This window comes from Stenotrophomonas sp. yr243 (genome assembly GCF_900184195.1).
GTDB classification, from domain to species: Bacteria; Pseudomonadota; Gammaproteobacteria; order Xanthomonadales; family Xanthomonadaceae; genus Stenotrophomonas; species Stenotrophomonas lactitubi.
Genome location: NZ_FXWT01000002.1, coordinates 1,254,596 through 1,341,483 on the forward strand (window position 1 = coordinate 1,254,596; position 86,888 = coordinate 1,341,483).

Below are 86,888 nucleotides of genomic sequence, written 5' to 3' on the forward strand. Positions count from 1 at the left end.
GGTCAGTACGCCGCCTTCGCCGTAGCCCACGTAGCCAGGCGGCGCCCCTTTCAGCGACGACACCGTGTGCGCTTCCTGGTACTCGCTCATGTTGATGGTGATCAGGTTCTGCTCACCGCCATACAGCGCTTCAGCCAAGGCCAATGCGGTCTCGGTCTTGCCCACCCCGGACGTACCGGCCAGCAGGAACACACCAATCGGCTTGTCCGGGTTGTCCAGGCCCGCACGGCTGGTCTGGATGCGCTTGGCGATCATCTCCATCGCGTGGTCCTGACCGATCACGCGCTGGCCCAGTAGCTCCGGCAGTCGCAATACGGTGTCGATTTCGTTGCGCGCCATGCGCCCGACCGGAATGCCGGTCCAGTCCGCCACCACCGCCGCGACCGCCTGGTGATCGACGGTCGGCAGGATCAGCGGTGATTCGCCCTGCAGCGCGCCCAGCTCGGCCTGCACCAGCTGCAGGCGCGCCAGCAGTGCGTCACGGTCGGTTGTCTGCACTGGCGCCGCAGCTACCAGCGTATCGCCATCGGCCTGCGCCGCAGCTGCCTCCAGTTCACTGCCAGTGCCTTCCACCGGGGCGTGACCGCCCCGCAGGCGCGCACGCAGATCGAGCAGCTCATCCACCAGCGTCTTTTCGGTTTGCCAGCGCTGCTCCAACGCAGCCAGTCGTTGCTGCTCGTCGGCCAGTGCCTGCACGCACGCGGCTGCACGCTCGTCCACCAGAATGCCAATCGCAGCCTCGCGATCGATGATGGCCTGTTCGGTCTGCAGCGATTCGATGCGCCGACGGCTGTCGTCCACTTCAGCCGGTACCGCATGCAGGCTCACTGCCACCCGCGCACAGGCAGTGTCGAGCAGGCTGACCGATTTGTCCGGCAGCTGCCGCGCGGGAATGTAGCGGTGGCTGAGCTTGACCGCCGCCTCCAGCGCTTCGTCGAGAATCTGCACCTTGTGGTGCTTCTCCATCATGCTGGCTACACCGCGCATCATCCGCACCGCGCGCGCTTCGTCGGGCTCCTCCACCTGTACGGACTGGAAGCGCCGGGTCAGCGCCGGATCCTTCTCGATGTATTTCTTGTACTCGGCCCAGGTTGTGGCGCCGACCGTGCGCAGCGTGCCGCGCGCCAACGCCGGTTTCAGCAGGTTGGCCGCATCGCCGGTACCGGCCGCGCCACCGGCGCCTACCAGGGTGTGGGTTTCGTCCACGAACAGGATGATCGGCGCCGGGCTGGCCTGCACTTCGTCGATGACTGCGCGCAGGCGCTGCTCGAACTCGCCCTTCATGCTGGCCCCGGCCTGCAGCAGGCCCACGTCCAGCGCCCGCAGCTGCACGTCCTTCAGTGCTGGCGGCACGTCACCGCGTGCGATGCGCTGGGCCAGGCCTTCGACCACGGCGGTCTTGCCGACACCGGCCTCGCCCACCAGGATCGGGTTGTTCTGCCGGCGCCGCATCAGGATGTCGATCACCTGGCGGATCTCGTCGTCGCGGCCGATGATCGGGTCCAGCGTGCCATCACGCGCCTGCGCGGTCAGGTCGCTGGTGAAGCGGGCGAGCGCTTCCTGCTTGCCCAACGCGGCCGGCGCGATCGCGCCGCTGGCTTCACCCGGCGCTGCGGCATTGCCCAGCGCGAAGCCATCGGTCGGCCGCTGGCCGTCCTCCGGCGAACCCGCGATGATGGTGGCCAGACCGTCACTCAACGCTTCCGGCTTCAGCCGGTCGAACTCGCGCGAGATCGCCGACAGCGCGCTGCGCAGGCTGCGGCTGGAGAGGATGCCCAGCAACAGATACGCGGTTCGCACCTGGGCCTCACCGAAGCCCAGCGACGCCTGCACCCAGGCGCGTTCGACGGTGTCTTCCAGCGTGGCCGACAGATCGGTCACCCCACCGGCCCCGCGCGGCAGCCGCTCCAGTGCCTCGGTCATATCGCGCGCCAGCCGCGCCGGGTCCAGCTGTGCGTGGCGCACGATGCGGTGCAGGTCCGAGTCCTGCAGCTGCAGCAGCTGGTGCAGCCAGTGCACCAGTTCCACGTACGGGTTGCCACGCAGTTTGCAGAACACGGTGGCGCTTTCGATGGCGCGGTAGGCAAGCGGGTTGAGCTTGCCGAACAACGCGCTGCGGCGGATCTCGGTCATGGTCGCGGTCCAGGTCGGTCATTGAAGGCAATCGCGGGGCGCGGATGCACCACCACATCGTCGGCGTCGGCCACGCTCCAGGCACGGCGGCCCAGCCAGGTATCCAGGCCCAGGCGGCCACTGCGGCCCAGCCGCGTCGTCGGCACCTGGTCAGCACGCAGCAGCAGCTGCACATCCCAGGCCTGGGTGTCACCGCTGTGGCTGCGCACCAGCGCAACCAGGCGTGGCAGCATCTGCCCGCCCGGCAACCACTGACGGAAGTGGGACAGATCGAGCGGACCCACTCGTAGGCGGAAGCGATGCTGGCAACCACGCACCTGGCTCCCGAGCACCGCACTGCGGCCCAGCACGTTGCTGCGCCCACGTGTACCCAGCAGCAAGCGAGCGTCGGCAGGCAGGCGCATCCATTCGGCGATGAAGCCGATCACCCGCACCGGCACCTGCAGGGCGGCTTCGATCAGCGCGCGAAGGCCTTCGGCGTTGCGCGCCATCGGCAGCAGACGCCCAGCGTGATGGCGGCGGAAATCGTCGTCCAACGCGTCGCGGCGCTGCAGCGCAGGCTGTGCCAGCCCCACCAGTGCGCCCAGGTACAGGCGGAAACGGTCGTCATCCGGACGATCGGCCTGCACCACCGGCTGTGCATCGGCCCAGGCGCGATAGAACAGGCTCTGCAGACGGTGGTGGAACATATCGGCGAAGGCCACCAGGCTGTCATCGCGCGCACTGCGCTGGCGTTGCAGCGCGTACTCGGTCAGGTGCAGCGGCAGTGGTCCGTTGGGGCCGAACAGACCAAAGCCGAGACTGCGCAGCTGCGGTGGCCGGGTATGAGTGGCCGCCAGCAGCGCATCCACTTCGCGCGGCGCAAAGGCCAGGGTGGGTGCCTGCTGCAGGCGCAGCGGATCCTCGCCGGGGCGGGTCGAATGGCCCCAGCGCGGATGCTGCGGGTGCGTGCGCTCCAGCAGGCGCAGCGCGGCGAACAGCTCGAACGCGTGCGGCGCCGCGGTCAGGTGCCGCATCAGCGCAGCGCGCGCGTCTACAGCGACAGCAGCGCGCCCGGCCTGGCCGTCCATCGGGCTACCTCGTTGCGTTCGACGGTGCGCAGCACGGTTTCGGTGAAGGCATTGATCGAAACGTAGCGTGCGAAGAAGTGGCGCAGTACCGAGGCCAGCAGATAGGCGCCGGTGCCTTCGAAGGCGGAATCCTCACAGGTCAGGGTGATCTCCAGCCCACGGCCGAAGGTGATCGGGCCGGGAACCGGGATGCGCCTCACGATCGAGCGCGCGGCCACCCCGCGCAGACCTTCCAGCTGGCGCTGCGCGCCGGCATCGTGCGGGTCGCAGTACAGCGACAGCATCTCGCGCAGGGCGTCGGTGCCGCGGCCGTCGCCGTCCTCGAACAGTGACAGGTAGTTCAACTGCAGGTGGCTGAGCAGCTTCCACGCGCTTTCGCCACCATCGCCGGCCGGCCGCGGCCGGGTCGGCCCGGCCACGCAGCGGATCGAGGCCACCGGTGCACCGTCATCCAGGCTGAAATCGGTGCGGCCTTTGCCCACCGGCATCTGCAGCGGCAGGTCGCGGTTGCTGCACAGCAGCTGCAGTCCAAGTTGGCGCAGGCGGCTTGGGAACGGGGTGTCGGCGGCATCGACCAGGCTGACGAATACCTCGCTGCCCACGTAGCTGGACCGTGCACCCTGCCGTCGCTGCCGTGCCGACAGCTGCCGCGGCTCGCGACGCAGCGTGTAGTACGCGCCCTGCGGATCGTGCCAGGTGCGTGCCTGGCTGCCATAGAACGGCGCGAAGCGCTGTTCCGGCGCCTGGCCATCGCCAAAGCCCTCCACGGAGCTGACGCTGTGTACTTCCAGGTCCAGTGGGCGCGTGCGATCGGGCAGCACGTGGTACTCATGTCGGCCTGGCAGCAGGTGGATGCGGTCGGCGGCCTGCGGGAACAGGTTGATGGCCGGCGTGCAGTACAGGCGGAAGTTGTCCACCCCCACGGCGTTGTGCAGGCCCGGCTCGCTGCGGTCCAGCAGTACCACGATCTCCAGCTGGTCGCCGCTGGCGCGCTGCACCACCGGACGCAGCCCGCTCAGCTCCACGAACAGGAAGCGTTCCGGGCAGGCGAAGTATTCCTGCAACAGGCGATAGCCACCGAACGAACGACCGTCGTAGGGCAGCAAGGCCTGCGTGTCATCGAAGCCACCGGCACGCAACGCATCGGCGCCCAGCCAGCGCGCAGGTCCATCGCCCGCGCGCAGCCAGCAGCCGCAGGCGTTGCCCAGCAGTTGCTCGTACAGGCGTCGGGGCAGTCCATCGGCGCCGGCCAGGAAGACCGGCAGTACATCCAGCGCCAGCGAATCCAGCGGCACTCCCCCCTGGGTCTGCAACCGCAGGCGCAGGCCGGCACGGGCGACACTGCCGGCGGGAATGGCGACCTCGGCAGCGGCGAGCGCCGCCGGACTGTCGAAGTAGCGGGCCTCCGCCAGTTGCAGCGGCCACAGGGTGACGTCATGCGCGGTACGGTACTCGCACGCGGTGCGCTCGCCGGCTACTGACATTGCCCGCAGGCTGCTGTGGCGCGGCACGCGATGGCCGGCAGCGAGCTTGGCGTCCTTCAGGTCCGGCTGCAGCTGCACCACAGCCATCGACGGCACCGGTGCCAGGAAATGCGGGTAAACCATCTCCAGCAGATGCTGGGTGAACACCGGATACTGCGCATCCAGCTTGACCTGCACCCGCGCGGCAAGAAACGCGAAACCTTCCAGCAGACGCTCTACGTACGGATCGGCACACTCCATGCCATCCATGCCGAGGCGTCCGGCAATCTTCGGAAACTCGCGGGCGAACTCGGCGCCCATGCCGCGCACATGCTGCAGCTCACGGTTGTAGTGGCGGAGCAGGCGCGGGTCCATCAGGCGCTGCCCTCGACCAGATCCATGCGTCCGGTCTCCAGATCGACTTCGGTCTTCAGGTACAGGTTCAGCGGAATCGGTTGTGCCCACATCTCCGAGCGGATATCGAACACCAGCGAGCGCCGGTCCATGCGCTGCGCGTTGGCCTGCACGGTCACCTGCAGCGTGTGCGCGATCAGTCGTGGCTCGAACGCCAGGATCGCCTCGCGCAGGCGCCGTTGCAGGGTGGCCACGTCCAACCCGGCCAGTTCCAACCCGGTCAGGTCGGGAATACCGTAGTTGAGCACCGAGCGGGCCACCTCCGGCATATCGTCCAGGCGCTGGCCTGCGGCCAGGTGCACGCTGTTGAGCAGCCACGACAGATCACGCATCACGCATTCGCGCAGCCGGTTGGCCGAGATCACCCGCTGTTCGCGGCTCTCGTCGCGCTGCAGCGGTGCGTCGTCGGTCAGGCGGTCAAGCAGCGAAGGCTGCAGGCGTTCGGTGGTGGTCAGCTCGGCCATCGCGCGACCTCAGTCGGGATGGTGGAAGTGCAGCTGTCGCAGCTGCAGCAACGGATGGTCGCCGGCATCGCTGGCCAGCATGCGTTGGCCACGGCCTGCACCGTGTTCGTCCCACTGCGTGCGCCGGGCCAGCTGCAGCGCACTGTCGTCATCGTTCTCACTGCCGGGGTAGCGCGCGGGGATGAAGGCGCGCATCGTGGCGCCCTGGCGCAGCACCAGCTCGGCCGGCGCCCACACCAGGTCACGCAGATCCTCGGGTGGGTCCAACCGCAGCTGGTCCAGCCCGCTCATCGGCAACCAGGCGTAACCGCTCGGGGTGATGACCTCCAGACACGGCCCGAAGCGTGGATCTGCATCGGCCAGCCACGCGAAAGCTTCGCCGTCGCAGTCGCCAGCCACCGCCGGCGCCTGTTCGAACGCCTGCCCACGCAGTGCCGCGGCCGCCTCGACGTGGCCCTGCTGCTGCAACTGCAGCGCCTGCAGCAGCGGCGCCAGCCACGCCGCCGGTGCCCCCAGCACCGGTGGCAGGCGGCGGCCGGCAAACACCTCGGCGCGCACCTGTTCGGCCTGCAGCAATGCCTGCCCCGCCGTCCCCAGCAGCGACAGTCCGGCGTCCAGCTGCACCGCCGCCTGCAGCTGTGCCTGCGCCCGCTGCCATTGACCGAGCACGGCCAGCAGCTGGAACAGGAACAACCGTTCAGCGGCAGCCGTCGGCGCAGCACGCACCCGCTCGCGCTGCGCCTGCAGCGCCTGGCTCAGTTGGCCGGCACGCAGCAGGTCCACGGCATGGGCAGCCTCGACGTCCGGCGGAAGGTGCATGGCATCAGCCCTTGGCCACGGCCTGCATGTCGTAGGTGAAGGTCTTGGCCGCGCCATCGGCGGTGCCGTCCGGCTTCTGCGGCTGGAAGCCATACTGGAACTTGCCGAAGTGCAGGGTGATGTTCTCGGTCAGGCGATCCTCGCCACCGGAACCGCCGGTGGATACCGAGGTGATCAGCACACCGTTGGACAGATGCAGGGTCACGTAATCGGTCTGCTCGCCGGTGGCATTGGTCACGTACAGCCAGGCTTCCTCGATGCGAGCGCCGGTGCAGGCGGCCTGCAGCAGCGCGTTGGAGCTCTTGTCCACGTACTTGGTGATTGAGATGTCCTGGATGTGCGCCTTGCCGCCGGAACTGACACCGCCACTGTGCAGGTCGCCGCTGTTGCTGGCACCCCACGACCAGGCCAGCACCGGGATCTCGCCCTTGTGCTTGGCATGGGTGGAACCGCCTTCGATGGTGACCGAGCCACCCTTGAACTTCAGATGCATGTCGAATGCCATGGAACTGCTCCTTTATGGGCTTTCGTATCGAGGTGCCAGCCGCAGTACGGCCGGCACGGAAACCATGAAAATCAGGCCTTGGCCTGTGAAGGCAGGCGCGAAACCAACCGCAGCGAGACCGTCAGTCCTTCCAGCTGGTAATGCGGCTTGAGGAAGAACTTGGAGGTGTAGTAACCAGGCGCGCCCTCCACTTCCTCCACCACCACTTCAGCGGCAGCCAGCGGATGGCTGGCCTTGTACTCCTCGCTGGAGTTGGCCGGATCACCATCGACGTAATTGAGGATCCAGTTGCCCAGCCACTTCTGCATCTGCTCGCGGCTGGAGAACGAACCGATCTTGTCGCGCACGATGCACTTGAGGTAGTGCGCGAAGCGGTTGCAGGCGAACATGTACGGAAGCCGCGCCGCCAGCGCCGCGTTGGCGGTGGCATCGGGGCTGTCGTACTCGGCGGGCTTGTTCAACGACTGCGCGCTGATGAAGGCGGCCATGTCCGAGTTCTTGCGATGCACCAGCGGCATCAGCCCCAGCTTGTCCAGTTCGGCCGAGCGGCGGTCGGTGATCGCCACTTCAGTCGGGCATTTCATGTCCACGCCGCCGTCGTCGGTCGGGAAGGTATGGGTCGGCAGGCCCTCGACGGCGCCGCCGGATTCAATGCCACGGATCCGGGAACACCAACCGTACTGCTTGAACGAGCGGTTGATGTTGACCGCCATCGCATACGCTGCGTTCTGCCAGGTGTAGTGGCTGGAATCGGCGCCGGAGGTGTTCTCCTCGAAATCGAACTCGTCCACCGGATTGGTCGCCGCGCCATACGGCAGGCGCGACAGGGTCCGCGGCATCGCCAGGCCGATGTACTTCGAATCTTCCGAATCACGCAGCGAACGCCATGCGGCGTAGTCAGGCGTAGTGAAAATCTTGGCCAGGTCGCGCGGATTGGCCAGCTCGTCCCAGCCATCCATGCCCAACAGCCGCGGTGCCGCTGCCGACAGGAACGGTGCATGCGCCGCCGAAGCCACCTGGGCCATGCCGGCCAGCAGCTCGACGTCCTGCGGGCTCTGGTCGAAGTAGTAATCACCCAGCAGGCAGCCATACGGCTCACCACCGAGCTGGCCGTATTCCTGCTCGTACACCTTCTTGAAGATCGGACTCTGGTCCCACGCCGTGCCCTTGTAGCGCTTGAGCGTCTTGCCCAGCTCCTTCTTGGACACATTGAACACGCGGATCTTCAGCTGGGTGTCGGTTTCGGTGTTGTTGACCAGGTAATGCAGGCCACGCCAGGCACCTTCCAGTTGCTGGAAGTCGGGGTGGTGCAGGATCTGGTTGAGCTGCGCAGTGAGCGTGCGGTCGATCTCGGCGATGTAGGCCTTGATCGTCTGCGAGACGTCGTCGCTGACGATATCGGCGCGGCTGAGTACCTGCTCGGCCAACGTGCGCACCGCCGACTCCACTTCCTGTTGCGCGCGGTCGCTCTTCGGCCGGAACTGCTTGTTGAGCAGCTCGGCGAAGCCACCGGCTTCGATCACGGTACCGGTTTCGCCACCGGCGTCGAGCAGTTGTTCGGTGGACATGTGCTTACTCCCCGTCCTTGTCGCTGGCGTTCGGCGCGGCCACCAGTGCCTGCAGCAGCGACGGATCGCGGATCGCCTGTGCGATCAGCTCCTCCGCGCCGGCCTTGCCGTCCATGTAGGTATCCAGGTTCGCCAGTTGCGCGCGCGCCTGCAGCAGCTTGGCCAACGGCTCGACCCGGCGGGCGACCGCTGCCGGCGAGAAGTCGTCCATGCTCTCGAAGGTGATGTCCACGCTGAGACTGCCTTCACCGGTAAGGGTATTGGGCACGCTGAAGGCCACCCGCGGCTTCATCGACTGCAACCGGCTGTCGAAGTTGTCGACATCGATCTCCAGCGCCTTGCGCTCTTCCAGAGAGGGCAACTCGCCGGCATTGGCACCGGACAGGTCGGACATCACCCCCATCACGAACGGCAGCTGCACCTTCTTCTGTGCGCCGTACACCTCAACGTCGTACTCGATCTGTACCCGCGGCGCGCGATTGCGGGCAATGAACTTCTGGCTGTTCGCCATGGCCTGGCCTCCGATGGAAACGGGTCGTGCCGGGCGCCCACGGGCGTCGGCCTCGATGCGGGGCAAGTCTGCGAGCGGCTCCTGCGGGCGTCCCGACAATTCGTCTCAGGCTGCTGATCCGTTCGTTGTGCGCGGGGAATGATGGGTTTACGGCGCATTTGCCGGTACTGGATAGGACAGGCCCAGGGGATGGGCCGCGATGACCCTGCCATGACCCTCCTGCACTGCACCTCGCTGGTCGACGCACTCGCCGCCGACCTCGGTAGCCCTGCCTTCGGGCACCCTCCCCGCGCCGATACGCGGGTAGCCAGCCTCGATCCACGCCTGCGCCGGATCCTCGGTTTCATCGATGCCCACCTGGGCGAGTGCGAACTGGACGAGCGCATGATCCGCGACGCATTCGCGCTCTCGCGGCCGACCCTGTACCGCCTGTTCCAGGCGCTGGGCGGGGTGGCGCGTTACATCCGCGAGCGCCGCCTGTGGCTGGCGCACCGGCACCTGGATCGCGATCCAGGCTGCAGCGTCACGTGGCTGCTGTATGAGGTCGGATTTGCCTCTGAGCGGCAGTTCCAGCGTGCGTTCCAGGCCCGCTATGGCATGTCACCCGCCGATTGGCGGCGCGCCTGCCGCAGCCAGCCGCAGCGCTTGTCATAGCGATACTGCTGGAAAAAACAACGCCGGCGCGCATCCTGCGGCCGGCGTCGGGTCCCCTCCCCGGGACGCTCTGCATTTCAGCGGATGACCAGCACCGGCAGCGTGCTGCGCGCCAGCACCTCGGCGGTCTGGCTGCCCAGCAGCACGCGGGTCACGCCGCGGCGGCCGTGCGAGGTCATCACGATCAGGTCGCTGTTGCGCTGGCCCGCCGTCTCGATGATGCCGTCGGCCGCATAGCGGTCCAGCACATGCACCGGATTGGCGGTGATGCCCTGCTCGGCCGCCTTGGCCAGGGCGGGCTGCAGGACTTTCTGCGCGCCTTCCTCGCGGTCGGCCTTGTATTCCGGGCTGTTCATGTAGCCCACGCTCCAGCCCATGGCGTCGTACATGCCGACGGCCCATGGCTCGGAGACGGTGACGATGTCGACCTCGGCGTTGAGGTCCTTGGCCAGCTCCAGGCCCTTGGCCAGACCCTTGTCGGCCAGTTCGGACCCGTCGGTGGCGATCAGGATGCGCTTGTACATGGTGGGGCTCCGCGGTGATCTACCCAGTGGGAACGCCACCATTACATACCCGATGTGGAGATCGTGCCTTGCGCAGGATCAATCCGGCAGCGCGCACGCCTGTCTGCGCGGCGCGGGTTGATCGGCCGATGCGCGGCCGGGCATCGCCCGGCGCAACATGCCCCGGATCGACACGCGGCTGGGATGCTCCGGTAGCGCCGGGCCATGCCCGGCGGGCACTCAGGCCTGCACCGTCACCCGCCAGCCACCCTCGTGCGGTTGCCAGTCGAATTCCACCGGCAGGAACTTCTCGATCAACCGCGCATTGCTGACCAGGTGATCGCTCAGCACATGGGTGGTGAACGTACCGCCGCCCGCCAGCGCCATCGGCAGCAGCAACTGATCGGACAGGTACTCGCCAACGGCACCCGCCCCGTCCAGATACTGCTTCACCCGCCCGGCCAGGCGCGCACCGACCTGCTCGGCCGAGACATTGCGCTCGCCATGCCCGCTGAACACCTCCACGTGGTCACCATGCCGCACGCGCACCAGGGCAACGTTGCCCGGTCCCAGCGCTGGCCGTATCGACTGCACGTGGCGCGGATGCGGGTCCACGCCCAGCGTCTCGGCCAGTACCTGCAGTTCGCGCAGGCCGATGCCACTGGACAGGCCGGACATCAGCACCTGTGCCTCGATCGCCTGCAACGGCGCACGCACCTCCAGCGACGGCGGCTGGAGCACTGCGCATGGCTGCACCTGCACCTGCATCACGCCACCACCCGCCGGATGGAAGCCGTGCTGCAGCAGCTGCATCGATGCCTGCACGCCCATCCGTTGCAGCGCCGGCAGATAGCTTTCGGCGATGAAGTCCGCGCTCGGCGCCAGCGGGTTGTGGGTACCGCCTTCCAGGCGCAGCTGCGACGGCCCCGGCGCGCGCCACAGTGCCGGCAGCACGGTCTGCAGCACCAGCGTTGCCGAGCCGCTGCTGCCGGTCGCGAAATGATAGTCGCCAGCGCTCACCACACCCGGCTCGAAGCGCAGCGAGGTAGCGCCCAGTTCTGCACCATGCACACACGCGTTGCCGACCCGCGCCGCGGCGTTCACCGCGGTCAGGTGCTGGCGCATCAGCCCCGGCTTGCGCCGGATCGCGCGGATGTTGTTCAACGTGAAGCCTGTACCGGTGCACAGGCTCAGGGTCAACGCCGAGCGCAGCAGCTGTCCGCCACCGTGCCCGCCATCCAGTTCAATCATGTCCATCTGTCTTTTCCTCCGTGCCCGTTGTTTCGATGCCGGGCCCTGCTGCCGTGCGCGGCGCAGTGTACGCCGCGCACGAGCTGCCTCATCCCTTCACGCACACCACCTGGCGCAGCGTGTGCACGATCTCGACCAGATCGCGCTGGGCCTCCATTACCGCCTCGATCGGCTTGTAGGCCGCCGGCGATTCATCCACCACCTCCGCATCCTTGCGGCATTCCACGTGCGCGGTGGCCTTGGCGTGGTCATCCACCGTGATCAGCTTGCGCGCCTGGGTACGGCTCATCACGCGGCCGGCACCATGGCTGCAGCTATGGAAGCTGTCCTCGTTGCCGAGGCCACGCACGATGAAGCTCTTGGCCCCCATGCTGCCCGGAATGATGCCCAGCTCGCCCTTGCGCGCACTCACCGCGCCCTTGCGGGTCAGCATCACGTCCTTGCCGAAGTGGGTCTCGCGGTTCACGTAGTTGTGGTGGCAGTTCACCGCCTCGGCCTCGGCCTCGAACGGCTTGCTGATCACCGTGCGCACCGCGGCCACCACGTTGCGCATCATCACCTCGCGGTTCATGCGTGCGAAACGCTGCGCCCAGTCCACCGCGAACACGTAGTCGCCGTAGTGCTGGCTGCCCTCGGGCAGGTAGGCCAGGTCCTGGTCGGGCAGGTTGATCATCCAGCGGCGCATTTCCTGCTTGGCCAGCTCGATGAAGTAGGTGCCGATGGCATTGCCCACGCCACGCGAACCGGAGTGCAGCATGAACCACACGCGCTGCTCCTGGTCCAGGCAAACCTCAACGAAGTGGTTGCCGGTACCCAGCGTTCCCAGGTGCTTGAGGTTGTTGGTGTTCTTCAGGCGCGGGTGACGCTCGCAGATCAATGCGAAGTCATCCACCAGCTGCGCCCAGCCTTCCACCGCCAGCTCGGGCGGCGTGTCCCAGCTGCCCTTGTCACGGCCACCGCGGGTGACGCTGCGGCCATGCGGCACCGCCCGCTCGATCGCGCTGCGCACGGCCGACAGGTTGTCCGGCAGGTCGCTGGCAACCAGCGTGGTGCGCACCGCGATCATGCCGCAGCCGATGTCCACGCCGACTGCCGCTGGAATGATCGCGCCGATGGTCGGCACCACCGAACCCACGGTCGCGCCCTTGCCCAGGTGCACGTCGGGCATCACCGAGATCCACTTGTGGATGAAGGGCAGCCGGGCGATGTTCTGCAGCTGCTCGCGCGCCTGGTCTTCCAGCGGCACGCCGCGGGTCCACAGCTTGATCGGTGCAGCACCCGGCTGCTGGATCACGTCGTAATTGAGGGTGGTCATGCTGATGTTTCCTTTCATCCAAAGCAAAAAACAAAGAAGGTGCGGTGACAAAGGTGGTGGAACATTCCGTCGCCCACGTTGCCGTGGAGGACGGCCGGGACTTGAACCCGACCCCGAAGGGCTTCCGATGTAGTTCCACCTGCATTCCCCGCGCAACGAAAGCGAAGGTGCCGGTACTGGGACAAGAGTGGAGGAACATCCTGCTCTACCACTGAGCTACCGCCGCGTTGCCGCGGCAGGCGGGATTCGAACCCGCGACCTGGAGCTTAAGAGGCTGTAGTTCCTCCGGCATTCGCAGTGCCGGCGGTGAAGCATCGGCGCCGTTGCCGGTGCCGTTTGAAAAGGTGCGGTAACAAGGGAAGTGGAACGTCTGCTTCCTCACGACAGGCAGGAAACGCGGGACTCGAACCCGACCCCGAAGGGACAACCAATGTAGTTCCACCAGCATTCACCGCAAAAACGAATTCCTGGCCCTGCCCGGCTGGCCCCATTGCCAGCCGGGCGGTCCGCGGAGACATCCTTGCCGCCTTACAACGCCATGTCCTGGATGCGCTCGACCCAGCTGCTGCCGTCCTCGGCCGCAGCGGCGTACTGCGCGATCAGGTCGAACACCGCATCGCTGAAGCCTCCGATGTGCAGCACGTCACCGCGCTGCACGGTCTGGCTGCTGGCCACCGGCTGCAGGTCGATGCACACCAGCCGTGCCTGCGGGCAGCGACGCTTCAGTGCATCCCACTGCAGCATCGTGGCCGTCTGCCCACCCTGGCGGGTGTCACGCCAACTCTCGTTGTCCGACACCATCACCACCAGGTCCACCTGCTCGCGCTTCAGGTTGAGGTACTGCAGCGGCGCGCTGACCGACGTACCGCCACCGTTGATCGCCAGCTGGCGGGCCAACGTCATCACACTGTCGCGCGGGTTCAACCGTACGTGGCGCACTTCGGTATCGAACGGCAATACCTTGGCCTGCGGCTGTCCGCGCAGCACGCAGGCTGCAACCAGCGCCGCCACGTCCACACAGCGTGCCGCGGTGTTGGCGCCCTTGCGATAGCCGGTTACCGGCGACTGCATGGAACCGGACACGTCCACCGCCACCACCACCCGCCCCGGCAATGCCGGTGCCGACGCCGTGGCGATCTCCATCGCATCCTGCAGCGCTTCCAGGATCGGCGGCGGCAGGCCAGCACCTGCGTGGAAGGCCATCAGCAGCTGGTAAGGCAACACACGGGCACGACGCACCTGCTGCGGATCACGCAGGCGATCTGCGATCACCTGCACCATCGCCGGATCATCGAACACGCCGTTGCGGGCGAACGTGTTGAGGTTCATCCGCATCGATTGCCACGATGCATTGCGGGCCAGTGCCGACCACTGCGCCGCATCCAGCGGCAGCGTGCTGTAGTACTGGAACGGCAGGTCCGGCGGCAGCCCGCGCGGATCACGCTTGAACGCTTCGTAGGCCTGCACCACCTCCGGCAGCTGCGCCTCGTCGTACGCACGACCGATGATCCAGGCATACAGCGCCTTGCGCTCGGCGTTGGCCGGCCTCGGGTGCACCATGCGGATCACATCGGCCAGCGACGGCTGCTGGCCGATTGCCGCACGCACCAGCGTTTCCGCCGACGCCTGCTGGATCCACTCGCGCACCCTGCGCTTGGGCAGCGAGCCCAGCGAACGACGACCCACCTGGCCACTGCGCATGATCTGCACGAAGGTGCGCAGCTGGCGGCCGTTGTCGATCACCCGCGGGAACACCAGGGCGAACGCCTCCGGGTCACGCAGGCTCAGCACCGCCAGCAGCAGTGCCGGCATGTCCTTCATGTGTGCGACCTGGCGGGCGTACAGGGCAGTGCGGGCGATGAAGCGCGGCTCGACCTGCGCGGTCAGCGCCAGCACCTGCTGCAGCTGCGCCTCGGCGTCGCTGTAGAAAGTGTTGTTCAGGCACCCGGTGGCCGCATACAGCGCCAGCGCTGCACGCGGGTCGCGGCGGTAGGCCAGGCCACCGGCTTCATTGACGGTGTCTGCCTGCGGCGGCTGCGGCGTGCGCATCCAGGAGAAGAGCGAGAGGTTGGCCATGCTGATGTCCTCGGCGGGAACAGCCCGCGTCGTGTCTTGCCGGATATAGAGCAATGGCCGTGCCAACTTTTTCCAGATCTACCCATGCATTTGATTTTTATGGAATTTCCATAAAATCCGACTCTCCTGCCCAGCGAACCCCAGCGAAAAGATATATATTTCTCGCGCATTTTTTATAGGATTTGATATGACGCGTCGGCAGGTAGTCTTCGGCATGCTCGGCACCCAGCTCGACGCGGGCGAGGGCCCGGGGCGCTGGCAGAAGTGGCGCCCGACGGTGTCGCTGGGCATGCATGAGGATTTCCTGCCCGACCGCATCGAGCTGCTGCTGGATGAGCGCCGCTACAGCAAGCTGGCGCGCGTGGTCTGCCAGGATCTGGTGCAGGCTGCGCCGGACATCAGCGTGCAGCGACACGACACCTACCTGGCAGATCCGTGGGAATTCGAAGGGGTCTACGCCACCCTCCACGACTTCCTCGCCAGCTATCCGTTCCAGCCCGAGGAGGAGGACTACTACGTCCACATCACCACCGGTACGCACGTCGCGCAGATCTGCTGGTTCCTGCTGACCGAGAGCCGGCACTTTCCCGGGCGCCTGCTGCAGACATCGCCGCCACGCAAACAGGATGGCGCCGCCGGCACGTACGCGGTCATCGACCTCGATCTATCGCGCTACGACCATATCGCCCAGCGTTTCGCCCAGCAGCAGCTGCAGGACCGCGACCTGCTGAAGGGCGGCATCGCCACCCGCAACGCGGCCTTCAACCGCATGATCGAGCAGATCGAAACGGTGGCTACCCGCTCGCGCGCGCCGATGCTGCTGATGGGGCCGACCGGTGCAGGCAAGAGCCAGCTGGCCAAGCGTGTGTTCGAGCTGAAGAAGCTCAAGCACCAGTTGCCGGGTCGCTTCGTCGAGGTGAACTGCGCGACGCTGCGCGGCGACGGTGCGATGAGCACCTTGTTCGGCCACACCAAGGGCGCCTATACCGGTGCTTCCAGCGACCGCGCCGGCCTGCTGCGCTCAGCCCACCAGGGCCTGCTGTTCCTGGATGAGATCGGCGAACTCGGCCAGGACGAACAGGCGATGCTGCTGCGGGCGCTGGAAGAGAAGCGGTTCCTGCCGGTAGGCAGCGACCGCGAAGTGGAGAGCGACTTCCAGCTGATCGCCGGTACCAACCGCGACCTGCAGCAGTCGGTGCTGGAAGGCCGCTTCCGCGAAGACCTGCTGGCCCGCCTCAACCTGTGGACCTATCGCCTGCCGGGCCTGGCACAGCGCATGGAAGACATCGAACCGAACATCGAGTTCGAGCTGGAACGCTGGTCGCAGGACCAGCACGCGCGGGTCCGCTTCAACGTCGAGGCACGTACGCGCTATCTCGCGTTTGCCACCAGCCCGGAAGCGGCGTGGCGCGGCAACTTCCGCGACCTGGGCGCGTCGATCATGCGCCTGGCCACATTGGCGAGTGCCGGGCGCATCCAGATCGAGGGCGTGGAAGACGAGATCGCGCGCCTGCGGGCACAGTGGCGCGGCGGCGATGCGCCGTCACCGCTGGATGCACTGCTGGGCGATGCCGTGGACACGCTGGACCGTTTCGATCGCGTGCAGCTGGAAGAGGTGGTGCGGGTCTGCGCGCGCTCGAAGTCGCTGTCCGCTGCGGGTCGCGAGCTGTTCGCGGTCTCGCGCACGCAACGTGCCAGCACCAACGACGCCGACCGCCTGCGCAAATACCTGGCGAAGTTCGGGCTGGACTGGGAGCAGGTGCGGGGTCCGGTCACACCGTAGCGCCGGGCTTGCCCGGCTGCCACGCACGGCGCATGCTGGGCGCGCGGCACGCTGCCGCCATCGGGGAGCACGCGCATGCAGGACCGCAAGCCGACATCACGGATCACCCCACGGGCCATTCTTCTGGCCGTGGCCGCCGCGTTCGTGCTGTTCTATGGCGGCTACCAGCTGGGCAAGCACCTGGCCCTGCGCGAGAACGCGCAGCAGGCCGCAAGTCGGTAACGCTCTTCTGTAGAGCCGAGCCATGCTCGGCTGCTCTCCGCGACCGACGACATCGTGCCAACCAAGGTTGGCACCTACCGGTAGAGGCCTACGCTCAGGCGATCTGCACCACGCGTGCGTTCTGGCACAGCGGGTAGCTGCCGACGAATTCAGCGATCGCATCACGCATCGCCTCGAACGACTGGCCGTACATGTACAGCGCGGTCTCGCTCGGGCCCTGCCACCAGCTGCAGATCTCGCCCAGGCCATCGATGCGCTCGGACAGCTGTTCGAATACATGGTTCGAATCGCACTGCTCGTACACCTCGTCCGGCAGGGTCAGGCCGTCGAGGTAGATGCCCAGGCCCTCGGTCACGCCGAAGCTGCGATCGACCTCACCTGCGCCCTGTATCTGCGAACCCTTCGGTGCACCCAGCTGCTCCAGCAGGTCGACCAGCTTCGGCACGCCTGCGGCATCAACCAGCGCCACTTCGATATCGCCGTATTCGACTTCGCCTTCGTCGGACATCGCGGTACCGCCACCGGTGATCCCGCCCAGTTCGGCCGCCTGCAGCAGCGCATCGAGTGGATCCTCGAACAGCTCATGGCGATGCTCGGGCTGCAGCCTGGCGTTCAATTTCACGGTGACATGCAGCGTGGGCTCGGTCATGAGGGCGTTCCTGAGAGATGTGGCCGCTATTGTAGAGCCGCGCCGTGCTCGGCTGCTTTGCGCCTGAGAAGCAGCCGAGCATGGGCTCGGCTCTACAACGAACGCTCAGCGCAGGAACGGTGGCACTTTCCGTTTCAGCAGCTCCACCAGCACCGGGTCCATGTACTCGTAGTCATCCGGAATATCCAGGCAGATCACCCGCTTGCCCTTCAACCACGGTTTGTAACGGCTGGACAGCCGGTTGCGATGCGTCCGCTCCATCACGAACACCAGGTCAGCCCACTGCAGCAGCTCGGGGCTTAGGATCTCCTCGGCGTCGGCGAGCAGCCCGGCCGAGGCGGTCTCGATGCCCGGCCAATCGGCGAACACCTGCTCGGCCGTCGGGCTGCGCAGGCGGTTCTGGCTGCAGAGGAAGAGCACGTTGCGGGTCATGAGCCCTCGCCTTTGTAGAGCCGAGCCCATGCTCGGCTGCTTTCCATCGCGCCGGGGTCAGAGCCCTCCCTCGGGAGGGATCCGACCCCGGCGGTGATCAGATCACCGTCAGGTTGGCATACGCCATCACCAGCCACTTGCTGCCGGCGTCGGCGAACTCGATCTGCACGCGGGCATGGGCGCCGCTGCCTTCGTAGTCGGTCACCATGCCTTCACCGAACTTGGGATGGCTGACCAGCGCGCCCAGCTTGATCGGCGGCGCTTCGATGGCGGCGTGACCCATCACCCGGCTTGCACCCATGGACGCCGGTCGCGAGACCTGCACCTTCGGACGCACTTCATGCAGCAGCTCACGCGGGATCTCGCGCAGGAAGCGCGACGGCAGGCTGTAGTTGTCCTGGCCGTGGATGCGCCGCGATTCGGCGTAGCTCAGCACCAGCTTCTGTCGCGCACGGGTGATGCCGACGTAGGCCAGCCGACGCTCTTCTTCCAGCCGCCCGCTTTCCTCCAGCGATCGTGCGCTGGGGAACAGGCCCTCTTCCACGCCGGCCAGGAACACCAGCGGGAATTCCAGGCCCTTGGCCGAGTGCAGCGTCATCAGCTGCACACCCTCCTCGCCCGCCTGCGCCTGGCCTTCACCGGCTTCCAGCGCGGCATAGGCCAGGAACGCGACCAGTTCGTCCATGTCCTCGCCCACTTCCTCGATGTCGTCGGCACGGCGCACGAAGCGCGAAGCCACCGACACCAGTTCGTCGAGGTTGTCGGTGCGCGATTCCGAATCCAGCGCGTTGCGGCTTTCCTTGCTCCAGTGTTCGCGCAGCTGCGAGCGCACCAGGACATGGTCCACGCGCTCGGCCAAGGTCATCTGCAGGGTCTGCGCCTGCAGTTCATTGACCAGCGCCAGGAAGCCGGCCAGCGCGTTGCGGGCCCGCGCCGCCAGTGCGCTGCCCTGTGTCACCAGCATGGTCGCTTCCCACAGCGAGATGCCCTGGGTGCGTGCTTCGCGGCGCACTTCGTCCAGCGTGCGGTCACCGATGCCACGCGTGGGCGTGTTCACCGCGCGCTCGAATGCAGCGTCGTCGTTGCGGTTGGACAACAGGCGCAGATAGGCCAGCGCATCCTTCACCTCGGCGCGCTCGAAGAAGCGCATGCCTCCGTACACGCGGTACGGCACCTGTTCGCTCAGCAGCGCTTCTTCCAGCGCGCGCGACTGCGCGTTGCTGCGGTAGAGCACGGCCACTTCGGTATAGCTGCCACCGTCGCGCACCCACTGCCGCGCGCGCTCGACGATGTAGCGCGCCTCGTCCATCTCGTTGTACGCCGCATACAGCTCGATCGGATCGCCGTCGCCGCTGTCGGTCCACAGCTGCTTGCCGATGCGGTCCGGGTTGTGCGCGATCACCGCGTTGGCGGCGTTGAGGATGTTGGCGGTGGAGCGGTAGTTCTGTTCGAGGCGGATGGTCTGCGCGCCCGGGAAATCGCGCAGGAAGCCCTGCACGTTCTCGACCTTGGCGCCGCGCCAGCCATAGATGGCCTGGTCATCGTCGCCGACCACGAACACGTGGCCCTCATGCCCGGCCAGCACGCGCACGAAGGCGTACTGGATGGCGTTGGTATCCTGGAATTCGTCCACCAGGATCTCGCGGAACCGCGCGCGGTAGTGCGACAGCAACGGCGGATTGTCGCGCAGCAGTTCGTGCGCGCGCAGCAGCAGCTCGGCGAAATCGACCAGACCGGCGCGGTCACAGCGCGCCTGGTACTCGGCATAGGCCTGGCGCATGGTTTCCAGCCACGCGTCGTTCGGCTCGGGCTGGATGTGCTGCGGGCGGCGGCCCTCATCCTTCTGCGCATTGATCCACCAGGCAATCTGCTTGGGCGGGTACTTGCCGTCATCCAGCTCCAGCGCCTGTACCACGCGCTTGACCAGCCGCAGCTGATCGTCCGAATCCATCACCTGGAAGCTTTCCGGCAGCTTGGCGTCCTGCCAGTGCAGGCGCAGCAGGCGGTTGGCCAGGCCGTGGAAGGTGCCGATCCACATGCCGCGGCTGCCATGCGGCAGCTGTGCGTCGATGCGATGGCGCATCTCGCCAGCGGCCTTGTTGGTGAAGGTCACCGCGAAAATGCCGTGCGTCGGCACGCCTTCGACTTCATGCAGCCAGGCAATGCGGTGGGTGAGTACGCGCGTCTTGCCCGACCCGGCACCGGCCAGCACCAGGTGGTGACCGAGGGGAGCGGAGACGGCTTCGCGCTGGGCCGGGTTCAGGCCATCAAGCAAGTGGGAGACATCCATGCCTCCATTTTACGGCATCGACGTCGCAGCTCCTGCGACCACCTGCACGGCCAGTGCCTGCGCCTGCTGACGCAGTTCAGGCACCGCCAGGCTTTCCCACAGGCTGCCGATGCGCAGGCTGCCGACTACGCCCAGGCGCGCCTGCGGCTGGCCGCCCGCTGCGCACAGCCGGTCGCCCGGCACGCTGCTGTCCAGGCCCAGCCCATGCGGACCGGGACGGGCCAGTCCATCGGCCTGCAGCCGCTGCAGCAAGGGGTTGCGCAGCGCCGAGGCGCGGGTTTCCACGCCCGTGGCATTGACCACCGCGCCGATCGTCCACTGCACATTGCCGCCGCCCGCCTCGCGGCCCGAGAGCTGCAGGGCGTCGCCGTCGCGCCACACGCGTTGCAGGCGGGCGCGGTGAACGCGCAGCTGGCCGCTGGACTGCAGCGCCTGCAATTGCTCGGCCACCGGTTCAGCGATTCGGTGGCGGTGCACATCCCAGTAGCGCACCACGTGGCGCAGGAAGCGGCGCTGGTCGGCGACGTCCAGGCTGCACCAGAGCGCTTGCCCATGCGGGCGGATGCGGTCCATCACGCCCTGCCACGGGATACCATCGACCTGTGCCTGCCGTGCGTGCTGGCGCAGCGCACGCAGACGCTGGCGCAGGGTCATCGGCAGCAGCTCCTGCGGATCGAACGCCGGCAGGCCACCGTGTGCATGCGGCAACGGCAGCAGGCCATGGCGCGAGATCACGTGCAGCGGCCCGCTGTGACCGGCGGCCACGAGCGCCAACACGGTGTCCGCCATGCTCAGCCCGGAGCCGACGATGGCCAGTGCATGGCCACCGGCCAGCGTGCGCACGCCGTCGTAATCCCAGGCTTCGACCACGTCATCGGCGGGCAGCGCATCGGCGCCGTCCACCGGCAGCGGCCGCATGCTGTTGCCGGTGGCGATCACCGCCTGCGCTGCATGCAGCGCTTGGCCATCGCCCAGCTGCAGCTGGTAACCGCGGTCATCCGGCTGCAGCGCCAGCACCGGTTGGGCGAAGACCTGCAACCGCGCCACGCTGGCCGCTTCGGCCTCGCGCAGGCGCTGCTGCAGGTAAGCGGCGAAGTAATGGCGGCACACGTAACGTTCGCCCAGCACCTCGCGCGCCTCGCCCGGGTAGGCGTTGGCGGCCATCAGGTAATCGAGGAAGTCGCCGGGCTGGTCGGGGAAGGCGCTCATCTTCGCCGCCGGTACGTTCAGCAGATGCTCCGGCCACGGCGTGGCATAGGCGATGCCCTGTGCCAGCTGCGAGGCCGGCTCGAAGATGGCCAGCGCCAGCGGCACCCGGGCCTGGCGCAACACCTGGATCGCCACCAGCACCCCGGCCGCACCACCACCGATGATCGCCAGCTCCAGTTCGCCACTACGCGGTGAATCAGTCATGCGCCGATTGTAGGCCATCGACCCTGCCCGGCTGGCGCCGGCCTACATCAGCGCATCGGCCAGACGCGCGATGCCCTCGCGGCTGCGCAGCCACGCTGGGCGCTTGCGCCACTGCTCCAGGTCCAGCAGGCGCGACTGGCGCAGATAGTCGTCCTCGATGGCGATCAGCTGCGTGACCAGTTGACGGTCGTAGCAGATCAGGCCGATTTCGGCATTCAGCGCGAACGAGCGGATATCCATGTTGATCGACCCCAGCACGGCGATATCCTCGTCCACGCTCATGTGCTTGGCATGCAGGAACTGCGGCTCGTACAGCGCGATCTGCACCCCGCAGCGCAGCAGTTCATCGTAGTAGGCCTCCTGCGCCCACGAGGTCAGCCGCTGGTTGTTGCTGGCCGACAGGATCAGCTGCACCTGCACGCCGGACAGTGCGGCGATGCGCAGTGCACTCAGCGTTGCTTCGTCGGGCACGAAGTACGGCGTCACCATCACCAGCCGCCGGCGGGCAAGATGGATCAGCGCGGCCACCGCATCGCGCGCGTTGCTGTAGGGGTACGCCGGGCCGCTGGGCAGCAGCTGGGTGGCGATGTCCTCGCTGCACACCGGCACGTCGGCGATGACGTCCAGGCGCTGCCCGGTTTCGATGTACCAGTCACTGGCGAACACCGCTTCAAGGTGCGCTACCGCCGGTCCGCGTACGCGCGCCACCAGCTCGCGGTTGGGGTGGCCGGCCACGAATTCAGGCCGCGCCAGGTTCTGCGAACCGACATAGCCCACTTCGTTGTCGATCACCGCGATCTTGCGATGATTGCGCAGGTCCATGCGCCCGCTGCGGCGCCAGCGAAGGCCGCCGGGCAGCATCGCTCGCACTTCGACGTCACGTGACCGCAGCCGCTTGCTGTACGCGCGCAGGCCGCGCTTGGCGCCCACCGCATCCAGCAGCACGCGACACTGCACCCCACGCGCTGCGGCACGCTGCAGGGCTTCGACGATGGCCTCACCCACCGTGTCATCGAACATCAGGTAGTACAGCAGGTGCACCCGGTCCTGGGCCTGGTCGATGTCGGCGATCAGGTTGTGCAGTGATTCGTCGTAGTCGGTCAGCAGGTCGACCGCGTTGCCATGCACCGGCATGAAATCGCCCTGGCGCTGCACCAGCGGCACCACTTCGGCACTGGCCGAATCGGGCTGTGGCGTCCAGCGCAGGCGGCGCTGCAGCGCCTGTTCCTCGCGGATCACCTGCGAGGCCTCGGCCTGCCGGCGGATGCGCTCGCGCGACAGCCACGGGTGCCCGAACAGCAGGTACAGCGGCAGGCCCAGCAGCGGCACGAAGCCGACCAGCAGCAGCCAGCTGCGCGCCGCGCCCGGCGTGGTGCGGGTGGGGATCCAGCACAGCGCCACCAGCCGGATCAGCCAGTCGATCAGCAGCAGATACGAACCCAGCAACCACTCGAACAGCATCAGGTGCGCCCGTCGGGAGGGTGATGGGCCATTCTGCCCAGCGGGGTGGGTAGAGTCGAGCCGCGCAAAGCGTGCCGACCAACGGTCGGCACCCACCACGGGAACACCTGCCACAAAAAAACCCGCCACGAGGGCGGGTTTCTTCGGAGGCAACCAGCAATCCTTGCGGATTACTTGATCTTGCCTTCCTTGTACGGGACGTGCTTGCGCACGACCGGATCGTACTTGGAGAATTCCATCTTCCCCGGGGTGTTCTTCTTGTTCTTGTCGGTCGTGTAGAAGTGACCGGTACCAGCGGTCGAAATCATACGGACCTTATCGCGCTTGCCTGCCATGATCGTCTACTCCTCAGACCTTTTCGCCGCGCGCACGCAGCTCAGCCAGAACGGAATCGATACCGTTCTTGTCGATGGTGCGCAGTGCATGCGCGGAAACACGAAGCTTCACCCAGCGGTTCTCGCTGGCAACCCAGAAGCGGCGCTCGTGCAGATTCGGCAGGAAACGACGACGGGTCTTGTTGTTGGCGTGCGAGACGTTGTTACCCGTCTGCACTCGCTTGCCGGAAACCTGGCATACGCGGGACATGGCGCACCTCGATAGTAAGTTGTGTCAGCCCGTAGCCCGGGAGACGGCGGCCTCGATGGTTGCCCACCACACGTCAAGAGAATCAAAGGGTTACGCTGGCGTTGGGCGGCCGGGGACGTGCTCCCGGGGGCGCCGCCCGGCACGAAACCGGACACAGCGAGCCGCGCATTATGCACGGGTTCAAGCACTTGCGCAAGTTACCCACAGCCCATGCCTGAACACGGCGACGGGGGCCCTTGTAGGGCCGAGCCCACGCTCGGCTGGGTGATACGGGGAGAAGCAGCCGAGCGTCGGCTCGGCTCTACAACAGCGACAGGGCCAGCTCAACGCAGGTGCGGCACCACTTGGGCCAGCAGGTGCGCATCCTTCAGTGCGCCATGCAGGCCGCGGGTGCCGGGAATGCGCAGGCGCTGCAGCACATCGTCCAGCTTGTTGGGCATGCCCGGCCACCGGTTGCGGGCCAGCTTCAGGCTGCAGGTCACGCGGCAGTGCTGGGCCAGCCCATCGGCGATGCCGGCCAGGCGCAGCTCGTTGTCGAGGAAGCCGACGTCGAAGGTGGCGTTGTGCGCGACCATCTCGCTGCCACGCAGGAACTCCAGCAGCTCGGCTGCCTTGCTCGCGAACAGCGGCTTGCCCACCAGCATCGCATCGCTGATGCCGTGCACGCGCTGTGCGCCCCAGTCCACTTTGCGCTGCGGCTGCAGATACGTGTGGAACTGGCGGCCGCTGAGTTGTCCATCGATCAGTTCCACCGCCCCGATTTCAATCACCCGGTGGCCCAGACGATGCGAGATGCCGGTGGTTTCGGTATCCAGCGCAACGACGCGGCTCATGCCCCACACCCGAATGCGGCAACGGGCATGCGGGAGACAAGGGACGGTAGTGAGGGCAGTGCGGTCATGCGGTGCTGGATCCTGTTGCGCGCGCCCCGTGCAGCGGGGGCAGATGATGCTGGATTGTCCCATGCCGTACGCCAGCGGGAGCGCAGGGACGCGCGGTGCGATCCCGGCATACTGGCGCCTCACTGCGGAGCTTCCAATGCGACTGCTGGCCCTCACCTACGGCACCGAAGGCGATACGCGCCCGCTGGTCATGCTCTGCCACGGGCTGATCGCGGCCGGCCACGAGGTCATGCTGCTGGCCGACGGCGGCACTCTGGGCAGCGCGAAAACAATGGGCGTCCCGCACGCCGCGCTGGAAGGCGACATCCACGATGAAGTAGTGGCGCTGGTCTCACGCGGCAACGGCGTGGCCGCCGCCAGCACCGGGCTGGCACGGATGGCGCTGCAGCACGTCGCTGGCTGGATGCGCCAGGCCGATGCTGCAGCCGACGGCTGCGATGCGATCCTGACCGGCGGCCTGGCGGCGTTCGTCGGCATGAGCGTCGGCGAACGTCGTGGTCTTCCGGTAATCGCCACCGGCATGATCCCGCTGACGCCGACCCGCGCGTTCCGTTCGCCCTTCCTGCCACCCGGACGCTCGCCAGGATGGTTGAACTGGGCCAGCTACGGACTGGTCAACGGCCTGATCTGGCGGCAGTTCCGCGGCCCGATCAACGCTGCCCGCCAGCACGCCGGGCAGCGGCCACGACGCTCGCTGTGGACCGGCCTGCCGATGCTGTACGGCATCTCGCCGCAGCTGCTGGCACCGCCTTTGGACTGGCCGGCCGACCATGTCGTGTGTGGCCAATGGTCGGCACCTGCTGCGCCGTGGCAACCGTCGGCGGAACTGCAGACTTTCCTCGATGCCGGGCCACCGCCGGTCTATCTGGGCTTCGGCAGCATGACCGGCTTCGACCGCGAACGCGTGCTGCCGGCGCTGTTGTCGGCGCTGGCACCGCGCCGCGTGCTGCTGTTCCCCGGTTGGGTCGGCGTGCCCGACATGGCGTTGCCCGACACGGTATTTGTGATCGGGCCCACCCCGCATGAAGCCTTGCTGCCGCGCTGCGCGCTGGCGATCCATCATGGTGGCAGCGGCACCACGCATTCGGCCTGTCGTGCCGGCATACCGTCGATGGTGATGCCGTTTGCCGCCGACCAGTTCTTCTGGGCCGATCGCCTGCAGCGGCTGGGTGTAGCGCCTGCGCCGCTGTCACCGAAACGGTTGCAGCCGCAGGCGTTGGCCGATGCACTGGCGTTCGCCGAGCAGGCGGATACGCGCGCGCGTGCAGCCGCGCTGGGCGCTGCAATGGCGAACGAGGACGGAGTGGCATGCGGCGTGGCGGCGATCGAGCGGTGGCTCAGCCCAACGTCTCCACCACCCAATCAATGAACACCCGCAGCCGCTGGCTCATGTGCCGGTTCGGCGGGAACATCACGTGCATCGGCATCGGCGGCAATTGCCAATCGTGCAGTACGGGCAGCAGCTCGCCGCGCGCTACATGCGGTTCGGCCATGTAGCTGGGCAGCGCGACCACGCCCAGGCCCGCCAGCGCCGCCGCCAAGTAGGCATTGCCATCATCGAAACCGATTGAATAGCGCCCCTGCACCTCGATGCGCTCGGTGCCGCGCTGCGCGGTGAACACGCGGGCGCGGCCACTGCGCGGGCTGAGGAAACCGACCGTGTGATGTTGGGGCCCTTGCAGCGCGCACGGGTGTTCCGGCGCACCGAACTGCTGCACATAGCCAGGGCTGGCATGGAAGCCGATCGGCAGGCTCGCCAACGGCCGCGCCACCAGCGCCGGGTCGGCCGGGGTACCGCCACGGATCACGCAGTCGACGTTGTCGGCGATGACATCGACCTCGCGGTCGCTGACCCCCACCTCCAGCTGGATCTCCGGGTAGCGCGACTGGAAGCCGGGCAGCGCCGGCACCAGCAGCAGCCGTGCGAACGGGCCGGGCACATCGATGCGCAGGCGCCCACGCGGTTGGGCGGCGGCATCGCCCAGCCCACCCTCCACCTCTTCCAGGTCGGCCAGCAACCGCACGATGCGCGGGTAATACGCCGCGCCATCGGCGGTGACACTGACCCGGCGCGTGGTGCGGTTCAGCAGCCGCAACCGCAGATGCGCTTCCAGCTGCTGCACCAGCTGGGTGACCGTGGTGCGGCTGAGCTGCAGGGTGTGCGCGGCGCGGGTGAAGCTGCCGGTCTCCACCACCCGGGCGAAGGCCCGCATCGCCTCGAAGCGGTCCATGTCAGCGGCCCTGATTGTTTGGAATTACCCATCAATCTAGGCGCACCATCACGGTTTATCCAGACAGCGGCAGCGGGGAGGATGGTCTCCTCCCATCTGGAATCCGTCCTATGTCCCACCGTGATGTGGTCTTTCCCGCCGGCCGGCAGGCGCTGTACGAGCGCAACCGTTACTCACCGGCGATCCGATCCAATGGCTTCCTGTTCGTCTCTGGACAGGTCGGCAGCCGCGAGGACGGCTCGCCCGAGCCGGACTTCGAGACCCAGGTGCGCCGCGCCTTCGACAATCTCAACGCGGTGCTGGCCGCGGCCGGCTGCACGTTCGATGACGTGGTCGACGTGACTGTGTTCCTGGTCGACCCGGAAAGGAATTTCGAGAGGGCCTGGGCGATCGTGCCGGAGTACTGGGGCGAAGCACCGCACCCGACCCTGACCGGTATCGGCGTGACCTGGCTGTATGGCTTCCAGTTCGAGATCAAGGTGATCGCGAAGCTGCCGTGACCGTTCAACTGTTGACGTCTTGGCCTGAACTGCATCAACGATGACCCGATCAAATCTCGTATGCTCGCTCAACCAGCAGCCGGTGGATAAGGAGCAAGGGAGCATGCCTGAGATCCAAGATTTTGTAATACGAAATTTTAAGGGGATCAAGAACGTCAAGATCGACTTGAGAGGACGCTCAACCAGCCCAGTTATAACCCTTATAGGATTAAACGAGAGCGGAAAGACGACGATTCTAGAGGCAATATCCCACTTTGTGACCGGCAATAGAGCAGTTTCGAGTTTGTTTGACGGACCATACTCCAAGGCGTCGGGAATAAGCCTTATTCCGATTCAGCACAAGGCCGCATTCTCTGGAGCCGTTGCTGTAAGAGCAACCATAAAGCTCACGGAAGGGGATATTGATCACCTAGTGAAAGCTGCAAAAAAACACGGGATGAAACTGGACCCGGAGCCTCTCAAAAACCCTGTGTACGCAGAGAAGCGATTCACATTTAAGGATAGCGTCCTTACGGAGACGATGAATTATTGGACCCTAAACCTTTTTATAAAAAGGGGGAAGGCCACGAAATTCACTGCCTATCAGAAACCTACGAAGCCCACAGCATTTGATCTCTGGACGTACGTCGTGAGGCATATTCAGCAAAACTTGGAACAGGTGTCCTACTTCCCCACCTTCCTAGTTGAAATGCCGCCTCGGATCTATCTTGAAGAGCACGCCGATGAGACAGCAATTAATAGACACTATCGTTTCGCTCTTCAAGACATACTTACAAGCATCAACCCCGAACTATCGACCGAGCAACACATTGTTCAGAGGATCAAGGAGTTTAAAGAAAGCCAAGACTCATCATCTTGGCTTTCAAGGTTGCTAAGCAGCCCCCGAAAGACCCCAATTGATTCGGTTTTTCAGAATGTATCGAGTGCAATCACGAAGGAAGTTCTTGGAAGCTGGCATCGAATATTTCAAAAGTCGATCGCTATAAAATCCATCTCAGTCGGGTGGGGGGTAGATGAAGAGCGCGATGACATGCCCTACGCGACATTCCACGTCACGGACGGAGAATCAAATTACGCAATCAATGAAAGGTCCCTTGGATTCAGATGGTTTTTTTCATTCCTGCTCTTTACCGGATTCAATCGAGAAAAGGAGAAAAAGACCGTATTTGTATTTGATGAACCTGCTGCAAATTTGCATGCAAAAGCCCAAGCCGAGCTTTTAACCAGCTTCGCTCGAATCGCATCCAATGGGAACTTCGTAATATACTCAACCCACAGCCACCACATGATTAATCCAAAGTGGCTCGGATCTTCTTACATCGTGGAAAATGCGGCTCTTGATTACGATGGAGAGAATGCATTCGGACTGGATACGAAACCTACAGAGGTGACGGCCACCACGTACAGAAACTTTGTCGCGAAATATCCTTCGAGATCAAGCTACTTCCAACCTATAATAGAAAAGCTTGAGTATGTGACACCAGACCTAATCGGCGCCGGGCCGTATTTAATCGTGGAGGGAATTACCGACTTCTACGCATTGACGATCGCCAACTCTTCAAACAAGAAGAATAGAAGGCTCCATCTGGTACCCGGCTCAGGCTCTGGATCATCGGGCCCTTTGATAAGTCAGCTACTAGGGCAAGCCACTGATTTTTCGATACTTCTAGATGACGACAAAGAGGGCAAGAAAGCTGCCATCAAGTATCGCGAGGAATGGTATCTCCGTGAATCCCAAATTATTACACTAGGAGAAATAAATTCTGATTTCTCCGGAATGGCAATAGAAAAACTGCTTGGCCAAGACACCATTGAATTGATACAAGCCAATATTTCCAGCGGAAAAACACCAACCAAGAAGCAAATTGGATGGCATCTCGCTGAAGCCTGTGCAAACAACAAGCCTGCATTAGAAATAATGTCGCAATCAGCATTGGAGCGACTATCTGAAGTTCTTGATTTTTTTGATAAAAGGTTCAATACAGCCAAATAATCACCCCCTGTCCCGCAGGGAGCAAGAAAATTCGCGCGGGGCAGGGGAGCATCTACGTGCAGGCGCAGAGGAGCCTTAAGAGGCGGCGTCGCGTCGCGTCGCCCAGCACACCCTCAAACTCTTCCAGCTCGGCCAGCAGACGTACGATGCGCGGCCGTATAGATAGCGTCATCAGCCGAGCATCACCGTTTGTCCAGACAGTACAGCCGCGAGGATGGCTCGCCCGAGCCAGACTTCGAGACCCAGGTGCGCCGCGCCTTCGACAATCTCAACGCGGTACTGACCGCGGCCGGCTGCACGTTCGACGACGTGATCGACGTGACCGTGTTCCTGGTCGACCCGGAAACCAACTTCGAAAAGGCCTGGGCGATCGTGCCGGAGTACTGGGGCGAAGCGCCGCACCCGACCCTGACCGGTATCGGCGTGACCTGGCTGTATGGCTTCCAGTTCGAGATCAAGGTGATCGCGAAGCTGCCGTGACACGGGTAGTGCCGGCCGCTGGCCGGCAACGACGGGCGTTGACCTGCGCTCGCCTGTTTCCACGTCGTCGGGCGAGTCAGATCGGCTTGATTCGCGGCCACTCCACATCCGCGGTATCAACAAATTCGACGTCGCTGAGACTATCGCCGACGTAAGCACGAAAGTCCTCCGAGCAGATCAAGGTGTTGCTGGAGCCTTCCATGTTCTTAAGCCGGAACAAGTGTTCTTTGAAGGAGCTTTTCACGCGCAGCTTCTTGATCCTGCGAGACTCTCCATACTTGCTATACGCCATCTGGTTTTCCTCAGAGGCGACGGAGGAGAGGCTGGTCTCATGGAAGATGATGGCACTGTACTCACTCTTTGAAGTCGTCCATCCCTTCTCTGAAACATGAGGAATGCCCCTGAAGTCGATCATCCTGGCATCAAATTTCAGGCAGGCTGCCATGAACTTCTGGCTTGCAATGTAAATGTGCGAGGTAATGCGGACGATGTCGTGGGAATGACTCGCCTCAGGGCCAACCAGCACCATGGTGTCTGTGAAGACCCGTGCCGTGTCAGTTCTGGCCCTGGCGTACCAAGGGAATCGGCCATGGGAAACAGCAGGATGGAAAGGATGAAACCTGTCGTGAAGCTGAGCGTCCAGATAGTACGAGGGGCATCCTGGCGGATTTGCCTGGGATAGCGCGTAGTAGTTCATCGAGTCGATTCTCTGGGCTTCTGCGGCGTGTTGCCGGAATTTTCCCGGCCCCGACCTTTCCCACCAAGAGCCAATTCCGACAAGCAGGCGCTGGTGCGCATGGCTTGGAGCCGGTGCGATCTGCCAGGCAACGTCCGCCTCCCGACCCTAACCGGCATCGGCGTGATCTGGCTGTATGGGTTCCAGTTCGAGATCAAGGTGATCGCGAAGCTGCCCGCCGACCGGTAGTGCCGGCCGCTGGCCGGCAACGTGGTGGGGGTCAAAAAGCGTGTCGACCAAGGTCGACACCTACCGGGGCGGCTGGTCGCGCGACAGCAGCCGAGCATGGGCTCGGCTCTACAGAAGCGCATCCCGGTGTCCCACCCCACGGACCGAAAGGCGTGCCGACCAAGGTCGGCACCTACCAGAGCAGAAGTCCCGTGCGCGGCGCACCTGAACGGGAGGTTCCGACGAATTCCCGAGGTGCCCATTGATATTGTATCCACCGAAAACCGCTTGCTAGCCTCCCCTCCATGCGCCGGATCGCCCGCCACCTTCGTTCGTACCTGCTGATGCTGCTGATGGCGGCGTTCGTGGTCGTGCCGGTGGCCGATGTTCTGGCGTGTGCGGTAGAACCGCACGACAGCACCGTGGTGCATGTGGAGTCGGCTGCCGAAGAGCCCGACGGTGACAATGACAATGACGGCAAGCACACCGCTGCCTGCAGTCATAACCACTGCCACCACTCCAACCTGAGCCTGCCGGCGAGCACCTTCGCTGCCTTTGGCACGCCGCAACCGGCGCGCTGGATGAATGCAGGCGACGCGGCGACCTATGCGGTCGCCCAGGACGAACTGGCACGTCCTCCCCGGGCGTGAGTTGAGCGCGTCCCGCAATCGCGGGCTCCCGTTTCACTCACAACCGGAATCCCCCTATGTCGATCCTGACACGTCGGTCGCCGCGCGCGGCCGGGCTGGTCGTCGCCGTGCTGCTGGGCCTGATCCCCGCCGCACAGGTCGCCGCACAAGCCGCACCTTCGTACGACACCCTGCTTGAACGTCTCGACCAGCTGCCCGGCACCCGCGTAGGCGCGGCACTGGCCGAGGCGGCCGATGCCCGCGCCGACCAGGCCCGGGCGCTGCCCAACCCCTCCCTTTCCTGGTCCGCGGAAAACGCCTGGGGCACCGGCTCCTACGGCGGCATGGGCAGGGCCGACACCGTGCTTACCCTGTCCCAGCCTTTGGAGGTCTGGGGCCAGCGTGGCGCGCGCGTCCGCGCGGCCCGCGCCGAGGCACAGGCCGCTGCCCTGCGCGGTTCGCAGAGCCGCAGCGATGTCGCCAGCCAGCTGGCGGCGATCTACGCACAGGCGGAAAGCGCCCTGCGTCGTTACACCCTGGCCGACGAAGCGCTGACCCTCACCCGCGACGATGCGGCGGCGGTCACCGCCATGGTCAAGCATGGCCGCGAGCCGCAGTTGCGCGCGGTGCAGGCACAAAGCGAAGTGGCCAATGCCAGCGCCGCGCTGGATGAGGCACAGGCCTTCCGCGATGCCGCACTGGCCCGCCTGGCCGGTGCAGCCCTGCTGGATGCACCGGTGCAGACCATCGACAACAGCCTGCTCGACCGCGCACCGCCGGCACCGCGTGGCGCCATCGATGTCGCACTGGCCGTGCGTGTCGCCGAAGCCGAAGTTGATGCGGCCGGTCGCCTGGTCGATGTGGAGCGCAAGCGTGCCCTGCCCGACCTCAGCGTCACGGCCGCGCAGACGCGTTTCCGCGAGGACCGCGAGCAGGCGTACACGCTCGGCGTCAGCCTCTCGATCCCGTTGTTCGACCGCAACCGTGGTGGCATCCGCGCCGCCAGTGCCGAACAGCGTGCGGCCGAAGCGCGGCTGGACCAGCAGCGCCGCGACAGCGAAGCGGAACGGTTGTCGGCGGTGGCGGGCCTGAAGGCCGCCGGCAGCCGCACCCGTGCCGCCGATGAAAGCGTCGTGGCCGCCGAGGAGGCCTATCGCCTGGCCCGCGTCGGCTTCGACGCCGGACGCATCTCGCAGCTGGAACTGCGCAGTACCCGCAGTGCCCTCATCGCCGCCCGCGGCACCGCTGTGGACGCGCGTCTGTCGCGCGTCGGCGCGGAAATCGATCTCGCCCGCCTCGAAGGGCGCGCACCTTTTGTGGAGGCCCGATGAACCTGTCCTGCTCTTTCCCCCTGGTTGGTGGCCTGCTGCTGACCGTATTGCTGGCCGGCTGCTCCGGCAACGCACAGACCCCGGACGCATCGGATACCGCCAGCAAGGCCGCGGCCGACGACGGCCATGGTCATGCCGCTGACAGCACCGAAGCCAAGGCCGAAACACGCAAGGTGCCCGACGCCGATGAAGGCGTGGTGCAACTGACGCCCGAGCAGATCAAGGCCTCCGGCATCGACGTGGTTGCCGTCGGCCGCGGCGGCGGCGGTTCGACGCGGCTGTCCGGCCGGGTGGAGCCATCGATCGGTGCGCGTGCATCGGTCGCCTCCACCGTGACCGGGCGCGTGGAGCGCGTGCTGGTCGCACCGGGCACGGCAGTGAAGCAGAACCAGGCGCTGGCGATCGTGGTCAGCGGCGAGGCGGCGGTGTTCCGCGCCAATGCGGTTGCCGCCGCAGCGGAAGCCGAGGCGGCGCGCCTGGCCCATGGCCGTGACAAGGCGCTGGTCGAACAGGGCGTGGTCGCCCGCCAGGAACTGGAAACCTCACGCGCGCGCTCGCTGGCGGCACAGGCGCAGGCCGCGGCCGCACAGGCACAGGCCGCCGCCAACGGTTCACCCGACAGCAGCGGCCGCGTGCGCATCACCAGCCCGGTGGCCGGCATCGTCGGCAACGTGCAGGTCACGCCCGGTGGCGTGGTGGCGGCCGGCAGCCCGGTGGCCGACGTCGCCGATCCGTCGATGAACGAGCTGGTGTTCACCGCACCGCCAGCGCTGGCCGCGCAGGTCAGCCCGGGCATGACACTGGAGGTGACCGTGCCGGGCGGCAGCTTCAGTGCCACCGTCACCGGTTCTGCCGCCGATGTGCGCCAGCAGGGTGGCGTAGCGGTGATCCGGGCCACGCCGGTCAATGCAGCACTGCCGCCAGCCGGTTCGCCGGTGTCTGCGGTGGTGGTCACCGACGGCAAGGATGGCGCGTTGAGCGTGCCGGCCGATGCCGTGCAGAACGTGGATGGCAGCAGCGCGGTGTTCGTCGCCGTCGAGGGCGGCTTCAAGGTGCAACCGGTGCTGGCCGGCCGACGCGCCGGCGACCGCATCGAGATCCTCGGTGGCCTGAGCGGCAACGAACGCATCGTCGGCGCCAACGCCTTCCTGCTCAAGGCCGAACTGGCCAAGGGCGAAGCCGAGCACGGGCACTGAGGACCTTCCATGTTCAAGCTCATCATTGAAACTGCGGTACGCCACCGCTGGCTGGTCGTGGCCTTGGCTGCACTCGTTGCCGCCGTGGGCCTGTTCCAGCTCGGCAAGCTGCCGATCGATGCGGTACCGGACATCACCAACCGCCAGGTGCAGATCAACACCGTGGCACCGGCACTGACGCCCGAGCAGATCGAACGGCAGGTGACCTATCCGCTGGAAACCGCGCTGGCCGGCATCCCCGGCCTGACCACCACCCGTTCGCTGTCGCGCAATGGCTTCTCGCAGGTCACCGCGATCTTCACCGATGCCACCGACATCTACTTCGCCCGCCAGCAGGTGGCCGAACGCATGCGCGAGGCCGCCGAAGCGCTGCCCGAGGGTGCCTCGCCGATGCTGTCGCCGGTCACCACCGGCCTCGGCGAGGTGTTGATGTGGACGGTGGACTTCACCGCGTTCGACCCTGCGAAGCTGGCCAAGCCGGGCGAAGCAGGCTGGCAGGCCGGTGAGGTCTACCGCACGCCGGAAGGCAACCTGCTGCGTACGCCGGAAGAACGCGCCACCTACCTGCGCACCGTGCAGGACTGGATCATCGCGCCGCAGATGCGCTCCAGCCCCGGACTGGCGGGCGTGGACACCGTCGGTGGCTACGTGAAGGAATACGGCGTGCATCCGGACAGCGCGCGGTTGGCCGCGCATGGCCTGGGCCTGGCCGATCTGGTGACGGCCCTGCAGCGCTCCAACGTGCAGGCCGGTGCCGGCTTCGTGCAGCGTGCCGGCGAAGGCTTGGTGGTGCGTGCCGATGGCTTGGCACTGACCACCGACGATCTGGCACAAGCGCCGGTGGCCACCCGCAACGGCGTGGTGGTACGGGTGTCCGATGTGGCCGAGGTCGAACTGAGCCGCGCACCGCGCTTGGGTGCGGCCAGCCGCAACGGCCATGAAGCCGTGCTCGGTACCGCGCTGATGATCGCCGGCGGCAACAGCCGCACCGTGGCCCAGGCCGCCGCCGCGCGCCTGGAACAGGTGAACAAGTCGCTGCCGGCGGACATCGTGGCAGCGCCGGTGCTGGACCGCAGCGTGCTGGTCAATTCCACCATCAAGACCGTGGCCAAGAACCTCACCGAGGGCGCGCTGCTGGTGGTGGTGGTGCTGTTCCTGCTGCTCGGCAACCTGCGTGCGGCGACGATCACTGCACTGGTGATCCCGCTGTCGTTCCTGTTCGCGGTGATCGGCATGAACCGCTTCGGCATCAGCGGCAACCTGATGAGCCTGGGTGCGCTGGACTTCGGCATCCTGGTGGACGGTGCGGTGATCGTGATCGAGTCGACGCTGCTGATGCTGGGCCAGCGCCGTGCCGAACTGGGCCGTGCATTGACCGCGATGGAACGCCTGCGCGTCGCGGCCTATTCGGCGCGCAAGATGGCGCGACCGGCAGCGTTCGGCCAGCTGATCATCCTCCTGGTGTTCGCGCCGATCCTCACCCTGGAAGGCGTGGAGGGCAAGACGTTCCACCCGATGGCGGCGACCTTCATGCTGGCCCTGGTGGGTGCCTTCATCTTCTCCTTCACCTTCGTGCCGGCGATGGCCGCACTGATGGTGCGCGAGCCGAAGCTGAAGGAAGGCGAGGCGCACAGCGATGGCGAGCACGAAACGAAGCTGATCCGCGTGCTGCGTGGGCGCATCGAGCCGATCATCCGCCAGGCGGTCGCGCGTCCGCGGGCGGTGGTGGCGGGTGCAGGCCTGATGCTGCTGGTGGGTATTGGTTCGTTCGGCCTGCTCGGCCGCGAGTTCATGCCGACACTGGATGAAGGCAACGTGGCGATGCAGGCACTGCGCGTGCCGTCCACTTCACTGGAGCAATCGCTGGCGATGCAGCTGGCGCTGGAAAAGGCGATTGCCAAGCAACCGGAAGTGGAAACGGTGTTCTCGCGTACCGGTACCGCTGAAGCGGCGATCGACCCGATGCCGACCAACATTTCCGACAGCGTGATCGTGCTCAAGCCACGTGCGGACTGGCCCGATCCGAAGCTGGGCAAGGAAGCGCTGGTGGCCCGCTTCGAAAAGCTGGCCGGCCAGCAGCTGGGCAACAGCTTCGAGTTCAGCCAGCCGATCGAACTGCGCTTCAACGAGCTGATTTCCGGCGTGCGGACCGATCTGGCGGTGATGATCTTCGGCGATGACTTCAGCCAGCTGCAGAAGGTGGCCGACCAGGTGGCGCTGAAACTGCGTGCGGTGGAAGGTGCGGCCGATGTGCGCGTGGAGCAGATTTCCGGCCTGCCCACGCTCAACGTCAAGATCGACCATGTGGCAGCGGCGCAGTACGGATTGACCGCCGCGGACGTCAGCGATGCGCTGTCCACCGGCATCGGCGGCACGGCGGCCGGCAAGATCTTCGAGGGCGACCGTCGCTTTGACGTGGTGGTGCGGCTGGACGACAGCGCACGCAACGACCCGGATCAGCTGGCCTCGCTGCCGATCGCAACACCGGCCGGTGTGGTGATTCCGCTGTCCTCGCTCGCGCGCATCAGCGTCAGCGAAGGGCCGAACCAGATCAGCCGCAACAACGGCAGCCGCCGGGTGGTGGTGCAGGCCAACGTGCGTGGCCGCGATCTCGGCGGCTTCGTTGGCGAGGCGCAGACCGCCGTGGCCGAGGTGGCGCTGCCGCCCGGTGCGTACCTGACCTGGGGCGGCCAGTTCGAGAACCTGCAGCGTGCGGAAAAGCGCCTGGCCACGGTGGTGCCGGTGGTGTTCCTGCTGATCGGCAGCCTGCTGTTCATGGCCCTGCGCAGCGGCAAGGAAGCGGTACTGGTGTTCAGCTGCGTACCGCTGGCGCTGGTCGGCGGCATCCTCGCCCTGCTGCTGCGCGGCATGCCGTTCTCGGTGTCGGCAGCGGTGGGCTTCATCGCGGTGTCCGGCGTCGCCACGCTCAACGGCCTGGTGCTGATGCAGGCGATCCGTGAGCGCCTGGACGCCGGTGACGTGCCGATGATGGCCGCGATCAATGGTGCATCCAGCCGTATCCGCGCGGTGCTGACCACCGCACTGGTGGCCATCGTCGGCTTCATTCCGATGGCGATCGCCAGTGGTTCCGGTGCGGAAGTGCAGAAGCCGCTGGCGACGGTGGTGATCGGTGGCTTGATCACCGCCACGGTGCTGACCCTGCTGGTGCTGCCGACCTTCGCCGCGCGCGTGGCGAAGGTGCGGACGGTGGGGTGAGGTGAGAGGGGGTCGGAGCCCTTTCCGCGGGAAAGGGATCCGACCCCGCGCCCGGGTCGGACCCCCGCCACCGGCGGGGCTCTGACCCGATCACACGACGGGTCAGGCCTTCTTGCGCTCGGCGATGTACGCCTGGATCTGCTGCTCCAACACCGGCAGCGGCACCGAGCCCTGCTTCAGCAGTGTGTCGTGGAAGCCCTTGATGTCGAACTTGTCACCCAGTTCCTTCTCCGCCTGCGCGCGCAGGCGCACGATGGCAATCTCGCCGAGCTTGTAGCTCAACGCCTGGCCCGGCCAGGAAATGTAGCGGTCCACTTCGGTGGTCACTTCGTGCTCGCTCAGCGCCGTGTGGTCACGCAGGTAGGCCAGCGCCTGCTCGCGGCTCCAGCCCTTGCTGTGCACGCCGGTGTCGATCACCAGGCGCGTGGCGCGCCACATCTCATAGGTCAGGCGACCGAAATCCTCGTACGGGGTTTCGTAGATGCCCATTTCCACGCCCAGCTTCTCGCAGTACAGCGCCCAGCCTTCGCCATAGGCGGAGATGTAAGCGTTGCGGCGGAACTCCGGCAGGTTCTTCTGCTCGGCGGCGATCGCGCCCTGCAGCGCGTGGCCCGGATCGGATTCATGCAGGGTCAGCGCCGGCAGGTTGTACAGCGGGCGCGACGGCAGGTTGTAGGTGTTGAGCCAGTAGGTGCCCATGCCACCGCGGCCGGCGGTCCAGAACGGCGCGATATCCGGCGGCACCGGCACGATGGTGAAGCGCGCACGCGGCAGCGTCATGTACTTGCCAAGCTGGCCGTCTGCGCGCTTGGAGATCCACGCGGCACGCGACAGCAGCTCTTCCGGCGTCTTGGCATAGAACTGCGGATCGGTACGCAGGAAGGTCAGGAACTCGGCGAAGCTGCCCTTGAACTTCACCTGCTTGATGATGTCGTTCATTTCCTTCTGGATGCGTGCGACTTCATCCAGGCCGATGCGATGGATCTCGTCCGGCGACAGGTCCAGCGTGGTGTATTCGTGGATCTGCTGCTTGTAGTACGCCTTGCCGTCGGGCATCGCTTCGGCGGCCAGGGTGGTACGCGCCTGCGGCACGTACTCGTTGACGAAGAACGTGCGCAGCTGCTGGAACGCCGGCACCACCTTGCCGCTGATCGCCGCGCGGGCCTGTGCCTGCAGCTTGGCCTGCTCGGCAGCCGGGACGGTGTTGGGCAGCTTCTTGAACGGTGCGTACAACGGCGATTCGGTCGGATCCTTCAGTTCGGCGACGGTGGCGATGGACACCTCGCGACCATCGAGCACCGCACGCGGCACGCTGAAGCCGCGCTTCAGGCCGGCACGCATGTTTTCGGTCTGCTGGTCGAAGTAGCGCGGCACATCATTCAGGCGCGCGATGTAGTTCTGGTAGTCCTGCACGGTCTTCATCTCGCGCCGAGCCATGAAGGACAGGTTCGACCAGAACGAGGAGTCGGCGTTGAACGGCATCTCGTAGCCGCGCAGGCGCACTTCTTCGGCCAGGTTGAACACCTGGTCGCGGTAGATCGCGTAGTTGACCTGGTTGTCGGGCGACAGGGTCTTCGGGTCGATCTTCTTCAGCGCGGCCAGGGTTTCGTCCCATACCTTCAGGCGTGCCTGCTGCGCGGCCGCGCCGACGTCGGGCATGCGGGTGGCGTTGGCCGGCGCGTCTTCGTCCTCGCTGGCCTCGCCGCCGCCGTCCTGGCGCCACTTCCATTCCTTCTCGTACAGCGCGCGGAAGGCGGCGTCGGCGGGCGATTCGGTGGCCACGCTGGCCGGCGCGGTGGCGGTGGGCGGTGCGGCCAGGGCCACGGCAGGGGCAGACAGGGCGATCAGCAGGGCTACGGCAAGACGGGTTTTCACGAGCACAGGTTCCCGGGAAGGCAGACCCCGATCATGGCACCCCGCACCGCGCATGGCATGGGACGAAGGTCCTGCCTGCACCGCAGGCAGGACCGGGAACCGGCCGCAGGCCGGGACCCCAGCGCCGAAGGCGCGTGGTAGCGTGGGGCCATGCCCCGCGAGCGCGCAGCGCGGCCGACGTTGGCCGCCATCCCACAGCCGCCGGGCATGGCCCGGCGCTACCGATGCACAGCGGTAGTGGCCAACCTTGGTTGGCACCCCAAAACCCAGTGCCGACCAAGGTCGGCGTCTACCAGAGCACCGAGGCGCCAGCATGGCCGCTCTGGTAGTGGCCAACCTTGGTTGGCCCCGCAAAACCCAGCGCCGACCAAGGTCGGCATCTACCGGTAACTCAGTGGCTGGCCTTGTCCCGCTTCCAGCCGCGGTGCTTGATGTCCAGCTGCAGGCTGTACAACGCGGTGAATGCAGGGAACAGGTTCTGCAGTACGCCCACCGAATCCTGCTTGGCCGAGAACAGGAAGTAGCTCAGCGTCATCAGGCTGCCGACCACGCTCATGTACCAGAACAGGCGCGGGATCACCGGCTTGCCGGCGCGCTTGGAAGCAACGAACTGGACCAGCCAGCGGCCGCCAAACATCAACGCACCGGTGTAGCCGATCAGCTTCCAACCGGTCACATGCAGGCCGGTCCAGTACAACCAGGTCAGCGGCTGGTCCAGCCAGTGCAGCGCCAAACCCATCATCGCTCTTCCACCGCGGTGCGCTTGCTGCGGGTGATCAGCCAAGCCACGCCGCGCAGGTCGCGGATGCCGACCAGCGCACGGCCCAGGTTGTTGTACTTGGACACGCCGGCGGTGCGGTGGCGATGATTGACCGGCACGCTGGTGGTCTTCCAGCCGGCGCGCTGCATCAATGCCGGCAGGTAGCGATGCATGTGGTCGAAGTACGGCAGATCGAGGAAGGCGTTGCGCTCGAACAGCTTGATGCCGCAGCCGGTATCGGGGGTGTCATCGCGCAGCATGCGCGCGCGGATGGCGTTGGCCCACTTGCTGGCCCAGCGCTTGCTGCCGCTGTCCTGGCGGTTGACGCGCCAGCCGGCGAACAGCTTCACCTGGGCATCGGCGGTACCGCGGGCCTGCAGCAGCTTGGGGATGTCGGCCGGATCGTTCTGGCCATCACCGTCGAGGGTGGCGATCCATGGTGCGCGCGCGTGCTTGACGCCGGTACGTACCGCGGTGCTCTGCCCGCTCTGCGAAACGTGGTGCAGCACCCGCAGTTCCGGCGTGGTGGCCTTCAGGCCCTGCAGCACGGCCAGGGTGTCATCGCGCGAATGATCGTCGATGTAGACGATCTCGAACGGCAGCCGGCCGCGCAGTGCAGCGGTGATTTCGGCCACCAGGGGCGCGACGTTGTCGCGCTCGTTGAATACTGGGACGACGACGGACAGCTCGGGTTGGCTCATGGGGGGACTCGGCCAAGGAGGGACAAAGACCGCGCATTTTCCGACGCCGAGGTTATCCGAAGATGAATCCGGCAGTGTGAGGATGCGTTCTCACGCGCGATCAGCAAAATACTCGCGGCACCACTGCACCACCGGCGGCAGGCCCTGTTCGATCGGCATGACCGGTTCGTAGCCAAATGCGTCATGTGCGCGCCGGGTATCGGCCATCGTGCGAACCATGTCGCCCGGCTGCATCGGCTTGTAGACCTTCTGCGCGGGGCGACCAGCGGCCTGCTCGATCACGCCGATGAAGCGCTCCAGCTCGACCGGCGTGTGGTTGCCGAGGTTGAACACCCGGTGCGGCACCGGACCATCAGCCGGGTGCGCGAGGGCGCCGAGAATACCGGCAACGATGTCGGAGACATGTGTGAAGTCGCGCTGCATGCGGCCTTCATTGAACACATCGATCGGACGACCGGCCAGCACCGCACGCGAGAACAGCAGCGGCGCCATGTCCGGCCGGCCCCACGGGCCGTACACGGTGAAGAAGCGCAGGCCGGTGGCATGCAGGCCATACAACTGCGCGTAGGTGTAGGCCATCAGTTCATTGGCCGCCTTGGTTGCTGCGTACAGCGAGCGCGGCTGGTCCACGCGCTGGTCTTCGGAAAACGGCGGCGTAGCCGAATCGCCATACACCGAACTGCTGGATGCATACACCAGATGCTGCACGCCACGGTGGCGGCACAGCTCGAGCATGTTGACGAAGCCGACCAGGTTGCTGTCGACGTAGGCGTGCGGGTTTTCCAGCGAATAGCGCACGCCGGCCTGTGCGGCCAGGTGGATCACCGCCGTCGGCTGTATTTCGTCGAACAGCGCGGCCAGGCCGTCGCGGTCGGTCAGGTCCAGCGTGCGCAGATCCAGCGTCGGGCACAGTGCGGCCACGCGGTCGCGCTTGATCTGCGGGTCGTAGTAATCGTTGAAGTTGTCCAGGCCGACCACCGACTGGCCCGCATCAAGCAGGGCACGGGCGGTGTAGGCACCGATGAAGCCGGCTGCGCCGGTGAGCAGGATGGTCATTGCGGTGAGCCTGGAATTCAGCCGTTACAGAGTCTGATGGTACGCGCAGGGCCTAGAACAGGCCGAAACGCTTCTTGGCCACATTGGTGCGCCCCGGCTGGATGACATCCTGGATGTTCTTCGCATCGAAGCGGTCCAGCAGGGTTTCCGAATCCTTCTTCAGCTTCAGATCCATCTCTTCCGGGTACAGCGGCACGATCGCCATGAATTCGATGGTCTTGCCGTCTTCCAGCACCAGCGTGCCGAAGTCGTCCGGAGTGGTGACCGGCGGCAGCACGATGGCGCCATCGAATCCCACGCCCGGTGCATAGGGCTCGGACGGATGGCCGTTGGGGATGGTGTGGCCGAAGCCCAGCCAGGTGTCGTACTCATGCGGCAGCCGTGCCAAGGTCTTCAACAGGCGCACCGGCCAATAGTTGCGTTCGTCCTCGAAGGCATCCTGGGTGATCGGCCAATCCGCCGGCAGGGTCACCATCAGTTCCATGTGCCGGGGGGCGTCCACCTCATCGGGCACGGACATCGGCAGATCGCTCATGCCCGAGGTCACCAGCCGCAGGTACGGACACGCGTCGGTGGCCGGCACCACATGCACGTCGATGTGCACGATATCGGAGATGATTTCGTGGAAGACGCCGGAGATCGAGCCCAGATGGCGCTCGATGTAGGCGCTGATCGCCTCGATGTGTTCTTCGCCGTGGGCCGGGGTGAAGTCCTTCTCGCGGCTGTGCACGAGAATCGGACTGCCGCCCGGGCTGACGTCGTCGATTTCAATGGTCATGTCCTGCTCCCTGGATGAGCCACGGGGCGGAGCGGCCCACCCTGCGGTGGACGATACGACCTCCGGCACGCGCGGCGGTGCGTTCCCTGCAATCGACGGAGCACGGCAGGAACAGGCCGTGCGCCCATGGAAGATGCGCCGGGGTCAGCCCTGGCGCGTGCGCAGCCGCTCCAGCACGCCATCGAGCGTGTCCAGGTTGGCGTAATGGATGATCAGCTTGCCCTTGCCACCGCGGCCATGGTTGATCGCAACGGAGGTGCCCAGTACTTCGGACAGCTCGGTTTCCAGCGAGGCGATATCGGCCTGCTGCACCTTGGCCACCGGCTGCGGACGGTTGCTCGGCACCTTGCCGGCGGCGAACGCCTGCGCACGACGCTCGACCTCGCGCACCGACCAGCCCTCATCGGCCGCTTCCTGGGCCAGCTTGCTGGCCAGTTCCGGGGCCAGGGTCAGCAGCGCGCGGGCGTGACCCATCTCCAGCCTGCGGGTTTCCAGCAGCAGGCGGATGGCGATCGGCAGCTCCAGCAGGCGCAGCAGGTTGGACACCGCCGCGCGCGAGCGGCCGACGGCCTCGGCGGCCTCGGCATGGGTCAGGGTGAATTCGCTGATGAGGCGCTGCAGCGCTTCGGCTTCTTCCAGCGGGTTGAGGTCTTCGCGCTGGATGTTCTCGATCAGCGCCATCGCGATGACGGTGCGGTCTTCCAGCTCGCGCACCACCACCGGCACTTCGTCGAGGCCGGCCAGCTGCGAGGCGCGCCAGCGACGTTCACCGGCGACGATTTCGAAGTTGCCTGCCGGCAGCTGGCGCACCAGGATCGGCTGGATCACGCCCTGCGACTTGATCGAGTCGGCCAGTTCGGACAGCTTGCCCTGGTCCATTTCGCGACGCGGCTGGTACTTGCCCGGCTGCAGCTGGCCTACCGGCAGCTTGCGCAGCACTTCACCGGGCAGCGGCTCGATCACCGCCGTGCTGGCCTGCACCTGGCTGACCGCGCCCTTGGGCCCCAGCAGGGCGTCCAGGCCGCGGCCGAGGCCACGCTTCTTGGCGGCAGGCTTGCTGGTCATCAGACGGTCTCCACGGCCTTGGTGGCCTTGTTGCGTTCGTTGTTGCGGCGGATGATCTCGCCGGCCAGGCCGAGGTAGGCCACACCGCCACGCGAAGCACGATCGTAGCCGACGATGCTCTGGCCATGGCTGGGCGCCTCGGCCAGGCGCACGTTGCGCGGCACGATGGTGCGGAACACGCGGTCACCGAAATGCTCGGTGAGCTCGGCCGACACGGCATTGGCCAGGTTGTTGCGCACATCGAACATGGTGCGCAGCACGCCTTCGATCTCCAGCGCCGGGTTGAGGTTGGCGCGCAGCGCTTCGATGGTTTCCACCAGCGCGCTCAGGCCTTCCAGCGCGTAGTACTCGCACTGCATCGGCACGATCACCGAATCGGCGGCGGCCAGGGCGTTCAGTGTCAGCAGCGAGAGCGCCGGCGGACAGTCGATCAGGATGTAGTCGTACTCGTCGCGGATCGGCGCCAGCGCGCGCTTCAGGCGCTGCTCGCGTTCGCTCTGCGCCATCAGCTGGATCTCGGCCGCGGTCAGGTCGATGTTGCCCGGCAACAGGTCGTAGCCTTCGGCGGTCTGCACGCGCACGTCGGCAGCGCTGGACTCGCCCAGCAGCAGATCGTAGGTGGAGGAGACCAGCTCGCGCTTGTCCACGCCACTGCCCATGGTCGCGTTGCCCTGGGAATCCAGGTCGACCAACAGCACGCGCTTGGGTGCGTTGGCCAGGGAAGCGGCCAGGTTGACGGCGGTCGTGGTCTTGCCGACGCCACCCTTCTGGTTGGCGATGGCGATGATGCGGGCCATGCGGGTGTGCCTCGTCGACGTGTGCTGGGACCGGTCATTATGCGTACAACCGGGCCCGTGCGGAAATCGTGGATCGCCAACCGCTTGTTCCACAAGGGGGTGGCGGCGGGGTTCAGGGGCCTGTGACGGTGACCAGATGGCGTTCGCCGGCCAGGCCGGGCACGCTCAGCGGGACCACCTCGCGCACCTGCCAACCGGCCGGCAGCGCTGCGATCTCTTCATGTGGGTAGACGCCCTTCATGGCCAGCAGCACGCCACCGGGGCGCAGCAGGTGGCCACCGACGCGGACGATGCCGGCCAGAGTGTCCATCGCACGCGCGGTCAGCTGATCGTAGCTGCCCGGCTCGGCCAGCGCTTCGGCGCGCGACTCGGCGACGCGGGCATTGCCCAGGCCAAGCTGGCGCACGGCCTCGCGCATGAAGCGGGCTTTCTTGCCGTTGCTTTCCACCAGGGTGACCTGCAGGCCCGGGCAGGCGATCGCCAGCGGGATGCCCGGCAACCCGGGGCCGGTACCGAGGTCGGCCAGGCTGCCATCGGCCACGAACGGCTGCATCGCCAGCGAATCAAGCAGATGGCGGGTGACCATTTCCTGCGGATCGCGGATGGCGGTGAGGTTGTAGGTGCCGTTCCAGCGGTGCAGCAACGCCAGGTAGCGCAGCAGCGGCGGGGCCAGCTCGGCGGCCAGGCCCATGCTGGCCAGGCCCTGCTGCAGCGTGGTCGCTACGCCGGCGGGAAGATCGTGTTCGCTCATGCCGACATTATCGCCGGTTTTCACTGCAGATTCGGCGATTCACTGCGGATACCAGGCCAATGCCGCACGGAACTGGCCGCTGGCCTGCCACTCGTGCAGGTGCCAGCGCGCGGCCTCGCCCAGTTCCGGGTCGCACCAGCGCAGGTGCAGCGCGCCATCGGCGGCCGGGGCCAGCTGCAGGCGGTGCAGGCCAAAGGAAATGCCCTGCCCGTGCGCTTTCAGCATGGCTTCCTTGGCGCACCACACGCGGAAGAACCAATGTTCGCGGTCAGCCTCGTCCAGGCCCTGCAGCCAGACCACTTCGTCGGGATGGAAGAAGCGCTGGATGATCTCCAGCATGCGTGGGCGCGGCCGCAGCAGTTCCAGGTCCACGCCCAACCGCACGCCTTCGCCCAGCGCCACCAGCAGCACCTCGCCGCTGTGGCTCCAACCGGTGCCGTAGTGGGCCAGCGCGCCGCTCAGCTCGGGGCGGCCCTTGTCATCGCGCAGCAGTGGCAGCGCGTCCGGCTCGCCGCCCAGGGCCTGTGCCAGCACCTGCCGGGCCTGCGGCTCACCGCGCTGGCCGGGCACGTGCGGGCAGCGCCAGACGGTGACCGGGCCAAACCGCCAGGGGCCGTCGAGGGTGGCTGGCAGGCTCATCCGCACGCGGCCGTCACGGGATTGCACGACGGGTTCACAGCGTTGCGCGTCAACTGGGCTCGGTTATCCACCGGAGAGTCGATCATGGGCATCATCATCTGGCTGATCGTCGGCGGCATCGTCGGCTGGCTGGCAAGCATCATCATGAAGCGCGATGGCCAGCAGGGCATCATCCTCAACATCGTGGTGGGCATCGTCGGCGCACTGATTTCCGGCTGGCTGTTCGGCGGCGGCATCAATGAAGCGATCACCCTCCGCACGTTCCTGTTCTCGCTGATCGGCGCGGTGATCCTGCTGGCGATCGTCAACCTGTTCACCCGCAAGAGCATACGGTGAACTGACAGGTAGCGCCGGGCCATGCCCGGCGTCTCCCTGCCGCCGCTGCGCTCGCCGGGCATGGCCCGGCGCTACCGCTTCAACCCAATTCCACCCACGCCGGCGCATGATCGCTGGGACGTTCCCAGGTGCGCGGCTCACGGTCGATGCCCGAGGTCACCGCACTGCCCTTCAGTGCATCGGAGACCAGGGTCAGGTCGATGCGCAGGCCGAGGTTGCGGCGGAAACCGGCCGCCCGGTAGTCCCACCAGCTGAACGTGCCTGCCTCGTCGTTGTGCAGGCGGAAGCCGTCGTGAAGGCCCAGCTGCAGCAGTTTGGTCAGCGCACCACGCTCGGCGGTGGAGGTCAGGATGTGGTTCTCGTTCCAGACTTCCGGGTCGTGCACGTCGCGCGCATCGGGGGCGATGTTGAAGTCGCCCATCACGATCAGCTTCGGATGCCGCTGCAGTTCTTCGGCGATCCACGCGTGCACCGCCTCCAGCCAGCGCAGCTTGTACTCGTACTTGTCGGTACCGATGTCCTGGCCGTTGACCACATACAGGTTGATCACCCGCAGGTCGCCGAAGGTGCCGGCGATGACCCGCTTCTGCTCGTCCTCGAAGCCGGGAATGCCGATCTGCACGTCCTGCGCCGGCTCGCGCGACACCAGCGCCACGCCGTTGTAGGTCTTCTGGCCAGCGAACACGCTGCGGTAACCGGCGGCGATCAGCGCCGAATCCGGGAACTTGTGGTCCTCCAGCTTGGTTTCCTGGATGCCGACGATGTCCGGGCCGAAGTCCTTGAGCCACTGCTCCAGGTGCGGCAGGCGGACATTGAGCGAATTGACGTTCCACGAGGCGATCTTCATGGGGGCATTCTACCCGGGTGTGCTTTGGTGGATGCCAACCCTGGTCGGCGCTTGGGGTGCCGTGCGCCCCGGTAGAGGCCGACCTTGGTCGGCGCTTGGGGTCCACGCGTGCCAACCAAGGTTGGCACCTACCAGACCCCGGTCCCGTCAGTAGAGCCACGCCATGCGTGGCTTCACCGCAGCAGCAACTTCAACAACCCCGCAATCTTCGAATACGGTGGCCGCAACCGGTCACTGGCCGCCCAGCGCGACTGCCACAACACCGGCAGCAGCTTGCTCATGGCATCGAACCCAGCCTGCCCGTGGTACGCGCCCATGCCACTGGCGCCCACTCCGCCGAACGGCAAACCATCAGCGGCGAAGTGCAGCAGCGTGTCATTCACCGTCACCCCGCCCGCCACCACCTGGCCGAGGATGCGCTCCACCGTGGCTGTGTCATGGCTGAAGGGATACAGCGCCAACGGCCGGTCGCGGGCCACGATGTCGGCCAGCGCTGCATCCAGGTCCGGATAGGCGCGTACCGGCAGGATCGGGCCGAAGATCTCCTCGCGCATCAGGTCCAGGTCATCCGGCGGGTCCAGCACTACCGTCGGCACCAGCAGGCGCTCGCGGTCGGCGCGCGCCTCATCCACCTGCGCCAACGCAATCACCGGCACACCGCGTTCGCGCGCCTGCGCCAGATAGCCCTGCAGGCGCCGGTACTGGCCTTCGTTGATGATCCGCGTGTAGTCACCCGCATCGCTGAAATCACCGTAACGCTCGCGCACCTGCTGCTGCAGCGCCTGCACGAACTCACGCTGGCGCACGCTGTCGATCAGCACGTAATCCGGCGCGATGCAGGTCTGCCCGGCGTTGAACCACTTGCCGGTGGCCAGCCGCGCCGCGGCTTTGTCCAATGGAAAATCGCGGCAGACGATGGCGGGCGACTTGCCACCCAGCTCCAGCGTCAGTGGCACCAGATGTTCCGCCGCCGCCGCCATCACCTTGCGGCCGACCGCGGTGGAACCGGTGAATACGAGATGGTCCAGCGGCAGCGCGGACACTGCCGCCGCCACGTCCGGCCCACCCTGCACCACCGCCACGCGATCAGGCGGGAACACGCTGGCCAGCAGATCGGCCAGGAACGCGCTGGTGCGCGGTGTGTGCTCGGAAGGCTTCAGCAGCACATGGTTGCCAGCGGCAATCGCGGTGGCGAGCGGCACCAGCGCCAGCGTGACCGGGTAGTTCCAGGGCGAGATCACCCCAACCACACCCAGCGGCGTCGGCCGCAGCTGCGCGCGGGCTGGCCACAGCTTCCAGCCAGCAGACGCATGACGCGGCTTCGACCAGCGTCGTAGGTGGCGGCGCAGGTGATCGATGGCCGACAGCACGCTCATGCCATCGGCTATTTTCGATTCAACGTGGGCGCGGTGGCCGAAGTCCTCGGCGATGGCCGCAGCCATTTCGTCCATGCGCTCCTTCAGCGCCTCGCGCAGACGGCGCAGGTCGGCTTCGCGCTGGTCCAGCGAAGGACGCTGGGCCTGCCAGGCACTGCGCAGGGTGTGCAGGATGGCGGGAAGGTCGGCGGCTGAGATGCTCATTCCGCGACTATACGGCGTGCGCACGTGAGGCGGCGGTCTCGATGGGGTCAGATCCCTTTCGCGTGCGAAAGGGATCTGACCCAGGGCGCGAGAGGGCGTGTGGCTTCGGATGCTTGTCAACCGCGATGACGGCATTGAGCGCTGTCTGTTCGCGTCTGCGGAGTTTTGTGCCGCGCGTTGCGCGGTCGCCGAGCATGGCTCGGCGCTACAGGGAAACGAAAAGGCCGTGGTCTGCACCACGGCCTCTCCTTCATCCAATGAACATCATTCTTACTTGGTGATATCCACGTTCTTCGTCTCGCGCAGGAACAGGCCACCCACCACCACCGACATCAGCGCGATGATGATCGGGTACCACAGGCCGTAGTACAGGTTGCCGGTACCGGCCACCAGCGCGAACGAGATCGCCGGCAGGAAGCCACCGAACCAGCCGTTGCCGATGTGGTACGGCAGAGACATCGAGGTGTAGCGGATGCGGGTCGGGAACAGTTCGACCAGGTAGGCGGCGATCGGGCCGTAGACCATGGTCACGTACAGCACCAGCAGCCACAGCATGAAGATCGTGCCGGCGATGTTGATGCGCGAGCCATCAGCCTTGGCCGGGTAACCCGCGGTGACCAGTGCGCCCTTCAGCTCGGCGCCGAACGCATCGGCCTTGGCCTTGCCTTCTTCCTTGGTCAGGCCGGCGGCCTCATACGAGGTCACGCTGGCGCTGCCCACGTTGACCATCGCCAGCGAGCCGGCGGCGGCGGGCTGCACGTCATACGGCACACCGGCCTTGGTCAGCGCAGCGGTAGCCACGTCACAGGAGCTGGTGAACTTGCGCAGGCCAACCGGATCGAACTGGAACGAGCAGGTGTTCGGATCGGCAACCACGAGCGCCGGCGAGCTGCTGCGGGCTTCTTCGATGGCCGGATTAGCGAAGTGGGTCAGGCCCTTGAAGATCGGGATGTAGGTGACAGCGGCCAGCAGGCAGCCAGCGAGGATGATCTTCTTGCGGCCGATACGGTCGGACAGCCAGCCGAAGAAGATGAAGAACGGCACGCCCAGTGCCAGCGCGGCGGCGATCAGCAGGTAGGAGGTGGTGGCATCGACCTTCAGCATGCTGCTGAGGAAGAACAGCGCGTAGAACTGGCCACCGTACCAGACCACCGCCTGACCGGCAGCAGCACCGAGCAGAACCAGCAGCATCAACTTCAGGTTGCCACCCTTGAGGCTGTCACGGAACGGCGTCTTGGAACCCTTGCCTTCGGCCTTCATCTGCTGGAACAGCGGAGATTCGCTGAGCTGCAGGCGGATCCACACCGAGATGCCCAGCAGCACGATCGAGACCAGGAACGGAATGCGCCAGCCCCAGGCCTCGAAGGCCTCGTTGCCGAGGAAGTAGCGGCAGGCCAGGATGATCAGCAGCGACATGAACAGACCCAGCGTGGCGGTGCACTGGATGAAGCTGGTGTACAGGCCACGCTTGTCAGCCGGTGCGTGTTCGGCCACGTAGGTGGCAGCGCCACCGTACTCGCCGCCCATCGCCAGGCCCTGGGCCAGACGCAGGATGATCAGGATCACCGGTGCGGCGAAGCCGATCGATGCGTAGTTGGGCAGCACACCGACCAGGAAGGTCGAGATGCCCATGATCAGGATGGTGACCAGGAAGGTGTACTTGCGGCCGATGCGGTCGCCGAGGCTGCCGAAGAAGGCCGCGCCGAACGGTCGCACGAAGAAGCCGGCAGCAAAGGCCAGCAGGGCGAAGATCATGCCCGTGGTTTCATTGACGCCACTGAAGAACTGCTTGGCGATGATCGCCGCAAGAGAGCCATACAGGAAGAAGTCGTACCACTCGAAAACGGTGCCCAGGCTGGACGCGAAGATGACCTTCTTGTGTCCCTGGGTAAGTTGGGCTTTCGCCGGTGCAGGTGTTGTGGACATGGGACGCTTTCCCTCTGTAGGTGCCGACCTTGGTCGGCACGCAGTCTTGGTAGATACCGACCATGGTCGGCACTCAATCTCGGTAGGTGCCGACCGTTGGTCGGCACTCGATCAGAAGCTGTACTTGGTAGTGAACTGCAGACGGGTGATGTCGCCCTTGTTGCCGTTCTCGATCTCGCGTTTGCCGTACATCAGCTCGGCACCGACATCGACCTTGGGCATCGGCGAATAGAAGATGTTGCCGCGGATGCTCTGCACGCTCTTGGTCACCAGCGGGCCGAGGATGCTGTCGTTGTCGTAGTCGCTGCGCGCGTAGATCAGGTTGGTGCGCAGCTTCGGCGAGAACGCATGGCGCCAACCGACGTAGCCGGCGATCACACCGGTCGGGTTGAGCTCGTCGCGTGCCACGTCATAGGCCGAATCGGCGGTGATGCCCAGGCCGATGTAGCGGGCGATGCCCTCGCCACCGGTGAACTGGTAGTGCAGCGAATCGCTGTCACCCATTACCCACTTGCCGCCCAGGGTCAGGCCACCGGCCACCTTGTCAGCCTTGGCACCGGTGGTCTGGTTGTCGACCTTCAGCTGGCGGACCACGCCACCGACACCGAAGGTGCCCCAGTCACCCTTCCAGCCATAACGCAGGGTCAGGTCCGGCAGGCTGCCGCGATCGGAGTTGGCGCTGGCATTGGTCCAGGCGCCGGTGACCGGATTGCGCGTACCGGTGAGGGTGGTGGTTTCCGGATTCTCCAGCGCGACGCTGAAGCCGCCCTTGGTGTAACGCACCTGGGCCTGGCGCACGAAGATCACGCCATCGGTCGGACCGACGAAGTCGACCGCTTCCGGTAGCGAAGCCGCATCCATGAAGTTCGACCAGGTCTGGCCGGCCATCCAGTTGTTCCAGTACATGTACGCATGGCGCAGGGTCACGCCATAGGTATTGGTGGCAGTCTGGTTGCCCAGCGAATTGCCGAAGAAATCCATCTCGAAGAACGCGCCGGCCTTGTTGCCCGACTCGCTGACGTTGTCGATGCCCAGGTTGAAGCGCGAGAACTTGGCGTGGGCGTTGTAGTCCACGTCCGAGCGCTTGCCGCTGCCGCCGGCACCTTCCACCGGGGTCTGCCCGGGCAGGTACAGCGAGCGGCCGGTGGCATCATCGGCCAGCTGGCCATCGCTGGTCTGGGTGGCCAGGAAATCGGCCTTGATGAAGCCGCCGATCTTGACCGTGGTACCCGGCGCCGCACCGGGGGTGATGGTGGTGACCTGGATCGGCTGCTTGCCCGCAGGCACCGCCGGCTTCTGTTCGGCCTGCAGCGTGCGGACGTCGGTGACCGCCTGCTGGGTCTGCACGATCTGGGTCTGTTGCTGCTGCTGTGACGACAGCAGCGCCTGTACCTGCCGCTCCAGTTCGGCAACGCGTGCTTCCAGTGCCTTCTCTTTGGCGGTCTCGGCGAACGCCATGCCCGGTGCGACCAGGGCGACCAACAGGCAGGCCGCCAAAGGTGTGCGCACGGCTTTCAACGTACGGTGGCTCATGTTGCCCTCTCTCCCAAGTGGCAAGGTGATGCCGCGCGTGGGGCACGGTCGAGCCGAGACTGCGGGGCGTTTGCACGCACCGGCTATTGGCCATTGGTCGAACCCGGGCCTGCAGGGGCCCGACTTTCGACCAAGGTCTAACCGAAGTGGTGACGCGACCGGGGGTGGATGGGGCAAACTGAGGGGGAACGGCTGCGGCAATGCTGCGGCTGCACACACAAAGTCAACGTGCAAGTGAGGGTGCCATGGCTGATCTCTACCCCGTCGATCCGCAGTTCGCCGCCAAGGCGCGTATCGACAAGAATTCCTATGAACAGCAGTACCAGGCCTCGGTGTCCGATCCGGATGCGTTCTGGGGCAAGGCCGCCGAGCGGCTGGACTGGTCGCGCAAGCCGACGAAGATCAAGAACGTCAGCTACGACCTGGCCGACTTCCACATCAAGTGGTTCGAAGATGGCGAGCTCAACGCCAGCGTGAACTGCCTGGACCGTCAGCTGGAAAAGCGTGGCGACAAGACCGCCCTGCTGTTCGAGCCGGACAGCCCGGATGCGCCGGCCCAGCACGTGACCTATCGCGAGCTGTACGAGCGCACCTGCCGTCTCGGCAACGCGCTGCGCAACCTCGGCGTCAAGAAGGGCGACCGGGTCACCATCTACCTGCCGATGATCGTCGACGCTGCCGTGGCCATGCTGGCCTGCGCGCGCATCGGTGCGATCCACTCGGTGGTGTTCGGTGGCTTCGCGCCGAACTCGATCGCCGACCGTGTCAGCGATTGCCAGAGCAAGCTGATCATCACCGCCGACGAAGGCCTGCGTGGTGGCAGGAAGATTCCGCTGAAGGCCAACGTCGATGCGGCGCTGAAGCTGCCCGGCACCAATACCGTGGAAACCGTGCTGGTGGTGCGCCACACCGGCGGCGCGGTGGACATGCAGGCCCCGCGCGACCGCTGGTTCCATGACGTGGTCGACAGCCAGCCGGCCAGCTGCGAGCCGGAGCCGATGAATGCCGAGGATCCGCTGTTCATCCTCTACACCTCCGGTTCCACCGGCAAGCCGAAGGGCGTGCTGCACACCACCGCCGGTTACCTGCTGTACGCGGCCTACACCCATGAAGCGGTGTTCGACCTGCGCGAGGACGACATCTACTGGTGCACCGCCGACGTCGGCTGGGTCACCGGCCACAGCTACATCGTGTACGGCCCGCTGGCCAATGGCGCGACCTCGCTGATGTTCGAGGGCGTACCGAACTACCCCGATACGTCGCGCTTCTGGAACGTGATCGACAAGCACAAGGTGTCGATCTTCTACACCGCCCCCACCGCCATCCGCGCGTTGATGCGCGAAGGCGAGGAGCCGGTGAAGAAGACCTCGCGCGCGTCGCTGCGCCTGCTTGGCAGCGTCGGCGAACCGATCAATCCGGAAGCCTGGCGCTGGTACTACGAGGTGGTCGGCGACAGCCGTTGCCCGATCGTCGATACCTGGTGGCAGACCGAGACCGGCGGCATCCTGATCTCGCCGCTGGCCGGTGCGATGGATCTGAAACCGGGTTCGGCCACCCTGCCCTTCTTCGGCGTGCAGCCGGCGCTGGTCAATGCCGATGGCGAGATCAAGGACGGCCCGACCGAAGGCAACCTGATCATCCGTGATTCCTGGCCGGGCCAGATGCGCACGGTGTATGGCGACCACCAGCGCTTCATCGATACCTATTTCCGCACCTACCCGGGCAGCTACTTCACCGGTGACGGCTGCCGCCGCGACGAAGATGGCTACTACTGGATCACCGGCCGCGTGGACGATGTGATCAACGTGTCCGGCCACCGCATCGGCACCGCCGAAGTGGAAAGTGCGCTGGTCTCGCATCCGAAGGTGGCCGAGGCCGCCGTGGTCGGCTTCCCGCACGACGTGAAGGGCCAGGGCATCTATGCCTACGTCACCCTGGTGGCCGAGGAAGCGCCCAGCGACGAACTGCAGAAAGAGCTGGTCGCCTGGGTGCGCAAGGAGATCGGTCCGATCGCCACGCCCGATCACCTGCAGTGGGCGCCAGGCCTGCCGAAGACCCGTTCGGGCAAGATCATGCGCCGCATCCTGCGCAAGATCGCCGAGAACGCGCCGGACCAGCTCGGTGACACCTCGACCCTGGCCGATCCGTCGGTCGTGGCCTCGCTGGTGGACGAACGCAAGGTCCGTTGATGACGTGAGCGCGGGCACAGGACGCGCCACGAACGTGGCCGGGAGGAGGGACCCGGCCATGTTCAACCCGTCCTGTGCCAGCCATCACACCGCCCTTTTTCCTGATCGATAAGCTCGACCCATGACCACCCTCCTGATTGCCGATGACCATCCGTTGTTCCGCGAAGCCCTGCGGGGTGCCGTGCAGCGGGTCATTCCGGGCGTTCAACTGTTCGAGGCCGACAGCGTGGAAGCGTTGTATGCGCTGGCCGACCAGCACAACGACGCCGACCTGGTCCTGATGGATCTCAACATGCCCGGCGCACAGGGCTTCAACGCGCTGGTGCACATGCGCTCGCTGCATCCGCACCTGCCGGTGGTGGTGGTCTCCGCACGCGAAGAAGCCACGGTGATGCGTCGCGCACTCGACCACGGCGCGCTGGGCTTCATTCCGAAGTCCGCTGATTCGGACACGATCGGCCATGCGCTCGGCACCATCCTCGATGGCGAGACTTGGGCGCCGCCGGAAGCACACAATGTGCCGCCAACCGGCAGCGAAGAACGCGAAGTCGGCCAGCGCCTGCGCGAGCTGACCCCGCAGCAGTTCCGCGTGCTGCAGATGCTCGGCGCGGGCCGCTTGAACAAGCAGATCGCCTACGACCTCAACGTCTCCGAAGCAACGATCAAGGCGCACGTCACCGCGATCCTGCGCAAGCTGGGCGTGACCAACCGCACCCAGGCGGTGCTGATGGCCGGCAAGCTGGCGATCGACGACGACGCCATCGTGCTGCCACCGGAAGAAGATTGATCGTGACGAACTTCAGAGCCGAGCATGGGCTTGGCTCTACAGACTTCATGATGCATTTGTAGAGCCGAGCCCGCGCTCGGCTGCTCTTCGTCCAAGTACAGAATCAGCCCAGCAAGGGCCATCGACTCCAGGCATACGGGTACTCCCCAATGCACGTAGCCAGTCCAGCGCGCACCGGATTGGCCGCAATGTAGGTCGCCTGCGTGCGCAGGCATTCATCGCTACGGAGCGCGTGATCGTAGTATCACGCCTGCCAGATGGGAGTATCGGCATCGACGTACCTGCCGATGGAGCGGCCGCTGCGCGACTTGAGAATCTGCATGCAGCTGGCGAGCGTTCCGCTCCGCAATTGGATCAACCAATGCAGATGATCCGGCATGATCACCCACGCCAGGGAGCATGTCCGGCCCGTCCGCTCCACAGTGCGTAACGCTTCTATCAGCAGATCGACGCTGGCCTCATCGTCGAACCAGCGCCGACGCGCGTATGTCACGGCGGTGATCGCATAGACATTGCCGGTCTGCGACCACCGACCAATACGAAGTGCGGAGCTGGACATGCGGAAAGACTAGGCTGCACCTGACCGCCTCTCCATCAGCGCAACGCCGCAAGGCGTGTCAGCCAATGCCCTGCAGAGCCGGCCTCCCTGCTCGGCTGCTTCATACGCCAGCCGAGCATGGGCTCGGCTCTACAAGTATCCCTGCTTACGCGACACCGTGCAGGTGTTCGTACAGGATCGTCGCACCGATGATCACCAGGATCACGCCACCGATGATTTCGGCGCGCTTGCCGACCATGCTGCCGAGCACGCGGCCGAGCATGATGCCGGCGGTGACCATGGTCAGCGTGCACAGGCCGATGACTGCGGCCATCACCCCGATATGCACGTCCATGAAGGCCAGGCCGATGCCCACCGCCATCGCGTCGATGCTGGTGGCGAAACCGGTCAGTGCGAGTTTCCAGAAGCCATGGTGCTGCGCCGGATCTTCATTGTCCTCGCCGTTATCCGGACGCAGGCCGTTGTAGATCATGTGGATGCCCAGCGCGCCGAGCAGGCCAAAGGCGATCCAATGGTCGAACGCCTCCACGTACTGCAGAGCGGCACGGCCGAGCAGCCAGCCGATGATGGGCGTGATCGCCTCGATGACGCCGAAGATGATGCCGGCGCGCAGCGCATCACGGAACACCGGCTTGCGCATGGCCGCACCCTTGCCGATCGCGGCGGCGAAGGCATCGGTGGACATGGCAAAGCCGATCAGGAGGATCGAAAGGGGGGACATTGGCGGCTGCTGAGGTCGGGCAAGGACGGACGCACGGCCTGCGCTCGCGCCCAACCTGATGTTGCGCGCGCAGGCCGCTGGTCTCGCCAACCATCATGGTTGTCCACGCCACGGCGCACTGGCCGAGTATGTTGACGTGGACGATTCCTGCGAAGGAATCCGGCTACTCCCCAAGGGGACGCGAAGCTTAGCACCGCGATCCGCGCGTGGCGCATTTCCAGCGAAACGCGCAGGCAGGGCTGGTTTTTATAGCGAAGGCTATATATGAGCCGCGCTTCGCGCAGGAGCCGAGCATGGGCTCGGCTCTACAGGGAGTTCGAGCAACCAGGATTTTGTAGAGCCGAGCCGATGCTCGGCTGCTCTCCAGCCAGACGGCGGAACACCGCGCTTCGCGCAGGAGCCGAGCATGGGCTCGGCTCTACAGTTGCCCATCAGGCATCGTTGTTGCGGGTATCCCGCAACGCGCCCAGGAACGCGCGCAGCGAGGCCGGCTTGATCGGCTTGGTCAACAGGCGATAGCCACGCTCGCGGGCCATCCGCTTCAGTTCATCGCGGCCATCTGCGGTAAGCAGCGCACCGGGCAACGGATAGCCCGCCGCCTCGCGCAGCGCCACCAGCGCATCCAGGCCATCCATGCGGTCGTGCAGGTGGTAGTCCACCAGCATCACCTGCGGACGCTCGGCGATCTTCTGCAGCGCCTGGTCCACCGTCGATGCGGTGATCACCTGCACCTGCCAGCGCCCCAGCAGCGCGCGCATGCCATCGAGGATCTCCTCGTCATTGTCCACGCACAGCACGCGCAGGCCCGCCAACGAATCGCTGCGGACCGGCGGTGCTGTCGACGCCAAAGTGACCGCTTCGGTATATCCCGGCAGTGGCGCCACCCGCGGCAGGATGATCGAAAACATCGAACCACTGCCGACCCGGCTGCGCGCGTTCAAGCGATGATCGAGCAGACGCGAGATGCGCTGGCAGATAGACAGGCCCAGTCCCAGGCCCTGCTCGCCCCAGTCGAACGGCTGCTGGTAGCGGTGGAACTCGTCGAAGATCTGCCGCATGTGATGCTCGGGAATGCCGGGGCCGGTATCCCACACCTGCAGTTCCACTTCATCGCCGCGCTGGCGCACCGCCAACACGATGCGCCCCTGCCGCGTGTAGCGCAGCGCATTGGCAAGGAAGTTCTGCAGCACACGGCGCAGCAGGCGACGGTCGCTGCGCACCCAGGTGGTACGCGCGAACAGATCCAGGCGCAGCCCGCGTCCGGCTGCGACCGGCGTGTACTGCGCGGCCAGCTCGCGCATCAGCGCACTGACATCGAATTCGCCGATCACCGGATGCAGGCCGCCGGCATCCAGCCGCGACACGTCCAGCAGCCCATCCAGCAGCTCCTCGGCCGCGCGCAGCGAGGCATCCACGCGTTCGGCCAAGTGTCGCTGCTCGTCGCTGACATGGTCGCTGTCGCGCAACGCCGATGCGAACAGCCGCGCCGCGTTCAACGGCTGCAGCACGTCATGGCTGATCGCGGCCAGGAAACGGGTCTTCGACTGCTGCGCGACTTCCGCAACATGCGAGCGCTCGGCCACGCGCTGCTCCAGCGTTTCGTTGGCCTCCAGCAGTGCGCGTTCGGCGTGCTTGTAGTCGGTGATGTCGTTGTAGCTGGTGACATAGCCGCCGCCAGGCAGTGCCTGGCCACGCATTTCGATCACCTTGCCGTCGCTGCGGGTGCGCTCGAACACATGTGGCGAACCGGCACGCATATAGCCGATGCGGCGATTGATCTGCAGTTCGATATCGCCCTCGCCCAGCTCACCACGCTCGGCGTTGTAGCGGATCAGATCGGCCACCGGGCGGCCGACGTAGAGCATGCCATCGGGGTAGCCGAACATGTCCTGGTAGCGGCGGTTCCAGGCGGTCAGGCGCATGTCCGGGTCGACCACGCTGACGCCGGCGCTGATGTTTTCCAGCGTGGTCGACAGGATCTCGCGATTGAAGCGCAGTTCCTGTCCCGCTTCGTCCAGCACCGCCACCACTTCGCCCAGGTCCATGCCCGAACCGCGCAGCAGGCTGGTCAGCAGCAGGCGCGCGGAGGCCGCGCCGATCGACGCGGCCAGCAGGCGTTCGGTGAACTGCACCCATGGCCGGTCAGCCGGTGCCGAGGACTGCAGCTCGCGCCCCAGCGACTGCGCCTGTTCGAAGAACGAGCGCCGCGCATGGCGTTCACCGACCACGCGCGAGGCCAGCGCCAGCAGATCGCCCACATGTACGTGGCCCGGCCACCCCCCCGCCACTGAAGGCCGCTCGGCATAGGGATCAAGGAAGGGCGCAGCGCGCAGGCGCTCATCCACGCCCGGGCGCCAACGCGCCGATACCAGCATCATCGTCGCCGCGTTGACCAGCAGCGACCAGAACGTGCCATGGGTCAGCGGGTCCCAGCCGGTCATGCCGAACAGCTGCTGGGGGCGCAGCCAATCGATGCCGAACGGACCATGCTGCACCCAGCCCGCATCCATCCAGCCGGCCATCGTCATCGCCGGCAGCAGCAGGGTGTACAGCCAGGTGGCGAAGCCGAGCAGCATACCGGTCTCCACGCCACGACGGCTGGCGCCGCGCCAGTACAGGCCACCGATCAGGCCCGGCGCGAACTGCGCTACTGCGGCGAAGGCCATCAATCCATAGGAGGCCAGCGTGCTGTCGTTGCTGCTGCTGCGGTAGTAGCTGTAGGCCATCAGCGCCAGCAGCAGAATCGCCAGGCGGCGGATCCACAGCACGCGCGAGGCGACGTCGGCCGCTTCCTGGTGATCGCCACTGCGACGCAGCAGCACCGGCATCACCAGGTCGTTGCTGACCATCGTCGCCAGCGCGATCGAGGACACGATGACCATGCCGGTGGCGGCGGAAAAGCCACCGATATAGGCGATCAATGCCAACGCGTTGCGGCCCTCGGCCAGCGGCAGGGCCAGCACCATCGAGTCGTCGGCCACGCCGCTTCCGGTACCGAACAGGCTGACGCCGGCGGTGGCGATCGGCAGCACCATCGCCGAGATCAGCACCAGATATCCACCGAACATCCAGCGCGCGCGGCGCACATCGCGCACGTCGCCGCACTCGACCACCGCCACGTGGAACTGGCGGGGCAGGCAGATGATGGCCAGGAAACTGAGCAGCGTCTGCGACAGGAAGCCCACCGGTGGCAGACCAGTGAACAGCGTATGCACCGACTCCACCACCGCTTCGTTGCGGTCGCTGAGCCAGACATAGGCGAACACGCCCACCGCCACCATCGCCACCAGCTTGATCACCGATTCCAGCGCGATCGCCAGCATCATGCCGTGGTGGTGCTCGGTGGCATCGACCTGGCGGGTGCCGAACAGGGTGGCGAACAGCGCCATCAGCAATGCCACATACAGGGCCGGGTCGCTGAAGAATCCGGTCGGCCCGGTGTTGCCGGTCAGTACCTGCAGGCTCATCGCCACCGCTTTGTACTGCAGGGCGAGGTAGGGAATGATGCCGATCAGCGCGATGATCGCCACCAGCGCCGCCAGTCGCCGTGAGCGGCCGAAGCGCGAGGAAATGAAGTCGGCGATGGAGACCACGTTCTGGCTGCGCGCGATCAGCGCCAGGCGCTCGATGATGCGCCAGCCGAACAGCAGCAGCAGCAGCGGGCCGATGTAGATCGGCAGGTAGCCCACGCCGTTGCGTACGGCGGTACCGACTGCGCCGTAGAAGGTCCACGACGAGCAGTACACGGCCAGTGCCAGGCTGTAGACGACCGGTCGCAGCCACGGCCGGTCCGGGTACATCGGCCGACGGTCGCCCCACCACGCCACGCCGAACAGCAGCGCGGCATAGGCAACCGAGACCAGCAGCAGGATCCAGCTGGAGACCAAGCGCGTGTTTCCGTCAGAGCAGGGGCCAGTAGATCACGACCGTTGGTCGTGATGGTAGGTCACGCCGGTGGCCCGCAAGGGTGGGCACCCACCAGGAAACGGTGGGCACCTACCGGGTACCGGCCTTATTCCGCCGGAACGCCCATTTCCTTCAGCAGCTCGGGCGCCGGGTAGACCTTGGCCAGCAGCCAGCGCAGGTAGCGCATGTCCACGTGCACGGCGCGCTTGTAGCGCGGGTCGAACCACCAGCTGGCACTGACCGACTCCCAGTTGCTGTCGAAGTTCAGGCCGATCAGCTCGCCCTTGGCGTTGAGCACCGGCGAGCCGGAGTTGCCGCCGGTGGTGTCCAGGTTGGTCAGGAAGTTGACCGTTTGGGTCTTCAGCGCGGGATCGGCGGTGCTGCCAAAGTCGCCCTTGGCAATCGCGGCCAGCAACGGCTTGGGTGCATCGAACGGATAGGCGTTGGTGTTCTTCTCGACGATGCCGGCCACGGTGGTCACCGGCGAATAGGTCACACCATCGCGCGGATGCAGTGCTTCCACCTTGCCGTAACTGATGCGCAGCGTGCGGTTGGCATCCGGGTACACCGCACGGCCCTGCTTGGCACGCCAGGCGAACAGCGCCTGCATGTAGGCCGGGCGCAGGCGCAGCTGTTCGCCTTCGCGGGTCTTGCTCTCGTTCTCGATGCGCAGCTGCGCGGCCACCAGCGGGCCGGCCACGGCGATCAGCGGGTCGACGGCCAGCGCCTTGCCTTCGCGGGCAGCGGCGAAACGGGACAGACGCTGCGCTTCGTCACCCAGCTGGGTGCCGGCGTACAGCGTGTCCAATGCCTGCGCCAGCTGTGCCGGGGTACGGCCGAACGCAGCGTCGAACTCGGCCACGCGCTGCGCATCCGGCAGCTGCTGGTAGCGGGTCAACAGCGTGGTCAGCAGTGCCTTCTCGACCTCGGGTGCATAGCGACGCTGCACCTGCTTCAGCACGCCCTCGATCATCGCCTGGTCGCGCTGCTGGTAGCCGGTCTCGCGCTGCGCGTCCGGCTTGGCCGATTCGATGCGCAGGCGTTCCAGCAGCAGCGCCGAGCGCAGCAGCTGGCTCTGGCCGGCCATCTGTTCCAGCAGCAGGTCGCGCTCGCCCACCGCCGCACCCTGCGACAGGTTGGCCAGCAGCGCTTTGATGTCGCCCTGGTACTTGCGGTCCGTGGCGGCCAGCATTGCCTGCTCGTCGGTTGCACGCTGCGCCTTGGCATCACTGCGCAGCAGGCCTTCCAGCTCACCGGCGGCACGCTTGCGGTTGTTCTTCAGCGACTGCAGCTGCGAGGCGTAGCGGGTACGCGCCTGCGCGTCCTTGGCGCTGGCGGCCTCGATGGTATCGATCATCTGCTGGAACACCGACACCCGGCGCGGCAGCACGGTATCGATCTGGCCCGCGAATTCGGCGGCGGTGCGATGGCGGTAGGTGATGCCCGGGTAACCGGCCAGCATCGCGTAATCGCCCTCCTTCGGGCCTTCCACCGACATCTGCAGGTGCGCCGGTGCCTGGTAGGGCACGTTGTCCTTGCTGTAGGCGGCCGGCTTGCCGTCCTTGCCCACGTAGGCGCGCAGCAGGGTGAAGTCGCCGGTGTGGCGCGGCCACATGAAGTTGTCGATCTCATCGCCGTAGTTGCCGATCGCGCGCGGCGGCGCATAGACCAGGCGAACGTCGCTCAGTTCCAGCTGGGCGATGCGGTAGAAGTCGGTGCCGTAATACATGTTGGCCACCGAGCAGCGCACGCTGCCGTCCTTCTCGCACTCGGCCACGATCTGCTTGCTGGCCGCATCCACCGCGTCGAAGTACGCGCGGCCGGTCTTGCCCCGGGCCTGCGCCAGCACCTGGTCGGTCACCTTGTCGAAGCCGACGGTGACCAGCACGCGGAAGTCCGGATTGGCCGGGCGCTCATCGGCGCGGCCCTTGGCGATGAAGCCGTCGTTGATGAAGTTGTGCTCGGGCGAGCTGTTGTACTGGATCACGCCCATCGCCACGTGGTGGTTGGTCAGCAGCAGGCCGTCGGCCGAGACGAACGAGCCAGTGCCACCGCCGGCACGCACCACCGCACTCAGCGGCGGCGCCGTCACGTTGGCCAGATCGGCCGGGTTGCCCTTGAAACCGGCCGCCTGCAGCGGCTTGGCCAGCTCCGGCAGCTGGGTCGGCATCCACATGCCTTCATCGGCGTGGGCGCCGGCGGCGAGGGTCAGGCCCAGGGCCAGGGCGGCAGGAAGGGTTTTACGGGCAGACATCGGCATTTCCGGCAATACAGAACAGCCCGGGACCATAGCCGTTGGGGGCGGATGGGGCAACGGCCGATGGTTGGGGTGGCGCGTTCATCGGCCACGTTACCGGCCTACAATCAGTGTTCCATCACATGCAGTCAGGGAAGCAGCATGATCGTCGGTATCGACCTGGGCACCACCCATTCGCTGGTGGGCATCTACGAGGCGGGCGGCGGTCGACTGTTTCCCAATGCACACAACGAGCTGCTGACACCCTCGGTGGTCAGCCTGGCCGACGGCGCGGTGCTGGTCGGGCAGCCGGCGCGCGATCGCCTGGTCAGCCATCCGGCGCACAGCGTGGCAAACTTCAAGCGCTGGATGGGCACCGACCGGCAGACTCGGCTGGGCGACCGCAGCTTCCGTCCCGAAGAACTGTCGGCGCTGGTGCTGCGCTCGCTGCTGGCCGACGCCGAGGCCGCCTTGGGGCAGAAGGTGGAAGAGGCAGTGATCAGCGTGCCTGCGTATTTCTCCGATGCGCAGCGCAAGGCTACGCGCACTGCCGGCGAACTGGCCGGCATCCGCGTAGAGCGCTTGATCAACGAACCCACCGCGGCCGCGCTGGCCTATGGCCTGCAGCAGCGCGAGGGCGAAGATCGGGTACTGGTGCTGGACCTGGGCGGCGGCACCTTCGATGTGTCGATCCTGGAGATGTTCGACGGCGTGATCGAAGTGCATGCCAGTGCCGGTGACAATTTCCTGGGCGGCGAGGATTTCTCGCGCGTGCTGTTGGACGCGCTGGTGGCCGACCAGCGCCTGGACCTGGGCACGCTGGCCGACAGCGAAAGGGCTCAGCTGCTGCGCCATCTGGAAATCTTCAAGCGCGAGCTGAGCCACGGCGGCAGCAGCACGCTGCAGCTGTCCCTGGGCGAGCGCCAGGTGCGCTGGGCGCTCGACGAGGCCGGATTCGCCCACCTGTGCGATCCTCTGCTGCAGCGCATGCGCGGCCCAATCGAGCGCGCCATCCGCGATGCACGGCTGCAGCCGGACGCGCTGGACGACATCGTGCTGGTGGGCGGTGCGGTACGCATGCCGATGGTCAGCCGCCTGGTCACCCGCATGTTCGGCCGGCTGCCGCTGCGCCATATCCACCCGGACCATGCCATCGCCCTGGGTGCCACTGTCGCCGCCGGTCTGAAGGGACGCGACGAGGCCCTGCGCGAAGTGGTGCTGACCGACGTCTGCCCCTACACGCTGGGCACCCAGGTATCGCGCCGCACCGCCGATGGGCAGTCGCGCAGCGGCTATTTCCATCCCATCATCCAGCGCAACAGCGTGGTGCCGGTCAGTCGCGAGGATCAGTTCTTCCCCATCCAGGAGAGCCAGCGCGAAGTAATGATCGACATCTACCAGGGCGAGAGCCCGACCGTGGACCGCAACATCAAGCTGGGCGAGCTGCGCGTGCCGTTGACCCATCGCGGGCCGTTGGAAGAACGCGGCATCACCACCCGCTTCACCTACGACATCAACGGCCTGCTGCAGGTGGAAGTCACCGAGGATGCCAGCGGTCTGCGCCATGAGCTGATCCTGGAACAGAACCCGGGCCTGCTGTCGCCCGACGAGATCAAACAGCGCCTGGCCGCCCTGCAGGACCTGAAGATCCACCCGCGCGATACCCAGCAGAACCTGGCCGTGGTGGCCCGCGCCGAGCGCCTGTACGAGGAGTTCATCAATCACCGCGACACGCTGCAGGGCTGGCTGATGCAGTTCCGCCACGCGCTTGACGGCCAGGACCTGCACCACATCGAGCAGCAGCGGCGCGAGCTGTCCCATGCGCTGGACATGCTGGAGCGCGATGCATGAGCTGGGGCCTGGAGGTGCTGGAGCTGGACGAAGACGCCGACGAACGCGCGATCAAGCGGGCCTACGCGAAGCGCCTGCGGGTGACCCGCCCGGAGGACGATTCGGTCGCCTTCCAGCAACTGCACGAGGCCTACCAAGCGGCACTGGCGTGGGCGAAGGATCGCGACCCAGCGGATGCGCTCTGGCCCGACAGCGGACCGGATGAGCCGCTGCAATCCGCAGCGTCGGCTGTTGAGGACGCTGGCATCGCGCCACCGGCTATTGCCGGTTCACACGCGGATGACCACGTGCGGGCCAACCCAGGGATGGACGTGGAGGCCATCGCCGATCGCATACTGGCCGAGGCGGTACAGCAGGAACCGGAAGCGCTGCAGGCCTGGCTGGCACAACAGCCGGAACTGTGGTCGCTGCACTGGAAGGTGCGGATCGCTGACTCCCTGCTGGAGGCGTTGTTCTCCGCCGCCGAGCCGGTGCAGGCCGACAACCTCGATCTGCTGGCCGAAATGTTCGGCTGGGACGAGATCGGCAGCAGCGTCGATCCCTATGCACTGGATGCACAGCGCGTGCAGATGCACCGCCGCTGGGTGGTGCAGCCGGGCAACCACCATCGCCTGGCCGAACTGCTGCAGCGCTGCGGACTGCCCAACCCGCCCGCAACGGCCCGCGACCACATGGCCTGGCTGTCGCGTCCCTGGAATCACTGGCAGGCACTACTCACCTCCCTGTCGCCCCAGCGCGGGCGCGACCTCAACCGGACCCTGGATGCACTGGGCATTGATGACGCCACGCCGGTCCCGGCACCACTGCAGGTACGCCAGATCGTGTTCTGGCGCGAGATCGGCGCGATACACCGCCTGAACCGCGAGCGGTTCCTGCAGGGCCTGCTGCGCGGTGTCGCGTGCGGGGTGATGGCAGCGCTGCTGGTGCTGGCCGTGGGCCTGTTGGGCCAGATTGCCGCAGGTGACGGCGTTGCAGGCATCCATCCGTTGGCCACCTACGCGCGGGTGGCGCTGTACGCTGCGCTCGGGCTGGTACTGCTGGGCGCTGTCGCACCCACCGTGCAGACCTTCCTGCACTGGCAGGTCGAGGACGAACAACCATATCGATCGCCGCTCGCGGCGCTGCTGCCGATTCCGCTGCTGTCGATCGTGGGTATGGTGCTGATCCACGGACTGGATCTGCGTACCGCCGGCACGCTGCTCGCATGGCCGGTGCTGGGCCTGTCCGTGTGGCGCTGGTGGCGGCGTAGCCAGCTGCAGATCCACTTCAACGGCTGGCTGCTGCTGTCGGTGGTGCCGTTCCTGAAGCTGCTCATTCTGGGCATGGCCTACGCCGAACTGGCTTTGACCGCCGCGCTGGCGTTGTGGGCGCGCGATGCATGGACCCAGGTGTGGCGCCGCCAGCCATGAACGATTGGATGGAGCTGCTGGGGCTGGATGCCGGCGCTGACCAGCGCGCCATCAAACGCGCGTATGCAAGGCAGCTGCGGGGCGCCCGGCCCGAAGATGATCCGGTGGCGTTCCAGCGGCTCCACGAGGCCTACCAGGCTGCGTTGGCGCAGCTGGTCGGGGATGCGGTGCCGCCTGCGGCAGACATTCCGGTGCAGGCATCCATGGACAGGGTGGACCACGACGCCGTCGCCGCGCAGCTGCTCGCGGTAGCCGGCCAGGGCGACGCGGCACTCCTGCAGCAGGCGCTGCAGCAGCAGCCGGAGCTTTGGTCATTGAACGGCAAGCAGCGCATCGGCCACGCCGTGCTGCAGCGGCTGGTGACGCACGAACCGGCCCTGCCAAGCACCACCTTCGACACACTCAGCGAATGCTTCGGCTGGGATGACCCGGTACGGGGCATGGACATGCACTGGCTGGATGCAGTGGCGCGCCGCTGCGAGCAGCACTGGCTGCTGTCACCCGCCGGTACGCAGGCGCTGGCGGTCCGGTACCTGGGCATCAGCGAAACGCTGCTGGTCCCCGGCAGCGATGTGCTTCCCAGCCTGCGCGAGCATAGGCCGGCGTGGCGCAACCTGCTGAGCACCCTGCAGCCGTCGCGCGCGCAGCAGGCGATCAGCCTGCTGGCAGCGCTGGGCTACTGGCGCGACTTGCGCCTGCCACCCGGCCTGGATGCAGGGCAGGTCGCGTTCTGGTCGCGCTTCGGGCGCGAGGGCGACTCGATCCATTGGCAGGCCGGCGGCCTTCGCGCCGTGCTGGTCGCGCTGGTCCTCGGGCTGCTCTGCACCTGGGCCGTGGTCTCCAGCTGGCCACTGCCCGCCTCAGCCGATGGCCTGCTGGATGGCGGGCAGCGCGCGGTACTGATGATCGCCGTTGCCGTGCTGCTGGCCCCGGGGCTGTGGCTCACTTCAACGGTGACGCGCGCGATCATCCGTTGGCAGTCACTGCCGGAGCACGCAGCAACCGTCCTGCCGGGGCTGCGTATCCTGACTATTCCGCTGGCGGTCGCAGCGGTGATGGGTGCGTTCTACCTTGCGCTGCGCGGGACGAGCGGGATTCCGGTCACAGCGCTGATCCTGCTGCTCGTGGCCAGCGCCGTGGTGCTGCGCATGGCCCGACAGCGCTTCGTGCAGCGTTGTGCGCCGGCCGGGGAGGACGACGCCGGGGCAGGCCTGATGATCGCCATCCTGCTGATCGTACCTGCGTTGGTGGTGGCTCTGGCCTACTGGGGCAAGGACCTGCACGCCCACCGCGGCCAGCTGCGCTGGTCCAATCAGTGATGGCGCGCGTTATGGTCTGGATCGGCCGGGATGCCAACCAAGGTTGGCAACTACCGCAACCGCAGCCACGCATGGCGTGGCTCTACTTCTCCCGCCGCCAGTTCAGCGAACCGCGGTTTTCCACCGTGCTCGATTCCACTTCAACGTCGAAGCCGCGGCGCAGCAGGTACTTCAGCGTGATCACCGAACCGGCACCGACCAGCGACACGCCATAGCCCACGTACAATTTGGGCGAGATGTACTTGCCGACGCCGATGACCGAGCCGCCCAGCGCGCGCGACTGGCTGACGCCGGCATCGTCCAGGCCGAGCTTGGCACCGAGCTGCGAAGCCAGCAGGCCGCTGCCGGCCGACAGCGCGGCCGATGCGGCGTTCACCTGCTGGGTCTGGTCGCTGCTGGCACCGGTCAGGCTGCGCCCCAGCACCAGGTAACCCAGTGCTTCGGACTGCGACATCGCCGGATCGGACCAGACATCGGCACGTGGCTGCTGCGCGCGTCCGGTCACGTCGATGCCGGCGGTGACATCACCGATCCGGCGCTCGGCGCGGATGTTGATGCGCGGGTCGGACACCGCGTTGTAGTTCCAGTTGAGGTTGCCGCGGGTGATGGTCAGGTCCTGGCCATAGGCCTTGTAGCGGCCGCTGACTTCCAGGCCGCCGTTGGCGGTCATCTCGCGGCCGGGCTTGGCCCAGACCTGCATCTTGCCGGTCAGCGCGCCCTTCAGGCCGAAGCCGGTCATCTTGACCTTGTCGCCCAGGCTGACGGTCAGCTCCATGTCCAGCGGCGAGGTGCGCGACTCTTCCGGATCGGCCGGGTCCAGCACCACCACGTCTTCGGACACCGAGGTGCCACGGTCCAGGCGCTCCAGATCGATGTCGGCCTCGGGCACGTGCACCGTTCCGCGCAGCTCCATCGCGGCCTTGGCCAGGGTGAAGTCCAGGTTGGGATTGGCGACGATGCGCAGCTCGCTGGTGTTGGACAGCAGCACATTCTCGCCGTGGATCTTCAGCTGCAGCGGCTGTGCATCGCCGAACCAGGACAGGCCGCCGTCGACATACAGCGTGCCCTTGCCCGAATTGGCCTGCGCGGTGATCTTGGCCGAGCCATCAGGCTGAGCGACGAAGCTGCCCTTGCCCTGGTCGAAGGTGAGGCCCAGCGCCGGGAACTCGCCCTTGAAGTTGCTCAGCTGCGCATCACCGCCCAGCGACGGCTGGCCGCGCGTGCCCCGCAGGCTCACGTGGCCTTCGATCAGTCCGGTCGGGCGCACCACGTCCGGCGAGAACAGTTCCAGCCAGTACAGGCGCGACATGTTGAGGTAGAGCTCGCCGTTGAGCGGCGCACTCGGTTCCCAACCGGTCTGCATCTTCGCATCGACGAAGCCGTTGCCCTGGAAGCCCATGCCCAGGTAGCCCTTGATGCTGGCCGGGGTCATGTCCAGCTTCAGCGAGAACTGGTCATAGCGCACCAATTCGCCACGATTGGCATCGGCCACGCTGGTGTTGCGGTTCTCGCCCAGGCGTACGCCGCCTTCGGCCGAACGCACTTCCACATGCCCTTCCCACGCGTTGCCACGCGGACGGATCTGCGCGTCCAGATTGAGTTCGCCACGCAGGTAGATGCGCCGGCCGGACTGCGGGGGCAACCACGGCTGCACCAGCGCCAGCGGCAACGCATCGCCGCGCACCACCAGGCCTTCGCGCGGCCAGTTGGCATGCGCGCACAGGGCGCCTCCGGTCGCAGCGCCCAGGCAGGTTTCGCCCAGCGTGTAGTTGCCGCCGTTGATGGCGAATGCCGCAGGCGCACGCAGTGCCCACGCATCGCCCTTCACCGGTGCGATGCGCAGCGTGGCCAGTTCGCCACGCCACTGCTCGCCCTGCTGGCGCACGCTGCCCTGCAGCTCGATCGCGCCCAGCTCGTTGCGGGTCTGCGCGGCCAAGCGCAGGTTGGAGACACTGCCCTGCGCATCGATGTTCAAGCGTTCCAGCAGCATGCCGGCGTTGACCTGCTGGCCCTGAATCGCCAGCGTGCCACTGTCGCCGCGCCACGGCAGACGGCCCTTGATGCTCAGGCTTTCAGCGCCGTAACCGTCCCAGTTGAGATTGTTGCCAACCAGATCGGCGGTGATGTCCGGCGCATCGCGCGGGCCTTTCACCTGCACCTGGCCACGCAGGCCACCGTCGGCGCCGGGCAGCAGATCGCTCAGCTGCAGCGGTTCGAAGCGCGCATCGATGTCCAGGCGGTCGCCGACCTTGCCCGAGGCGGTCACCCGGCTGCTGCCGACGGCCAGTTTCAATTCACCCTGGCCCTGCTCACCCTGCAGGGCGAACTTGCCTTGTGCATCCACGTTGCGTTGGCGCAGGGTACCCTTCAGCGAGGGCAGGTCCACCGTGGCCTCCAGCGTGCCCGCGGTGCCCGGCGGCGCATTGGCCGGCGGCGGCAGCTGGCGGCCCCTGGATGCGAGATTGCCGGACAGACGACCATCCCAACCCGGCGCGAAGTAGCCCGGGTCGAAATCCTTCAGCGTGGCCTTGGCATCCCAGTCCAGCTGCGGTGCCCACGCCACCTTGCCTTCCACCTGCAGCTGGCCACCCGGGGTCTGCGCCTGCAGTTCGCGGATCTCGGCGGCCTGATCGTTGCCACGCACATCGAAGCGCAGCTGCGCCTTCTGCTTTTCGCGTTCGACATCGGCACGACCGATCGCCGCCCACGCCTTCAACGTACCGGCCAGGCCGAAGCGTGCTTCCTTCAGCGTCACCGGCACCGGCGAACTACCCGCAGTGTTCGGGTCCGGCGCCGGCACCCAGGTCAGGTCCTGCGCGATCACCGAGAAATTCAGCTTCTGCTGGTCTTCCTCGCTGAAATCAGCGGTACCTTCCAGGCGCGCTTCGCCGCCCAGGCCCTTGACCACCAGCGGTGAGACCTTCAGCACCTGGTCCTGCAGCGACACCACCGACGGCGCCAGCTCCAGTTCCTGCTCACCCTGCTTCACCCGGCCATGCAGGTTGGCATTGCCGCCCTTGCCGGAGGCCGTGAAATCCAATGCCAGCGGCGCGATGGCCGAGCTGGCCAGCGCCGGCGACAACAGCGCAAGGTCCAGCTCGTCGCTGCGCACGGTCGCATTCCAGGTCGGATCGGTGCGGCCATCGAACACCAGCATCGCGTGCAGCGGCTTCGGCGCGCGGCCAGCCAGCGCCACTTCCATATGCGCCAGATCACCGCGCGCGACCAGGCCGACCGTGGCCGCAGTGCGACCGCGCGGTGCCGGCAGCACTGCAGTGACGGTAACGTCGGTGTCGTAATCCTTGGCCGGGATGTAGCGGCCCTGGGCAGTGAAATTGCCCATGTCGCTGTCCACCACCAGCTTGCGCGCCTGGAACTCGCCGTTGGCGATCTCGATGCCACCACGCACGCGGCTGATGTCGATCACCGGCTCGTTGGCCTGGCTGATGCGGAAACTGTCGATGGCGATCACATCGGCTTGGATCGCCAGCGGCATTTCGATCTGCGGCAGCGAATCGGGCCACGACGGCAGCTTGAATGGCTCGTCGCTCTTGGCCAGGTTGAGCGTGGCGTTGGTCAGTTCCAGCTTGTCCAGCAGCAGCTTGCGCCCCAGCAGCGGACGCAGGTCCGGCTCCAGGTGCGCGCGCTCGGCGTGGAAATGGATGTCGTCGTAGCGGAAGTCGACGTTGTAGAGGGTCAGCGGCCCGGCCACCGGGCCATCGACCTTGTCCCAGGTGAAGCTGGCACCCACCGGCAGGCGTGCCACCACCTGCGCCAGCAGCACATCGCGGCCGGCCACCGTCTGCAGCAGCCAGTACACGGCCAGCAGGGCAACCAGCACCAGGCCGACCACGCCCGCGCCGGACCATGCCCAGAAACGGCGACGGCGGTAGAAGCGCACGCGCCGCGGCGGCGTGTTCGGCGACGGGGTCGGTGCGGGCGTGCTCACAGGTCCGCTCCGATGTTGAGGTACAGCTGGAACTGCGAATCAGGGTTGTTCAGGCCGTGCGCGATATCCACCCGCACCGGGCCCACCGGCGATTTCCAGCGCACGCCGAAGCCGACGCCGGTATGCAGATCGATATTGGTATCGAAGGCGCTGCCGGTATCGACGAACACCGCCGCACCCCACGGGCCGCCATTGAAGTAATGCTCGTATTCGGCCGAACCGACCACCAGATGCTTGGCACCCAGCGCGTACTTGTCGGGTCTCGGCGTGCGCGGGCCTACCTCACGGTAGGCATAACCGCGGATGCTGCGGTCGCCACCGGCGAAGTAGCGCAGGCTGGGCGGCATCGCCACCAGGTCACTGGTCCAGGTGGTGCCGCCTTCGCCGCGCAGGATCAGGCGATTGGTTGGCCCCACCGGGATGTACCAGCGCAGTACGGCGTTGGCCTGCACGAAGCTGGTATCCGAACCGACGCCTTCGACGCCGGCACGCACCGTCGCCGTGCCGCTGATGCCGCTGCGCGGGAACAGCTCGTCGTCCACCTTCACGTAATCGGCCACGATCTGCGGATAGACCAGCGTGGACGTGTTGTAGACCGCATCGGTGAATTCGGTGCCCGAGGCATAGCGCCAGCGCTCGCGCAGCGCGTTGATCGAGGCGATGGCGGTCCAGTTCTCGTTGATCTCGCCGCTGCGGCTGGCGATCAGCTTGAAGTTGCGCAGATCGATGTAGTCGGTCTGCTCGTCGTAGGCACTGGCCGCGAAGGTGTACCAGCCATCAAGCCAGTTGAACGCCGGGATGCGGTAGCTGGTGATCAGGCTTTTGCGCTTCTGCGCATAGTCCAGCTGGGTGTTCATCTTGTGGCCGCGGCTGTTCAGGAAGCGCCGTTCAAGGCCGCCGCGCACACCGGCGCCACTTTCGCTGCCGTAGCTCAGACCGTAGGAATAGATGCTGCGCTTGGCCCGCGTCAGCTTCACATCAACCGGCACCTCGCCGTTTTCATCGGCCTGGTCCGGGCGCGGCTGGATGTCGATCACGCTGAAGTAATCGAGCTTGGTCAGCGACTCGCGCAGGCGGTCCAGCTTGCCTTCGTGGAAGTAACTGCCCTGGTCCCAGTACACCAGCGGGTCGAACAGCTTGTCGTCGAAGTAGTTCTGCTCGAAGGTCACCGGGCCCATGTTGTAGCGGCGGCCGCTGTCCCAGGTCAGGTCGATGTCGGCAGCGTTGTCCGCGCGGGTGATCTGCACCTGGCGCTGGGTGTAGTCGGCGTCGAAGTAGCCACGCTCGGCCAGGCGCCGGGTCACGGTGATCTTGCTGGCTTCGTACTGGGTATGCTCGAAGCGCTGGCCCTTGCGGGGCTTGAATGCGGTCAGGTCGTCCTGCAGGTACTGGTCGTACATCGCCGGACCGGTGATGTCGATATGCTCGCGGCGCACCAGCACCGGCGGGCCCTTGTCGACATGGATCAGCACGGTGACGTGCTCGTCCTGCCGCGGCGCCTCGACCTTGATCACCGGGTTGTAGTACCCGAACGGCTCCAGCGCCTGGCGGGTCTGCCGCTCGGCCTGCGACAGCAGGTACTCCAGGCGCGACTCGCCCTGCTCCTTGCCGATCGTGTCGAACAACGACAGCGATTCCTGGATGTTCTCGATGATCGCGGCGTCGTCGCCCTTGTCCAATCCCTTGATGTCCACCTTGTCGATGGTGCCGCGCGCATGGACCACGGACGTGGCGCAAAGCGAGAGGACCATCAGCGGCAGGGCGTATTTCGTTGGCTGCATGCGGCACAGCATACCGACCGAAGGTGACGATGCGAAATGCATCACGTGTTTCGGGATCGGTTGTTAAGTGGCGGTCAAAATACGCGCCTTTGTGGCGATCATCGCGAGCGCATGCGGAAATGCCGGCATCGTGTGCGATGCCGGCGATGATCCCGATGGACAGCGCCGGGTAGTGCCGGCCGCTGGCCGGCAGCATGGCGATGCATTGCAGGATCGTGGCGTTGCCGGCCAGCGGCCGGCACTACCGGTAAATCCACACCATGCGTGACGGTTGCCCAGTAGATCCACGCCATGCGTGGATCGGGGTCCCGATCAGCTCGACAGATGCTCGATCGCCGCGACCTTGCCCAGGCGTTCACCCAGCATCGTCAGCAGCGCCAGGCGGTTGCCACGCAATGCCGGATCCTCGGCATTGACCATCACCCCGTCGAAGAACGCATCGACCTGCGGACGCAGACGGGCCAGGCGCGCCAGCACGGCCACGTAGTCCTTCTGGTGCAGGCTGGCGCCGGTGTCGTCGATGGCTGCAGTCACGGCTTCCGCCAGCGCGCGCTCGGCATCTTCCTGCAGCAGGGCCGCATCGATCTGGCCCGGAATATCGCCTTCGGCCTTGCGCAGGATGTTGCGGATGCGCTTGTTGGCCGCTGCCAGCGCCTCGGCTTCCGGCAGCGCTGCGAAGATCCCGATCGCGTCCAGACGACGGTCAAAGTCGTACAGCGAGACCGGCTTCAGCTCGGCCACCGCGTTGAAATGGCTGGCCGGCACGCCCTTGTCGCTGTAATAGCCCTTCAGGCGGTCGAGGATGAAGTCGTACAGCTCAGCCACGTCGGCCTGCACGTTGCGCGTGGCCAGCCCGGCATTGGCGCTGGTCAGCAGCGCGCGCAGGTCCAGCTCGAAGCCGCTTTCGATGATCGTGCGGGCCAGGCCCAGCGCGTTGCGGCGCAGGGCGAACGGGTCCTTGTTGCCGGTCGGCTTCAGGCCCGCGGCGAAGCCGCCGGCCAGGGTGTCCACACGCTCGGCGATCGCCAGCACCTTGCCCAGCGGCGACAGCGCAATGTCATCACCACCGAAGCGCGGCTGGTAGGCTTCGTCGATGGCCAGTGCCACCTCCGGCGACTCGCCACCGGCCACCGCGTAGTGGCGGCCGGCGATGCCCTGCAGTTCCGGGAACTCGTTGACCATGCGCGACTGCAGGTCGTTCTTGGCCAGCTGCGCGGCACGCTTGGCCAGCACCGGGTCGGCGCCGACCTGCGTTGCGATCACCTCGGCCAGCGCCGCCACGCGCGCGACCTTGTCGGCCACGCTGCCCAGCTTGGCCTGGTAGGTCACCGTCTTCAGACCCTCGCCCATCGCCTCCAGGCCCTGCTTCAGGTCTTCGTCGAAGAAGAACTTGGCATCGGCGAAGCGCGGGCGGATCACGCGCTCGTAGCCCTTGGCCACTTCGGCCACGTCCTTGGACTCGATGTTGGCGATGCCGATGAACTTCTCGGTCAGCCTGCCGCCGTCATCCAGCACCGGGAAGAACTTCTGGTTGATCTCCATCGTCTCGATCAGCGCTTCCTGCGGTACCGCCAGGAACGCGCGCTCGAAGCTGCACAACACTGCCGACGGCCACTCGACCAGGTTCACCACCTGCTCCAGGTTGTCCTCGGTGATGCGTGCGCTGCCACCGGCGGTGGCGGCAGCGGCTTCCACTTCGGCAACGATGCGCTGGCGGCGCTCGGCCGGATCAACCAGCACGAAGGCGGCGCGCAGCGATTCGACATAGTCCTGCGGCTGGGTCAGCCACACGGTCTTGTCGTGCAGGAAGCGGTGGCCGCGGCTCATGCGGTCGGCCTTCAGGCCGAACAGTTCGGCCTCGACCACGTCGCCGCCGTGCAGCAGCACCAGCCAGTGCACCGGGCGCGCGAAGCCCCAGCTGTGGTCGCCCCAGCGCATCGGCTTGGGGATGGGCATGCCGGCGATGGCCTCGCGCAGGATCTCCGGCAGCAGCGCGGCGGTGCGCGCGCCCGGAGTCACCGCACGGTGCACGAAGCGCTCACCCTTGTTGTCGCTGATCTTCTCCAGCGCGGTCCAGTCGATCCCGGCCTTGGCCGCGAAACCCTGCAGCGCCTTGGTCGGCTGGCCTTCGGCGTCCAGCGCGATGTTCAGGTACGGGCCCAGCACTTCGCTGTGCTGTTCCGGCTGTTCCAGGCCAACGCCCGGCAGCAGCACGGCCAGGCGGCGCGGGGTCGACAGCGGGCGTGCAGCGCCCAGTTCCAGTTCGACGCCGCGCTTGCGCAGGCCATCGACAACACCGTCGAAGAAGGCCTGGGCCAGGCCTGGCAGCGCCTTGACCGGCAACTCTTCGGTGCCCAGTTCAATCAGCAGGGGAGACAATTGGCTCATCGGTTCGATCCTGTGGTGGGGGCGCAGCGCGCGACGCGGCCGGCGCCCTTGGGGTAATAGGTGAAACGCGTGATGGGAGAACGGGCCGTCAGGCCTTCTTCGCGCCCGGGAAGCCCAGCTTCTCGCGCTGCTCGTAGTAGGCCTTGGCCACCGCCTGCGCCAGCGCGCGCACGCGCAGGATGTAGCGCTGGCGTTCGGTCACGCTGATCGCACGGCGCGCATCCAGCAGGTTGAAGGTGTGGCTGGCCTTCATCACCTGCTCGTAGGCCGGCAGCGGCAGGTTCACTTCCACCAGCTTCTGCGCTTCACGCTCGCAGGCGTCGAAGCGGTGGAACATTTCTTCCACATCGGCGTATTCGAAGTTGTAGGTGCTCTGCTCCACCTCGTTCTGGTGGTAGACGTCGCCGTAGGTCACTGGCTGCCCGTCCGGGCCGTAGGTCCACACCAGGTCGTAGACGTTGTCGCAGTTCTGCAGGTACATGCACAGGCGTTCGAGACCGTAGGTGATCTCGCCCAGCACCGGCCGGCATTCCAGGCCACCGGCCTGCTGGAAGTAGGTGAACTGGGTCACCTCCATGCCGTTGAGCCAGACTTCCCAGCCCAGACCCCAGGCGCCCAGCGTCGGCGATTCCCAGTTGTCCTCGACAAAGCGCAGGTCGTGCACCAGCGGATCGATGCCCACCGCCTTCAGCGAATCCAGGTACAGCTGCTGGATGTTGTCCGGCGCCGGCTTCATCGCCACCTGGTACTGGTAGTAGCGCTGCAGGCGGTTCGGGTTATCGCCGTAACGGCCATCGGTCGGGCGCCGCGAGGGCTGCACGTAGGCCGCGTTCCAGGTTTCCGGACCGATCGCACGCAGGAAGGTAGCCGGGTGGAACGTACCGGCGCCCACCTCCAGGTCGAGCGGCTGGATGAGCACGCAGCCCTGCTGGGCCCAGAACTGGTTCAGGGTCTGGATCAGGCCCTGGAAGGTGATCGGAACGGTCGGGGTCGCGGACATGCGGACGAGTCTTGGCCGGCAAAGGGGTGCGCTAGTATAACGGCCGACCTGCGGGGCATTCCGTACCCGGAAGGAGCAGGTGGATGGAACATCGGCTGCCCACGGGCACGCCCGGCGAGCCTGGTGCGGTGCCGTTGCCGCCCGGTCGCCTGCAGTTCGAACAGGTTGCGGCGGCCCTGCTGGCCGATGGCGTGGTGGCTGCGCACGAGCGCGAGCGCATCCGTTTTTCCGCGCAGGGCGCCCGCAATGCCAGTGAAGTACATCCGCTGGTGCTGCTGTCCAACCTCAAACTGGCCGCCAGCGACGGCGGCGACCTCAACCTGGAACGCCTCACCGAGTGGCTGGCCCAGCGCACCGGCAGCCGCTACCTGCGCATCGATCCAACCCGGGTCGACGTCGCTTCGGTCACCGCGGTGGCCTCGCACGCCTATGCACGCCGGCATCGCTTCCTGCCGCTGGCGGTGGATACCGAACGCGTACTGGTGGCCACCAGCGAGCCGCTGGCACAGGAATGGCTGCGCGACCTGCAGCACCTGACCCGCCTGCGCATCGAGCTGGCGGTGGTCAATCCGCTCGACCTGCACCGTTACACCATGGAGTTCTTCGGCGTCACCCGCTCGGTGCGCGGTGCCCGTGGCGACGTGCGTGGCGAGGCCAACACCACCCTGCCCAGCTTCGAGCAGCTGGTCGAACTGGGCCGTACCGGCGACGTCAATGCCGACGACCAGCACATCGTGCACATCGTCGACTGGCTGCTGCAGTACGCCTACGAACAGCGCGCGTCGGACATCCACCTGGAGCCACGCCGCGAGATGGGCCGCATGCGCTTCCGCATCGACGGCGTGCTGCACAAGGTGTTCGAGGTTCCGCCTGCGGTGATGACCGCCGTGGTCAGCCGCATCAAGGTGCTGGGACGCATGGACCTGGCCGAGCGCCGGCGCCCACAGGATGGCCGCATCAAGACCCGCTCGCCCGGCGGCCGGGAAGTGGAAATGCGCCTGTCGACCATGCCGACCGCCTTCGGCGAAAAGTGCGTGATGCGCATCTTCGACCCGGAAGCCGCCTTCAAAAGCATCGACCAGCTCGGCTTCAGCCCGCAGGAAGCAGCCGGCTGGACCGCCCTGGTCGAGCGCCCGCACGGCATCGTGCTGGTCACCGGCCCGACCGGTTCAGGCAAGACCACCACCCTGTATTCCACCCTGAAGCGGCTAGCCACGCCGGACGTCAACGTGTGCACGGTGGAAGACCCGATCGAGATGATCGCGCCGGAGTTCAACCAGATGCAGGTGCAGACCAACATCGACCTGGATTTCGCCAGCGGTGTGCGCACCCTGCTGCGGCAGGACCCGGACATCATCATGATCGGCGAGATCCGCGACCTGGAAACCGCGCAGATGGCGGTGCAGGCCTCGCTCACCGGCCACCTGGTGCTGTCGACCCTGCACACCAACGATGCGCCCTCGGCCATCACCCGCCTGCTCGACCTGGGCGTGCCGCATTACCTGCTGTCATCCACCGTCAACGGCATCCTCGCCCAGCGCCTGGTGCGCACCCTGTGCCCGCACTGCAAGCAGCCGCACACCCTCGGCAGGGCCGATTGGGCGGTGCTGGCTGATAGCGAAGCTGCATATCCAGATGCCGCCACGCCCTGTCGCCCGGTCGGTTGCCTGGAGTGCCGGCGCACCGGATTCCTCGGCCGCATCGGCCTGTATGAGTTGCTGCCATTGGGCTCGCGCCTGCGCGGGTTGATCCGTGCGGACATGGATCTGGCCGGTTTCAACCGTGCCGCGCGTGCTGAAGGAGTGCGAACCCTGCGCCAGGCCGGGCTTGAAAAGGTGGCACAGGGGCTGACTACAATCGAGGAAGTCCTGTCAGTACTGCCTCCCCCGGATGAATCCATCGCCCTTCCTGATCCTTGAAACCGGCCGCCCCGTGCCGTCGCTGCGCCGTTACGGGCGCTTTCCGCACTGGATCCGGGTGGCCGCCGGCCTGGAGGAATACGAGACCGTCGTGGTCGACGTCGAGCATGGCGCCGACCTGCCCGATCCGCGCGACTTCGCCGGAGTGCTGGTGACCGGCTCGGCCGCCTTCGTCACCGACCATGCCGAATGGAGCGAACGCAGTGCCGCCTGGCTGCGGCAGACCGCGCACGACGACGTGCCGGTGTTCGGCATCTGCTACGGCCACCAGCTGCTGGCCCACGCGCTGGGCGGCGAAGTGGCCTACAACCCCGCCGGGCGTGAATCGGGAACCATTGAACTGGCACTGGACCCGCAGGCCGCGCAGGACCCCTTGTTCCATGGCCTGCCGAGCCACTTCGCGGCCCATGCCACCCATCTGCAGACCGTGCTGCGCGTACCCGAAGGCGCCGCCGTGCTGGCGCGCTCGCCGCTGGACGGCTGCCACGCCTTCCGCTGGGGCCGCCAGGCCTGGGGCGTGCAGTTCCATCCGGAATTTGCCACCCACCACATGCGTGGCTACGTGCGTGCACGCGCCGACTGCATCGGCCGACACGGTGGTTGTGCGCGCAGCATCGAGCGCGCGGTCAGCGCCGCCCCGCTGGCCCGCCAGCTGTTGCGGCGCTTTGTCCGCCAGGCCCGGCTGTCTTCAGCCCAGCCGGTGGCAAAACAGGGATAATCGGCGGCACGGGCACACCGCCCGGCCCCTCCTGTCCCTCCCCGGATGTCCATGAAAGAGATTCGCAAGCTGCCAGCCTCGGCGGGCGCCCAGTGGTTGCTGGATACGTTCTCGCTGTATCGGCGTGCGCCGCTGCAGCTGGCCCGGATCGGCCTGACCTGGCTGCTGGTGAACTGGGTGGTCACCCTGCTGGGGACGATGCTGCCCGGCACTGCCGGCCTTGCCCTGCAGATGATGACCCTGGTGATTTCACCGGTGATGTTCGGCGGCATGCTGTACGCCATGGGTGAGATCGACCAGGGCCGTCCCGGCCTGGCCACCCATCTGCTGCAGCCGATCCGCGACCGCCGTGTCAGCCACCTGCTGGTGCCGCTGGCGATCCAGGTGCTGGCCGTGCTGCTGCTCGGCGCGCTGCTGTACCTGATGATCGGCCGCGAGGGTTTCACCGCCTTCAGCGACACCATGACCAAGATGCAGGAACTCGGCCGCAGCGGGCAGCAGATCAGCCCGGAAACCGCCGCCGAACTGGTCGCCAACCTGCCGGCGCAGCGCATCGCGCTGTGGATGCTGCTGGTGTTCTGCACCGCCGTGGCCCTGACCCTGGCGATGTTCACCCAGCCGGCACTGGTGGTGTTCGACCGCCAGAGCGGCATGCACGCGCTGCGCCTGAGCCTGCAGGGCTGCATCGAGAACATCGGCGCCACCGCCGTGTTCACCGTGCTCGGCCTGATCGCCGCGTTCTGCGTCTATGTGCTGTTCGTGATCGTGGTCCAGCTGGGCATGCTGATCGGCGGCCCGCTGGCGGCGGCATTCATCGCGCAGCTGGTGTTCACCACGGTGCTGATGCCGCTGTATGTCGGCGCGGTCTATGCGGCCTGGAAGCAGATGTTCGTGCATCGCGGCAGCCGCGGTGCACCGCCGGTGCCGCAGTCGCCGCCTGCCAACGACGTCTTCCACGCTTGATGTCCGATCGCGCCGGGTCACGCCCGGCGCCGACGGTGGACCGATTCTTGTAGATCCACGCCATGCGTGGATGCCGCGCCCCGGGTTGCCTCAGGCAGCGGGCTTCTTGACCACCGAAGACGGCACCAGCCAGCGCGCGGCGTGGATGCCGAGCTCGTACAGCAGGCACATCGGGATCGCCAGCATCAGCTGCGACACCACATCCGGCGGAGTCAGGATCGCAGCGAGCACGAAGATGCCGACGATCGCGTAGCCGCGCCCTTCCTTGAACTGCTGCGGCGTGATCCAGCCCAGCAGCACCAGGATCACCATCGCCACCGGCAGTTCGAAACTGCCGCCGAAGGCGAAGAAGATCGCCAGCACGAAATCCAGGTAGGCGTTCGCATCCGGCGTGATCGCGATCACTTCCGGGCTGAAGGTGGTGAGGAAGTGGAAGACCGCCGGCAGCACCAGGAAATAGGCGAAGGCGCAGCCGGCATAGAACAGCAGCACCGACGAGACCAGCAACGGCATCGCCAGGCGCTTCTCGCGTGCATACAGGCCCGGCGCGACGAAGGCCCACAGCTGGTACAGCAGCCACGGCACGGCCACGAACAAGGCCACGAAGAACGTCAGCTTCAACGGCGCGAAGAAGGCGCCGGCCGGGTTGGTCGCGATCATCGTCTGCCCGTTGGGCAACTGCGAGATCAGCGGCTCGGCCAATGCGTTGTAGAGCTTCTGGGTGAACGGCAGCAGGCCCAGCAGAACCACGCCCAGCCCCAGCAGCGCACGCACCAGGCGCGCGCGCAGTTCAACCAGGTGTTCCACCAGCGAACTTTCGCCGAAGTCGTGTTCGCTCATGACGGGCGCTCCGTGCGGGCAGGCGTTTCGGCCGCGGCATCAGCAATGCCATCGACCGCAGGTTCGGCGGTGGTGGGTGCAATGGCAGCCCCCTCCGGCGAAAGCCCCACCGGCTCGGTCGCGTCCACCAGATGGGGGGGCTGTTCGGCAGGTGCCGGTGCACGCACCTGCTGCGCCAGCGTATCGCTGTGCTGTTGCATCTGCTCAGCCTCGCGGCGTACGGCTTCACCGCTGGCACGCAGCTGGTTCTCGGTGTCCTGCATGCCCTGGCGCACGTCCTGCATCTGCCGCTTGATGTCTTCGGCCTGCAGTTCGCGTTCCAGTTCCTGCTTGACCGAATCCCATTGATTACGCGCGCGGCGCACCCACAGCCCGGCGAAGCGGGCCGCCTTGGGCAGGCGCTCAGGTCCGAGCACCACCAAGGCGACAACCGCTATCACCAGCAGTTCGCTGAAGCCGATATCAAACACCGCAACCGCTCCGGATCAACGCGCGTTGCGGTCGTGCTCGTCCTGCGCGGTGCGCGCGGCGTCCTGGCTGCGCGACTCATCGCCCAACTGTGCGTTCGGCTTGTCTTCGTCGTGCATGCCCTTCTTGAATTCCTTGACCGCCGAGCCGAGATCCTTGGCACCACTGGTCAGGCGCTTGGTGCCGAACACCAGCAGGACGATGGCGAGCACGACCAACCAATGCCAGATGCTGAAACTGCCCATAAGTCGCTCGTTACGTTAGTGATCAGATTGCCGAGCATAGCGCACCGGCTGTAAGCCGGCGCGCGTGACGAAAGTCAGTTGTTGCCCAGCGTTTCAGTGCGGATTTCACCGTCGTTGACCGGCTGGAAACCCTGCTGGGCCGGCGGCGGGGTCTGCGGCACGGCCTGCAGCGGCGCCGTGGTCGCTTCAACCGGTGCCGGAGGTGCTGCCTGAACAGGCACCGGGGCAGGCGCTGCAGCGGCGGCCGGACGCGGTGCGGCATTGCCACCGTTACGGTTGTTGCGCGCCGCGTAGGTGGCCTCTTCCAGGCGATCACGGAAGGCGACCACATCCATCGACGGCGAACCTGCCGCGCGGCCCTCGAAAATCATCCGCGGCGTGGTGTTGCTGCCGTAGGCGTCGAGATTGGCCGCATCGTCGATCTGCAGGATCGCACCATCGAGGGCGACGCCTGCGAACAGGCCACGGGCGCGCGACCACGACCAGATCTCGGCCTTCAACTGGCCATCGGTGGCGGCGGCGGCATTGCGGCCCACCGGACCGGCGGCTACACCGGCATCGGCGCCGAGGGTGAACTTGCCGTTGACGAGATTGTCCAGGCTGCGGTCGTTGCGGAACACCAGCACCACGTCGGAGGACTGCACACCGGCCTGGAAGCCGATGCTGCCGCCGGTGAGCTTGATGAATACCGGGTTGGACCACGCACCATTGGGCATGCGCACCGACATCAGGCCGTGGCCACGACGGCCGCCGATCACCAGACCGGCCTTGATCGTGTCGGGAATGACGATGACCGCGCGGCCTTCGTCGAGCAATTTGTCCGGAATACCCTGTTCAGGGATTCCCTGGATTTCAGCCAGTACACGCACCGCGTTGCGGGCGCGCTGGTCTTCCTGCGGTCCGGCCATGGCCTGGCTGGACAGCAGGCTGGCGGCGATCAGCAGGGCTTGGATCGGGCGACGCATGGCAGGCTCCAGAAGTCAGTCCATAGGAAGATATAGCAAGTGACTGAAATTAGTAGTGATGTGATGAATCCCCAATGAGCGTTGCCTGCTCATATTGGGCTCATCAATGACACCGATGCGAACCCTGCATGCCGACGTGACGATGGAATCGGCGACAATACCGCCCATGCTCGACGCACCCGATACCGCCGTACTGGCGGTCAACCTAGGCACGCCCGAGACGCCGACGGCTCCCGCCGTTCGTCGTTACCTGGCCGAATTCCTGTCCGACCCGCGCGTGGTCGCGATACCGGCACTGCTGTGGCAGCCCCTGCTGCGCGGCCTGATCCTGCCGCTGCGCAGTGGCCGTTCGGCCGCCAAGTACGCCCAGGTGTGGCTACCGGAAGGCTCGCCGCTGATGGTCCACACCCGCCAGTTGGCGCAGGCGATGCAGGCATTGCTGCCGACGCTGCGCGTACGCCACGCGATGCGCTACGGCGAACCGGCGCTGACCACCGAACTGGATCGGCTGGCCAGCGAGGGCGTGCGCCGCATCGTGGTCTTGCCGCTGTATCCGCAGTATTCGACCACCACCACCGCCTCGGTCGAAGACCGCGTGGATGCGTGGCAGCGCAGGAACCCGCAGGTCACCGTCAGCCTGGTGCAGGACTATTCGATCGATCCCGACTGGGTTGCCGCCGTCGCCGGCTCGATCCAGCGCTATTGGCAGCAGCAGGGTCGCGGCCAGAAGCTGATGTTCTCCTTCCATGGCATCCCACAACGCCTTGCCGATGCCGGCGATCCCTATCCGCAGCGCTGCGAGGCCAGTGCACGCGCGATCGCCGCAGCACTCGGCCTGGGCGCGGACGAGTGGCAGCTGGGTTACCAGTCGCGCTTCGGCCGCGAACGCTGGCTGCAGCCCTACGCCGAACCCAGCCTGTGGGAGCTGGCCGATGCGGGGGTGAAACAGATCGACGTGGTCTGCCCCGGGTTTGCCACCGACTGCCTGGAAACACTGGAAGAAGTCGCCATGGGCTTCACTGAAACACTGGCCGAGCGCGGCGCACAGATGCGCTACATCCCCTGCCTCAACGCCGAACCGGAACATGCCCGTGCATTGGCGCGGCTGGCCGTGGCCTCGCTGGCATGACCCTGCAGCCGTTTGAACTGCAGGTCGCAGGCGTCCGCGTGGCAGGCCTGCGCCGTGCGGGCGACGGACCGCGTGTGCTGGCCCTGCACGGCTGGCTCGACAATGCGGCCAGCTTCGTACCGCTGGCGCCGCATCTGCTGCAGCTGGACCTGGTGGCGATCGACCTGCCCGGACACGGCCACAGCGCACATTTGCCCACCGGTGCGGTGTACACCACGCCGGCAGCGATCACCCATGTACTCGATGTCGCCGACGCGCTGGGCTGGGACCGGTTCACCCTGATGGGCCATTCGATGGGTGCCGGCATCGCCAGCCTCACCGCGGCGGTCAGTGATCGCATCGAACGCCTGGTCGCCATCGAGGCGCTCGGCGGCCTGCGCGGACCGGAAGAAGACACCGCCAGCCGTCTGCGCGAACACATCGATGCCACCCGTGCACTCGCGCGCAAGCAGCTGCGCGTGTTCCCTGATCTGGCCGCACCGATCCGCGCGCGGATGATGACCAACCAGCTCAGCGAAGGCTGCGCACGCCTGCTGGTCGAACGCGGTGTCGAGCCGGTCGAAGGCGGCTATCGCTGGTGCAGCGATCCGCGCCTGATGCTGCCCACCGCGATCCGTCTCAGCGAAGGCCAGATCGACAACCTGCTGCAGGCCATCAGCTGCCCGACCCAGGTGATCTACGCCACGCCTGCGCAGTCGTACTATCCCGAGCCGATGCGCAGCGAGCGCCTGCAGCATCTGCGTGATGGTCGCCTGGCAGTATTCCCCGGCAACCATCATGTGCACATGGAGCACCCGGCACCGATTGCTGCGGTCATCAATGCGTTCCTGAGCGGAAACACCAACGCGCGCTGACCATCGTCGGCTGCGCGCACTTCACTCTGCGCCAGTGCGGCCGATAGAACGGTAGTGGGCCCTGCGCCCACAGCACGCAGGCCCTTTGTGCCTGCGGCTCGTTCCTGGTTCTGCAAGGAAGACCGCATGTCCCGTCTGCTGCACCGTCATCCACAGGATGTGGTCACGGTGTCTGTCCTCCGCGTCGCAGCCTGCGCCGCATTCCCCGAATTTCCCGACCCTGCCGTCGTTGCGCTCATCCGCGCAGGGCGTTGCATGGTCGCTGCCATCCGTTGATCCAGGAGTTGCCGATGTCCATTGCGTCCTCCCGCCCCCCCGACCAGGGCCGTCTCCCTTATCTGCAACAGCTGGCGCAGCGTGGCGATCGTCGCCTGCTGCTGGGCAACGCGGTGTTCGCGTTGATCGGCCTTGTGCTGGCCGTACGCGGCACTTCGGTGCCTGCTGCGAGCGCCGTTGCCGCCGCGGTGCTGCCAGCCGCTTGGCTGGGATTGCGCCAGGCCGGCCAGGCCATCGCCCGTAGCGGCCTGGCGGTACTGCTGTCACTGCAGCTGAGCCTGCTCTGCCATATCGCCGGATTGAATGCCGCATTGCCGATCGCGCTGCTGCTGGGCGTGCTGCTCACCCAACGTGACCGCCTGCCGTTGTGGCTGGCCGGCGCCATCGGCGTCATTGCAGTGCTGGCGCCGTTGCTTGATGGGGCGGCCGTGCTGCCACCGCTGTTGAATGCCACTGCCCTGGCGGTGCTGACGCTGGTGCTGGGCCAGACAGCCGCACGCCTGCGCCAACAGAGTGAAGCGCTGGGTCATGGACCGCACCGCCTGGCCGCACTGGCACGCGACATCGCCACGGGCGCCGACCTCGGCGCACACAGCGATGCACGCAGCTACGCACCCGGTTCACTGGCCCACGCACTGGCCGATACCGCGCGTCACGTGCAGGCGCAGCGTGGCCGCGAGGCCGAGGCGCACGCCGAGAACGCGCAGATCCGCCAGGCACTGGATGCCTCGCGCACGGCGATGATGATTGCCGACAACGATCACGTCATCCGCTACGTCAACCGTTCGGTGGTGGCACTGCTGCGCAACCAGCAGGCCATGCTGCGCCAGGCATTCCCCGATTTCGACGCAGAGCGGCTGGTCGGCAGCAGCATCCATCGTTTCCATGCCAACCCTGACCGCATCCGCGGCATCCTCAACGGGCTGCAGGCAACCCACAACGGCAAGGTGCGGATCGGGCCGGTGCACTTTGCGCAGGTGGTCACCCCGGTGTTCGATGCACAGGGCGCGCGCCTGGGCTTTGCGGTGGAATGGCATGACCGCACCCATGAGCTGACGCTGGAGAATGCCGTTGCCGGGATTGTCGATGCCGCCGCGCACGGTGATCTCGAACAGCGCCTGCAGGCCAGCGAAGGCGCCAGCTTCCTGGACGGCCTGACCGGGGGCATCAACCAGTTGCTGGACACCCTGGGCAGCACGGTCGACGAAGTGCGGCAGATGCTCTCGGCGATGGCCAACGGCGATCTCGACCGCCGCATGCAGGGCGAGTATCACGGCGCGTTCGCCGCCATCCAACGCGATGCCAACGCCACTGCCTGCCAGCTGGCGCGCATGGTCGGGCACATCCAGCACTGCGCCACCACCATCAGCACGGCCGCCAGCGAAATTGCCGCCGGCAACGGCGCACTGTCCGAGCGCAGCGAGCGACAGGCCGCACACCTGCAGGAAACGGCCGCTTCGATGGAAGAGCTGACCGCCACCGTGCGCCAGAATGCAGCGCATGCGCGGCAGGCCAGTGAGCTGGCCGCCTCCACCCAGGGCGCAGCAAGTGATGGCAACCACGCCATGCAGCGGGTGGTCGACACCATGCAGGCCATCGAAGGCGCATCGAAGCGGATCGGCGACATTACCGGCGTGATCGACGGCATTGCCTTCCAGACCAACATCCTCGCGCTCAACGCAGCGGTTGAAGCAGCACGCGCCGGCGAGCAGGGACGCGGGTTCGCGGTCGTCGCCAGCGAGGTCCGTGTGCTGGCGCAGCGATCGGCGGCGGCCGCCCAGGAGATCAAGGACCTCATCGACGAGGCAGGTCGTCAGGTTGGCGAGGGCGCCCAGTTGGTGGCCGATGCCGGACAGCGCATGCAGGGCATCGTCGGCGGCGTGGAGAACGTAAGCCACCTGATGCGCGAGATCTCGGCAGCATCGCAGGAGCAGTCCTCCGGTATCGAGCAGATCAACCAGACGGTGGTGCAGATGGACCAGGCTACGCAGCAGAACGCGGCCCTGGTGGAAGAAGCGACTGCAGCGGCACGGGAACTGCAGTCGCAGGCAGGCGCACTGAACCAGGCGGTATCGGTGTTCCGGCAGCGCGAGGCCGCGTTGATCGACTGAGTCGACCCTGCGCCATGCTCCACCATGGAAGGCGGCGCCCGCAGGGCGCCGCCTTTCTATTGGGCGTGGCTTTCGGCGGGGTTCGTTGGCTCAACGGGTATGAAGGCCATCCGTTCAAGGATGCACGCGACACGATGATGAGGGTCGGGGCACCTGCCACTGCGGCGAAGCATGTCCGCCAGCTGCTGTGCTCCAAAGAATGCGGCACCGCCTGGGCACCGCATCTACGCGTGCGTATTGAGTCCCGGTAGTGCCGGCCGCTGGCCGGCAACCTCATGAACATCACGCGGCTGCACGTGCTTGCCGGCCAGCGGCCGGCACTACCCTTGGTTTCTCGCGCACAAAGAAAAACCCCGCTGCATGCGCAGCGGGGTTTTCGGGTATAAACCCTGGCGATGACCTACTCTCGCATGGCTTAGGCCACACTACCATCGGCGCAGCTACGTTTCACTTCCGAGTTCGGGATGGGATCGGGTGGTTCCATAGCGCTAATTTCACCAGGGAGGCGGTTGGAGTGTCGCTTGGACGTCATGTCTTTGCAGGGCGCGGGCATGGTGATGCCTGCGTTGCAAAGAGACGCGCCTGAGCGCCTGCCTCTCGTTTGGTCTTGTGACGTAGCGTGCACTTGGATCTATCGACATGTCATGTCGGCCAAGGCAACTTGAGGTTATATGGTCAAGCCTCTCGGATCATTAGTA

Annotated in this window: 68 protein-coding genes, 1 rRNA gene, 4 pseudogenes and 1 riboswitch (1 of these 74 cut by a window edge); of the genes and pseudogenes, 25 read left to right on the plus strand and 48 right to left on the minus strand. The window is 66.3% G+C overall.

The genetic code is table 11. The features are described from left to right. From tssH to tssB, 8 genes are all read right to left on the minus strand, one after another. Positions 1–2,133: the 5' portion of a type VI secretion system ATPase TssH gene (gene tssH, locus QOL57_RS12385; protein WP_089237819.1), read on the minus strand. The gene continues 636 nt to the left of window position 1, outside the view; 2,133 of the gene's 2,769 nt are visible here — the first part of the coding sequence; its start codon is at positions 2,131–2,133; the stop codon falls past the left edge of the window. After that, positions 2,130–3,203, minus strand: a complete 1,074-nt coding sequence (tssG, locus tag QOL57_RS12390) for a type VI secretion system baseplate subunit TssG (RefSeq protein WP_089237821.1) — start codon at positions 3,201–3,203, stop codon at positions 2,130–2,132. The genes tssH and tssG overlap by 4 nt, the downstream gene beginning before the upstream one ends. After that, positions 3,167–5,041 (minus strand): type VI secretion system baseplate subunit TssF, encoded by a 1,875-nt coding sequence (tssF, locus tag QOL57_RS12395; RefSeq protein WP_089237823.1) that lies wholly within the window; start codon positions 5,039–5,041, stop codon positions 3,167–3,169. Before tssF ends, tssG begins: the two co-directional genes overlap by 37 nt. Further along, positions 5,041–5,544 carry a type VI secretion system baseplate subunit TssE gene (gene tssE / locus QOL57_RS12400; RefSeq protein WP_089237825.1) on the minus strand — a complete coding sequence of 168 codons (504 nt, stop codon included), beginning with the start codon at positions 5,542–5,544 and terminating at the stop codon, positions 5,041–5,043. Before tssE ends, tssF begins: the two co-directional genes overlap by 1 nt. 9 nt (positions 5,545–5,553) lie before the next feature. Beyond that, positions 5,554–6,363 carry a type VI secretion system accessory protein TagJ gene (locus QOL57_RS12405; protein ID WP_089237827.1) on the minus strand — a complete coding sequence of 270 codons (810 nt, stop codon included), beginning with the start codon at positions 6,361–6,363 and terminating at the stop codon, positions 5,554–5,556. 4 nt (positions 6,364–6,367) lie between these two features. Beyond that, positions 6,368–6,868: a type VI secretion system tube protein Hcp gene (locus QOL57_RS12410; RefSeq protein ID WP_089237829.1), complete on the minus strand. Its 501-nt coding sequence runs from the start codon at positions 6,866–6,868 to the stop codon at positions 6,368–6,370. A 71-nt stretch (positions 6,869–6,939) separates the two neighbouring features. Continuing rightward, entirely contained in the window at positions 6,940–8,436 is a 1,497-nt protein-coding gene (tssC, locus tag QOL57_RS12415; protein ID WP_089237831.1) for a type VI secretion system contractile sheath large subunit, read from the minus strand. 4 nt (positions 8,437–8,440) lie between these two features. Beyond that, complete coding sequence (gene tssB, locus QOL57_RS12420) at positions 8,441–8,947, minus strand: type VI secretion system contractile sheath small subunit (protein WP_089237833.1); 507 nt, start codon at positions 8,945–8,947, stop codon at positions 8,441–8,443. A gap of 333 nt (positions 8,948–9,280) precedes the next feature. Here tssB and QOL57_RS12425 point away from each other — a divergent pair. After that, positions 9,281–9,586: pseudogene (locus QOL57_RS12425) on the plus strand (helix-turn-helix domain-containing protein); the annotation flags it as partial. Positions 9,587–9,678: 92 nt separating this feature from the next. On the opposite strand, the gene QOL57_RS12430 reads toward QOL57_RS12425, so the two are convergent. The 4 genes from QOL57_RS12430 to QOL57_RS12445 all read right to left on the minus strand — a co-directional run bounded on the left by QOL57_RS12430 (position 9,679) and on the right by QOL57_RS12445 (position 14,746). Further along, entirely contained in the window at positions 9,679–10,125 is a 447-nt protein-coding gene (locus tag QOL57_RS12430; RefSeq protein WP_025878044.1) for a universal stress protein, read from the minus strand. Between the two features lie 219 nt (positions 10,126–10,344). After that, positions 10,345–11,361 (minus strand): RNA 3'-terminal phosphate cyclase, encoded by a 1,017-nt coding sequence (rtcA, locus tag QOL57_RS12435; protein WP_089237837.1) that lies wholly within the window; start codon positions 11,359–11,361, stop codon positions 10,345–10,347. 82 nt (positions 11,362–11,443) lie between these two features. Beyond that, on the minus strand, positions 11,444–12,670 hold the full coding sequence (locus QOL57_RS12440) for an RtcB family protein (protein ID WP_089237839.1): 1,227 nt from the start codon (positions 12,668–12,670) through the stop codon (positions 11,444–11,446). A gap of 528 nt (positions 12,671–13,198) precedes the next feature. Further along, positions 13,199–14,746: a VWA domain-containing protein gene (locus tag QOL57_RS12445; RefSeq protein ID WP_089237841.1), complete on the minus strand. Its 1,548-nt coding sequence runs from the start codon at positions 14,744–14,746 to the stop codon at positions 13,199–13,201. A gap of 187 nt (positions 14,747–14,933) precedes the next feature. Between QOL57_RS12445 and rtcR the strand changes: the two genes are divergently transcribed. Both rtcR and QOL57_RS12455 read left to right on the plus strand, forming a co-directional pair. Then, positions 14,934–16,529 (plus strand): RNA repair transcriptional activator RtcR, encoded by a 1,596-nt coding sequence (rtcR, locus tag QOL57_RS12450; protein WP_089237843.1) that lies wholly within the window; start codon positions 14,934–14,936, stop codon positions 16,527–16,529. A gap of 75 nt (positions 16,530–16,604) precedes the next feature. Beyond that, a complete protein-coding gene (locus QOL57_RS12455) occupies positions 16,605–16,751 on the plus strand; it encodes a hypothetical protein (protein ID WP_164745102.1) in 147 nt (48 codons plus the stop codon). Positions 16,752–16,845: 94 nt separating this feature from the next. Here the strand turns inward: QOL57_RS12455 and QOL57_RS12460 are convergent, their stop codons facing one another. From QOL57_RS12460 to dnaQ, 8 genes are all read right to left on the minus strand, one after another. After that, complete coding sequence (locus QOL57_RS12460; protein ID WP_089237845.1) at positions 16,846–17,400, minus strand: hypothetical protein; 555 nt, start codon at positions 17,398–17,400, stop codon at positions 16,846–16,848. 105 nt (positions 17,401–17,505) lie between these two features. Continuing rightward, positions 17,506–17,832, minus strand: a complete 327-nt coding sequence (locus QOL57_RS12465; RefSeq protein WP_089237847.1) for a low molecular weight protein tyrosine phosphatase family protein — start codon at positions 17,830–17,832, stop codon at positions 17,506–17,508. 97 nt (positions 17,833–17,929) lie between these two features. Then, complete coding sequence (gene uvrD, locus QOL57_RS12470; RefSeq protein WP_089237849.1) at positions 17,930–20,122, minus strand: DNA helicase II; 2,193 nt, start codon at positions 20,120–20,122, stop codon at positions 17,930–17,932. A gap of 9 nt (positions 20,123–20,131) precedes the next feature. Further along, positions 20,132–21,553, minus strand: coding sequence for an FAD/NAD(P)-binding protein (locus QOL57_RS12475; RefSeq protein WP_089237851.1), 1,422 nt, complete (start codon positions 21,551–21,553; stop codon positions 20,132–20,134). A gap of 24 nt (positions 21,554–21,577) precedes the next feature. Next, entirely contained in the window at positions 21,578–22,996 is a 1,419-nt protein-coding gene (gene cls, locus QOL57_RS12480) for a cardiolipin synthase (RefSeq protein ID WP_089237853.1), read from the minus strand. Positions 22,997–23,166: 170 nt separating this feature from the next. Then, positions 23,167–23,334: a 50S ribosomal protein L33 gene (gene rpmG, locus QOL57_RS12485; RefSeq protein ID WP_170272460.1), complete on the minus strand. Its 168-nt coding sequence runs from the start codon at positions 23,332–23,334 to the stop codon at positions 23,167–23,169. A 10-nt stretch (positions 23,335–23,344) separates the two neighbouring features. Beyond that, positions 23,345–23,581 carry a 50S ribosomal protein L28 gene (gene rpmB / locus QOL57_RS12490; RefSeq protein WP_005411638.1) on the minus strand — a complete coding sequence of 79 codons (237 nt, stop codon included), beginning with the start codon at positions 23,579–23,581 and terminating at the stop codon, positions 23,345–23,347. Positions 23,582–23,904: 323 nt separating this feature from the next. Beyond that, the gene (gene dnaQ / locus QOL57_RS12495; protein WP_089237855.1) at positions 23,905–24,414 is read right to left on the minus strand and encodes a DNA polymerase III subunit epsilon; all 510 of its coding nucleotides are present in this window, start codon (positions 24,412–24,414) and stop codon (positions 23,905–23,907) included. A 205-nt stretch (positions 24,415–24,619) separates the two neighbouring features. On the opposite strand from dnaQ, the gene QOL57_RS12500 reads away from it, so the two are divergent. Continuing rightward, positions 24,620–25,852: a glycosyltransferase gene (locus tag QOL57_RS12500; RefSeq protein ID WP_089237857.1), complete on the plus strand. Its 1,233-nt coding sequence runs from the start codon at positions 24,620–24,622 to the stop codon at positions 25,850–25,852. Here QOL57_RS12500 and QOL57_RS12505 read toward each other — a convergent pair. Beyond that, positions 25,821–26,714, minus strand: coding sequence for a LysR family transcriptional regulator (locus tag QOL57_RS12505; RefSeq protein ID WP_089237859.1), 894 nt, complete (start codon positions 26,712–26,714; stop codon positions 25,821–25,823). The genes QOL57_RS12500 and QOL57_RS12505 overlap by 32 nt on opposite strands. 110 nt (positions 26,715–26,824) lie before the next feature. On the opposite strand from QOL57_RS12505, the gene QOL57_RS12510 reads away from it, so the two are divergent. The 3 genes and pseudogenes from QOL57_RS12510 to QOL57_RS12520 all read left to right on the plus strand — a co-directional run. Then, positions 26,825–27,214, plus strand: a complete 390-nt coding sequence (locus QOL57_RS12510; protein WP_089237861.1) for a RidA family protein — start codon at positions 26,825–26,827, stop codon at positions 27,212–27,214. A gap of 103 nt (positions 27,215–27,317) precedes the next feature. Then, the gene (locus QOL57_RS12515; protein ID WP_157803060.1) at positions 27,318–29,207 is read left to right on the plus strand and encodes an AAA family ATPase; all 1,890 of its coding nucleotides are present in this window, start codon (positions 27,318–27,320) and stop codon (positions 29,205–29,207) included. A gap of 204 nt (positions 29,208–29,411) precedes the next feature. Beyond that, a pseudogene (locus tag QOL57_RS12520) lies at positions 29,412–29,687 on the plus strand (Rid family hydrolase); the annotation flags it as partial. A 76-nt stretch (positions 29,688–29,763) separates the two neighbouring features. Here QOL57_RS12520 and QOL57_RS12525 read toward each other — a convergent pair. After that, positions 29,764–30,384: a hypothetical protein gene (locus tag QOL57_RS12525; protein ID WP_141134233.1), complete on the minus strand. Its 621-nt coding sequence runs from the start codon at positions 30,382–30,384 to the stop codon at positions 29,764–29,766. 141 nt (positions 30,385–30,525) lie between these two features. Here QOL57_RS12525 and QOL57_RS12530 point away from each other — a divergent pair. The 5 genes and pseudogenes from QOL57_RS12530 to QOL57_RS12550 form a co-directional block, all read left to right on the plus strand. Then, positions 30,526–30,612: pseudogene (locus QOL57_RS12530) on the plus strand (RidA family protein); the annotation flags it as partial. Between the two features lie 284 nt (positions 30,613–30,896). After that, positions 30,897–31,241 carry a hypothetical protein gene (locus QOL57_RS12535; RefSeq protein ID WP_089237867.1) on the plus strand — a complete coding sequence of 115 codons (345 nt, stop codon included), beginning with the start codon at positions 30,897–30,899 and terminating at the stop codon, positions 31,239–31,241. 56 nt (positions 31,242–31,297) lie between these two features. Then, on the plus strand, positions 31,298–32,551 hold the full coding sequence (locus tag QOL57_RS12540) for a TolC family protein (RefSeq protein WP_089237869.1): 1,254 nt from the start codon (positions 31,298–31,300) through the stop codon (positions 32,549–32,551). After that, positions 32,548–33,747 (plus strand): efflux RND transporter periplasmic adaptor subunit, encoded by a 1,200-nt coding sequence (locus QOL57_RS12545; protein ID WP_089237871.1) that lies wholly within the window; start codon positions 32,548–32,550, stop codon positions 33,745–33,747. Before QOL57_RS12540 ends, QOL57_RS12545 begins: the two co-directional genes overlap by 4 nt. Before the next feature lie 9 nt (positions 33,748–33,756). Continuing rightward, the gene (locus tag QOL57_RS12550; protein ID WP_089237873.1) at positions 33,757–36,963 is read left to right on the plus strand and encodes a CusA/CzcA family heavy metal efflux RND transporter; all 3,207 of its coding nucleotides are present in this window, start codon (positions 33,757–33,759) and stop codon (positions 36,961–36,963) included. A gap of 102 nt (positions 36,964–37,065) precedes the next feature. Here QOL57_RS12550 and QOL57_RS12555 read toward each other — a convergent pair whose 3' ends face one another. The 9 genes from QOL57_RS12555 to QOL57_RS12595 all read right to left on the minus strand — a co-directional run bounded on the left by QOL57_RS12555 (position 37,066) and on the right by QOL57_RS12595 (position 45,385). Then, positions 37,066–38,838, minus strand: a complete 1,773-nt coding sequence (locus tag QOL57_RS12555; protein ID WP_089238185.1) for a DUF885 family protein — start codon at positions 38,836–38,838, stop codon at positions 37,066–37,068. A 391-nt stretch (positions 38,839–39,229) separates the two neighbouring features. Continuing rightward, on the minus strand, positions 39,230–39,577 hold the full coding sequence (locus QOL57_RS12560) for a lipid-A-disaccharide synthase N-terminal domain-containing protein (RefSeq protein WP_032973852.1): 348 nt from the start codon (positions 39,575–39,577) through the stop codon (positions 39,230–39,232). Next, the gene (locus QOL57_RS12565; RefSeq protein WP_089237875.1) at positions 39,577–40,299 is read right to left on the minus strand and encodes a glycosyltransferase family 2 protein; all 723 of its coding nucleotides are present in this window, start codon (positions 40,297–40,299) and stop codon (positions 39,577–39,579) included. The genes QOL57_RS12560 and QOL57_RS12565 overlap by 1 nt, the downstream gene beginning before the upstream one ends. Before the next feature lie 90 nt (positions 40,300–40,389). Continuing rightward, the gene (locus tag QOL57_RS12570; protein WP_089237877.1) at positions 40,390–41,355 is read right to left on the minus strand and encodes an NAD-dependent epimerase/dehydratase family protein; all 966 of its coding nucleotides are present in this window, start codon (positions 41,353–41,355) and stop codon (positions 40,390–40,392) included. A gap of 52 nt (positions 41,356–41,407) precedes the next feature. Further along, positions 41,408–42,133, minus strand: coding sequence for a suppressor of fused domain protein (locus QOL57_RS12575; protein WP_089237879.1), 726 nt, complete (start codon positions 42,131–42,133; stop codon positions 41,408–41,410). A 144-nt stretch (positions 42,134–42,277) separates the two neighbouring features. Beyond that, positions 42,278–43,198: a ParB/RepB/Spo0J family partition protein gene (locus QOL57_RS12580; protein WP_089237881.1), complete on the minus strand. Its 921-nt coding sequence runs from the start codon at positions 43,196–43,198 to the stop codon at positions 42,278–42,280. Then, a complete protein-coding gene (locus QOL57_RS12585; protein WP_025878788.1) occupies positions 43,198–43,995 on the minus strand; it encodes a ParA family protein in 798 nt (265 codons plus the stop codon). Before QOL57_RS12585 ends, QOL57_RS12580 begins: the two co-directional genes overlap by 1 nt. A gap of 112 nt (positions 43,996–44,107) precedes the next feature. Continuing rightward, entirely contained in the window at positions 44,108–44,746 is a 639-nt protein-coding gene (gene rsmG, locus QOL57_RS12590; protein ID WP_033832551.1) for a 16S rRNA (guanine(527)-N(7))-methyltransferase RsmG, read from the minus strand. 39 nt (positions 44,747–44,785) lie between these two features. Continuing rightward, on the minus strand, positions 44,786–45,385 hold the full coding sequence (locus tag QOL57_RS12595; protein ID WP_089237883.1) for a 4'-phosphopantetheinyl transferase superfamily protein: 600 nt from the start codon (positions 45,383–45,385) through the stop codon (positions 44,786–44,788). An 84-nt stretch (positions 45,386–45,469) separates the two neighbouring features. Between QOL57_RS12595 and QOL57_RS12600 the strand changes: the two genes are divergently transcribed. Then, positions 45,470–45,721: a GlsB/YeaQ/YmgE family stress response membrane protein gene (locus tag QOL57_RS12600; protein WP_025878785.1), complete on the plus strand. Its 252-nt coding sequence runs from the start codon at positions 45,470–45,472 to the stop codon at positions 45,719–45,721. A gap of 79 nt (positions 45,722–45,800) precedes the next feature. Here the strand turns inward: QOL57_RS12600 and xth are convergent, their stop codons facing one another. The 4 genes from xth to QOL57_RS12620 form a co-directional block, all read right to left on the minus strand. Next, the gene (gene xth / locus QOL57_RS12605) at positions 45,801–46,568 is read right to left on the minus strand and encodes an exodeoxyribonuclease III (protein WP_089237885.1); all 768 of its coding nucleotides are present in this window, start codon (positions 46,566–46,568) and stop codon (positions 45,801–45,803) included. Positions 46,569–46,741: 173 nt separating this feature from the next. Beyond that, positions 46,742–48,148, minus strand: a complete 1,407-nt coding sequence (locus tag QOL57_RS12610; RefSeq protein WP_089237887.1) for a coniferyl aldehyde dehydrogenase — start codon at positions 48,146–48,148, stop codon at positions 46,742–46,744. A 270-nt stretch (positions 48,149–48,418) separates the two neighbouring features. After that, a complete protein-coding gene (locus QOL57_RS12615) occupies positions 48,419–50,074 on the minus strand; it encodes an MFS transporter (protein WP_089237889.1) in 1,656 nt (551 codons plus the stop codon). A 111-nt stretch (positions 50,075–50,185) separates the two neighbouring features. Next, positions 50,186–51,607: a DcaP family trimeric outer membrane transporter gene (locus QOL57_RS12620; RefSeq protein WP_089237891.1), complete on the minus strand. Its 1,422-nt coding sequence runs from the start codon at positions 51,605–51,607 to the stop codon at positions 50,186–50,188. A gap of 245 nt (positions 51,608–51,852) precedes the next feature. Here QOL57_RS12620 and acs point away from each other — a divergent pair, with 245 nt between their 5' ends. Beyond that, positions 51,853–53,796 (plus strand): acetate--CoA ligase, encoded by a 1,944-nt coding sequence (gene acs, locus QOL57_RS12625; RefSeq protein WP_089237893.1) that lies wholly within the window; start codon positions 51,853–51,855, stop codon positions 53,794–53,796. Positions 53,797–53,917: 121 nt separating this feature from the next. Then, positions 53,918–54,583, plus strand: coding sequence for a response regulator transcription factor (locus tag QOL57_RS12630; RefSeq protein ID WP_006477308.1), 666 nt, complete (start codon positions 53,918–53,920; stop codon positions 54,581–54,583). Positions 54,584–54,686: 103 nt separating this feature from the next. Here QOL57_RS12630 and QOL57_RS12635 read toward each other — a convergent pair. From QOL57_RS12635 to QOL57_RS12650, 4 genes and pseudogenes are all read right to left on the minus strand, one after another. Next, positions 54,687–55,142 (minus strand): annotated as a pseudogene (locus QOL57_RS12635) (transposase). 145 nt (positions 55,143–55,287) lie between these two features. Continuing rightward, entirely contained in the window at positions 55,288–55,863 is a 576-nt protein-coding gene (locus tag QOL57_RS12640) for a manganese efflux pump MntP family protein (RefSeq protein WP_089237895.1), read from the minus strand. Between the two features lie 88 nt (positions 55,864–55,951). Continuing rightward, positions 55,952–56,041, minus strand: a riboswitch (yybP-ykoY riboswitch). A 253-nt stretch (positions 56,042–56,294) separates the two neighbouring features. After that, positions 56,295–59,750, minus strand: a complete 3,456-nt coding sequence (locus QOL57_RS12645) for a PAS domain-containing hybrid sensor histidine kinase/response regulator (protein WP_089237897.1) — start codon at positions 59,748–59,750, stop codon at positions 56,295–56,297. A 125-nt stretch (positions 59,751–59,875) separates the two neighbouring features. Next, entirely contained in the window at positions 59,876–62,023 is a 2,148-nt protein-coding gene (locus tag QOL57_RS12650; protein WP_089237899.1) for a S46 family peptidase, read from the minus strand. A gap of 144 nt (positions 62,024–62,167) precedes the next feature. On the opposite strand from QOL57_RS12650, the gene QOL57_RS12655 reads away from it, so the two are divergent. From QOL57_RS12655 to QOL57_RS12665, 3 genes are read left to right on the plus strand one after another with little or no spacing between them, the layout of a single operon-like run. After that, on the plus strand, positions 62,168–63,856 hold the full coding sequence (locus QOL57_RS12655) for a molecular chaperone HscC (protein WP_089237901.1): 1,689 nt from the start codon (positions 62,168–62,170) through the stop codon (positions 63,854–63,856). Beyond that, the gene (locus QOL57_RS12660; protein WP_089237902.1) at positions 63,853–65,265 is read left to right on the plus strand and encodes a hypothetical protein; all 1,413 of its coding nucleotides are present in this window, start codon (positions 63,853–63,855) and stop codon (positions 65,263–65,265) included. The genes QOL57_RS12655 and QOL57_RS12660 overlap by 4 nt, the downstream gene beginning before the upstream one ends. After that, entirely contained in the window at positions 65,262–66,584 is a 1,323-nt protein-coding gene (locus tag QOL57_RS12665) for a J domain-containing protein (RefSeq protein ID WP_141134234.1), read from the plus strand. The genes QOL57_RS12660 and QOL57_RS12665 overlap by 4 nt, the downstream gene beginning before the upstream one ends. An 82-nt stretch (positions 66,585–66,666) precedes the next feature. Here QOL57_RS12665 and QOL57_RS12670 read toward each other — a convergent pair whose 3' ends face one another. From QOL57_RS12670 to glyQ, 4 genes are all read right to left on the minus strand, one after another. After that, positions 66,667–70,533: a translocation/assembly module TamB domain-containing protein gene (locus QOL57_RS12670; RefSeq protein WP_089237906.1), complete on the minus strand. Its 3,867-nt coding sequence runs from the start codon at positions 70,531–70,533 to the stop codon at positions 66,667–66,669. Then, a complete protein-coding gene (locus QOL57_RS12675; protein ID WP_089237908.1) occupies positions 70,530–72,326 on the minus strand; it encodes an autotransporter assembly complex family protein in 1,797 nt (598 codons plus the stop codon). The genes QOL57_RS12670 and QOL57_RS12675 overlap by 4 nt, the downstream gene beginning before the upstream one ends. A gap of 300 nt (positions 72,327–72,626) precedes the next feature. Then, positions 72,627–74,702 (minus strand): glycine--tRNA ligase subunit beta, encoded by a 2,076-nt coding sequence (gene glyS, locus QOL57_RS12680; protein WP_089237910.1) that lies wholly within the window; start codon positions 74,700–74,702, stop codon positions 72,627–72,629. A gap of 88 nt (positions 74,703–74,790) precedes the next feature. After that, positions 74,791–75,702 (minus strand): glycine--tRNA ligase subunit alpha, encoded by a 912-nt coding sequence (glyQ, locus tag QOL57_RS12685; protein ID WP_089237912.1) that lies wholly within the window; start codon positions 75,700–75,702, stop codon positions 74,791–74,793. A gap of 83 nt (positions 75,703–75,785) precedes the next feature. Here glyQ and QOL57_RS12690 point away from each other — a divergent pair, with 83 nt between their 5' ends. From QOL57_RS12690 to QOL57_RS12700, 3 genes are read left to right on the plus strand one after another with little or no spacing between them, the layout of a single operon-like run. Beyond that, the gene (locus QOL57_RS12690) at positions 75,786–77,621 is read left to right on the plus strand and encodes a GspE/PulE family protein (protein ID WP_089237914.1); all 1,836 of its coding nucleotides are present in this window, start codon (positions 75,786–75,788) and stop codon (positions 77,619–77,621) included. Then, a complete protein-coding gene (locus QOL57_RS12695) occupies positions 77,593–78,339 on the plus strand; it encodes a glutamine amidotransferase (protein WP_089237916.1) in 747 nt (248 codons plus the stop codon). Before QOL57_RS12690 ends, QOL57_RS12695 begins: the two co-directional genes overlap by 29 nt. A 51-nt stretch (positions 78,340–78,390) precedes the next feature. Further along, entirely contained in the window at positions 78,391–79,302 is a 912-nt protein-coding gene (locus tag QOL57_RS12700; protein WP_089237918.1) for a BPSS1780 family membrane protein, read from the plus strand. Between the two features lie 90 nt (positions 79,303–79,392). Here the strand turns inward: QOL57_RS12700 and tatC are convergent, their stop codons facing one another. The 4 genes from tatC to QOL57_RS12720 form a co-directional block, all read right to left on the minus strand. Beyond that, positions 79,393–80,142: a twin-arginine translocase subunit TatC gene (gene tatC / locus QOL57_RS12705; RefSeq protein ID WP_089237920.1), complete on the minus strand. Its 750-nt coding sequence runs from the start codon at positions 80,140–80,142 to the stop codon at positions 79,393–79,395. Next, positions 80,139–80,612, minus strand: a complete 474-nt coding sequence (gene tatB / locus QOL57_RS12710; RefSeq protein ID WP_089237922.1) for a Sec-independent protein translocase protein TatB — start codon at positions 80,610–80,612, stop codon at positions 80,139–80,141. The genes tatC and tatB overlap by 4 nt, the downstream gene beginning before the upstream one ends. 15 nt (positions 80,613–80,627) lie before the next feature. After that, positions 80,628–80,855 carry a Sec-independent protein translocase subunit TatA gene (tatA, locus tag QOL57_RS12715; protein WP_089237924.1) on the minus strand — a complete coding sequence of 76 codons (228 nt, stop codon included), beginning with the start codon at positions 80,853–80,855 and terminating at the stop codon, positions 80,628–80,630. Between the two features lie 74 nt (positions 80,856–80,929). Continuing rightward, positions 80,930–81,820, minus strand: a complete 891-nt coding sequence (locus QOL57_RS12720; protein ID WP_089237926.1) for a YSC84-related protein — start codon at positions 81,818–81,820, stop codon at positions 80,930–80,932. A gap of 166 nt (positions 81,821–81,986) precedes the next feature. Here QOL57_RS12720 and hemH point away from each other — a divergent pair, with 166 nt between their 5' ends. The 4 genes from hemH to QOL57_RS12740 all read left to right on the plus strand — a co-directional run bounded on the left by hemH (position 81,987) and on the right by QOL57_RS12740 (position 86,190). Next, positions 81,987–82,949: a ferrochelatase gene (gene hemH / locus QOL57_RS12725; protein ID WP_089237928.1), complete on the plus strand. Its 963-nt coding sequence runs from the start codon at positions 81,987–81,989 to the stop codon at positions 82,947–82,949. Then, positions 82,946–83,803, plus strand: coding sequence for an alpha/beta hydrolase (locus QOL57_RS12730; RefSeq protein ID WP_089237930.1), 858 nt, complete (start codon positions 82,946–82,948; stop codon positions 83,801–83,803). Before hemH ends, QOL57_RS12730 begins: the two co-directional genes overlap by 4 nt. A 126-nt stretch (positions 83,804–83,929) precedes the next feature. Then, a complete protein-coding gene (locus QOL57_RS12735) occupies positions 83,930–84,079 on the plus strand; it encodes a hypothetical protein (RefSeq protein WP_157803059.1) in 150 nt (49 codons plus the stop codon). A 14-nt stretch (positions 84,080–84,093) separates the two neighbouring features. Continuing rightward, the gene (locus tag QOL57_RS12740; protein WP_089237932.1) at positions 84,094–86,190 is read left to right on the plus strand and encodes a methyl-accepting chemotaxis protein; all 2,097 of its coding nucleotides are present in this window, start codon (positions 84,094–84,096) and stop codon (positions 86,188–86,190) included. 387 nt (positions 86,191–86,577) lie between these two features. Here the strand turns inward: QOL57_RS12740 and rrf are convergent. Further along, positions 86,578–86,692: ribosomal RNA gene (gene rrf, locus QOL57_RS12745) — 5S ribosomal RNA — on the minus strand. Between the last annotated feature and the right edge of the window lie 196 nt (positions 86,693–86,888).

Coding starts and splice junctions, on each gene's coding strand:
- tatA (WP_089237924.1), bottom strand. CDS start 80,855: ATGGGCAGTTTCAGCATCTGGCATTGGTTGGTCGTGCTCGCCATCGTC.
- QOL57_RS12510 (WP_089237861.1), top strand. CDS start 26,825: ATGTCCCACCGTGATGTGGTCTTTCCCGCCGGCCGGCAGGCGCTGTAC.
- QOL57_RS12545 (WP_089237871.1), top strand. CDS start 32,548: ATGAACCTGTCCTGCTCTTTCCCCCTGGTTGGTGGCCTGCTGCTGACC.
- QOL57_RS12475 (WP_089237851.1), bottom strand. CDS start 21,553: ATGGCCTACAATCGGCGCATGACTGATTCACCGCGTAGTGGCGAACTG.
- QOL57_RS12700 (WP_089237918.1), top strand. CDS start 78,391: ATGAAAGAGATTCGCAAGCTGCCAGCCTCGGCGGGCGCCCAGTGGTTG.
- QOL57_RS12630 (WP_006477308.1), top strand. CDS start 53,918: ATGACCACCCTCCTGATTGCCGATGACCATCCGTTGTTCCGCGAAGCC.
- QOL57_RS12575 (WP_089237879.1), bottom strand. CDS start 42,133: ATGACCATTGAAATCGACGACGTCAGCCCGGGCGGCAGTCCGATTCTC.
- QOL57_RS12655 (WP_089237901.1), top strand. CDS start 62,168: ATGATCGTCGGTATCGACCTGGGCACCACCCATTCGCTGGTGGGCATC.
- dnaQ (WP_089237855.1), bottom strand. CDS start 24,414: ATGAGCCGCGTCGTTGCGCTGGATACCGAAACCACCGGCATCTCGCAT.
- QOL57_RS12505 (WP_089237859.1), bottom strand. CDS start 26,714: ATGGACCGCTTCGAGGCGATGCGGGCCTTCGCCCGGGTGGTGGAGACC.
- QOL57_RS12675 (WP_089237908.1), bottom strand. CDS start 72,326: ATGCTGTGCCGCATGCAGCCAACGAAATACGCCCTGCCGCTGATGGTC.
- rtcR (WP_089237843.1), top strand. CDS start 14,934: ATGACGCGTCGGCAGGTAGTCTTCGGCATGCTCGGCACCCAGCTCGAC.
- QOL57_RS12650 (WP_089237899.1), bottom strand. CDS start 62,023: ATGTCTGCCCGTAAAACCCTTCCTGCCGCCCTGGCCCTGGGCCTGACC.
- QOL57_RS12465 (WP_089237847.1), bottom strand. CDS start 17,832: ATGACCCGCAACGTGCTCTTCCTCTGCAGCCAGAACCGCCTGCGCAGC.
- rtcA (WP_089237837.1), bottom strand. CDS start 11,361: ATGGACATGATTGAACTGGATGGCGGGCACGGTGGCGGACAGCTGCTG.
- QOL57_RS12695 (WP_089237916.1), top strand. CDS start 77,593: ATGAATCCATCGCCCTTCCTGATCCTTGAAACCGGCCGCCCCGTGCCG.
- QOL57_RS12560 (WP_032973852.1), bottom strand. CDS start 39,577: ATGGGTTTGGCGCTGCACTGGCTGGACCAGCCGCTGACCTGGTTGTAC.
- QOL57_RS12740 (WP_089237932.1), top strand. CDS start 84,094: ATGTCCATTGCGTCCTCCCGCCCCCCCGACCAGGGCCGTCTCCCTTAT.
- QOL57_RS12430 (WP_025878044.1), bottom strand. CDS start 10,125: ATGTACAAGCGCATCCTGATCGCCACCGACGGGTCCGAACTGGCCGAC.
- QOL57_RS12735 (WP_157803059.1), top strand. CDS start 83,930: ATGTCCCGTCTGCTGCACCGTCATCCACAGGATGTGGTCACGGTGTCT.
- QOL57_RS12595 (WP_089237883.1), bottom strand. CDS start 45,385: ATGAGCCTGCCAGCCACCCTCGACGGCCCCTGGCGGTTTGGCCCGGTC.
- QOL57_RS12620 (WP_089237891.1), bottom strand. CDS start 51,607: ATGAGCCACCGTACGTTGAAAGCCGTGCGCACACCTTTGGCGGCCTGC.
- rsmG (WP_033832551.1), bottom strand. CDS start 44,746: ATGAGCGAACACGATCTTCCCGCCGGCGTAGCGACCACGCTGCAGCAG.
- QOL57_RS12540 (WP_089237869.1), top strand. CDS start 31,298: ATGTCGATCCTGACACGTCGGTCGCCGCGCGCGGCCGGGCTGGTCGTC.
- QOL57_RS12690 (WP_089237914.1), top strand. CDS start 75,786: ATGGAACATCGGCTGCCCACGGGCACGCCCGGCGAGCCTGGTGCGGTG.
- QOL57_RS12720 (WP_089237926.1), bottom strand. CDS start 81,820: ATGCGTCGCCCGATCCAAGCCCTGCTGATCGCCGCCAGCCTGCTGTCC.
- QOL57_RS12565 (WP_089237875.1), bottom strand. CDS start 40,299: ATGAGCCAACCCGAGCTGTCCGTCGTCGTCCCAGTATTCAACGAGCGC.
- QOL57_RS12665 (WP_141134234.1), top strand. CDS start 65,262: ATGAACGATTGGATGGAGCTGCTGGGGCTGGATGCCGGCGCTGACCAG.
- glyS (WP_089237910.1), bottom strand. CDS start 74,702: ATGAGCCAATTGTCTCCCCTGCTGATTGAACTGGGCACCGAAGAGTTG.
- QOL57_RS12525 (WP_141134233.1), bottom strand. CDS start 30,384: ATGAACTACTACGCGCTATCCCAGGCAAATCCGCCAGGATGCCCCTCG.
- tssC (WP_089237831.1), bottom strand. CDS start 8,436: ATGTCCACCGAACAACTGCTCGACGCCGGTGGCGAAACCGGTACCGTG.
- rpmB (WP_005411638.1), bottom strand. CDS start 23,581: ATGTCCCGCGTATGCCAGGTTTCCGGCAAGCGAGTGCAGACGGGTAAC.
- QOL57_RS12585 (WP_025878788.1), bottom strand. CDS start 43,995: ATGGCCCGCATCATCGCCATCGCCAACCAGAAGGGTGGCGTCGGCAAG.
- QOL57_RS12500 (WP_089237857.1), top strand. CDS start 24,620: ATGCGACTGCTGGCCCTCACCTACGGCACCGAAGGCGATACGCGCCCG.
- tssF (WP_089237823.1), bottom strand. CDS start 5,041: ATGGACCCGCGCCTGCTCCGCCACTACAACCGTGAGCTGCAGCATGTG.
- xth (WP_089237885.1), bottom strand. CDS start 46,568: ATGAAGATCGCCTCGTGGAACGTCAATTCGCTCAATGTCCGCCTGCCG.
- QOL57_RS12610 (WP_089237887.1), bottom strand. CDS start 48,148: ATGAGCATCTCAGCCGCCGACCTTCCCGCCATCCTGCACACCCTGCGC.
- QOL57_RS12445 (WP_089237841.1), bottom strand. CDS start 14,746: ATGGCCAACCTCTCGCTCTTCTCCTGGATGCGCACGCCGCAGCCGCCG.
- tatC (WP_089237920.1), bottom strand. CDS start 80,142: ATGAGCGAACACGACTTCGGCGAAAGTTCGCTGGTGGAACACCTGGTT.
- QOL57_RS12600 (WP_025878785.1), top strand. CDS start 45,470: ATGGGCATCATCATCTGGCTGATCGTCGGCGGCATCGTCGGCTGGCTG.
- QOL57_RS12640 (WP_089237895.1), bottom strand. CDS start 55,863: ATGTCCCCCCTTTCGATCCTCCTGATCGGCTTTGCCATGTCCACCGAT.
- QOL57_RS12455 (WP_164745102.1), top strand. CDS start 16,605: ATGCAGGACCGCAAGCCGACATCACGGATCACCCCACGGGCCATTCTT.
- QOL57_RS12410 (WP_089237829.1), bottom strand. CDS start 6,868: ATGGCATTCGACATGCATCTGAAGTTCAAGGGTGGCTCGGTCACCATC.
- glyQ (WP_089237912.1), bottom strand. CDS start 75,702: ATGTCCGCGACCCCGACCGTTCCGATCACCTTCCAGGGCCTGATCCAG.
- tssE (WP_089237825.1), bottom strand. CDS start 5,544: ATGGCCGAGCTGACCACCACCGAACGCCTGCAGCCTTCGCTGCTTGAC.
- uvrD (WP_089237849.1), bottom strand. CDS start 20,122: ATGGATGTCTCCCACTTGCTTGATGGCCTGAACCCGGCCCAGCGCGAA.
- QOL57_RS12570 (WP_089237877.1), bottom strand. CDS start 41,355: ATGACCATCCTGCTCACCGGCGCAGCCGGCTTCATCGGTGCCTACACC.
- QOL57_RS12550 (WP_089237873.1), top strand. CDS start 33,757: ATGTTCAAGCTCATCATTGAAACTGCGGTACGCCACCGCTGGCTGGTC.
- QOL57_RS12615 (WP_089237889.1), bottom strand. CDS start 50,074: ATGTCCACAACACCTGCACCGGCGAAAGCCCAACTTACCCAGGGACAC.
- acs (WP_089237893.1), top strand. CDS start 51,853: ATGGCTGATCTCTACCCCGTCGATCCGCAGTTCGCCGCCAAGGCGCGT.
- hemH (WP_089237928.1), top strand. CDS start 81,987: ATGCTCGACGCACCCGATACCGCCGTACTGGCGGTCAACCTAGGCACG.
- QOL57_RS12460 (WP_089237845.1), bottom strand. CDS start 17,400: ATGACCGAGCCCACGCTGCATGTCACCGTGAAATTGAACGCCAGGCTG.
- QOL57_RS12580 (WP_089237881.1), bottom strand. CDS start 43,198: ATGACCAGCAAGCCTGCCGCCAAGAAGCGTGGCCTCGGCCGCGGCCTG.
- tssG (WP_089237821.1), bottom strand. CDS start 3,203: ATGGACGGCCAGGCCGGGCGCGCTGCTGTCGCTGTAGACGCGCGCGCT.
- cls (WP_089237853.1), bottom strand. CDS start 22,996: ATGCTGTTCGAGTGGTTGCTGGGTTCGTATCTGCTGCTGATCGACTGG.
- QOL57_RS12730 (WP_089237930.1), top strand. CDS start 82,946: ATGACCCTGCAGCCGTTTGAACTGCAGGTCGCAGGCGTCCGCGTGGCA.
- QOL57_RS12535 (WP_089237867.1), top strand. CDS start 30,897: ATGCGCCGGATCGCCCGCCACCTTCGTTCGTACCTGCTGATGCTGCTG.
- tssB (WP_089237833.1), bottom strand. CDS start 8,947: ATGGCGAACAGCCAGAAGTTCATTGCCCGCAATCGCGCGCCGCGGGTA.
- QOL57_RS12515 (WP_157803060.1), top strand. CDS start 27,318: ATGCCTGAGATCCAAGATTTTGTAATACGAAATTTTAAGGGGATCAAG.
- QOL57_RS12440 (WP_089237839.1), bottom strand. CDS start 12,670: ATGACCACCCTCAATTACGACGTGATCCAGCAGCCGGGTGCTGCACCG.
- QOL57_RS12405 (WP_089237827.1), bottom strand. CDS start 6,363: ATGCACCTTCCGCCGGACGTCGAGGCTGCCCATGCCGTGGACCTGCTG.
- QOL57_RS12660 (WP_089237902.1), top strand. CDS start 63,853: ATGAGCTGGGGCCTGGAGGTGCTGGAGCTGGACGAAGACGCCGACGAA.